Annotated in this window: 104 protein-coding genes and 2 tRNA genes (2 of these 106 only partly in view); 55 read left to right on the top strand and 51 right to left on the bottom strand. The window is 62.4% G+C overall.

Annotation, left to right across the window (positions count from 1 at the left end; translation table 11 throughout):
- A protein-coding gene (fnr, locus tag ACWHXT_RS03225) for a fumarate/nitrate reduction transcriptional regulator Fnr (RefSeq protein ID WP_447928046.1) crosses the window boundary here: on the top strand, positions 1 to 267 show its final stretch. Its footprint begins 474 nt before the window's first position; the window shows 267 of its 741 coding nt (coding positions 475–741); its start codon lies off the left edge, out of view; its stop codon occupies positions 265 to 267.
- Positions 268 to 274: 7 nt separating this feature from the next.
- Here fnr and ttcA read toward each other — a convergent pair whose 3' ends face one another.
- The 3 genes from ttcA to ACWHXT_RS03210 form a co-directional block, all read right to left on the bottom strand.
- Entirely contained in the window at positions 275 to 1,177 is a 903-nt protein-coding gene (gene ttcA / locus ACWHXT_RS03220; RefSeq protein ID WP_447957214.1) for a tRNA 2-thiocytidine(32) synthetase TtcA, read from the bottom strand.
- A gap of 84 nt (positions 1,178 to 1,261) precedes the next feature.
- Positions 1,262 to 1,933, bottom strand: coding sequence for a DNA polymerase III subunit epsilon (locus ACWHXT_RS03215; protein ID WP_447957213.1), 672 nt, complete (start codon positions 1,931 to 1,933; stop codon positions 1,262 to 1,264).
- A 4-nt stretch (positions 1,934 to 1,937) separates the two neighbouring features.
- A complete protein-coding gene (locus ACWHXT_RS03210) occupies positions 1,938 to 3,755 on the bottom strand; it encodes a putative nucleotidyltransferase substrate binding domain-containing protein (RefSeq protein ID WP_447957212.1) in 1,818 nt (605 codons plus the stop codon).
- A 569-nt stretch (positions 3,756 to 4,324) separates the two neighbouring features.
- On the opposite strand from ACWHXT_RS03210, the gene ACWHXT_RS03205 reads away from it, so the two are divergent.
- From ACWHXT_RS03205 to ACWHXT_RS03190, 4 genes are all read left to right on the top strand, one after another.
- Complete coding sequence (locus ACWHXT_RS03205) at positions 4,325 to 4,585, top strand: DUF4212 domain-containing protein (RefSeq protein WP_447928042.1); 261 nt, start codon at positions 4,325 to 4,327, stop codon at positions 4,583 to 4,585.
- A gap of 3 nt (positions 4,586 to 4,588) precedes the next feature.
- The gene (locus ACWHXT_RS03200) at positions 4,589 to 6,385 is read left to right on the top strand and encodes a sodium:solute symporter family protein (RefSeq protein ID WP_447957211.1); all 1,797 of its coding nucleotides are present in this window, start codon (positions 4,589 to 4,591) and stop codon (positions 6,383 to 6,385) included.
- 105 nt (positions 6,386 to 6,490) lie between these two features.
- A complete protein-coding gene (locus ACWHXT_RS03195) occupies positions 6,491 to 7,003 on the top strand; it encodes a hypothetical protein (protein ID WP_447957210.1) in 513 nt (170 codons plus the stop codon).
- Between the two features lie 94 nt (positions 7,004 to 7,097).
- Positions 7,098 to 11,036, top strand: a complete 3,939-nt coding sequence (locus ACWHXT_RS03190; protein ID WP_447957209.1) for a hybrid sensor histidine kinase/response regulator — start codon at positions 7,098 to 7,100, stop codon at positions 11,034 to 11,036.
- Between the two features lie 221 nt (positions 11,037 to 11,257).
- Here ACWHXT_RS03190 and ACWHXT_RS03185 read toward each other — a convergent pair whose 3' ends face one another.
- The 3 genes from ACWHXT_RS03185 to ACWHXT_RS03175 form a co-directional block, all read right to left on the bottom strand.
- Positions 11,258 to 11,920: a response regulator gene (locus ACWHXT_RS03185; protein ID WP_447527822.1), complete on the bottom strand. Its 663-nt coding sequence runs from the start codon at positions 11,918 to 11,920 to the stop codon at positions 11,258 to 11,260.
- A gap of 231 nt (positions 11,921 to 12,151) precedes the next feature.
- A complete protein-coding gene (gene acs / locus ACWHXT_RS03180) occupies positions 12,152 to 14,101 on the bottom strand; it encodes an acetate--CoA ligase (RefSeq protein ID WP_447957208.1) in 1,950 nt (649 codons plus the stop codon).
- 166 nt (positions 14,102 to 14,267) lie between these two features.
- Positions 14,268 to 14,819 (bottom strand): SprT family zinc-dependent metalloprotease, encoded by a 552-nt coding sequence (locus ACWHXT_RS03175; protein ID WP_447957207.1) that lies wholly within the window; start codon positions 14,817 to 14,819, stop codon positions 14,268 to 14,270.
- An 83-nt stretch (positions 14,820 to 14,902) separates the two neighbouring features.
- Here ACWHXT_RS03175 and ACWHXT_RS03170 point away from each other — a divergent pair, with 83 nt between their 5' ends.
- The gene (locus tag ACWHXT_RS03170) at positions 14,903 to 15,586 is read left to right on the top strand and encodes a YecA/YgfB family protein (protein WP_447957206.1); all 684 of its coding nucleotides are present in this window, start codon (positions 14,903 to 14,905) and stop codon (positions 15,584 to 15,586) included.
- 7 nt (positions 15,587 to 15,593) lie between these two features.
- Here ACWHXT_RS03170 and ACWHXT_RS03165 read toward each other — a convergent pair whose 3' ends face one another.
- The 7 genes from ACWHXT_RS03165 to ampD all read right to left on the bottom strand — a co-directional run bounded on the left by ACWHXT_RS03165 (position 15,594) and on the right by ampD (position 25,019).
- Positions 15,594 to 16,712, bottom strand: coding sequence for a phospholipase D-like domain-containing protein (locus ACWHXT_RS03165; RefSeq protein WP_447957205.1), 1,119 nt, complete (start codon positions 16,710 to 16,712; stop codon positions 15,594 to 15,596).
- Between the two features lie 16 nt (positions 16,713 to 16,728).
- Complete coding sequence (locus ACWHXT_RS03160) at positions 16,729 to 17,445, bottom strand: class I SAM-dependent methyltransferase (RefSeq protein WP_447957204.1); 717 nt, start codon at positions 17,443 to 17,445, stop codon at positions 16,729 to 16,731.
- Entirely contained in the window at positions 17,442 to 18,140 is a 699-nt protein-coding gene (tsaB, locus tag ACWHXT_RS03155) for a tRNA (adenosine(37)-N6)-threonylcarbamoyltransferase complex dimerization subunit type 1 TsaB (RefSeq protein WP_447957203.1), read from the bottom strand. Before tsaB ends, ACWHXT_RS03160 begins: the two co-directional genes overlap by 4 nt.
- Positions 18,141 to 18,281: 141 nt before the next feature.
- Complete coding sequence (gene adk, locus ACWHXT_RS03150) at positions 18,282 to 18,935, bottom strand: adenylate kinase (RefSeq protein ID WP_447527815.1); 654 nt, start codon at positions 18,933 to 18,935, stop codon at positions 18,282 to 18,284.
- Positions 18,936 to 19,155: 220 nt separating this feature from the next.
- Entirely contained in the window at positions 19,156 to 21,300 is a 2,145-nt protein-coding gene (aceF, locus tag ACWHXT_RS03145) for a pyruvate dehydrogenase complex dihydrolipoyllysine-residue acetyltransferase (RefSeq protein WP_447957202.1), read from the bottom strand.
- A gap of 57 nt (positions 21,301 to 21,357) precedes the next feature.
- Complete coding sequence (gene aceE, locus ACWHXT_RS03140) at positions 21,358 to 24,030, bottom strand: pyruvate dehydrogenase (acetyl-transferring), homodimeric type (RefSeq protein ID WP_447928031.1); 2,673 nt, start codon at positions 24,028 to 24,030, stop codon at positions 21,358 to 21,360.
- Between the two features lie 404 nt (positions 24,031 to 24,434).
- Complete coding sequence (gene ampD / locus ACWHXT_RS03135; RefSeq protein WP_447957201.1) at positions 24,435 to 25,019, bottom strand: 1,6-anhydro-N-acetylmuramyl-L-alanine amidase AmpD; 585 nt, start codon at positions 25,017 to 25,019, stop codon at positions 24,435 to 24,437.
- 77 nt (positions 25,020 to 25,096) lie between these two features.
- On the opposite strand from ampD, the gene nadC reads away from it, so the two are divergent.
- A complete protein-coding gene (nadC, locus tag ACWHXT_RS03130; RefSeq protein WP_447957200.1) occupies positions 25,097 to 25,951 on the top strand; it encodes a carboxylating nicotinate-nucleotide diphosphorylase in 855 nt (284 codons plus the stop codon).
- A 17-nt stretch (positions 25,952 to 25,968) separates the two neighbouring features.
- Here nadC and ACWHXT_RS03125 read toward each other — a convergent pair whose 3' ends face one another.
- On the bottom strand, positions 25,969 to 26,481 hold the full coding sequence (locus ACWHXT_RS03125; RefSeq protein ID WP_447527810.1) for an N-acetyltransferase family protein: 513 nt from the start codon (positions 26,479 to 26,481) through the stop codon (positions 25,969 to 25,971).
- Between the two features lie 120 nt (positions 26,482 to 26,601).
- On the opposite strand from ACWHXT_RS03125, the gene tsaA reads away from it, so the two are divergent.
- Positions 26,602 to 27,315: a tRNA (N6-threonylcarbamoyladenosine(37)-N6)-methyltransferase TrmO gene (gene tsaA / locus ACWHXT_RS03120; RefSeq protein WP_447957199.1), complete on the top strand. Its 714-nt coding sequence runs from the start codon at positions 26,602 to 26,604 to the stop codon at positions 27,313 to 27,315.
- 29 nt (positions 27,316 to 27,344) lie between these two features.
- On the opposite strand, the gene purC is transcribed toward tsaA, so the two are convergent.
- The 3 genes from purC to dapA all read right to left on the bottom strand — a co-directional run bounded on the left by purC (position 27,345) and on the right by dapA (position 30,016).
- Positions 27,345 to 28,061 carry a phosphoribosylaminoimidazolesuccinocarboxamide synthase gene (purC, locus tag ACWHXT_RS03115; protein WP_447928027.1) on the bottom strand — a complete coding sequence of 239 codons (717 nt, stop codon included), beginning with the start codon at positions 28,059 to 28,061 and terminating at the stop codon, positions 27,345 to 27,347.
- A 27-nt stretch (positions 28,062 to 28,088) separates the two neighbouring features.
- Complete coding sequence (locus tag ACWHXT_RS03110; RefSeq protein WP_447957198.1) at positions 28,089 to 29,069, bottom strand: lipoprotein, NlpB; 981 nt, start codon at positions 29,067 to 29,069, stop codon at positions 28,089 to 28,091.
- 62 nt (positions 29,070 to 29,131) lie between these two features.
- Positions 29,132 to 30,016 (bottom strand): 4-hydroxy-tetrahydrodipicolinate synthase, encoded by an 885-nt coding sequence (gene dapA / locus ACWHXT_RS03105; RefSeq protein ID WP_447957197.1) that lies wholly within the window; start codon positions 30,014 to 30,016, stop codon positions 29,132 to 29,134.
- A gap of 256 nt (positions 30,017 to 30,272) precedes the next feature.
- Between dapA and ACWHXT_RS03100 the strand changes: the two genes are divergently transcribed.
- Positions 30,273 to 30,752: a peroxiredoxin gene (locus tag ACWHXT_RS03100; protein ID WP_447928024.1), complete on the top strand. Its 480-nt coding sequence runs from the start codon at positions 30,273 to 30,275 to the stop codon at positions 30,750 to 30,752.
- 63 nt (positions 30,753 to 30,815) lie between these two features.
- Here the strand turns inward: ACWHXT_RS03100 and ACWHXT_RS03095 are convergent, their stop codons facing one another.
- Both ACWHXT_RS03095 and ACWHXT_RS03090 read right to left on the bottom strand, forming a co-directional pair.
- On the bottom strand, positions 30,816 to 31,928 hold the full coding sequence (locus tag ACWHXT_RS03095; RefSeq protein ID WP_447928023.1) for an AI-2E family transporter: 1,113 nt from the start codon (positions 31,926 to 31,928) through the stop codon (positions 30,816 to 30,818).
- Positions 31,925 to 32,209: a sulfurtransferase TusA family protein gene (locus tag ACWHXT_RS03090; RefSeq protein WP_447527803.1), complete on the bottom strand. Its 285-nt coding sequence runs from the start codon at positions 32,207 to 32,209 to the stop codon at positions 31,925 to 31,927. The genes ACWHXT_RS03095 and ACWHXT_RS03090 overlap by 4 nt, the downstream gene beginning before the upstream one ends.
- 160 nt (positions 32,210 to 32,369) lie before the next feature.
- On the opposite strand from ACWHXT_RS03090, the gene ACWHXT_RS03085 reads away from it, so the two are divergent.
- Positions 32,370 to 33,830 carry a M48 family metalloprotease gene (locus ACWHXT_RS03085; protein WP_447957196.1) on the top strand — a complete coding sequence of 487 codons (1,461 nt, stop codon included), beginning with the start codon at positions 32,370 to 32,372 and terminating at the stop codon, positions 33,828 to 33,830.
- 71 nt (positions 33,831 to 33,901) lie between these two features.
- On the opposite strand, the gene ACWHXT_RS03080 is transcribed toward ACWHXT_RS03085, so the two are convergent.
- The 6 genes from ACWHXT_RS03080 to ACWHXT_RS03055 all read right to left on the bottom strand — a co-directional run bounded on the left by ACWHXT_RS03080 (position 33,902) and on the right by ACWHXT_RS03055 (position 38,890).
- A tRNA-Lys gene (locus ACWHXT_RS03080) sits at positions 33,902 to 33,977 on the bottom strand.
- A 117-nt stretch (positions 33,978 to 34,094) separates the two neighbouring features.
- Positions 34,095 to 34,170, bottom strand: a tRNA-Lys gene (locus ACWHXT_RS03075).
- A 125-nt stretch (positions 34,171 to 34,295) separates the two neighbouring features.
- Complete coding sequence (gene rluB / locus ACWHXT_RS03070; protein ID WP_447928020.1) at positions 34,296 to 35,171, bottom strand: 23S rRNA pseudouridine(2605) synthase RluB; 876 nt, start codon at positions 35,169 to 35,171, stop codon at positions 34,296 to 34,298.
- A complete protein-coding gene (scpB, locus tag ACWHXT_RS03065) occupies positions 35,158 to 36,045 on the bottom strand; it encodes an SMC-Scp complex subunit ScpB (RefSeq protein ID WP_447928019.1) in 888 nt (295 codons plus the stop codon). Before scpB ends, rluB begins: the two co-directional genes overlap by 14 nt.
- Entirely contained in the window at positions 36,042 to 36,911 is an 870-nt protein-coding gene (locus ACWHXT_RS03060) for a segregation and condensation protein A (protein WP_447929113.1), read from the bottom strand. Before ACWHXT_RS03060 ends, scpB begins: the two co-directional genes overlap by 4 nt.
- 188 nt (positions 36,912 to 37,099) lie before the next feature.
- Entirely contained in the window at positions 37,100 to 38,890 is a 1,791-nt protein-coding gene (locus ACWHXT_RS03055; RefSeq protein ID WP_447957195.1) for a DEAD/DEAH box helicase, read from the bottom strand.
- A gap of 112 nt (positions 38,891 to 39,002) precedes the next feature.
- On the opposite strand from ACWHXT_RS03055, the gene ACWHXT_RS03050 reads away from it, so the two are divergent.
- Positions 39,003 to 39,236 carry a hypothetical protein gene (locus ACWHXT_RS03050; RefSeq protein ID WP_447957194.1) on the top strand — a complete coding sequence of 78 codons (234 nt, stop codon included), beginning with the start codon at positions 39,003 to 39,005 and terminating at the stop codon, positions 39,234 to 39,236.
- A 118-nt stretch (positions 39,237 to 39,354) separates the two neighbouring features.
- On the opposite strand, the gene purL is transcribed toward ACWHXT_RS03050, so the two are convergent.
- A complete protein-coding gene (purL, locus tag ACWHXT_RS03045; RefSeq protein WP_447957193.1) occupies positions 39,355 to 43,287 on the bottom strand; it encodes a phosphoribosylformylglycinamidine synthase in 3,933 nt (1,310 codons plus the stop codon).
- A 165-nt stretch (positions 43,288 to 43,452) separates the two neighbouring features.
- Here purL and mltF point away from each other — a divergent pair, with 165 nt between their 5' ends.
- From mltF to crtB, 7 genes are all read left to right on the top strand, one after another.
- Positions 43,453 to 44,892: a membrane-bound lytic murein transglycosylase MltF gene (mltF, locus tag ACWHXT_RS03040; protein WP_447957192.1), complete on the top strand. Its 1,440-nt coding sequence runs from the start codon at positions 43,453 to 43,455 to the stop codon at positions 44,890 to 44,892.
- Between the two features lie 35 nt (positions 44,893 to 44,927).
- Positions 44,928 to 45,506 (top strand): YtfJ family protein, encoded by a 579-nt coding sequence (locus ACWHXT_RS03035; RefSeq protein WP_447928014.1) that lies wholly within the window; start codon positions 44,928 to 44,930, stop codon positions 45,504 to 45,506.
- Between the two features lie 154 nt (positions 45,507 to 45,660).
- The gene (locus ACWHXT_RS03030; protein ID WP_447957191.1) at positions 45,661 to 46,566 is read left to right on the top strand and encodes a polyprenyl synthetase family protein; all 906 of its coding nucleotides are present in this window, start codon (positions 45,661 to 45,663) and stop codon (positions 46,564 to 46,566) included.
- A 21-nt stretch (positions 46,567 to 46,587) separates the two neighbouring features.
- Entirely contained in the window at positions 46,588 to 47,880 is a 1,293-nt protein-coding gene (locus ACWHXT_RS03025) for a glycosyltransferase (protein ID WP_447957190.1), read from the top strand.
- The gene (crtY, locus tag ACWHXT_RS03020) at positions 47,867 to 49,039 is read left to right on the top strand and encodes a lycopene beta-cyclase CrtY (protein ID WP_447957189.1); all 1,173 of its coding nucleotides are present in this window, start codon (positions 47,867 to 47,869) and stop codon (positions 49,037 to 49,039) included. Before ACWHXT_RS03025 ends, crtY begins: the two co-directional genes overlap by 14 nt.
- Complete coding sequence (locus tag ACWHXT_RS03015) at positions 49,032 to 50,531, top strand: phytoene desaturase (RefSeq protein WP_447957188.1); 1,500 nt, start codon at positions 49,032 to 49,034, stop codon at positions 50,529 to 50,531. Before crtY ends, ACWHXT_RS03015 begins: the two co-directional genes overlap by 8 nt.
- Positions 50,524 to 51,474 carry a 15-cis-phytoene synthase CrtB gene (gene crtB / locus ACWHXT_RS03010; RefSeq protein WP_447957187.1) on the top strand — a complete coding sequence of 317 codons (951 nt, stop codon included), beginning with the start codon at positions 50,524 to 50,526 and terminating at the stop codon, positions 51,472 to 51,474. Before ACWHXT_RS03015 ends, crtB begins: the two co-directional genes overlap by 8 nt.
- On the opposite strand, the gene ACWHXT_RS03005 is transcribed toward crtB, so the two are convergent.
- Complete coding sequence (locus ACWHXT_RS03005) at positions 51,401 to 51,946, bottom strand: sterol desaturase family protein (RefSeq protein WP_447957186.1); 546 nt, start codon at positions 51,944 to 51,946, stop codon at positions 51,401 to 51,403. The two genes, crtB and ACWHXT_RS03005, sit on opposite strands and share 74 nt — an antisense overlap.
- Before the next feature lie 24 nt (positions 51,947 to 51,970).
- Positions 51,971 to 52,429 carry a tRNA adenosine(34) deaminase TadA gene (tadA, locus tag ACWHXT_RS03000; protein ID WP_447928007.1) on the bottom strand — a complete coding sequence of 153 codons (459 nt, stop codon included), beginning with the start codon at positions 52,427 to 52,429 and terminating at the stop codon, positions 51,971 to 51,973.
- Positions 52,430 to 52,495: 66 nt separating this feature from the next.
- Between tadA and ACWHXT_RS02995 the strand changes: the two genes are divergently transcribed.
- The gene (locus tag ACWHXT_RS02995) at positions 52,496 to 53,314 is read left to right on the top strand and encodes an acyl-CoA thioesterase (protein WP_447957185.1); all 819 of its coding nucleotides are present in this window, start codon (positions 52,496 to 52,498) and stop codon (positions 53,312 to 53,314) included.
- A 246-nt stretch (positions 53,315 to 53,560) separates the two neighbouring features.
- On the opposite strand, the gene ACWHXT_RS02990 is transcribed toward ACWHXT_RS02995, so the two are convergent.
- Complete coding sequence (locus ACWHXT_RS02990; protein ID WP_447957184.1) at positions 53,561 to 54,832, bottom strand: malic enzyme-like NAD(P)-binding protein; 1,272 nt, start codon at positions 54,830 to 54,832, stop codon at positions 53,561 to 53,563.
- A 301-nt stretch (positions 54,833 to 55,133) separates the two neighbouring features.
- Complete coding sequence (gene rpmE / locus ACWHXT_RS02985; protein WP_447928004.1) at positions 55,134 to 55,349, bottom strand: 50S ribosomal protein L31; 216 nt, start codon at positions 55,347 to 55,349, stop codon at positions 55,134 to 55,136.
- Between the two features lie 158 nt (positions 55,350 to 55,507).
- Here rpmE and ACWHXT_RS02980 point away from each other — a divergent pair, with 158 nt between their 5' ends.
- The 13 genes from ACWHXT_RS02980 to tatC all read left to right on the top strand — a co-directional run bounded on the left by ACWHXT_RS02980 (position 55,508) and on the right by tatC (position 68,185).
- Positions 55,508 to 57,760: a primosomal protein N' gene (locus tag ACWHXT_RS02980; RefSeq protein ID WP_447957183.1), complete on the top strand. Its 2,253-nt coding sequence runs from the start codon at positions 55,508 to 55,510 to the stop codon at positions 57,758 to 57,760.
- A gap of 162 nt (positions 57,761 to 57,922) precedes the next feature.
- Positions 57,923 to 59,608: an arginine--tRNA ligase gene (gene argS / locus ACWHXT_RS02975; protein ID WP_447957182.1), complete on the top strand. Its 1,686-nt coding sequence runs from the start codon at positions 57,923 to 57,925 to the stop codon at positions 59,606 to 59,608.
- On the top strand, positions 59,609 to 60,343 hold the full coding sequence (locus ACWHXT_RS02970) for an SPOR domain-containing protein (protein WP_447928001.1): 735 nt from the start codon (positions 59,609 to 59,611) through the stop codon (positions 60,341 to 60,343).
- 219 nt (positions 60,344 to 60,562) lie between these two features.
- Positions 60,563 to 61,096 carry an ATP-dependent protease subunit HslV gene (gene hslV / locus ACWHXT_RS02965; RefSeq protein ID WP_447527780.1) on the top strand — a complete coding sequence of 178 codons (534 nt, stop codon included), beginning with the start codon at positions 60,563 to 60,565 and terminating at the stop codon, positions 61,094 to 61,096.
- 8 nt (positions 61,097 to 61,104) lie between these two features.
- The gene (gene hslU, locus ACWHXT_RS02960) at positions 61,105 to 62,427 is read left to right on the top strand and encodes an ATP-dependent protease ATPase subunit HslU (RefSeq protein WP_447928000.1); all 1,323 of its coding nucleotides are present in this window, start codon (positions 61,105 to 61,107) and stop codon (positions 62,425 to 62,427) included.
- Positions 62,428 to 62,523: 96 nt separating this feature from the next.
- Positions 62,524 to 62,907, top strand: coding sequence for a gamma-butyrobetaine hydroxylase-like domain-containing protein (locus ACWHXT_RS02955; RefSeq protein WP_447895154.1), 384 nt, complete (start codon positions 62,524 to 62,526; stop codon positions 62,905 to 62,907).
- Between the two features lie 175 nt (positions 62,908 to 63,082).
- A complete protein-coding gene (gene ubiE, locus ACWHXT_RS02950; protein WP_447527777.1) occupies positions 63,083 to 63,838 on the top strand; it encodes a bifunctional demethylmenaquinone methyltransferase/2-methoxy-6-polyprenyl-1,4-benzoquinol methylase UbiE in 756 nt (251 codons plus the stop codon).
- A gap of 82 nt (positions 63,839 to 63,920) precedes the next feature.
- A complete protein-coding gene (locus ACWHXT_RS02945; RefSeq protein WP_447530493.1) occupies positions 63,921 to 64,571 on the top strand; it encodes a ubiquinone biosynthesis accessory factor UbiJ in 651 nt (216 codons plus the stop codon).
- On the top strand, positions 64,568 to 66,190 hold the full coding sequence (gene ubiB, locus ACWHXT_RS02940; RefSeq protein WP_447957181.1) for a ubiquinone biosynthesis regulatory protein kinase UbiB: 1,623 nt from the start codon (positions 64,568 to 64,570) through the stop codon (positions 66,188 to 66,190). Before ACWHXT_RS02945 ends, ubiB begins: the two co-directional genes overlap by 4 nt.
- A gap of 88 nt (positions 66,191 to 66,278) precedes the next feature.
- On the top strand, positions 66,279 to 66,623 hold the full coding sequence (locus tag ACWHXT_RS02935) for a phosphoribosyl-ATP diphosphatase (RefSeq protein WP_447927998.1): 345 nt from the start codon (positions 66,279 to 66,281) through the stop codon (positions 66,621 to 66,623).
- 57 nt (positions 66,624 to 66,680) lie between these two features.
- On the top strand, positions 66,681 to 66,953 hold the full coding sequence (gene tatA, locus ACWHXT_RS02930) for a Sec-independent protein translocase subunit TatA (RefSeq protein WP_447527774.1): 273 nt from the start codon (positions 66,681 to 66,683) through the stop codon (positions 66,951 to 66,953).
- Positions 66,954 to 66,956: 3 nt separating this feature from the next.
- Positions 66,957 to 67,406, top strand: coding sequence for a Sec-independent protein translocase protein TatB (gene tatB, locus ACWHXT_RS02925; protein WP_447957180.1), 450 nt, complete (start codon positions 66,957 to 66,959; stop codon positions 67,404 to 67,406).
- Positions 67,403 to 68,185 carry a twin-arginine translocase subunit TatC gene (gene tatC / locus ACWHXT_RS02920; protein WP_447957179.1) on the top strand — a complete coding sequence of 261 codons (783 nt, stop codon included), beginning with the start codon at positions 67,403 to 67,405 and terminating at the stop codon, positions 68,183 to 68,185. The genes tatB and tatC overlap by 4 nt, the downstream gene beginning before the upstream one ends.
- 87 nt (positions 68,186 to 68,272) lie before the next feature.
- Here tatC and elbB read toward each other — a convergent pair whose 3' ends face one another.
- On the bottom strand, positions 68,273 to 68,944 hold the full coding sequence (gene elbB, locus ACWHXT_RS02915; protein WP_447957178.1) for an isoprenoid biosynthesis glyoxalase ElbB: 672 nt from the start codon (positions 68,942 to 68,944) through the stop codon (positions 68,273 to 68,275).
- A 309-nt stretch (positions 68,945 to 69,253) separates the two neighbouring features.
- Here elbB and ppk1 point away from each other — a divergent pair, with 309 nt between their 5' ends.
- Positions 69,254 to 71,446, top strand: coding sequence for a polyphosphate kinase 1 (gene ppk1, locus ACWHXT_RS02910; protein ID WP_447957177.1), 2,193 nt, complete (start codon positions 69,254 to 69,256; stop codon positions 71,444 to 71,446).
- 146 nt (positions 71,447 to 71,592) lie between these two features.
- Positions 71,593 to 72,531 (top strand): LysR family transcriptional regulator, encoded by a 939-nt coding sequence (locus ACWHXT_RS02905; protein ID WP_447957176.1) that lies wholly within the window; start codon positions 71,593 to 71,595, stop codon positions 72,529 to 72,531.
- Here ACWHXT_RS02905 and ACWHXT_RS02900 read toward each other — a convergent pair.
- Positions 72,494 to 74,104, bottom strand: a complete 1,611-nt coding sequence (locus ACWHXT_RS02900) for an ATP-binding protein (RefSeq protein WP_447957175.1) — start codon at positions 74,102 to 74,104, stop codon at positions 72,494 to 72,496. The two genes, ACWHXT_RS02905 and ACWHXT_RS02900, sit on opposite strands and share 38 nt — an antisense overlap.
- A gap of 47 nt (positions 74,105 to 74,151) precedes the next feature.
- Complete coding sequence (locus tag ACWHXT_RS02895; protein ID WP_447527767.1) at positions 74,152 to 74,859, bottom strand: response regulator; 708 nt, start codon at positions 74,857 to 74,859, stop codon at positions 74,152 to 74,154.
- 272 nt (positions 74,860 to 75,131) lie between these two features.
- On the opposite strand from ACWHXT_RS02895, the gene ACWHXT_RS02890 reads away from it, so the two are divergent.
- On the top strand, positions 75,132 to 75,272 hold the full coding sequence (locus ACWHXT_RS02890) for a hypothetical protein (RefSeq protein ID WP_447927991.1): 141 nt from the start codon (positions 75,132 to 75,134) through the stop codon (positions 75,270 to 75,272).
- Between the two features lie 88 nt (positions 75,273 to 75,360).
- Here the strand turns inward: ACWHXT_RS02890 and ACWHXT_RS02885 are convergent, their stop codons facing one another.
- The 3 genes from ACWHXT_RS02885 to ACWHXT_RS02875 all read right to left on the bottom strand — a co-directional run bounded on the left by ACWHXT_RS02885 (position 75,361) and on the right by ACWHXT_RS02875 (position 77,493).
- Positions 75,361 to 75,540, bottom strand: a complete 180-nt coding sequence (locus ACWHXT_RS02885) for a PLDc N-terminal domain-containing protein (protein ID WP_447527765.1) — start codon at positions 75,538 to 75,540, stop codon at positions 75,361 to 75,363.
- A 77-nt stretch (positions 75,541 to 75,617) separates the two neighbouring features.
- The gene (locus tag ACWHXT_RS02880) at positions 75,618 to 76,133 is read right to left on the bottom strand and encodes a retropepsin-like aspartic protease family protein (RefSeq protein WP_447927990.1); all 516 of its coding nucleotides are present in this window, start codon (positions 76,131 to 76,133) and stop codon (positions 75,618 to 75,620) included.
- Positions 76,134 to 76,149: 16 nt separating this feature from the next.
- A complete protein-coding gene (locus ACWHXT_RS02875) occupies positions 76,150 to 77,493 on the bottom strand; it encodes an MFS transporter (RefSeq protein ID WP_447927989.1) in 1,344 nt (447 codons plus the stop codon).
- Between the two features lie 132 nt (positions 77,494 to 77,625).
- Between ACWHXT_RS02875 and ACWHXT_RS02870 the strand changes: the two genes are divergently transcribed.
- From ACWHXT_RS02870 to ACWHXT_RS02860, 3 genes are all read left to right on the top strand, one after another.
- On the top strand, positions 77,626 to 78,366 hold the full coding sequence (locus tag ACWHXT_RS02870; protein ID WP_447957174.1) for a substrate-binding periplasmic protein: 741 nt from the start codon (positions 77,626 to 77,628) through the stop codon (positions 78,364 to 78,366).
- Between the two features lie 104 nt (positions 78,367 to 78,470).
- Positions 78,471 to 79,109, top strand: a complete 639-nt coding sequence (locus ACWHXT_RS02865; protein WP_447957173.1) for a substrate-binding periplasmic protein — start codon at positions 78,471 to 78,473, stop codon at positions 79,107 to 79,109.
- Positions 79,106 to 80,359: a GGDEF domain-containing protein gene (locus ACWHXT_RS02860; RefSeq protein ID WP_447957172.1), complete on the top strand. Its 1,254-nt coding sequence runs from the start codon at positions 79,106 to 79,108 to the stop codon at positions 80,357 to 80,359. The genes ACWHXT_RS02865 and ACWHXT_RS02860 overlap by 4 nt, the downstream gene beginning before the upstream one ends.
- Positions 80,360 to 80,455: 96 nt before the next feature.
- Here ACWHXT_RS02860 and ACWHXT_RS02855 read toward each other — a convergent pair whose 3' ends face one another.
- Both ACWHXT_RS02855 and ACWHXT_RS02850 read right to left on the bottom strand, forming a co-directional pair.
- Positions 80,456 to 80,623, bottom strand: a complete 168-nt coding sequence (locus ACWHXT_RS02855) for a hypothetical protein (RefSeq protein WP_447527759.1) — start codon at positions 80,621 to 80,623, stop codon at positions 80,456 to 80,458.
- Positions 80,624 to 80,669: 46 nt separating this feature from the next.
- The gene (locus ACWHXT_RS02850) at positions 80,670 to 82,301 is read right to left on the bottom strand and encodes a BCCT family transporter (protein ID WP_447957171.1); all 1,632 of its coding nucleotides are present in this window, start codon (positions 82,299 to 82,301) and stop codon (positions 80,670 to 80,672) included.
- A 191-nt stretch (positions 82,302 to 82,492) separates the two neighbouring features.
- Here ACWHXT_RS02850 and ACWHXT_RS02845 point away from each other — a divergent pair, with 191 nt between their 5' ends.
- Positions 82,493 to 82,852: a hypothetical protein gene (locus tag ACWHXT_RS02845; RefSeq protein WP_447927984.1), complete on the top strand. Its 360-nt coding sequence runs from the start codon at positions 82,493 to 82,495 to the stop codon at positions 82,850 to 82,852.
- On the opposite strand, the gene ACWHXT_RS02840 is transcribed toward ACWHXT_RS02845, so the two are convergent.
- From ACWHXT_RS02840 to trmB, 5 genes are all read right to left on the bottom strand, one after another.
- Positions 82,849 to 83,742: an AEC family transporter gene (locus ACWHXT_RS02840; RefSeq protein WP_447895140.1), complete on the bottom strand. Its 894-nt coding sequence runs from the start codon at positions 83,740 to 83,742 to the stop codon at positions 82,849 to 82,851. The two genes, ACWHXT_RS02845 and ACWHXT_RS02840, sit on opposite strands and share 4 nt — an antisense overlap.
- A gap of 18 nt (positions 83,743 to 83,760) precedes the next feature.
- On the bottom strand, positions 83,761 to 86,715 hold the full coding sequence (glnE, locus tag ACWHXT_RS02835) for a bifunctional [glutamate--ammonia ligase]-adenylyl-L-tyrosine phosphorylase/[glutamate--ammonia-ligase] adenylyltransferase (protein ID WP_447957170.1): 2,955 nt from the start codon (positions 86,713 to 86,715) through the stop codon (positions 83,761 to 83,763).
- 53 nt (positions 86,716 to 86,768) lie between these two features.
- Positions 86,769 to 87,140 carry a diacylglycerol kinase gene (locus ACWHXT_RS02830; RefSeq protein WP_447527754.1) on the bottom strand — a complete coding sequence of 124 codons (372 nt, stop codon included), beginning with the start codon at positions 87,138 to 87,140 and terminating at the stop codon, positions 86,769 to 86,771.
- A gap of 27 nt (positions 87,141 to 87,167) precedes the next feature.
- Complete coding sequence (dacB, locus tag ACWHXT_RS02825; protein ID WP_447957169.1) at positions 87,168 to 88,571, bottom strand: D-alanyl-D-alanine carboxypeptidase/D-alanyl-D-alanine endopeptidase; 1,404 nt, start codon at positions 88,569 to 88,571, stop codon at positions 87,168 to 87,170.
- 140 nt (positions 88,572 to 88,711) lie between these two features.
- On the bottom strand, positions 88,712 to 89,389 hold the full coding sequence (gene trmB / locus ACWHXT_RS02820) for a tRNA (guanine(46)-N(7))-methyltransferase TrmB (RefSeq protein WP_447957168.1): 678 nt from the start codon (positions 89,387 to 89,389) through the stop codon (positions 88,712 to 88,714).
- Between the two features lie 204 nt (positions 89,390 to 89,593).
- Here trmB and ACWHXT_RS02815 point away from each other — a divergent pair, with 204 nt between their 5' ends.
- From ACWHXT_RS02815 to ACWHXT_RS02780, 8 genes are all read left to right on the top strand, one after another.
- Complete coding sequence (locus ACWHXT_RS02815; RefSeq protein WP_447929112.1) at positions 89,594 to 91,480, top strand: beta-ketoacyl synthase; 1,887 nt, start codon at positions 89,594 to 89,596, stop codon at positions 91,478 to 91,480.
- Position 91,481: 1 nt separating this feature from the next.
- Positions 91,482 to 91,982, top strand: a complete 501-nt coding sequence (gene coaD, locus ACWHXT_RS02810) for a pantetheine-phosphate adenylyltransferase (protein ID WP_447527751.1) — start codon at positions 91,482 to 91,484, stop codon at positions 91,980 to 91,982.
- A gap of 68 nt (positions 91,983 to 92,050) precedes the next feature.
- On the top strand, positions 92,051 to 92,299 hold the full coding sequence (locus ACWHXT_RS02805) for a YfhL family 4Fe-4S dicluster ferredoxin (RefSeq protein ID WP_447527750.1): 249 nt from the start codon (positions 92,051 to 92,053) through the stop codon (positions 92,297 to 92,299).
- A gap of 7 nt (positions 92,300 to 92,306) precedes the next feature.
- A complete protein-coding gene (locus ACWHXT_RS02800; RefSeq protein WP_447957167.1) occupies positions 92,307 to 93,608 on the top strand; it encodes an MATE family efflux transporter in 1,302 nt (433 codons plus the stop codon).
- An 86-nt stretch (positions 93,609 to 93,694) separates the two neighbouring features.
- Entirely contained in the window at positions 93,695 to 95,005 is a 1,311-nt protein-coding gene (locus ACWHXT_RS02795) for a short-chain fatty acid transporter (protein ID WP_447957166.1), read from the top strand.
- Positions 95,006 to 95,076: 71 nt separating this feature from the next.
- Positions 95,077 to 95,601, top strand: coding sequence for an acyl-CoA thioesterase (locus ACWHXT_RS02790; RefSeq protein ID WP_447895134.1), 525 nt, complete (start codon positions 95,077 to 95,079; stop codon positions 95,599 to 95,601).
- Between the two features lie 32 nt (positions 95,602 to 95,633).
- Positions 95,634 to 96,638 (top strand): ion transporter, encoded by a 1,005-nt coding sequence (locus tag ACWHXT_RS02785; RefSeq protein ID WP_447895133.1) that lies wholly within the window; start codon positions 95,634 to 95,636, stop codon positions 96,636 to 96,638.
- Between the two features lie 53 nt (positions 96,639 to 96,691).
- Positions 96,692 to 97,303, top strand: coding sequence for a LysE family translocator (locus ACWHXT_RS02780; protein WP_447957165.1), 612 nt, complete (start codon positions 96,692 to 96,694; stop codon positions 97,301 to 97,303).
- Positions 97,304 to 97,311: 8 nt separating this feature from the next.
- Here the strand turns inward: ACWHXT_RS02780 and ACWHXT_RS02775 are convergent, their stop codons facing one another.
- Positions 97,312 to 97,674, bottom strand: coding sequence for an I78 family peptidase inhibitor (locus ACWHXT_RS02775; RefSeq protein WP_447957164.1), 363 nt, complete (start codon positions 97,672 to 97,674; stop codon positions 97,312 to 97,314).
- Between the two features lie 117 nt (positions 97,675 to 97,791).
- Positions 97,792 to 97,923 carry an entericidin A/B family lipoprotein gene (locus tag ACWHXT_RS02770; protein WP_447527743.1) on the bottom strand — a complete coding sequence of 44 codons (132 nt, stop codon included), beginning with the start codon at positions 97,921 to 97,923 and terminating at the stop codon, positions 97,792 to 97,794.
- Positions 97,924 to 98,097: 174 nt separating this feature from the next.
- Here ACWHXT_RS02770 and ACWHXT_RS02765 point away from each other — a divergent pair, with 174 nt between their 5' ends.
- A complete protein-coding gene (locus ACWHXT_RS02765; RefSeq protein ID WP_447957163.1) occupies positions 98,098 to 98,517 on the top strand; it encodes an HIT domain-containing protein in 420 nt (139 codons plus the stop codon).
- Position 98,518: 1 nt separating this feature from the next.
- On the opposite strand, the gene ACWHXT_RS02760 is transcribed toward ACWHXT_RS02765, so the two are convergent.
- From ACWHXT_RS02760 to ACWHXT_RS02745, 4 genes are read right to left on the bottom strand one after another with little or no spacing between them, the layout of a single operon-like run.
- The gene (locus tag ACWHXT_RS02760; protein WP_447957162.1) at positions 98,519 to 99,598 is read right to left on the bottom strand and encodes a nickel/cobalt transporter; all 1,080 of its coding nucleotides are present in this window, start codon (positions 99,596 to 99,598) and stop codon (positions 98,519 to 98,521) included.
- Between the two features lie 2 nt (positions 99,599 to 99,600).
- Entirely contained in the window at positions 99,601 to 100,293 is a 693-nt protein-coding gene (locus tag ACWHXT_RS02755) for a DUF1007 family protein (RefSeq protein WP_447957161.1), read from the bottom strand.
- A complete protein-coding gene (locus ACWHXT_RS02750) occupies positions 100,290 to 100,664 on the bottom strand; it encodes a hypothetical protein (protein ID WP_447957160.1) in 375 nt (124 codons plus the stop codon). The genes ACWHXT_RS02755 and ACWHXT_RS02750 overlap by 4 nt, the downstream gene beginning before the upstream one ends.
- On the bottom strand, positions 100,661 to 101,212 hold the full coding sequence (locus ACWHXT_RS02745) for a hypothetical protein (RefSeq protein ID WP_447957159.1): 552 nt from the start codon (positions 101,210 to 101,212) through the stop codon (positions 100,661 to 100,663). The genes ACWHXT_RS02750 and ACWHXT_RS02745 overlap by 4 nt, the downstream gene beginning before the upstream one ends.
- Positions 101,213 to 101,355: 143 nt before the next feature.
- On the opposite strand from ACWHXT_RS02745, the gene ACWHXT_RS02740 reads away from it, so the two are divergent.
- Both ACWHXT_RS02740 and ACWHXT_RS02735 read left to right on the top strand, forming a co-directional pair.
- The gene (locus tag ACWHXT_RS02740) at positions 101,356 to 102,501 is read left to right on the top strand and encodes a glycerate kinase (RefSeq protein ID WP_447957158.1); all 1,146 of its coding nucleotides are present in this window, start codon (positions 101,356 to 101,358) and stop codon (positions 102,499 to 102,501) included.
- A 184-nt stretch (positions 102,502 to 102,685) separates the two neighbouring features.
- Entirely contained in the window at positions 102,686 to 103,162 is a 477-nt protein-coding gene (locus tag ACWHXT_RS02735; RefSeq protein ID WP_447527736.1) for a Dps family protein, read from the top strand.
- Between the two features lie 79 nt (positions 103,163 to 103,241).
- Here ACWHXT_RS02735 and ACWHXT_RS02730 read toward each other — a convergent pair whose 3' ends face one another.
- Together ACWHXT_RS02730 and ACWHXT_RS02725 are read right to left on the bottom strand one after the other, a co-directional pair.
- A complete protein-coding gene (locus ACWHXT_RS02730) occupies positions 103,242 to 104,708 on the bottom strand; it encodes an aminoacyl-histidine dipeptidase (protein ID WP_447957157.1) in 1,467 nt (488 codons plus the stop codon).
- A 32-nt stretch (positions 104,709 to 104,740) separates the two neighbouring features.
- Positions 104,741 to 106,927 carry a GNAT family N-acetyltransferase gene (locus tag ACWHXT_RS02725; RefSeq protein ID WP_447957156.1) on the bottom strand — a complete coding sequence of 729 codons (2,187 nt, stop codon included), beginning with the start codon at positions 106,925 to 106,927 and terminating at the stop codon, positions 104,741 to 104,743.
- 273 nt (positions 106,928 to 107,200) lie between these two features.
- Between ACWHXT_RS02725 and dctP the strand changes: the two genes are divergently transcribed.
- The 5 genes from dctP to ACWHXT_RS02700 form a co-directional block, all read left to right on the top strand.
- Complete coding sequence (gene dctP / locus ACWHXT_RS02720; RefSeq protein WP_447957155.1) at positions 107,201 to 108,295, top strand: TRAP transporter substrate-binding protein DctP; 1,095 nt, start codon at positions 107,201 to 107,203, stop codon at positions 108,293 to 108,295.
- A 58-nt stretch (positions 108,296 to 108,353) separates the two neighbouring features.
- Entirely contained in the window at positions 108,354 to 108,869 is a 516-nt protein-coding gene (locus ACWHXT_RS02715; protein WP_447957154.1) for a TRAP transporter small permease subunit, read from the top strand.
- Positions 108,853 to 110,187, top strand: a complete 1,335-nt coding sequence (locus ACWHXT_RS02710; RefSeq protein WP_447957153.1) for a TRAP transporter large permease — start codon at positions 108,853 to 108,855, stop codon at positions 110,185 to 110,187. The genes ACWHXT_RS02715 and ACWHXT_RS02710 overlap by 17 nt, the downstream gene beginning before the upstream one ends.
- Before the next feature lie 86 nt (positions 110,188 to 110,273).
- Entirely contained in the window at positions 110,274 to 110,897 is a 624-nt protein-coding gene (locus ACWHXT_RS02705) for a TetR/AcrR family transcriptional regulator (protein WP_447957152.1), read from the top strand.
- A 55-nt stretch (positions 110,898 to 110,952) separates the two neighbouring features.
- Positions 110,953 to 111,759 carry the 5' portion of an NAD(P)-dependent oxidoreductase gene (locus ACWHXT_RS02700; protein ID WP_447957151.1) on the top strand. The gene runs 69 nt beyond the window's last position, so the window shows 807 of its 876 coding nt (coding positions 1–807); it begins with the start codon at positions 110,953 to 110,955; its stop codon lies off the right edge, out of view.

The raw sequence follows: 111,759 nt of genomic DNA, 5'->3' as shown, positions 1-111,759 counted from the left end.
TCGCGCAAGACCGCCGACCAGCGCCTGGCGGCCTTTCTCACCACGCTTTCTGATCGTTTTCGCCGCCGCGGCTACTCGCCCTATAGCTTCCGCCTCTCCATGGCGCGGGCGGATATCGGCAACTACCTGGGGTTGGCAGTGGAAACGGTCAGCCGGATTTTAAGCCGGCTCCAGCAGCAGCAGGTAGTCGCCGTTTCCGGGCGCGAGGTGAACATTCTGGATATGGCCCGCTTGACCACCCTGGCCGACGAAGAAGTGTCCGCCTGACCCGCCTTTAGCCGACATTGAGCGCCTGAATACGCCCGGCCTTCATTTCTGCTTGTTTGGCTTCCAGGCCCTGGAAGTCGAACAGCGCCCGGTCGGCCAGCTGCGAAGGGGCAACGTTGGTCACCGCTTTGAACATGCTTTCGAGCCGGCCCGGGTACTTTTTATCCCACTCGGCAAGCATCGCCTTGACGTTCTGACGCTGCATGTTCGGCTGGGAGCCGCACAGATTGCAGGGAATGATCGGAAATTCCATGAGCCGGGAGAACTCGGCGATATCCGCCTCCTTGCAGTAGGCCAGCGGGCGAATCACGATATTTCTGCCATCATCGGACAAAAGCTTGGGCGGCATGGCCTTGAGCGTGCCGCCGAAGAACATGTTCAAGAAAAGGGTTTCGAGAATGTCTTCCCGGTGGTGGCCAAGCGCCACCTTGTTGGCGCCGATCTCTTCGGCAAACCCGTAGAGCGAGCCACGGCGTAGCCGCGAGCAAAGCGCGCAGGTCGTCTTGCCCTCCGGGGTTTTCTCCTTCACCACCGAGTAGGTATCACGCTCGAGAATATGGTACTCGACGCCCAGCGCGTCGAGGTAGCGCGGCAGCACGTGCTCGGGGAAGCCGGGCTGTTTCTGGTCGAGATTCACCGCCACCAGCGAAAAATTGACCGGGGCGTTGCGCTGCAGATTGCGCAGGATCTCGAGCATGGTATAGCTGTCCTTGCCCCCGGAGAGGCACACCATCACCCGGTCGCCCTCTTCGATCATCTGATAATCGAGAATGGCGTTTCCGACCTCGCGGCGAAGTCTTTTCTGCAACTTATTGAATTCGCGCTTTTGTTTCACATCGCTTGGCTCGATTGAGCTTGCCGGAGCCGGGGCCTCGGCCACGACGGGCTCGAAATGATCGGGTTGTTGCATGGTATAAGCACTGCCGGTGATGGGTGGTGAAGGCGTTATTCTATCAAGACTCCCGCTGCCACCCAACAAAGCCTTCGAGCGCCTTCAAACCTCGAGCGCGGCGTCGCGCTTGAGCCGCATGTACAAAAGCGCACAGGCGCTGGCCTCGCCCAGAAGCGACGGCCAGGGCAGCGCCAGCCGCGAGTGGCTGAGCGCCTGACTAAAGCTTGCCGCCTGGGGTTCGACCGGCGAGCGCCGGGCCTTGCGCTGATAAAGCCTAGCCACATCGACCTGGGCGTTGGGCAACTCGAAGCCGAGCCGCGCGTTGAAAAGCCGGTTGATCGGTGCCAGCGCCTTGCCAAGCCCCCACCCCACCACCGGGCGGTTGCCGATAAACTCGGCAAGTGCGGCGATGTTTTCCGCCGTCGGGGGGAGCGGCGCAAAGATTCGGTGCTGGGCGATGCAGTGTCGGGCGATGCAGTGTCGGTCAATGGAAGGACGCTGGCGGCGGCGCTTTATTCGGGCCTCGTCCGCCAGGGTAGCGACCCAGGCACTGCGGGTGTACACCTGGCGCTGGTCAAACACCACCGCGGCGATGCTCAGAATCTCGCTATCCTGGGAAAACCTGAACGCCAGCGCCACGAGCTCCTCGCCCAGGTAGGGGTGAAAAAGCCACTCGAAGGCGGAGCCGGCGAAGCGGCGCCGGTCGCTTTCGCGCTTGACGAGCGTGCGCAGCGAGCCGCCCAAAAGCGATGCGTATCGGTCCGTGAAGCGCATACGGCTACGCGTACTCCAGATGATAGCGATGAGTCAGCCGCGACTTGAACTCCTTGACGATATGCAGCGCCTCGCGCAGCAGGTCGCGCTCAAGCGAGGAAAGATGCTGCACCACCACGTGGTTGGTCGAGATGCTCGTCGACGCCTTCGCCTCGGCCAGTTGCTGGCGCAGGCGAAGCTCCGTGAAAAGCGCCAGCGCCTCGCCCAGGTCCTCGGCAAAGCGCTTCTCCAACCGGCCGTCATCTACCAGCGCTTCGAGGCGCTCGAGCGTGCCCACGGCTTCGATACGCCGCTCCAGCGCCATGGTGCGCACGCCGTGAACGATGGGAAAGATGCCGCCCTTTTTGATATCGATGCCGTGCTCGCGCTTTTTAAGCGAACCAAACAGGGTCAGGGGGGTGGAGAAGCTCAGCGCGGCGCGGGCCAGGTAGCTCAACAGCAGCTCGTCGCCGGCGCAGCGATCAAACAGTGCCTGCTGCACGCGCCGGGCAAGCTGCGCGTTGCCGGCCATGGGCTGGGCGTCGAGCAGGATGGCAAGCTTCATCAGGCTGTCGCCGTCGCGCCGCTCGGCCCAGCGCGCGATACGCGCTTGCCAGACCGCTACGCTGCCGACCCACTCCGGGTTGGAGACCATGATATGGCCGGGGCACGGCGGGTAGCCAAGTGTGATCAGCGTATCGGTCAGGCGCTGCATTTGGGCCGCGACATCCGGCCAGCTCTGATCGTCTTCGAGAATCAGCGCGTTGTCCTGATCGGTCTTGAGGATTTGCTCACCCCGGCCTTCGCTGCCCATGACCACCAGGCAGCACTGTTGTTCTGGCGCCTTTGGTACGCTAAACGCCCAGGCCTTGTGGATGATGCGCGCGTTAAGCGCCGCCAAAAGCTCCATGACAAAGCGAAGCTTCACGCCTTGAACCATCAGCGCCTCGACGAGCTCCGGCGTACGCTGGCTCGCCATGGCCAACGCTTTTAGATCACTGGCCTTCTCGATTTGTAGCCCCACCACGTAACTTCGGCTGGAGAAGTAACTCAGCACGTCGGTGAGCTCGACGATGCCGCAAAGCGTGTTCTCCTTCATCACGACGACCCGGGCCACCTTGTGGCGCGTCATCAGCACCAGCGCCTCGAACAGATACTGCTCCGGGGCGGCGGCGATCAGCGCGGTGCAGGCCAGAGCGTCGATGGGCGTGGTTTGGGGCTTCTGCTCGACGACCAGGGTGTTGAGCAGATCCGTTTTGGTGACCATGCCGTAGGCGCCCTGGGTGCTGACCAGCAGGCTGTCGGCCTGGTGCGCCAAAAGGGTATGGACCGCGCTTTGAATGTCCTGGTCTGCCTCGATGACGATTGGCGCGCGCATGCACTCGCGCACCCGGGCCAGCATGAACCCGGCCATGGTGATCCCGTCCACGGCGCGCCGTTCGGTAAGAAGCCGCGCTTTGTTGGCAAGCGACTGCTTGAAAAACGCCTCGAACGCCGGATAGTGCTGGCAAAGCGCACAGAACGCCGCCTTGGGGAGCACGTAGCAAAGCGTCTCCTGCTCCGCCTCGAAGCGGTAGCGACTTTGGCCGTTTAAAATGCTGATCGCCCCGAACACATCCCCCGGGGTGTAGTGGCCGATGCGCGCCTGCGCCTGGGGCATCGCCGGGTCGAGCTCGGCGACCTCGCCTTTATGGATGATGAACACGCCTTCGCCGGCCTGGTGGGCCTCTAAAATGATATCGCCAATGTCGAAGTAGGCAAGGTCCAGGCCACTGCGCACGCGCTCGAGCCCCGCTTCGTCGAGCAGAGAAAATGGCAGCCTGGTAAGATCGACCTCGATCATGGATCACCCCGATAAAAATGGCCCTTTAACATAGCGGCTTAACATAGCGGCGTACTCAAACGTCTCGAGACTTATCGCGATTATTGTCGGCATTACTAAAGTCTATATAAAACGACCGGGAAGCCCTTTTCTGAAACGTTTAAAAGTGCGTTCGAAGAGACTCAGGACGGCTCTTTCAAAGTAGCGGATAGCGCTTTATGACCACCTATAGACTATCGTCCCATCCGGACTAAAGTCGTACTCTTTTGGCGTAAAAACGTGAACACATAGAGTAATTTACCTGTATAAAGCAGTCTGCCAAGGGCGCCTTTAGTCCGTGATACCAAAGTCTGGATTTCTTTTTTTCATTTATTGGCCAGTATTACCTTGAGTTCACAAAGCCAATAACTCCCCGGGACAAACATTATCGAGACGTTTAACGCGGCACAGGGGGTCGCGCAACAAAGCGTCACACTCATCGATTTGGCAAGGGCACTTTCGACCCGGTGGTTTTATCTGCGCGGTTCAAGGCCGCAAACCGCTGTGAAGACACTTTCCAACCTTAAAAACCATAAACGGAGAGCATCATAATGGCAGATGACAAATCCAACGCTGCTGCATATTGGAAAGCCAACGTTCGCTTGATCACGGGCTGCCTGGTGGTCTGGGCATTCGTATCCTACGGCTGCGCGATACTGTTCCGCCCGCTGCTGGCCTCGATTTCCGTGGGTGGCACGGACCTGGGCTTCTGGTTCGCCCAGCAGGGCTCCATCCTTACCTTCATCGTGCTGATCTTCTTCTACGCCTGGAGAATGAATCAGCTCGACAAGAAATTTGGCCTGGGAGAGTAAGCGATGAGCCAGTTTGCAATTAACCTACTGTTCGTGGGCGCCTCCTTCGCGCTTTATATCGGCATTGCGATATGGGCGCGGGCCGGCTCCACCAAGGACTTCTACGTCGCCGGTGGCGGCGTTCACCCGATCACCAACGGCATGGCCACCGCCGCTGACTGGATGTCGGCGGCGTCGTTCATTTCCATGGCGGGTTTGATCGCCTCCGGCGGCTACGCCAACTCCACCTTCCTGATGGGCTGGACCGGCGGCTTCGTGATTCTGGCCATGCTGCTCGCGCCGTACCTGCGCAAGTTCGGCAAGTTCACCGTGCCGGACTTCATCGGTGAGCGTTTCTACAGCCGCACCGCTCGCGTGGTCGCGGTCATCTGCTTGATCATTGCCTCGGTGACCTACGTTATCGGCCAGATGACCGGCGCCGGCGTTGCGTTCTCGCGCTTTCTGGAAGTGCCCAGCACCTGGGGCATCTGGATCGCCGCGGCGATCGTCTTCCTCTACGCCGTTTTCGGCGGCATGAAGGGCATCACCTACACCCAGGTGGCGCAGTACATCGTACTGATCGTGGCCTACACCATTCCGGCAGTGTTCATCGCCATGCAGTTGACCGGCAACCCGATCCCGATGTTCGGCATGTTCAGCACCCACTCGGAATCCGGTGTGCCGCTTTTGCAGAAACTCGACGACGTGGTCAACGCCCTCGGCTTCCAGGACTACACCGCCGATGTGGATAACAAGCTCAACATGGTGCTGTTCACCCTGTCGCTGATGATCGGTACCGCCGGGCTTCCCCACGTCATCATCCGCTTTTTCACCGTACCGAAGGTGGCGGATGCACGCTGGTCCGCGGGCTGGGCGCTGGTGTTCATCGCCCTTTTGTACCTGACCGCCCCGGCCGTGGCCTCCATGGCGCGTTTGAACCTGATGACCACGGTGTACCCGGAAATGACCGGTCAGGTCGAGGATTACGAGGCCGCCGCCGCCGAGCCGATTCTGTACGCGGACCGTCCGGCCTGGTTCCAAACCTGGGAAGAGACGGGGTTGATCACCTACAACGACCTTAACGACGACGGCCGTATCCAGTTCTACAACGACACCAACGAGGACTTCACCGGCACTGCCGAAGGCCGCGGCTGGGCGGGCAACGAGCTGACCGTCAACAACGACATCCTGGTACTCGCCAACCCGGAAATCGCCAACCTGCCCGGCTGGGTCATCGGTTTGATCGCCGCCGGCGGTATCGCGGCCGCGCTTTCGACCGCCGCCGGTCTACTGCTTGCGATCTCCTCGGCGATCAGCCACGACTTGATCAAAAACACCATCAACCCGCGTATTTCCGAGAAAAACGAAATGCTGGCGGCCAGGATCTCGATGGGGGGCGCGATACTGCTGGCCACCTATCTGGGCCTGAACCCGCCTGGCTTTGCCGCGCAAACCGTGGCGCTGGCCTTCGGTATCGCCGCGGCGTCGCTGTTCCCGGTATTGATGATGGGTATCTTCTCCGTGCGCATGAACAGCGCCGGTGCTATCTGCGGCATGCTCTCGGGGCTTCTGGCGACCCTTCTGTACATCTTCACCTACCTTGGCTGGTTCTTTATTCCCGGCACCAACATGCTGCCCAACACGCCGGATAACTGGTTCATCGGTATCTCGCCGCTCTCCTTTGGCGCGGTGGGTGCATTGATCAACTTCGCCGTGGCCTTCGCCGTGTCGAGCGTGACCGCTGCACCGCCCAAAGAGATTCAGGAGCTGGTCGAAAGCGTACGCTACCCGAAAGGGGCTGGTGCTGCCGTTGACCACTAAGCCATACTGCTGAATCCGCCTTCAAGGCATCACCACAACGTGAACGCGGGCTTCCCAAGGGGAGCCCGCCTTCTTTTTAAAAGAACAGTATTAGGAAACGCGCTTATGATTTGGCACCTGGTTGCCGCTGTATTTGCTGCCCTGGCGGCGGCGGGGGTGGGGCTCATCCTTCGCAAGCTGTCCCGGGGGCGCCTGCCGAAATGGATCGTGCCGGTAATGGCGGGCCTGGGGATGCTGGGCTACCAAATTCACGTCGAATACAGCTGGTTCGATCACAAGAAGGCACAGCTTCCCGCCTCCACGGAAGTGGTCGATAGCGCCACGGGCACCGAAATATGGCGACCCTGGACCTTCTTTTTTCCAATGACCACGCGCTTTAGCGTCATCGACCAGCAGAGCATTCAGCGAAGCGGCGAAAACGCCGAGCTCGCCGAGTTCATGCTCTACCACTTCGAGCGCCACCACACCGATCTGGTCATCCCCAAGGCCTACGTGCTCAACTGCGAAAGCCGCGAGCTGGTGCCGCTCGACGACGATAGCGGCGAGCCGGAGCTTCAAGGCATGCGCACGCTAAGAAGCACCTCCGAGCTTTTAGAAGCCGCGTGCCGCCAGACTTAAGGATTCAACATGCCCCTGACGGCCAAGCCGATTTAACCTAAACTAGGCGGCTTCAAAGGCAAGCCCATCGCACGGCTTACGGCAGGAGAAAAGCATGTTTCACGGCGGGCTTCTCGTTGCGGTCTCCCTTTTATATATCGCGGTGCTGTTCAGCATCGCCTGGTTTGGCGACCGCCGCGCGCGTACCCGCGGTGCCAGCCGCCGCCGGCCGATCATCTACAGCCTGGCGCTGGCGATTTACTGCACCTCCTGGACGTTTTACGGCGCGGTGGGCCAGGCGGCCACGGCGGGCTGGTCCTTTGCGAGTATTTTCGTCGGCCCGATTCTGACCTTTTTGCTCTTCTGGCCAGTGCTGGCCAAGATGATTCGCGTCGCCAAGCACCAAAACGTCACCTCGATTGCCGACTTCATCGCCTCGCGCTACGGCAAGAGCCAGTCGCTGGCCGCCTTCGCAAGCCTGGTGGCGCTGATCGGCACCCTGCCCTATATCGCGTTGCAGCTCAAAGCCGTCTCGACCACGTTTAGCGTGCTGACCGAAAACAACGCCCCCACCGGGGCGCTTTTCAACGACACCGCCTTTTACGTGGCGATCGTCATGGCGCTTTTCGCGGTGCTGTTCGGCACCCGCCACACCGACGCCACTGAGCATCACGAGGGCCTGATCCACGCCGTCGCCTTCGAGTCGCTGGTCAAGCTCTTCGCCTTTGTCGTGCTGGGCGCCTTCGTCACCTGGGGCATGTTCGACGGCCTGGGCGCGTTAATGCATCACGCCGAAACCCAGCTGGGCTTGCAGCGCCAGCTCGCCAACCAGGATTTTGGCCAGAGCTTCTGGGCGCAAACGCTTTTAGCGATGCTGGCCATTTTGTGCCTGCCCCGCCAGTTCCACGTCGCCGTGGTCGAAAACATCCATCCGGACGACGCCACCAAGGCGCGCTGGCTCTTCCCGCTCTACCTGCTGGCGATCGCCTTTTTCGTGGTGCCGCTGGCCGCCGCCGGGCTTTATCTGTTCTCGGACAGCGGCGTGGAGCCCGACACCTACGTGCTGAACCTCGCCATGGCCTCCGGCCACGAGTGGCTGACGCTGTTGACCTTCATCGGCGGCTTCTCCGCGGCCACCGGCATGGTGATCGTGGCGGCGGTGGCGGTGTCGATCATGATCTCCAACGAGATCGTGATTCCGGCGCTTTTCCGGCTGCGCTGGTTCGACACCAAGGCGCGGGACTACGGCCGGCTGGTGCTGCGCGCCCGGCGCCTGACGATCATCGCCGTACTGGCGATGGCCTACGGCTTTTACCAGTTGATTGCCGAGTTCACCTCGCTCGCCTCGATCGGCATGCTCTCGTTTGCCGCCGCCGCCCAGTTCGCCCCGGCGGTGATCGGTGGGCTCTACTGGAAGCGCGGTAACCGGCTGGGTGTCGTCATCGGCATGAACGCAGGCTTCGCGATCTGGACCTACAGCCTTTTGATGCCGGCGATGATCGGCGCAGGCGTTTTGCCCCAGGCGTGGCTTGCTGGCGGGCCGCTGGGTATCGGCTGGCTCTCGCCCACGGCGCTTTTTGGTTTGAACCTGGGCGATAGCTTCACCCACGGCGTCATGCTCTCTTTAGGGGTGAACCTGTTTTGCTATATCTTCGTCTCCCAGGTGAGCTCGCAGCGGGTGGTCGAGCGCATCCAGGCGTCTCTTTTCGTCGACAGCGTCGAGACCCGCCAGACCTCGGTCAACCGCCCCTGGACCGGGGCCACTACCGTGGGCGATCTCAAGGTGCTCTGCGAGCGTTTTCTAAGCGCCGACCAGGTGACGCGCGCTTTCGAGGACTACGCCGGGCGGGCCGGCAAGCCGCTGGATAACGCCACCCGCGCCTCGATCGACGTGATTCAGTTCACCGAACGCTTTCTGGCGTCGGTGCTCGGCGCCTCCTCGGCGCGCATCGTGGTGAACTCGGCGCTGCAGGGCCGCGGTATCGGTATCTCGGATGTCATTTCGATCGTCGACGAGGCCTCCCAGGTGCTGGAGTTCAACCGGGCGCTGTTGCAGGCCACCATCGAGAACATCAACCAGGGCATCAGCGTGGTCGACCAGAACCTGCGCCTGGTGGTCTGGAACCAGCGCTATCTGGAGCTTTTCCGCTTTCCCGATCACTTGATCCGGGTGAGCGCGCCGATCGATCGTATCTTTCGCTACAACGCCCACAACGGCGAGTACGGCCCGGGGGATCCGGAAGAGCACGTCGAGCTTTTGATGGATAACATTCGCAAGGGCCAGCCCCACCGCTACGTGCGCTACCGCCAGGACGGCAGCGTCCTGGAAGTTCAGGGCACGCCGATGCCCGGCGGCGGCTTCGTGTACACCTACCAGGACATCACCCAGCAAAAGCATATCGAAGAGGCGCTGATTCGCTCGGAAAACAATATCCGGATTTACACCGACAACGTACCGGCACTGATCGCCTACTTCGATAAAGAGAGCCGCTACCTCTTTACCAACCGCGCCTACGAACAGGCCTTTGGCATCGACCGTAACGCGGTGATCGGCCGCCGTTTCGAAGACGTCTTGCCGGTGAAACAGGCCGAGGAGCGCCTGCCCTGGGTGAAGCGGGCCCAAAGCGGTGAGCGGGTGAGCTTCGAGGTGGCCATGCGCGTGGACACACACATGCGCTACATGCTGGTGACCTACACGCCCCACTTCGGCGACAGCCAGTCGATTCTGGGCTTTTTCGCGCTGTATCAGGACATTACCGAACGCCGCCAGGCCGAGATCGCGCTCAAGGAGACCAACGAGACCCTCGAGGAGCGGGTGCGCGAGCGCACCCAGGCGCTCTCCAAGGCCAATGCCGCGCTGCGCCAGGAGAACCGCGTACGCGCCGAGGCGGAGCAGGCCCTGCGCCAGGCCAAGCAGGTCGCCGAAGACGCCAACGCCTCTAAAACGCGCTTTTTGGCCGCGGCGAGCCACGACCTGCTCCAGCCCTTGAATGCGGCCCGGCTTTTCACCTCGGCGCTGATGCAAAACGAGCAGGAAAGCGGCACCCAGCGCACCATCGGCCATATCGACAACTCGCTGCAGGCCGCCGAGGAGCTCTTGAGTACGCTGCTGGATATCTCCAAGCTCGACGCCGGCGCCTTGACCCCGCGGCGCAGCCATTTTGCGCTTTCGGATATCACCCGCCCGCTGCGCGCCGAGTTCGATGTGATGGCCGACGAGCGCGGCCTGGATCTCAAGGTCGTGCCCACCGCGCTCTGGGTCGACTCCGACCCGCAGATGCTCAGACGCATCGTACAGAACTTTCTCTCCAACGCCCTGCGCTACACCCAGCAGGGCCGCGTGCTGCTGGGCTGCCGCCGCCAAAACGGCCGCTTGAACATCGAGGTGTGGGACAGCGGCCCGGGGATCCCCGAGTCGAAACTCACCGAAATCTTCCAGGAGTTTCGTCGTCTGGATCAGGTATCGCGCCACAAGGAGAGCGAAAAAGGGCTGGGGCTGGGGCTCTCGATCGCCGACCGGATGAGCCGCGTGCTGGATCACCCGATCAAGGTACGCTCCTGGCCGGGGGTGGCTACGGTATTTTCGGTCAGCGTGCCGGTGGTGGCCGCCCAGGAGCGCAGCGCGGATGCGAGCGAGGCGCCCACCCGGCGCGGCGGCAACAAGCTGGCCGGCGCGCGGGTCGTGTGTATCGATAACGAAACGCTGATTCTTGAAGGCATGACGGCGATGCTCAGCGGTTGGGGCTGCGAGGTATTCACCGCCACCAGCATCGGCGGGGCAAAGTCGATTTTGCGTAACATGGACGGCGACCCGGACGCGATTCTGGCCGACTACCACCTGGATAACGAGGTCACCGGCCTGATGGCGCTGGAGGCGCTCAGCGAGCGTTTGAAAGGCGCGGTACCGGGTATCGTGATTACCGCCGACCGCACCGAGGAGGTCGCCGAAGAAGTGAAGCGCTCGGGCTACCAGCTCTTGTTAAAACCGGTCAAACCCGCCGCCCTGCGCGCGCTTTTAACCCGCACGCTGCAGGCGAGCCGGGCCAGAAGCTAACGCTAATCCAGGAAGCTGCGAAATACAGATGCTGGCTTCCCATGGTTCGCGGGCTCGGGTAGCCCGTAGCGGGGGTCTTTCGCCAGGGATGGCGAAAGTAGCCTACAGGGAGGTATTCATGGCGCCCCCGCGTAGGGTTGCGCGAGCCCGCATCAGCCACCAAAAGAAAACCTCGCTTATGGATACCATAAGCGAGGTCTCTGAAACTCACATACCCGCGGTCAGGATTCGACTTTCGGCGGCTCGACCTCGAGTTTCTGGGCGGCGATCACGGCCTGGGTGCGCGAGTGAACGCCCAGCTTGCGTAAAATCGCGGTAACGTGAGCCTTGATGGTCGCCTCGGAGACGTTGAGCTCAAAAGCGATCTGCTTGTTCAAAAGCCCTTCGGTCAGCATGTTGAGCACGCGAAACTGCTGCGGCGTAAGCGAGGCGATCGCCTCGGCAAAGCGCGACTCCTCTTCGCTGGTCTCTTCCAAAATGCCGGCCAGCGCCTCGGGCAGCCATACTTCGCCCTGCAGGATTTCACCGACCGCCTCGGCAATCAGTTGCAGCGACGACGACTTGGGAATAAAGCCCGAGGCACCGTAGTCGATGGCGCGGCGCACCACATAAGGCTCGTCGCTACCGGACACCACCGCTACCGGCACGTCGGGCATCTGACCGCGAAGCTGGATAAGCCCCGAAAAGCCGTGGGCGCCGGGCATGTGCAGATCGAGCAAAATCAGATCCGCGTCCGGGTGGCGATTCACCACTTCGGTGGTAGCTTCCATGGTATCGGCTTCGACGATCTCCGCCTGGGGAGCCAATTGACGCAACGCCTGGGTGAGCGCTGCCCGAAACAGCGGATGATCGTCAGCGACGATAAACTTATGGGCTACTGCCATGATACTCCTCCGGTTCCTCGAGCGCGGGACATCTTTGCCGCAACGGCTAGCTCATACGGTTTAGCATGGTACCCCATGGGCTTTAAGTTACAAAAGCTCCGCCATGCACAATTTGTCATTCGTTATTCGGCGTAAAAAAACGGTGCCGGCTAAGAGCCGGCACCCGAACGGTTATGACCTGCGTTCAACTTAACATAGCCTGCCATTCAGCGTCTGATATTCCTTGACGGGCTACTGCGTGGCGCGGTGCTCGATCAGATCGTCGACCACCGACGGATCAGCCAGCGTGCTGGTATCGCCAAGCCCCTCGCACTCGTTGGCGGCAATCTTGCGCAGAATCCGACGCATGATTTTGCCCGAGCGGGTCTTGGGCAGCCCCGGCGCCCACTGGATGACATCCGGCGAGGCGATCGGCCCGATATCCTTGCGCACCCACTGGGTCAGCTCCTTCTTGAGCTCGTCAGAGGCCTCGATACCATCGTTCAGGGTGACGTAGATATAAATCCCCTGCCCTTTGATATCGTGGGGGAAGCCCACTACCGCCGCCTCGGCGACTGCCGAGTGCGCGACCAGCGACGACTCGATCTCGGCGGTGCCCATGCGGTGGCCGGAAACATTCAATACGTCGTCCACCCGCCCGGTGATCCAGTAATAGCCGTCTTCATCGCGCCGGCAGCCGTCGCCGGTGAAGTACATGTTGTCGTAGGTCGAGAAGTAAGTCTGCACGAAGCGCTCGTGGTCGCCCCAGATAGAGCGCGCCTGGCCAGGCCAGGAGTCGAGCACCACCAGGTTACCTTCGGTTGCGCCTTCAAGACGATTGCCTTCGTTGTCGACCAGCGCCGGCTGGACACCGAAGAAAGGCCTGGTGGCGGAACCGGGCTTGAGGTCGGTCGCGCCGGGCAGCGGCGCGATCATGATGCCGCCGGTTTCGGTTTGCCACCAGGTATCGACGATCGGGCATTTTTCATTACCGATCACCCGGTAGAACCACTCCCAGGCCTCCGGATTGATCGGCTCGCCGACCGAGCCCAAAAGGCGCAGCGAGTCGCGCTTGCTTGAGTCCATCACGCTGTCGCCGTGGGCCATCAGCGCGCGCACCGCGGTCGGCGCGGTATAGAGGATATTCACCTTGTGCTTGTCGACGATCTCACCGATGCGGCCGTGGCTTGGGTAGCTGGGCACGCCTTCGAACATCAGCGTCGTCGCGCCGTTGGCCAGCGGCCCGTAAACGATGTAGCTGTGACCGGTGACCCAGCCGACATCCGCCGTACACCAGTAGATTTCGCCTTCCTGGTAGTCGAACACGTACTGGTGGGTCATGGCCGCGAACAGCAGGTAGCCGCCGGAGGTGTGCTTGAGCCCTTTGGGCGCACCGGTGGAACCGGAGGTATAGAGAATGAACAGCGGGTCTTCGGCGCCCATCGCTTCCGGCGCGCACTCGGTGGATTGCTGATCGACCAGATCACTGAACCAGATATCCCGCCCCTCGTGCCAGTCGATATCGCCGCCGGTGCGTTTGACCACCAGCACGTTCTTGCACACCTCGGTGCCGTCGCGGGTCAGTGCGGCGTCGACGTTCTCCTTGAGCGGCACCTGTTTGCCACCGCGCACGGACTCATCGGCGGTGATGACCAGTTTGGAATCGGCGCCGATCACGCGCTGGGCAACGGCGTCCGGCGAGAAGCCGCCAAACACCACCGAGTGCACCGCGCCGATACGTGCACAGGCGAGCATCGCCATGGCCGCTTCGGGAATCATCGGCATGTAGAGCGTGACCGTGTCGCCCCGGCCGACGCCCAGGGACTTCATCGCGTTGGCGAGCTGGTTGGTGCGCTCGTAAAGCTCGCGGTAGCTTACGTGCTTGGTGTCATTCGGGTCGTCGCCTTCCCAGATGATCGCGGTTTGGTCGCCGCGCTTTTCCAGATGGCGGTCCAGGCAGTTGGCGGCGACATTGAGCGTGCCGTCCTCAAACCAGCGGATATCGACATTGTCACGTGAAAACGAGGTGTTCTTGATGGTGCCCGGGGCCTTGATCCAATCGAGTCGCTTGGCCTGCTCGGCCCAGAAACCTGCGGGGTCGTCGATGGAGCGCTGGTACAGGGCCTCATAGGTGGCCTTGTCAGCCCATGCATTAGCAGCGATGTTATCGCGCACCGGATAAACGTTCTTATGCTCGCTCATGACACTGCCTCAGTCCGTGAAATTGCAATTATTGGAAAACGGCGCCGCCCGTGGAACGTGTCGGGTCAGGCGGGCAAATATCAACCTAGCATAAACCTACTTAACGCACCTTCCCCTTAGACATTGGTAGTAGCTAATTTGCCATAAAAAACAGGTGCTTAATGCCCTATTCTGGTTCAACTCGGGCGATGAAGCGAAGCGTGCGGGCGCAGCTCCGGCACTTGTAGCGCCGCCCCTTGGCCGCCTGAGCATGGCGCTGGGCGGTGAAATGGTGGCTTTGGCAATCGCAGCGGTAGTGGTAAGGCCGGCGCTGGGTGTGGGTGATATCCAAGCGATGGGTCACGCGCGGGGCAAGGCCGTAAAGCTCGCGCATCACGGTTTGCCACTCGCGCCCGTGGGGCTTCAGGCGCGGGCCGTTTTTGAGATGGAAGACCAGCCAGTGGGCCATTTCGTGGGGGATGACCTCGTCAAAATAGGCCTGGCGGTTGTCCGCCATCAGCGCCGGGTTGAAGCGCAAGCCCCCGCGCCCCAAGTGGGCCTGGCCGGCGCTGGCGCCCTTGAGGTCGAACCACACCCTGGGCGCGGGTAAATGGGGGTGCACCTCGCGGGCTCGCGCCAGCGCCTCGTCGGCGCGGGTGCGCGCAGCGTCAAAAAGCGCCGGCTGGCTTAACGCATTTAGCCGCTCGAGCGGCCAGGCGGGCAGTGGAGAAATACGCATTGATGATAAACTAGCTCCCAGGTGACGCTTGCCAGTGTGAGCGATCGCGCCGGATTTCTCAAAACGATCGAACGAGGCCTTTTATGGCAGTTGAACCGCAAAGTGGCAGTGAAAATTCCGAGCAGCTCCCGCCGGAGCCGCTGCTGGACGACGAGCAGCTCGACCGGCTGGACGACTTTCTCGACTCCGACCGCGTCGGCGAAGACGCGCTGGATCTGATTTCCGCCCACGGTTTTTTGGTGGCTCTGGCCGTGGCCCCCAGCGAGCAGCCTCTCGATACCTGGCTCAAGGAGCTTTTTCAGGGCGAGCCCGACTACCAGGACGCCGCCGAGCGCGATGAGATCACCGGGCTTTTGGCCACGCTTCGCAACAATGCGGTCAGCGTGCTGGAGCAAGGGGGGCTTCCGGAGCTGCCCTTCGAGCTGAGCCTGGACGGCATTGCGCCGGAAGAGACGCCCATCGGCGACTGGTGCGCCGGGTTCATGGAAGCGGTGTTCAGCGACGAAAGCGCCTGGTTTCAGGACGACGAGGAGGCCGCGGCTACGCTACTTTTGCCGTTCATGCTGCTCTCCGGGCTTTTCGACGACGAGCCGGACATGCAGGATTTAGCCGGCGACACCGCCCGCCAGGAGGAGCTCGTTGCGCAGTTGCCGGAGCTGGTGCTCGATTTATACCTGCACTACCGCGTACCGCCGGAAACCGCCAAGCCCAAGCCGCGCCCCAAAAAGCCCGCCGGTAAAAAATCACCCAAGGGCAAAAAGCGTTAGAGCCAGCCTACTTAAGGCGCATCACCACCGCGTTCAGCAGCCCGTACATCCACTCGCGGGCACGCTGGCCCCAAGGGCGCTCACCCCAGGCGGTGACATCGACCTCGTCGCTTGCGGCGAAGTTACGCTCGAAAAGCGCCTGAACCTGGCGGGCCATATCAAAAGATTCGATCTCCTGATTGGCCTCCAGGTTGTAGTGCAGGTTCCAGTGATCGAAGTTACACGACCCGATACTTACCCAGTCGTCGGCCAGTACGAACTTGGCGTGGATGAAGGTCGGCTGGAACTCGTAAATCCGCACTCCCGCTTTCAATAGCGCCTGATAGTAACGCTGCCCGGCGTAGCGCACGCCCGGGTGGTCGTGCTTGCGACCGGGCAGCAGCAAACGCACATCGACCCCGCGCCGGGCCGCCCAGGCCAGCCGCCGGCGCAGTGAAAACGTCGGTACGAAGTACGGCGTGCAGAGCCAAAGCCGCGTGTCGGTGTGGCGCACCCGCTCAAAAAGCGAACGCCGGATCGCCTGGTAGCGATAGCCCCGGGCCGGCATCACCCGCCCCTTGGCGCCGTCATCGAACGCCGGCGGCGCACGGCGCTCGACCAGCTCGCACTCGGGGCTGCCCTTGGCGCGGCGCGTCAGCTTCGAGCGCCACAGGCGGCGAAACAGCGACTCCCAGTCGTTAACCGATGGGCCCTCGACGCGCACGGCAATTTCATACCAGGCCTTCAAAAACTCATCCACCGCGCCGAAGCCGCCGGTGAACGCCACGTTCCCATCCACCACGACGATCTTGCGGTGATCCCGGCTCAAGTTACGCGCCAGCGAATGAAGCCCCAGCGGGTTGAAAAAGCGCAGCGCCACGCCGCCCTCCATTAGCCGCGCACGGTCTTTACGCGCAAGCCCCCGGGCGCCGTAGCCGTCGAGCAGCAAATATACCTTCACTCCCCGCACGCGGGCGTCGATCAGCGCCTGACTTAGCCGGTCGGCAAGCTCGCCGGACTCCATCAGGTAGAGTTCGACGAAAATATAGTGTTCGGCGCTCGCCATCGCCTCGAGCATCTCGGGCAGAAATAGGGATGCTTCGGGCAGCAGGGTAAAGCGATTACCGTCGCGCCATATGGGCGACATGGCGACTCCTCGGCCGTTAACGGGGTTTAAGCGAACGGTGCACGTAAAGGTCGTAGCGGCTGGTTTTGCCCAGCAGCGTATGATTGGGTGCGGGGCCTTCGATGGGCGGCGCCTTGCGCGGGCGCTTGACCGCCACGCGGTGAGTGGCCACATCCAGCGCCTGCTCCAGAAGAAGCGGCGCATCGTCGTCGCTGCCCGCCAAAAGCCGAAACAGACGCATCTCCTTTTTCACCAGCGCGGACTTCTCCCGGTGGGGAAACATCGGGTCCAGATGAACGACTTCCGGGGTAACGCCGGCATGTTCGACCAGCGCGGCGAGCGCGCGGGTGGCGTCACCATGAAGCAGGCGCATACGCGCCACGATCATCTCGACCTGGCTTTCGCGGGCGGCGCGGGCCAGGCCGTCTTCGAGCAGCGCGGCGATCGCCGCTACCCGCTCGATCAACAGCACCGGCGCCCCCAGGCTTGCCAGCACGAAGGCATCGCGGCCAAGTCCGGCGGTGGCATCCACCACACTCGGTGTCACGCCCTGGCTCAAGCCACACGCCTTGGCGATCAGCTGGCCGCGCCCGCCGCCGAACTGGCGCCGGTGCCCGGCCTTGCCGCCGACGAAATCCACGCTCAAGGGGTGACCGAACTCCCCAGACTCCCCCGCAAGCGCTAGCCGCCCGTCTATTTCGGCCAGGCTCAACCCGGCGGGAAGGCCAAGGCCTGGGTCCTGCACGCGATTCATGCAGGCTTCTTCCAGGCCACGTCGTTGCGCAGATAAACCGGCTGCACCTCGATCGGGGCCTGGCCGCCGCCGCTTTCCAGGGTGCGCAGCGCAAGCCAGGCCATCTCCTCGGCCCGGGGCTCGAGATCGCTCAGGTGCTGGGTCATGCTCGCCTTCAAGAGATCGTCGAACTGCTCCCAGAGGGTAAACCCCGAGCCGACACCGACCCAGTCGGTCTGCAGGTCGGGTAGCAGTACCCGGGAGGGTGCTACGACCACCTCTTCATCGATCAACGTGGGGGCGTCGTTCTGACAGTGCCAGGCAGCGGTGTAGACTTCCCCCATGCGCGCATCGAGGGCGGTCACGACATGGCGAACGTGATAGCGCCGATGAGCCTGGAGCGCCAGCGCCTCGAGGGTGGAGACGCCTACCAGCGGGCAGTCGAGGCCGAACGCCAACCCCTGGGCGGTGCCCGCGGCGATACGCAGCCCGGTAAACGAGCCCGGCCCCTGGCCATAGGCAATACCGCTGAGCGCCCTCGGGGCAATCCCGGCTTCACTGAGCACGTCGTCCACCATAGGCATTAGCCGCTTGGTATGGGCGCGCGGGGTATGCTCGAAGCGGGCCAGACATTCGCGGTGCTCGCCCTCGGCGCGGATGAGCGCCGCGGAACAGGCACTCGACGAGGCGTCCAGGGCGAGAAGGTATGACGGCATGACGACTTGATACTCCAATCCAGAGGCGCAGGCAACAGGGGCGCCTCGAGGCGATATGATAAAACCAGGCGTTGAACGCCGAAAGTCCGGCGATGTAAAAGGCCCGCATTAGCGGGCCCTGGTGCCTGAAAAGCCAGTAATTTAGCTCAGGGCGTCTTTCACTTGTTGCGTGATGTCGGCAACGCTGCCCACCCCTTCCACGCGGTGGTACTGGGGCGCCGCCTCGGGCTCTTGCGTGGCCCACTGCTGGTAGTAGTCGATCAGTGGTGCGGTCTGGTCGTGATAGACCGACAGACGATTGCGCACCGTGGACTCCTGATCGTCTTCGCGCTGAATCAGGGTTTCGCCGGTCACATCGTCCTTGCCAGGCTCTTTGGGCGGGTTGTGGTCGATGTGATAGACGCGCCCGGAGCTTGGGTGTACGCGGCGCCCGGCCATACGGTCGACGATCTCTTCGTCGGGCACGGCGATTTCCAGTACGTGGTCGATCTTCACGCCGCCTTCGCGCATGGCGTCGGCCTGGGGAATGGTGCGCGGGAAGCCGTCGAAGAGAAAGCCGTTTTCGCAGTCGGGTTGGCTAATGCGCTCTTTCACCAGGTCGATGATGATGTCATCGGACACAAGCCCGCCGGTTTGCATGATTTCCTGAACCTTCAGGCCAAGCTCGGTGCCGTCCTTGATGGCCGTGCGGAGCATGTCGCCGGTCGATATCTGCGGAATCTTGAACCGCTCGCAAATGAACCGGGCCTGGGTTCCCTTACCCGCGCCTGGGGCACCCAACAAGATTAAACGCATGGCACTGCTCCTCGAGTCATAAATCGTTCAAAGTAATAAAACGGTCAAAGTAAACGTGAATAGAAGGACAATAACCGGGCCACTCGGGCGGCACAACTCTCCAAAAGCCTCAAACGAGCGCTTTTTTTCGTTTGGCCCGGCGCCTTGCCTCAAAAGGGGGTCGATGAAACGCAAGCGGCGCCCATAAAAATGGGCGCCGCTTACTTTCCGCCAATGCTGCCTAGAGCAGCAGGCGACGGATATCGGTCAGCACATCGGCCAAAAACGCGGTGAAGCGCGCAGCGTCAGCGCCGTTGATCGCACGGTGATCGTAAGAGAGCGACAGCGGCATCATCAAACGCGGCTGGAAGGCAGCGCCGTCCCAGACCGGTTTCATCTGCGACTTCGACACGCCCAAAATCGCGACTTCCGGAGCGTTGACGATCGGCGTGAACGCCGTGCCGCCAATCGAGCCAAGGCTCGAAATGGTGAAACAGCCGCCGGTCATCTCGTCGCGCTTGAGCTTTTTGCTCTGCGCTTTCTTGCCAAGCTCGGCCATCTCCTTGGCGATGTCGATCAAGGATTTCTTGTCCGCATCGCGAAGCACCGGCACCATCAGGCCTTCGGGTGTGTCCACGGCGATACCGATATGGACGTACTTCTTCCATACCAGGGTTTCGCCGTCGCCCTTCAAGCTGACGTTGAACTGCGGGAACTTCCTGAGCGCAAAGGCGCAGGCCTTGACCAAAAACGGCAGCGGCGTGAGTTTCGCGCCCTGGGCTTCGGCTTCGGCTTTCATCGACTTGCGGAAGTTCTCGAGCTCGGTAATGTCCGCCTCGTCGAACTGGGTCACGTGGGGCACGTTCACCCAGCTTCTGTGCAGATTGGTCGCGCCCATCTTGAGCAGGCGCCCCATCGGCTTCTCTTCCACTTCGCCGAACTGGCTGAAGTCGACTTCCGGAATCGGCGGAATGCCGCTGCCGCCGCCGGCAGGGGCCGCGCCAGCCTGGGCCTTCGCACCGCCCTCGTTGGAGAGCGCCTGCTTGACGTAGGCCTGCACGTCCTCTTTCAGGATGCGCTCTTTCGGGCCGCTCGGCTTGACGAGTTCAAGATCGACGCCGAACTCACGGGCGAGCATGCGTACCGCGGGGCCGGCGTGGACCAGCTTGCCGTCGCGCGGTTTGTGCGCCGCCATGGCCGCTTCCGGGCTTGGCGAGCCACCCGCGCTTTCGCCCTTACCTTTCGAAGGTGCTTTGTCGGCGGATTTGCTCGCGGTTTTTTTGGACGCCGACTTCTTGCTCTCAGAGCCCTGGTTCGAGGTGCTGTTCTCAGCGTCCTTCTGCTGATCCGACGGCTTGCCGGTCGGCTTCTTCGCCTTTTTGGCACCGCCCGAGGAGGCCACTTCGATGATCGCGATTACCGTGCCTTCCGAGACGGTATCGCCCTCCTTGACGCTGACCTCGACCAGCTTGCCCTTGTAGGGGCTCGGTACGTCCATCGAGGCCTTGTCGGACTCCAGCGTGATCAGCGCGTCTTCTTCGTTGACCTCGTCGCCCTTGGACACGGCGATTTCGATGACCGGCACTTCCGAGGCGCCGGAAAGATCCGGTACGCGAATTTCCTTGCGCTCGGTGCCGCCGCTCTCTTCCTCGTCGTCATCGGCTTCATCGGACTCGGTATCGTCGGCATCGGAAGCCGCGTCTTGCTCTTGCTCCGGCGCGTCGTCCGCGTTATCGCTTTCGTCCTCGCCGGCTCCTTCGCCTTCGATTTCGATCTGGCCGATCACGTCGCCTTCCGAGACGGTGTCGCCCTCTTTCACGGTGAAAGAGACGATCTTGCCGGTGTGCGGGCTCGGCACGTCCATCGAGGCCTTGTCGGACTCGAGCGTGATCAGCGCGTCTTCGGCCTCGACGCTATCGCCTTCGCTAACGGCAACCTCGATGATTTCGACGTTCTCGGAGCCACCAAGGTCGGGCACGATGATATCGACGGTCTGCTTACCGCCGGATTGTTTGGCAGTGCCGGAGGAAGCGCTTTTCTGCTCGCTTTTTTGCTCCTGCTGGCCTTCGTCCTGGGCGGCGCTTTCTGGCTGCTCGCTGCCTTGTTGGTCGTCGCTTTCGGCCTGCTCGCCGTCGCCGTCGTCATCACCCTCGACTTCGAGCTCGATGATGTCGTCGCCTTCGGAGACCTTGTCGCCTTCTTTGACCAGCACCTTGACGACCTTGCCGCCCTTGGGCGAGGGAACGTCCATGCTGGCCTTGTCGGATTCCAGCGTTATCAGGGCGTCTTCCACTTCTATGACGTCGCCTTCTGACACCGCAATCTCGATGATTTCGACATCGGTATCGCCACCGATATCGGGAACTTTGATGATTTCGCTACTCAAGGTCGCGCTCCTTCCAAATCGGATCGAGCCGGCGGGCATTGCCCGCCGGGCTGCGGTTTAGCTAGTCAGCGGATTACGCTTGTTGGCGTCGATGTTGTACTTCTTCATCGCCTCGCCCACCAGCTTACGTTCGATATCGCCACGCTCGGCCAGCGCCCGCAGGGCGGCGACCACCACGAAGTAGCGGTCCACCTCGAAGAAGCTTCTCAGCTTCTCGCGGGTGTCCGAGCGGCCAAAGCCGTCGGTACCCAGCACGGTGTACTCGGTCGGCACCCAGGCGCGGACCTGATCGGCATAAAGCTTCATGTAGTCCGTCGAGGCGATGGCCGGGCCCTCGCGGCCCGCCAGGCACTTGGTGACGTGGGGCGTTTGCGCCTCACTCTCCGGGTTCAGGAAGGCTTCGCGATCAAGGGTTAGCGCTTCACGACGCAGCTCGTTGAAGCTGGTGACGCTCCAGATATCGGCGCCTACCTGCCAATCCTCGGTGAGAAGCTCCGCCGCGGCTTCGACCTCGCGCAAAATGGTGCCGGAACCGAGCAGCTGGACGCGGCCCTTGTCACCCTTGGTTTCGCGCAGCAGGTACATGCCTTTGACGATATCGTCGGCGGGCACGTCCTCGAGCTCCGGGTGCTCGTAGTTCTCGTTCATCACGGTCAGGTAGTAGAAGCAGTTCTCCTTATCGGTGAACATGCGCTTCAGACCGTCCTGAACGATCACCGCGATTTCGTGGCCATAGGTCGGGTCATAGCTTCTGCAGTTGGGGATGGTGGAGGCCTGGATCAGGCTGTGGCCATCCTGGTGTTGCAAGCCTTCGCCGTTGAGCGTGGTCCGCCCGGCGGTGCCGCCGACCATGAAGCCGCGCGCCTGCAAATCGCCTGCCGCCCAGGCCAAATCGCCAATGCGCTGGAAACCGAACATCGAGTAGTAGATGTAAAACGGCAACAGCGTGACGTGGTTGTTGCTGTAGGAGGTCGCGGCCGCCATCCAGGCCGACATCGCACCCGCCTCGGTAATGCCTTCCTCGAGAACCTGACCTTTCTGGTCCTCGCGGTAGTACATGATCTGGCCTTTATCCATCGGCTCGTACTTCTGCCCGGCCGCGGAGTAAATACCCAGCTGGCGGAACATGCCTTCCATGCCGAAGGTACGCGCCTCGTCCGGGATGATCGGCACGACGTACTTGCCAAGCTTCTTGTCCTTGACCAGGCCGTTGAGCACACGCACGAAGGACATGGTGGTCGACACTTCACGCCCGCGCGAACCGCCGAGCTGCGAGGCGAAGGTCTTGTCTTCGAGAGTGGGGATTTCCAGCGCCTCGAAGTCGCTCTGGCGACTCGGCAGGTAGCCGTTCAGGCGCTCGCGCTGCAGGTGCATGTACTTGAGCTCCGGGGAGTCCTCCTCGGGCTTGTAGTACGGCACTTCCTGCAGCTGCTCGTCAGAAAGCGGAATGCCGAAGCGGTCGCGGAATTTCTTCAGCGCCTCGTGCTCCATGCTCTTGACCTGGTGGGCCTCGTTGGCCGCTTCGCCGTCGCCGGCCCCCATGCCGTAGCCCTTGACGGTATGCGCCAGAATGACCGTCGGCTTGCCGTTTTGGGTATTCACCGCTTCGTGGTAGGCCGAGTAGACCTTGAACGGGTCGTGACCGCCGCGGTTGAGCTTCCAGATGTCTTCGTCAGAGAGATCCTTGACCATCTCTTCGGTTTCCGGGTATTTGCCGAAGAAGTGCTCGCGGGTGTAGGCGCCACCGTTGGCCTTGTAGTTCTGGTACTCGCCATCGACTGCTTCGTCCATGCGCTTTTGCAGAACGCCCTTGCTGTCCTTCTCGAACAGCGAGTCCCAATGGCGACCCCAAACGACCTTGATGACGTTCCAGTCGGCACCGCGGAATACGCCTTCGAGCTCGTCCATGACGCGGGAGTTGCCGCGCACCGGGCCGTCGAGGCGCTGCAGGTTGCAGTTGATGACAAAGATCAGGTTGTCGAGGTTCTCACGGCCCGCCAGGGAAATCGCGCCCAGCGATTCCGGCTCGTCGCACTCGCCGTCGCCCATGAAGCACCAGATCTTACGGTCGTGCATGTCCTTGAGCTCACGGTGATGCAGGTACTTCATCACGTGGGCCTGGTAGATGGCCTGGATCGGGCCAAGTCCCATGGAAACCGTGGGGAACTGCCAGTAGTCCGGCATTAGCCAGGGGTGCGGGTAGGACGAAAGACCGTCGCCGTCGACTTCCTGGCGGAAGCTGTCCATCTGATCCTCGGACAGCCGCCCTTCCAGGTAGGAACGCGCGTAGATACCCGGCGCCACGTGGCCCTGGATGTAGACCAGGTCGCCGGCGAAATCGTCCTTGGCCGCGCGGAAGAAGTGGTTGAAGCCCACATCATAAAGCGTGGCCGAGGACATGAAACTTGCAATGTGGCCGCCCAATCCCGGATTGGCCCGGTTGTTGCGAATGACCTGGGCGATCGCGTTGTAGCGAATCAGCGAGCGGATACGCCGCTCCATGAACAAGTCGCCTGGCATCTGCGCTTCGCGATGAACCGGAATCGTATTACGGTGCGGGGTCGTCACCGAGAAGGGCACCTTCATACCGTCCCGACGCATGCGATCCGCCAGGCGGGTCATCAGGTAGCGGGCGCGATCTTCGCCCTCACGATCCAGTACCGATTCCAGGGATTCCAGCCACTCCGTGGTTTCGACCGGATCGAGATCTTCTCTTGTCTCCAGACTCATAGAGGTCTCTCCGAATGACGATAAATGACAATACGCCCGCGACCCTTTTGGGGATGGGGCGGCTGCGACGTTGAGCCGCCAAGGCCGATAAAAGCCGAGCTTGCGTGTCTTGAACGTTTTTTTATTCTACATTCAACGAGCTACCCGATCAGGAAAACGCTCGAAAATGTAGGAAAGCTACATAGGGGCCGTAAAGGTTAGCCTTTTGTATATAGAAGATACCGCAAAGTCGCTATTCTGCCAATTCCAGCGCGATGGAAATTCCATCCAAAACAGTATATTGCACCGCAACATAGCGGTTTTGGAAGCTATTTCCAAACCCTCGACTGGCGCGAACTGTAGTCAAACTACCGTTTTATTTCCCGACGAATGAATGCGTTGGGCTTGTCAGGCGCCCTGCTCGCCTAACCAGGCCGCGATAACGGTGAATTCAGACATTGATGGTAGTAGGCCCAGTCAAAGCAGGGTCCTGGGTCCTCTTTACGAAGCGGGGCAATATGCGCGTGACCGGTAATGCGCGACGCATCGAGCGCCGGATAGCGCGCTATCAGCCACCGGGTCGCCGCGACCAGGCTTTTGTACTGGGCGCGGGTGAACGGACTCACGCCGTCGCCCTCGAGCTCGATACCCACGGAGAACTCGTTGAGCGCCTCGCGCGAATGCCCAAGGCGCGGGTCGAACCAGCGTGAGCGCCCGGCGTGCCAGGCGCGCCGGTCGGTATCGACAAACTGCACGCACTCGCCGTCGCGGCGAATCAACAGATGCGCAGAAACGCGAAGGTGGGCAATCGTTTCAAAAAACGGGTGGCGCTTCGCATCCAGGGTATTGGTAAACAGCGCCTCGATCGCCGGGCCGCCAAACTGGCCAGGCGGCAGGCTGATCGCGTGAATCACCAAAAGCGACACTTCACCGCCCGCGCGCTCGTCTGCATTGGGCGAGCTGGCCTGGCGCGCGCCAGCCCAGATGCCCCGGGTACCGGATTGGACCACGTCACCACTCTCCTCTAGGTTCGGGTAGTAAATTCACTATACTCTGCGCTATACCTACGCCTTGAGACCACACCGCCATGCATTATCAAAACGCTCTTGCCGAAGAGATCCGCGAAAGCGCCGCCCGCCTGCTGGCGGAGGACGTAGGCGCGGGGGACATCACCGCGCAGCTGATTCCCGAGCATCAGTGGGCGACCGCCCGGATCAGTGCGCATCAGAACGCGGTGCTTTGCGGCGTGGCCTGGGTCGACGAGATTTTTCGCCGCCTGGACAGCCGCGTTACGCTGCGCTGGGAAGCGGCGGATGGCGACGCCATTACGCCGGAGCACCATTTTTTGGAACTGGAGGGCCCGGCGGCCAGCCTGTTAACCGGCGAGCGCGCCGCGCTGAACCTTCTACAAACGTTGAGTGCGACGGCCACTACGACCCGTGCCTACGTTGACCTTCTACAGGGCACCTCGACCCGGCTGCTCGATACCCGCAAGACGCTGCCGGGACTGCGCATTGCCCAGAAGTACGCGGTGACCTGCGGCGGCGGGCACAACCACCGCCTGGGCCTTTGGGATGCCTTCCTGATCAAGGAGAGCCACATAACGGCCTGTGGCGGTCTTCAGGCCGCCGTGTCCCAGGCGCGCAAGCTTGCAAGCGATGTGCTCGTCGAGGTCGAAGTCGCCACCTTCGAGGCGCTCGACCAGGCACTGGCCGCCGGCGCCGATATCATCATGCTGGATAACTTCGAGCTCGAGGATCTTCACGTGGCGGTAGAAATCAACGGCGGCCGGGCGGTGTTAAAGGCCTCGGGCAAGGTGGACGCCAGCACGCTAAGAGCCATCGCCGAGACCGGGGTCGACACGATTTCGAGCGGCGCGCTGACCCAGGATATCGCCTCGATCGACCTTTCCATGCGGATCACCCAAACCTTTAGCGTTTAGCCCCCAAGCGTCAGGCGTTAGGTCTCGACGGCCTTGAGCGCCTTGCTCATGTGGTAGCGCTTGAGCCACTCGCCGCTGCGCTCCACCCACTGCTCGCCGTGGTTTTCAAAACCGCGGCGCTCGAGGCGCTCATAAAGCACCAGGCTCGCCTCGATCTCGACCCGCGTGATGCCCTGCTCGAGCAGCAGACGCTCGGCGTGGATCAGCAGCGTACTGCCGATCCCCCGCCCGGTAAGCGAAGGCCAAACGTAGAGGGTGACGATGCGCGCGTTTTGGCTATCGAGCTCCAAAAAGCCCACGCAGCGCCCGTCGCACACCGCCACCAGGGTAGTGTAAAAAGCGTGGCGCGCCGCCCAGGCGCTGGCCTCGCGGGGCAGCGCGTTGGCCCAGGCTTCGCGCTCACTCGTCGCGTAGTGGCTCGCCGCCCCCTGCATCACCGCGTGATAAAACACCTCCGCCTGATCCGAGGCGTCGCGCCCCAGGGCCTGGCGGTAGGTAATGCGCGCGGCCGGCTCTCGTGTTGTCGTCATGCACCACCTCTACGCAGGGTTCGGGGTTTGAAATATCAGGCCCCTCGGATTTTCCAGCCGCTCGGCGCAGGCGCCTTGCTGCTTTATACTGGGGCGCCTATCTCAGCACAAGGCCACGCGATGCACAACGCCCCGCCCTTTTCACTCGCGACCGTTGGGCTTATAGCGAGCGACTACCCGGACAAGTTCGGCATACCGCGCCAACCAGGGCTTGCCCCTGCGGCCAGGGCGACCCTCGAACTGCAGGCGCCCTATAACGACCCACTGGCGGTGCGTGGGCTCGAAACCTTTAGCCACCTGTGGCTGAGTTTCGTCTTTCACCAAAGCCCGACGCGCTGGACACCGCTGGTGCGCCCGCCAAGGCTTGGCGGCAATCAAAAGGTCGGGGTGTTCGCCAGCCGCAGCACCCATCGCCCCAACCGGCTAGGGCTTTCGCTGGTCAAACTGGTGGGCATCGAGCTCAAAAACGGCGTGCGTCTGCAACTGGAAGGGTGCGATCTGGTCAGCGGTACACCGGTCGTGGATATCAAACCTTACCTGCCCTGGGCGGAATCGGTGCCCGAGGCACAAGCGGGCTTCGCACCGCAAGCGCCTACGCTCAAGGCGGTCGCGTTCAGCGCCAAAGCGCTGGCCTTTTTGGAAAACCGCCCGGACCGAGCCTCGCTTTATGCGCTGATCGAGCAGGTGCTCAGCCAGGACCCGCGCCCCGCCTACCACACCGGCGGCGAGCGCGTGTACGGCCTGCGCCTGCGCGATGTGGAAGTGAAATTTTGCGCCGCCCAAAACAACGCCACCACCCTGGAGGTGGTGGCGGTCGAACCCGGCAGCGCCTAGCACTTAAGACTAGTTATTAAGATTAGCGCTTAGCCCGGAAAGGTAATGCCCAAGCGGCGGCCGACTTCTTCGTAGGCCTCGATCACGCCCCCGAGCCCCTGGCGGAAGCGGTCCTTGTCCATCTTCTCGCGGGTGTTGGCATCCCACAAACGGCAGCCGTCCGGGGAGAACTCGTCGCCGAGTACGACCTCGCCCTTGAACACGCCGAACTCGAGCTTGTAGTCCACCAGCAGCATGCCGCCCTCATGAAAGAGCTGCTTGAGCACCTGGTTGACCTTGTAGGTCAGCTTCTTCATCTGTAAAAGCTGCTCGGGGGTGGCCCAGCCGAAGGTCTCCGCTAATGATTCGTTGATCATCGGGTCGCCTTTCTCGTCGTTTTTCAAGAAAAGCTCGAAGGTGGGCGGCGTCAGCGCCTGCCCTTCCTCGATGCCCAGGCGCTTGACCAGACCGCCGGCGGCGACGTTGCGGATCACGCACTCGACCGGGATCATCTCCATTTTCTTGACCAGACTCTCGGTATCACCGAGCTGCTTTTCGAAATGGGTGGCAATCCCGGCCTCTTCCAAACGCTCCATGATGAAGGCGTTGAAGACGTTGTTGACCATCCCCTTGCGCGCCAGCGACTCCATCTTTTTGCCGTCAAAAGCGCTGGTGTCGTCGCGAAACTTAAGGACCAGCAGGTCCGGGTCGTCGGTGGTGTAGACCGACTTGGCTTTGCCAGCGTAGAGTTCGTCACGCTTTTCCATGGGGGCTCCGAATAATGTAGTTAAACGTTAGCGCAAGTAGCCGGTAACGCGCTCGAGAAGCTCGCGCTGATCACTGGCACTGAATTCGCGATCGCTTGCATTGATGGCGCGAAGTACGCTTTCGTTGCCCTGGGGCTCGAGCACCAGGCGAATGTTCTGGGTCATACGGCGAACGTCGTTACTAAAGACGACCTGAATCGGGTTGCGGCCCTCTTCCGAGGCGGTCATGTAGTTGACCAGAAATTCGTAGTTCTCCGGCGACTTTTCGATCAGTTCGCGGCGATTTTCGACGGTGAAATCCTGGGTCATGTAGTGGTCGAGCTCGGCCCATACACGCTCGGCATCTTGCGGAATGACCGCTTCCCAGTTGCCGTCTTGCTGGCGAATTTGCAAGCTGCGCTCTTTGGAAAGACGCTGCGCGTTCCAGGAGGAGGCGCTGGCCGTGGCGCTGCGCGCCCCCAGATACTCTTCCAGAGCGTCGAGGCAGCTGCTTGCCGCCTGGCCGTTTTGCTCGCAGCGCACTTCGCTACTGCCCGCGCGCAGCGCGCTTTGCAGCTCAAGCGTGGCCTGGGAGGTAACGATCACGCCCTGATTGGCATCGCTTTGCTGGATGCCCAGCCCACGGCTTTGCGCGAAGGCTTCAAGCTGAGGCCACACGGCGCCGGTATCGGCGGCGACGACCAGCCAGGCGCGGCTACCTACCTGGCGGCGCTCGACGTATTCGGGCTCCAGGCCACTGCCGATCGAAAGCGACGGCGGCGGCGCAACGTCGGCGGCGCTTTCGACCCGGCTGCCCTGAAGCGATGCCTGGGGGACCGGCATGGCATCGTTGTAGCGCTGGGCGTTACGGCTTTCCGGCAGCACCAGCGGTGAGGCCGGGGTTACGTCGGTGTAATCGAGGTTGCGATCGTCATAGAAGCCATCGCGTGCGCAGCCAGAAAGCGCCACCCCCATAACCAGTGCCAGCGGCATACATTTCAGCGCGGGTCTTTTAAGCACAGAGCTCATCAAGCCACCTTAAGTCAACAGTTCACTCGCCCGGCGTAGCCGGGCATCGGGGTCGGACGCCGTTACTCTTCGACGACGCCAGCCAACTGCAGCGCTTCACTAACAGTGGCGTGGTATTTTTGCGAAAGCCAGGTCAAGGGCAGCCGAATGCCCGCGTCCATGTAGCCCATGCGGTTGAGCGACCACTTGACGGGGATCGGGTTGGACTCGATCCCGAGATTCGTGTGAAGCGGCATCAAACGCGTATTGATCTGGTGCGCTTTCTCGCTATCGCCATTGACCGCCGCGCTGCAAAGCTCGTGCATGGCGTTGGGGACGACGTTGGCGGTCACCGAGATATCGCCGTGACCGCCCATCAGCATGAAGTCACAGGCGGTCGCGTCGTCACCGGAGTAGAGCATGAAGTCGCTGCCTTTGAGCCGTGCAATTAGATCTTCCGCGCGCTCAAGGTTCCCGGTGGCGTCCTTCAAACCGATGATATTGTCCACTTCGGCCAAACGCACCACGGTTTCGTTGTAAAGATCCGAGCAGGTGCGCCCCGGCACGTTGTACATGATGACCGGCAGTTTGCTGCCCTCGGCCACCGCCTTGAAGTGCTGGTACAGGCCTTCCTGGGTGGGCTTGTTGTAGTACGGGCAGACCGACAGGCAGTAGTCCGCGCCTACCTCGCTTGCATAACGGGCAAGCTCTACCGCTTCAGAAGTCGCGTTGGCACCGGTACCGGCGATGACCGGAATGCGCCCGTTCACTTCCTCCACCACGCTTCGAATCACATCGAAATGCTCGGCAAAGGACATCGTGGTGGGCTCGCCGGTCGTGCCCGCGGCGACGATGGCGTCGGTGCCGTTCTCGAGATGGAAGTTCACCAGACGACGTAACGCCTCCCAGTCGATATCGCCATTGACTTTCATTGGCGTCGCCAGGGCGACTATGCTGCCTGTGATCATCCGCTTATTCCTCACCAGGTAAGTGTAAATACGTCATATTAAACGATCGGCCCGCCTCGAAGCGCTCTAAAACGCCCTCTTCTTGCCGCCGACAGGCACATTCAAGAGCCAAATGGTACTCAGCGCACTCGAACCTGTACAGCGTAAAGCGCGCCAAGTTTTCACCTGACCGGGCAAGAGGTGCTCCCGCCGACTTTGACACAGAGAGCCCAGTTGCGTGTAATCGAGCGACACCCCTCGTAACAGGAGCTTTTCAATGGCCGTAGAAGTAGGCAAACCCGTTCCCGATTTCAGCGCCCCGGCGACCAGTGACACCACCGTAACGCTCTCGGATTACAAGGGCCAGCAGGTGGTCATTTACTTCTACCCCAAGGCGAGCACCCCCGGCTGTACCACCGAAGGCGGCGATTTTCGTGACCACAAGGAGGCGTTCGCAGCGGCCAACACGGTGGTGATCGGCGTCTCCCGAGACGGCATTCGCGCCCAGGAGAACTTCAAGGCCAAGCAGGCGTTCAACTTCGAGCTGATCTCCGATAAGGACGAAACGGTGTGTTCGCTTTTCGACGTCGTCAAGCTAAAAAAGATGTACGGCAAGGAGCACTTGGGGATCGAGCGCAGCACCTTCTTGATCGATAAAGACGGCGTACTGGCCAAGGAGTGGCGCGGTGTCAAGGTACCCGGCCACGTCGAAGAGGTGCTGGCCGAGGCCCAGGCCCTCGACCCGCAAAGCGCTTAACCCAAAGCGCCCGCCAGAGACTCTGGCGGGCGCTTGATGTGGCTTTTTAGCGCGGCTTCCGGGCTATAGCCTGCTTTCGTCCGTCACCATGATGCCAGGCTCCTCGGGCGCCTGCCGGGTATTGACGCGCCTGGGCCAGGCATAAACCAGCGCTTTTAAAAGCGTGGCCAGGGGGATCGCGAAGAAGATACCCCAAAAGCCCCAGATACCGCCAAAGAACAGCACGGCGACGATGATCGACACCGGGTGGATGTTGTTGGTTTCCGAGAACAGAATCGGCGAAAGCACGTTGCCATCCAGCGCCTGAATGATGGCGTAGGCGAGCAGCACGTAGGCGAACTGCTCGCCGATACCGAACTGAAAGCCCGCCACCGCGGCTACCGGCAGCGTGACCACGGCGGCGCCGATAAACGGCACCAGCACCGAAAAGCCGACCAGCACCGATAAAAGCGCGGTATAAGGCAGGCCAAACAGCGTGAAGGTGAAAAACGCCACCGTGCCCACGATGATGATCTCGATGGATTTACCGCGAATATAGTTGGCGATCTGGACATCCATTTCCCGCCAGATGCGCGTCAAAAGCGTACGCTTTTGCGGCAATAACGAAAGAATGAAGCCCACCAGCTTGTCGCGATCCTTGAGCATGAAGAGCACCAGAATCGGCACCAGCACCAGGTAGATGATGATCGACATCACGTTACCCAATGAGGCCAGCGACAGCGTCAGCGCCCGCTGGCCAAGCTGGCTGATCTCGCGGCTGGCCACGCCCACCCAGCTCTGCATCTGGTCCGGGGTGATCAGGTTGGGGTAGCGCGCCTGAAGATCGTCGAGCCACGCCTGGCTGCTGGCGAACATGCGCGGCGACTCCTGCACGAGCCCCACCAATTGATTCCAGATCAACGGCATCAAAATGAAGGCCAGGGTCAGCAGCACGCCGATAAACGCCAAAAAGACGATGATGACGGCCAACAGGTGCGGCACGCCGCGGCGGGTGAAAACGTTCACCACGCCCTGCAGCAAAAAGGCCAGCACCAGCGCGGTGAAAAACGGCGCCAGCATACGGCCAAACCAGATAATGGCGGCAAACCCGGCGATCAGCACCAACAGAAGCACCAGGGCTTCTTCGTCCGAGAAGTAGCGTTCCACCCAGCTTTTCAGGATGTTGCGCATGGTCATATAGGCGAACTCTCTGCTTTGCGTATCCAAAAATGGTACTTATCGTCGCGCTGTTCGCGCTTGATAAGCCGGTGAGCGCTCTGCTCGGTGAACGAGGTGATATCCCGCCATGACCCCTGATCGCTTGCGACGATTTCCAGAAGCTGGCCGCTTTCGAGCGCCGCCAGCCCCTGCTTTGCTTTCAAAAGCGGCAGCGGGCAGGCCAGGCCACAGGCGTCCACGAACGCGTCCGGCGCGGGGGCTTCGGGCGTGTTTTGATCCAACTCGTCATCACTGGCCATGGCGGCTCCCTTAAAATGCCTGGGCAAAGCTGGCATTGTGGCATAAACCTGGTTATCACTAAGCTTCGATTGCGTTTGATTTAACGGCACTTCCCCGCTCGAATCAATGTCACATCCACGTCCCCGCTTTTCCGAGCAGGTCTTACTAGAAGAGGATGCCATGCCGCACGTTCGTTTTCTGCCACGCTGGGCCCTGGCGTTTACGCTGGTACTGGCAAGCGTTCTTTTGCCCTCGCAAGGCCGAGCCTTCGACAACAGCCAACTGCCAAGCCTTGGCGGGGCCGCGCCCTCGGTCAGCCAGGAAGAGTTTCGCCTTGGCCGCGCCTGGCTCAGGCAGTTTCGCGCCCAGGCGCCGCAGTGGCAGGATCCGATCGTCAACGACTATCTGGAGAGCCTGGTGGCCCGGCTTGCGCCTTATAGCCAGTTGGGCACTTTGAACACCACTACGGTGATGGTGGATCACCGCGCGCTCAACGCCTTTGCGGTACCCGGTGGCGTGGTGGGAATCAATTCGGGGCTATTTGCCTTTGCCGACGATGAAGGCGCTTTCGTCTCGGTACTTGCCCACGAGCTTGGCCACCTGTCTCAGCGCCACTACGCCCGCGGCTCCGAACGCGCGGGGCAAACCCAGCTACCCGCCATGGCAGGAATGCTGGCCGGCATTCTGATCGCCGCTAGCGGCGGCGGCGATGCGGGTATCGCCGCGGCCATGGGTTCCCAGGCCGCGGTGATTCAGGACCAGCTCTCCTACTCGCGGCGCTTCGAGCAAGAGGCGGACCGAATCGGTCTACAGGCCATGGCCGACGCCGGTTATGAACCGGAAGCGATGGTGCGCATGTTCTCCTCCATGCAGCGCATGGCGCGCCTGCAAGGCGGCACACCGCCGGAGTTTTTGCTGACCCACCCGGTATCGGACAGCCGCCTGAGCGACGCCCAGGCCCGGGTGGCCCAGCTCACCGTGGCCGACAGCTACCAAAGCGACACCCTCTACGACATGATGCGCGCCCGGGCGCTTTTGAGCATTTACGCCAATACCCCAAGCCAGGCGACCACGCGCCTTGAACAAGGCGGTGCCGAGGAGCCCGCGCAGCGCTACCTGGCGGCGTTGATCGACGCCCGCCGCGGCCAGGTGGACACCGCCCTGCAGCGCCTCGATCAGCTCGCCGCCGAGTATCCGGACTACGCCATGATCCCCGCCTCCGCCGCCGAGGTGGCCTTACAGGCCAACCGCATCGACGAGGCGATCACGCGTAGCGAGCGCTGGCTGCGCTTTATGCCCAACTACCTGCCCATCCAATTGCTGCTTGCCGAGGCGCAGCTTCAGCGCGACCCCCAGGCGGCGTTTTCGCTGCTTAGGCGCGTGACCGAGCGCTATCCGGAAAATCCGCAGGGCTTCAACCTTTTGAGCACCGCCGCCGGGCGTAGCGGCCATAATGGCTGGGGGCACCTGGCCCAGGCCGAGTATCTTCAGCTGACCGGCCGGGTGGACCGGGGCATTCAGCAACTCGCGATTGCCAAAAACGTGGCCCAGCAGGAAAACGAGCCTTCTTTGGTGGCGTTGATCGATCAGCGTCGGGAAGCCTTTTTGGAGTACCGTGAGGCGCTCTCGTCGTTCAACTAACCCACTGCCGGCCCGGCGAACGGGCACACAACAAAACGCCCCTGGCAGATAACTGCCAGGGGCGCTGAATTTGGTGGGTCGTGCAGGATTCGAACCTGCGACCAATTGATTAAAAGTCAACTGCTCTACCAACTGAGCTAACGACCCAAACTGCCAAAGGCACGATGTGCGCTATAGGGCAAGGCGTTCGATACTTCTATTGAGACTTTTAAAAGTACTGATACTTTCAAAAGGGCCAGCGCAGAATAAATGCCTTTGCGCCGGTGGTGGGTCGTGCAGGATTCGAACCTGCGACCAATTGATTAAAAGTCAACTGCTCTACCAACTGAGCTAACGACCCCCTCGAACGGATGCATATAGTACGGATACCCCGACGCTTTCGCAAGTACTTTTTACACTTTACCGATCATTAATCGCCACTTGCACTCTATTGACCCAACAGGAGCCAACCCATATGCGCCGGCCTTAGCCACGCTTGGGCTTGGGCTTACGCATCGCCTGCACCGGGCGGCGCTTGTGCTTGTCGCGGCTCCAGCGGTTTTTCTCGTCCGGGGTGAGCTCGGGTACCTTGCGCGCTTCGAGCTGGGCAAGCGTTGCCAGGTCGTCGATTTCGTCCTGGTTGAGTTCGATCCACTCGCCGGCCTTGGCGCGCTTGTCCAAAAAGATATTGCCGTAGCGCACGCGCTTCAAACGGCTCACGGTCAGGCTCTGGGACTCCCACAGACGACGCACCTCGCGGTTACGGCCTTCCATGATCACCACGTGAAACCAGGTGTTGATGCCTTCGCCGCCGAACTCCTGCACGTCGGTAAAGCGCGCCGGGCCGTCTTCGAGCATCACGCCGTCGACCATTGCCTTGATGTTCTCTTGCTTGACCTCGCCCATCACGCGTACCGCGTACTCACGCTCGACCTGGGTCGAGGGGTGCATCAAGCGGTTGGCAAGCTCGCCGTCGGTGGTGAACAGCAAAAGCCCGCTGGTGTTGATATCCAGCCGGCCAATCGCGATCCAGCGCTCGCCCTTGAGCCGCGGCAGGCGCTCGAAGACCGTACGTCGACCTTCCGGGTCCTTGCGCGTGCAAAGCTCGCCTTCGGGCTTGTTGTACATCAAAACGCGCCGGGGCACTTCGGATTCGGGGCGCAGCGAGACCGGGCGGTCGTCGAGGCTGACCTTATCGCGCTCTTCGACCCGGTCGCCAAGCTTGGCAACGTGGCCGTTGACCTTGACGCGGCCGTCACTGATCACGTTTTCCATTTCCCGGCGCGAGCCAAAGCCTGCGCGGGCCAGCACTTTTTGCAGCTTTTCGCTGCCGGGGGGTGGGGTTTGGTTATTCTGGCTCATGGTCGTCGGACCTCTTTTTCTCTGTCGTCGTGGGCTCGTCACGCTTTTGTGCCGCACGCGCCGCTAGCCGTGCCTCTAAATCGGCGAAGCTAAGCGGCGGGGTTAACGCCGTCTCGGCGTGGTGTGGGGTGAGAGCGCTCGTATCCTGAGCGCTCTCACCCGTACTGGGTGGCGCATCCTGCACGGTTTCCGGCGCCTCGTCCAGAGACTCGGACGTTTTTTCTGGCGCAGGCTTTTCGCTATCCGGTTCGCTCGAATCCAGCGGTGCGTTTTCCTGCTCGGCCGGGGCGCTGGCGTCATCGCCGATGGCAAGCTCTTCCTGCTGGGCCTCTTCCTGCCGGGCTTCTTCCTGATGGACCAGGGCGTGCATCGGCGGCAGCGCGTCCAGGGTCTTCAAACCGAAGTCGTCGAGAAAGCTGCGGGTGGTGGCGTAGACCGCCGGGCGGCCCGGCACGTCGCGGTGGCCGACCACGCGGATCCAGCCGCGCTCCATGAGCGTGCGCATGATCGAGCTCGACACGCTCACCCCGCGCACCTCTTCGATATCGCCGCGGGTGACCGGCTGGCGGTAGGCGATCAGCGCCAGCGTCTCTAAAAGCGCTCGGGAGTATCGCTGGGGGCGTTCATCCCAAAGCCTGGACACCCACCGGGAAAGCCGCGGGCGAATGCGCAGCTGAAAGCCCGAGGCGGTTTCGACCAGCTCCAGGGCGCCGGCTTCGTGGCGCTCACCCAGGCGGCCGAGCGCCTCGCGTAGCGCCCGGGGGCCCGGGCTTTCACCTTCCATAAAGAGCGTTTCGAGGCGCTCGACGGACAGCGGCTCGCCGGCCGCCAAAAGCCCCGCTTCGATGATTTCGTCGAGGGTGGTGGTGGTCACGATGGATCCTCTTCAAAAGCGTCTTGGGCGTCATCGCCTGGCTCGAAGGCGGTATTTTCCTGCGCGTCGGTCAGCGCCGCCTGGCGGGCGCGAACGTGAATGGGCGAAAGTGGCGCGTTCTGCACGATATCGATCATGGCCTCCTTGGCAAGCTCCAGAATCGCCATGAAGGTGACCACCACGCCGCCGCGCCCCTCCTCCAGAGTGAACAACGCCTCGAAAGGCGTATAGCGCCCTTGCGCGGCGTCCTCTCCCAGAATTTCCATGATTTTCAGCATGCGCTCGCGGGTGGAGAGCACCTCGCGGCCGATCTGGTGGCTTTGGGTCAGCTCCGCGCGTTTCAGAATATGAGTGAGCGCGCCCAACAGCTCGTCGAGTTCGACGTCCGGGTGAATGACCCGGGTTTCGATCGGCGGCAGCCCCGCCTGCACGCTGAACCAGTCGCGGCCCACCCGGGGCAGGGTATCGAGGGTTTCGGCGGCCTCCTTGAGCCGCTCGTACTCCTGTAGGCGACGGATCAGCTCGGCGCGCGGGTCCTCCTCTTCCTCGCCCTCCTCCTTGGGCGGGCGCGGCAGCAGCGTACGCGACTTGATCTCGGCAAGCATGGCGGCCATCAACAGATACTCTCCGGCAAGCTCGATCTGCATCGCCTTCATCAGCTCCACGTACTCGATGTACTGGTGAGTAATGGTCGCCACGTTGACGGTCAGAATATCCAGATTCTGGCGGCGGATAAGATAGAGCAGCAGATCAAGCGGCCCCTCGAAGGCCTCGAGAAACACCTTGAGCGCCTCGGGGGGAATATAGAGATCCTCGGGCATCCGGGTGATCGGCTCGTCGAAGAGCCGACCAAGCGCCTCCACCATCGGTTCATCGACGGGAGACTCTTCAGCAGAATGCTCGCTGCCGGGCTCTAGCGTTTCGCTCACGCGAGTAGGCCTGCCGGGTAGAGGGGCGATCGCATGGATAGTCGTATAGACGGTTGCATGGATAGTCGTAGGGACGGTTGCATGGAGAGATTCATGGACATGCGCACAGTGTAACAGCGCGCGGGCTAAGGGGCATCGCCACCGGCGTCGGCGGCCTTGCGAAAGCGCCCCTGATAGTCGAACAGCTTCTCACGAATCTGCCAGTGGCGGCCCACCTTGCGCCCCACCACGAAATCCGGGCGGCGCAGCCGAGAGGCATCGCCCGCGACCTCCTCGGCGGTGGTGGGTTTCCACTCGATGCCCGGCGCGCGCAGATGCTCGCGCAGAAAGCGCTGGTAAAAAGCGTAGCGCTGCCCGGCGGTTTCGAGTGCGAACCACTCGCTCAAACTCGCCCCGTCCTCATCATGGTAGGTGACCTTCAAGCGCGGCAGCCCCCGGCCGTTGGTGGTCGCCTCGACCTGCATGCCGCTGACTCTTAGCACCTTGGCATCCTTGAGCTTCAGCGCATCCTTGAGTTTGTCGTCGGCGTCGACCAGCAGCGTCTGGCAGCCATTGCAGCGCCTGGCGGCAATGTCGTTCTCGGCGCCGCACTGCTCGCACACCTTGAAGCGAAAGCGAAAATCGCACTGTTGGCGTCGGCCCTGGTCGTCCTCGATGAGCCCCTGGCAGCGTCGTCCAAAGTGCTCGATGACCAGCTCGCCGTCGCGCTTGCCCCAAAAGAGATTGGCGTGCTCACAGGCCGGGCAAATCACCTGCACCGGCTCGCTGTCGCTATCGGGTTTGGGCTCACCGACCTCCGGGGCGTACAGGTTCCAGGGGTTGCCGGCGTAGTCGAGCACCAGGCAATCCTCCTTGCCCGGTGAAAGGCGAAGCCCCCGCCCGACGATCTGCTGATAAAGACTCACCGACTCGGTAGGCCGCAAAATCGCGATCACATCGACGTGAGGGGCGTCGAAACCGGTGGTCAGCACCGAGACATTGACCAGGTACTTGAGCGCGCGCGCCTTGAACGCCGCGATCAGCCGCTCGCGCTCCTGGGCCGGGGTGGCGCCGGTGATCAGTGCAGCCTGCTGTGCCGGAAGGTAACTTGCGACCTCCTCGGCGTGGGCAACGGTGGCGGCGAAAATCATCACGCCCTGGCGCGTCTCGGCGCGCTCGACGATCTGAGCCACGATCCCCGGCGTCGCCCGACTGCCCGCCACCACCTCGTTGAGCGCTTTTTCGGGAAACAGGCCGTTTTGCGCCGGCGCGAGCGCCGAGAAGTCATAACCCGCAACGGCCATATCCAGGCGCTCCGGCGGGGTCAGGTAATGCTGTTTGACCATTAGGCGAAGCGGCTGCTCGAACACGCAGTCGGTGAAAAAGCACGCCTCACTGCCGCGCACCATGCCGTGGTAGTGGCGATGGTAGATAAACCCCTGACCCAGCCGGTAGGGCGTGGCGGTCAAGCCTAGAATCTTGAGGTTTGGGTTCTGGCGCTGAAGATGGTCGATCACCTGACGGTAGCTCGACTCCTTCTCCAGCGAGACCCGGTGGCACTCGTCGATCACCAGCAGCGTGAAGTTTTCATCAACGAAGGATTCGAGGTTGCGCACCACCGACTGCACCGAGCCAAACACCACCTGGCGGCTCGCCTCTTTGCGCGAAAGCCCCGCGCTGAAGATATCCGCCTCGAGCCCGTAGGCCTGGTACTTGGCGTGATTTTGTTCGACCAGCTCGCGCACGTGGGCGAGCACCAGCACCCGCCCCCGGGCAAGCCTTGCAAGTTCGGCAATCACCAGGGATTTACCGCTGCCGGTGGGCAGCACCACCACGCCCGGATCGCTTGTCCCGCGAAAATGTTCGATGACCCGCTCTACCGCCTGGCGCTGATAACCACGCAGTGTAGGAAGGGTCGATGCCGCGTTTTCAACCAATTAGTTAGCCTGCTATTGAACTTTTGGCCAGGATGTGAATCACACCATCAGGGAGACAGGGATAACATTTTTTAATTTCTTGCGGATGTAAGACGTCATGAAGGAGTATGCCATGTCTACCAACCACTTTAGCGCCGATTGCCCCTCCTGCGGTAGCCGGTTGAAACGCTTGCCCGCCACCCGCCGCAACACGGTCCACGTTTACTGTATGGACTGCGGTCACGACTTTGGCCGCTACGAAGCGATGGTCGAACGCTATCAAAAGAGCCTGAGTCATCTCGAAGACGAGCTGGGCATTGCGGCTGTCGACCGGCGCCAACACGCCCCATCCCGGCCGCTTGAATAGATGAGTGCAACAGGTTGACCGCTATTATGAACCGCCACGACAAAGCGGTGACAGGAACGCATCCTGTCACCGCTTTTTTACGCCTGAAACGCCTTAACGTTCACTTATCAACGAGGGTCTAGCCAAGCCAGGTGCGCGCGTTGCGAAACAGGCGTAGCCAGGCGCCGTCCTCGGTCCACTCGCTGGGCCGCCAGGAGTTGGTGACCGCGCGGGTCACTCGTTCCGGGTGCGGCATCATGATCGTTACCCGGCCATCCGGCGTGGTAAGGCCGGTAATACCCGACGGCGAGCCGTTGGGGTTGGCCGGATAGCGCGTGGTGACCTGGCCGTAGTGGTCGATATAGCGCAGCGCGATCTGGCTCGACGACTGCATCTGGCGCAGGTGGGCGCTGTCACGAAATTCCGCGCGGCCTTCACCGTGGGCCACGGCGATGGGCAGCGTCGAGCCTTCCATACCTTTGAGTAGAATCGAGGGGCTTTTCTCGACCCGCACCATGGAGACCCGCGCCTCGAACTGCTCGGATTCGTTGCGCACGAAGGACGGCCAACTCTCGGCCCCCGGGATCAGCGGTTTGAGCTGCGAAAGCATCTGACAGCCGTTGCACACGCCAAGGGTAAAGGTGTCGTCGCGGCCAAAGAAACCGGCGAACTGCTCCCGGGCGCGTTCGTTGAAAAGTATCGACTTCGCCCAGCCGCCGCCGGCACCGAGCACGTCACCAAACGAGAAGCCACCGCAGGCGACCAGGCCCTTGAACTCGTCCAACGACACACGGCCTTCGAGGATATCGCTCATGTGGACGTCGACGGCGTCGAAATTCGCCTTGTCGAACGCCCAGGCCATCTCGACCTGGCCGTTGACGCCCTGCTCGCGCAGCACCGCAACCGCGGGCCTTGCGGTGTTGACGAAAGGCGCACTGATGTCTTCGTTCACATCGAAGCTGGGCGCGGCGCTGAGACCAGGGTCGCGCACGTCCATCAGGCTGTCGAACTCGTTCTTTGCGCACTCGGGGTTATCGCGCAGCGCCTGCATGCGGTAGCTGGTTTCCGACCAGGTGCGCTGGGTCAACTGCCGGGTGGTTTCCAGAAGCGGCTCTTCGAACAGCGTGACCCGCACCTGGTCGTCGTAGCGCGGCCTTGCGATCACACCGCAGGTTTCGATACCCGCGACGGCGAACTGGGTGAGCACCTCTTCGGTGTGCTGGCGGTTGACCTGAATCACCGCGCCCAGCTCCTCGGAAAACAGCGCGTTGAGCGCCTCTACCGGCTCGTCGACCATCCAGTCGAGCTTGATCTCGAGCCCCGCGTGGGCGGCAAACGCCATTTCGAGCAGCGTGACGAGCAGACCCCCGTCGCTTCTGTCGTGGTAGGCCAGCAGCTTGCCATCGCGGTTGAGCCCCTGGATCACTTCAAAGAAAGCCTTGATGTCTTCCGGGTCGTCGACATCCGGGCAAGTGTCGCCCAGTTGGCCATACACCTGGGCCAACGCCGAGCCGCCCAGCCGGTTCTGGCCGCCGCCCAGGTCGATCAGGATCAGATCCGACTCGTCCTGTTCCATGTTGATCTGCGGGGTCAGGGTCGCCAGCGCGTCGGTGACCGGCGCAAAGCCCGTGACGACCAGCGAAAGCGGCGAGGTAATGCTCTTCTCCTCCGCTTCGCCCTTGGCGTTCTCGCCCTGCCAGGCGGTGTGCATGGACATCGAATCCTTACCCACCGGCACGGCGATGCCAAGCTGAGGGCAAAGCTCCATACCGACCGCGTATACGGCATCGAACAGCGCCTGGTTTTCGCCGGGACGGTCCGCCGCGCTCATCCAGTTGGCGGAGAGCTTGATGTCCGAGAGCTTGCCGATGGGAGCAGCCGCCAGGTTGGTGATCGACTCCGCCACTGCCAAACGGGCGCTGGCTGCCGCGTCGATCAGCGCCACCGGCGGGCGCTCGCCCATCGCCATGGCCTCACCGGCGTGGGTGTCGAAGCTTGCGGTGGTCACGGCGACATCCGCCACCGGCACCTGCCAGGGGCCGACCATCTGGTCGCGGGCGACCTGGCCTGTGATCGAGCGATCGCCAATGGTGATCAGAAAGCTTTTCGAGGCCACCGCGGGCAGGCGCAGCACCCGGTCGAGCGCTTCGCGCAGGTCCAGGTTGTCGAGCATCACCCCGGAGAGCTCCGGGGTCTGCCGGGTGAATTCGCGCTGCATCTTCGGCGCCTTGCCGAACAGCACGCTCATGGGCAAGTCGACGGGCTTGCTCTCGAAGTGACCGTCGCGCACTTCCAGGTGGTGCTCTTCCAGCGCCTCGCCGACCACCGCATAAGGGCAGCGCTCGCGCTTACAGAACGCCTCGAAGGTATCGAGGTCTTCCGGCGCCACGGCCAGCACGTAGCGCTCCTGGGCTTCGTTGCACCAGATTTCCAGCGGGCTCATGCCCGGCTCCGCGTTGGGTACGGCGCGCAGGTCGAAAAGCCCGCCGCGGTTGCCGTCCTTGACCAGTTCCGGCAGGGCGTTGGAGAGCCCGCCGGCGCCGACATCGTGAATGAAGCGGATCGGGTTTTTATCCCCCATCGCCCAGCAGCGGTCGATCACTTCCTGAGCGCGGCGCTCCATTTCCGGGTTTTCGCGCTGCACCGAGGCGAAGTCGAGATCCGCGCTCGAGGTGCCGGAGGTCACGCTCGACGCCGCGCCGCCGCCCAAACCGATCAACATGGAGGGCCCGCCCATCACGATCAGCTTGCCCCCGATGGGGATATCGCCTTTTTGAACGTGCTGGGCGCGAATGTTGCCAAAGCCCCCGGCGATCATGATCGGCTTGTGGAAACCGCGGCGCTTGATGGCGTCACCGCTGAGCGTGTCCTGCTCGTAGGTGCGAAAGTAGCCGGTCAAATTCGGGCGGCCGAACTCGTTGTTGAACGCCGCCCCGCCGATGGGTCCCTCGAGCATGATCGAAAGCGCCGACTGCATGCGCTCGGGCTTGCCGTAATCGAAGGCCTCCCAGGGCTGGACGAATTCGGGAATACGCAGGTTGGACACGGTAAAGCCGGCAAGCCCCGCCTTGGGTTTGCCGCCGATGCCGGTGGCGCCCTCGTCGCGAATCTCGCCGCCGGAGCCGGTGGCCGCCCCTGGAAACGGCGCGATGGCCGTCGGGTGGTTGTGGGTCTCCACCTTCATCAGAATGTGGATCGGCTCCTGATGGGCGCCGTATTGAGCGCGCTCCCCCGCTGCCCCGGTCAAGGGTGCGGGGAAAAAGCGCCCGGCCTGGCTGCCCTTGATCACCGCGGCGTTGTCGCTGTAAGCCGAGAGCACGTTGTCCGGCGAAGTAGCGAAGGTGTTCTTGATCATCTTGAAAAGCGACTGAGGCTGCTCTTCGCCGTCGATCAGCCAGTCGGCGTTGAAGATCTTGTGGCGGCAGTGCTCGGAGTTCGCCTGGGCGAACATCATCAGCTCGACGTCGCTTGGGTTGCGATTGAGTTCACCGAAGGCATCGACCAGATAGTCGATCTCGTCGTCGGTCAACGCCAGGCCAAGTTCCTGGTTGGCCACCGCCAGTGCCTCGCGCCCGCCGCCGAGGATGTCCACGGCGCCGAGCGGAGCCGGGTCCAACCGCGTGAAGAGCTTTTGGGCCTCACTGGCCTCCCACAGCACGGTTTCGGTCATCCGGTCGTGAAGCGCCTCGGCGATCAAGGCTTTGCTCTGCTCGTCGAGTCCCTCGCCCCCCACGTGATACTCGATACCCCGCTCGATACGGCGCACGCTGGATAGCCCGCAGCTATGCGCGATATCCGTTGCCTTGGTGGACCAGGGCGACTGGGTACCCAGCCGTGGTACGACCCATAGCCGAAGCGCGTTTTGGACCTCCTCGCCGGCGCTGAAGCTTCCGTAGTCCAGAAGACTGGCCAAACGCGTTTGCGCAAAATCCGTCAATGGCTCGGCGCAATCGGCAAAGTGGACGTAGTGGGCGGCCAGGGCCGTTACCTCGGGAACGCGTTCACGCAGCGCTTTTAAAAGCCGGTCATGACGGAAGGCAGAAAGGGCGGGCGCGCCTCGCAGTTCGAGCATATCTGGGGGCCTCTAAAGCAAAGAGAGTTCGAGCGGGAAATCACCAAGCCGCAGTGCGACAATCCCGCCATGATACTGGAAAGCGGCTTTGATACGAAATCGACAAGGTGACAGTGACTACCAGGCTGGGTATGGTGACTGCCTGTTTTACATCGACCACGCCCCATGCCGACACTCTATTGCCGACACTTTCTCGCCTACTATCGCCTCTACTGGGCACTGCTCAGTATTGTATGGCTGGTAATGGTGCCCGTGACCGCCGGCAAAACGCCCCAGGAACACCTAAACCGCGTGCTGGAAAAGGATTTCATCACCGCGCACACCCGCACCACGCCGACCACCTACTACGAGGGCCGCCAGGGCCCCACCGGCTTCGAGTACGAGCTGGTGCACGCCTTTGCCGAGCACCTGGGCGTTAGCCTCAACCTTGACGCCCGCCACGCACCGGAAGAGGTGCTCGACGCCGTGCGCGAGCGCGGCGACATCGGCACCTCGGCGCTGCCGCTTTCGCCGTCGACCCCCGGCATTCACTACACCCGGGCGATCATCGACATGCAGCCACTGGTGGTCTACCGCCGCGGGCTGTACGCAATCAACACGCCCCAGGACCTGGTCGGGCTCGAAGTGGGTACGCTAAGGGCCACCGGCACCGAACGGACCCTGCAAACCCTCGAAGACTCGGTGCCAGGCCTTGAATGGCAGGTGCTGGACGAGAGCGAAATTGCCGAGCTGCTGGCAAGCGTCGAGTCCGGAAAACTCGACGCCGCGGTGATCTTCGACCATCAGTTTCGCGTCAACCGGCTGTTCTTTCCCAACGTCGAGCGGGGGTTCGCCATTGGCGAACCGCTGTCCCTTGCCTGGGCCCTGCCGGCAGGCCAGGGGCTTGGCCTGCTCGACGCCGCCAACCGCTTTTTGGACGAGCAGCGCGAAAACGGCGTGCTGGATCGCTTGATCGATCGTTACTTCGGCCACGACGACTACCTCGAATACGTCGGCACGCGCACGTTTCTGGGCCACCTGGACGAGCGTTTGCCCGAGTTCGCGCCGCTGTTCAAACGGGCCGCCGAAACCACCGGCTTCGACTGGAAACTGCTGGCCGCAGTGGGCTACCAGGAGTCTCACTGGGACCCGGAGGCGGTCTCGCCCACCGGCGTGCGGGGCGTGATGATGCTGACCCACCCGACCGCCAGCGACATGGGCGTGCAAAACCGCCGCGATCCGGCGCAGAGTATCGACGGCGGGGCACGCTATTTGAGAAGCCTGGAAGAGCGCCTGCCCGACGACATCACCGGCGAAGACCGCCTTTACATGGCGATGGCCGCCTACAACGTGGGGCTTGGCCACCTGTACGACGCCCGCGATATTACCCGCCGCCGCGGCGGCGACCCGGGCCTTTGGGCAGACGTGCGCGAGTCGCTGCCGCTTTTGCAACAGCGCCGATGGCACAGCCAGACCCGCTACGGCTACGCTCGGGGCGGCGAGCCGGTAATCTACGTGCGCAACATCCGCCGTTACTACGAAATGCTGAGCTACGTCGAGCGCAGCCGCCAGCAGTTTTTCCGGCTCGACCAGACAGGCCTTGCCAGCACCGGCGCGCTGCCTTGACCATACCCCTCCCCGTCATCAGCCCGGAGAAGAGCATGATGCGACCCTTTTTGAATGTCACCGCCGGCCGCTGGGCCTTTGCCGCCGCGCTATGGATAGCCAGCACCCTGGCGCCCGCCGCCGCGTTTGAACAGGGCGAACCGGTCACCCCGGTACGCGTGGCGGACCGCGGCGAGCTGGTATTGTCAGATGGCGCCCTCAGGTATCAGGCCTGGGACAGCGCCGAGCTTTCCGGCCAGGTGGGCGTGGTGCTTCACGTTGCGGGGCGGCTCTCGGCCAAGGATCTGAACACGCCGATCATCGAGGCGATCGAAGCCGCGGATTTTCCCAATGAGCGCTTTCAGACCACCACGATCATCAACACCGACGACGCGGTATTCGGCAGCGCCATGTTCGTACGCCGTAGCGTCGAAAGCAGCAAACGCGATGTCCCCACCGTTCAGTTCGTGGTGGACGAGTCGAGCGCGGTACAAAACGCCTGGAACCTGGAGCGCGGCGGCTCGGCAGTCGTGGTACACGACGATGCCGGGCGCGTACGTTTTGCCAAGGACGGCCCGCTGACGCTTTACGAAGTCAACCACGTCATGGAGCTTCTCCACGCCATGCTCGAGTAAGGCGGCATTGACTTTCCCGCCTCGCCCCTTGATGTTAAAACTCCTTTTACAATCGCAGTGGCGCGGGCAAAGCCCCTTTGACCGGCGAACAGCGCGGGTTTCGCCTTTCACCCCCGCCACTGCCATGAACAATGAAATCCCAGGGACCGCTTCAATGAACGCCGACGCCGACCAACTGTTACGCCATGAAGACGAGATCCAGGCGCTGCGCGAGTCGCTGGAGAAGCGCCTGGATCACTGGCTGCCCGAAGGCCCCCGCCACGACCTGGTCGCCAACGCCATGCGCGAGGCCACGCTTACGCCGGGCAAACGGGTGCGTCCGCTGCTGTTACTTCTAACCGCGCAGGATCTGGGGGTGCAGACCGAACTCGACGGCCTGCTGGATCTCGCCTGCGCGGTGGAGATGGTTCACGCCGCCTCGCTGATCCTCGATGACATTCCCTGTATGGACAACGCCAACCTGCGCCGCGGAAGGCCCACCATTCACCGCCAGTTCGGCGAAAGCGTAGCCATTTTGGCCGCCGTGGCGCTTTTGAGCCGCGCCTACGCCATGGTGGCCGAAGCCCCGGGGCTTGGCGGCGAGCGCCGCGCCGCTGCGGTGGCGGCCCTGGCCCGCGCCGTGGGTCTGCAAGGCCTGGTGCAGGGTCAGTTTCTCGATTTGAGCGAAGGGGACAAGGCGCGGGACGTCGATTCGATCCTGACCGCCAACGAGCTCAAAACCGGCATGCTGTTCAACGCGACGCTGTCGCTTGCCACGCTAGCCGCGGATGCCGACGAAAGCGCCACCCACACCCTCGAGCTTTTCGCCCAGGAGCTCGGCCAGGCCTTTCAACTGATCGACGACCTGGCCGATGGGCTGAGCGGCACCGGCAAGGACGCCCACCAGGACGCCGGCAAATCGACACTGGTGGCAACGCTTGGCGAGCGCGCGGTACGCGAGCGCCTGGACGACCACCTGACCCGCGCCGATACCCATCTTCGCAGAGCCTGCCCTGCGGGCAGCCGCACCCGGCAGTTCGTCCACGCCTGGTTCACCCAGCAGCTCGCCGTACTCGGCTAGCGCGAGAGGGGGCACGCACCCATGAGCCATTATGCGGTCGTGGCACCACCGCTTTACAGCCACGTCAAAGCCCTCGAGGCGCTCAGCGTCCGGCTGATAGAGCGCGGCCACCAGATCACCTTCGTTCATCAAGCGGACGCCCGGCCGCTGATGGGCGACGAACGCATCGGCTTCGCCGTGGTGGGCCGTGAAAGCCACCCGCAAGGGCGTATGGCGCAAACGCTCTCGCGGCTCGCAAGCCCCGGAGGCGTTGGCCTTTTTGCCATGATCCGCGACCTGGCCGATACCACGGACATGCTTTGCCGCGAGCTTCCCGCCGCGCTCGAACGTCTTGGCGTGGACGGCGTGATTGCCGACCAGATGGAGCCGGCGGGCGCCATCGTGGCCGAAGGGCTCGGGCTGCCCTTCGTCTCGATCGCCTGCGCGCTGCCGGTCAACCGCGAGGCGCACCTGCCGCTTCCCGTCATGCCCTTTCGTTTTGCCGAGACCGATCAAGCCCGCGGCATGTACGCCACCAGCGAACGTATCTACGACCGGCTGATGGGCCGCCACGCAAAGGTAGTGGCGCGCCACGCCCAGGCGTTTGGCTTGACGCCACGCCACGCGCTCCACGAGTGCTTGTCGCCGCTTGCCCAAATCAGCCAAACGCCGCTGGCTTTCGACTTCCCGCGTCATCGCCTGCCCGCAACCTTTCACGCCGTCGGGCCGCTGCGCCTGCCGCCAGGGCCCTCGACGAACCGGCGCCTGGAGACGCTGGATTTACCCGAGCGCTTCGTGTTCGCCTCGCTGGGCACGCTGCAAGGCCACCGCCTCCAGCTTTTTAAAAAAATCGCCCGGGCCTGTAAGATGCAAAAGGCCCCGCTTTTGATCGCCCACTGCGGCAAGCTAAGCGCCGCGCAAGAAACCGCGCTTGGCGCGGCGGGCGCCACGGCGGTGGTCGATTTCGTCGATCAGGGCGCCGCCCTTGCCCGCGCCGAGGCGGTGATCACCCACGGCGGGCTCAATACCGTGGTGGATGCCATCGAGCACGCCACCCCGATCCTTGCGGTGCCGCTGGCGTTCGACCAGCCCGGCGTGGCGGCGCGGGTGCTCTACCACGGCCTGGGCGAGCGCGCGTTCAGCGTCTCGCGCCCGGCCACCTTTGCCCAAAAGCTCGCGGCGCTGAAGACGGACCCGGCGTACAAGACGCACCTTGGCCGACTCCAGGCGCCGCTACGCGCCGCGGGCGGGGCCGAGCGTGCCGCCGCCATCACCGAGCAGGCGCTCGCCACCGGTCAGCCGGTTTTCGCGGAGACGACCCATGCAGCAGTATGACCTCATTCTCGTCGGCGCGGGCCTGGCCAACGCCCTGATCGCCTGGCGCCTGACCCAGCGCCAGCCAGGCCTTAAGCTGCTGGTCATCGAAGCGGGGGATACCCCCGGGGGCAACCATACCTGGTCGTTTCACGCGGGGGATCTTTCGAGTGAGCAGCACGCCTGGCTTGCGCCCCTGGTGGCGCACCGCTGGCCGGATTACGAAGTGCGCTTTCCCGCCTTCGAGCGCACCCTCGAAAGCGGCTACCTGAGCATTACCTCCGCGCGCTTTGCCCAGGTAGTGACCGACGCCCTGGGCGAAAGGCTCTTAATCAACACCAACGTCGCCAGCCTAACCCCGCAAAGCGTGACGCTGGAAGATGCCACCGTGCTCGAGGCCCTAGCGGTGATCGATGGCCGCGGCCAGGCCAAAAGCCCGCACCTGAGCGTCGGCTTTCAGTCCTTCGTGGGCCAGCAGTGGCGCCTTTCAAAGCCCCACGGCCTGGCGCGCCCACGCATGATGGATGCCGCGGTGGATCAAGGCAGTGGCTACCGTTTCGTGTACAGCCTGCCGCTTTCCGACGACACGCTTTTGATCGAAGACACCCACTACGTGGACGATAAAGGCCTCGACGCCCCCCGCGCCCGGGAGAACATCGCTCGCTACGCCCAGGCCCAGGGCTGGGCGCTCGAGACGCTGGAGCGCGAAGAGCTCGGTCATTTACCGATTACCCTCGACGGCGATATCGATGCGTTCTGGAAAGCGCTCGACGGCCAGCCCGTCAGCGGTTTGCGGGCCGGGCTTTTTCACGCCACCACCGGCTATTCGCTGCCCCACGCGGTGGCGCTTGCCGACCTGATCGCCGCGCAGAAAGACCTGAGCGCCGAGGCGCTTTCGGGGCTAATCGAGCGTTACGCCAGAAGGCGCTGGCGCGAGCAGCGGTTTTTCCGCATGCTCAACCGTATGCTGTTTCTGGCCGGCCGGCCGGAGCGGCGCTGGCAGGTCATGCAGCGTTTTTACGGGCTCAATGGCGCCCTGATCGACCGATTTTACGCGGGCACGACCACCCTTTTCGACAAGGCGCGCATCGTCTCCGGAAAGCCGCCGGTGCCCATTCGAGAGGCCATCCCGGCCGTGCTTAAACAAACTCCTCGGCTGCGAGCCTTCAAAGATGACTAAAACGATCGTAATTGGCGCGGGCTTTGGTGGCCTGGCGCTGGCCATCCGGCTGCAGGCGGCGGGCATTCCGACGCTGTTGCTCGAGCAACGCGACAAGCCCGGCGGGCGCGCCTACGTCTACGAGGACGAAGGGTTCGTGTTCGACGCCGGCCCCACGGTGATCACCGACCCCAGCGCCATCGAGGAGCTTTTTAAGCTTGCGGGGAAATCCATCGGTGAGTACGTCGAGCTTTTGCCGGTCACGCCCTTCTACCGGCTCTGCTGGGAGTCCGGCGAGGTCTTCAACTACGACAACGACCAGCAAAGCCTCGAGACCCAGATCGAACACTTCAACCCGGCGGATGTCGAGGGTTACCGGCGCTTTCTGACCTACTCCCAGGCGGTGTTCATTGAGGGCTACGTCAAACTCGGCACGGTGCCGTTTCTCCACTTTCGCGACATGCTGCGCGCCGCCCCTCAACTGGCAAAGCTCGAGGCCTGGAAGAGCGTCTACGCCAAGGTATCGACCTTCATCGAGGACGAACACCTGCGCCAGGCGTTTTCGTTTCACTCCCTGCTGGTCGGCGGCAACCCCTTTGCCACCTCGTCGATCTATACGCTGATCCACGCGCTGGAGCGCAAGTGGGGCGTGTGGTTTCCGCGCGGGGGCACCGGCGCTTTGGTGCAGGGCATGGCGAAGCTCTTCGAGGACCTGGGCGGGGAAATCGCGCTCAACGCGAAGGTCGAGCGCATCGAGGCGGACGGTAACCATATCAACGCCGTCAAACTTTCTGATGGCCGCGAGATACCCGCCCGCGCCGTGGCCTCCAACGCCGACGTGGTGCACACCTACGAAAAGCTATTGGGCCACCACCCGGTCGGCGCCTCCCGCGCTAAAAAGCTCAAACGCAAGCGCATGAGCAACTCGCTGTTCGTGCTCTATTTCGGGCTCGACCACAACCACACCCAGCTGGCCCACCATACGGTCTGCTTCGGGCCGCGCTACCGGGAGTTGATCGACGAAATCTTCTCAAGCGACGGCCTGGCCGAGGACTTCTCGCTCTACCTGCACGCGCCGTGTGTCACCGACCCCTCGCTTGCCCCGCAGGGCTCGGGTAGCTACTACGTGCTGGCCCCGGTGCCGCACCTGGGCACCGCCAATCTGGACTGGGACGTGGAAGGCCCGAAGCTTCGCGAGCGCATCTTCGATTACCTGGAAAAGCACTACATGCCGGGGCTCAGAAGCCAGCTGGTGACCCATCGCATGTTCACGCCGTTTGATTTTCGCGACACGCTCAGCGCCCATCAGGGCTCGGCGTTCTCGATCGAGCCGATTCTCACCCAAAGCGCCTGGTTTCGCCCCCACAACCTGGACAGCAAGATCGACAACCTGTACCTGGTCGGCGCGGGTACCCACCCGGGCGCGGGCATTCCCGGCGTGATCGGCTCGGCCAAGGCGACGGCAGGTTTGATGGTGGAGAGGCTATCAATAGAGACACCAGGCAATGAGTGAAGCGCTTCTGGATCACGCCACCGTCACCATGGCGGCGGGCTCGAAAAGCTTTGCCAGCGCCTCCCGGCTGTTCGATCCGCAAACGCGCCGCAGTGCGCTGATGCTCTACGCCTGGTGCCGTCACTGCGATGACGTGATCGACGACCAGACCCTGGGATTCAACAACCCGGCAAACGACACCCAGGATAGCGAAGCCGAAAAGGCCGCCAGTGAAGCGCGCCTGACCGAGCTCAAGGCGCAAACCGAGCGCGCCTTTGCAGGCGAATCCATGGAAGAGCCCGCTTTCGCTGCCTTTCAGGAGGTGGCGCTGGCCCACGAGATTCCTCCATCCAAGGCCTTTGATCACCTGGAAGGCTACGCCATGGACGTGCGCGACGAGCGCTATGAAACGCTTGAGGACACGCTGCGCTACTGCTACCACGTGGCCGGGGTGGTGGGCTTGATGATGGCGCGGGTGATGGGCGTGCGCGACGAAGCCGTGCTCGATCGCGCCTGCGATCTGGGCCTGGCGTTTCAGTTGACCAACATCGCCCGGGATATCGTCGAGGACGCCGAGGCCGGGCGCTGCTACGTGCCCGCCCAGTGGCTGCGCGATGAGGGCATGACCCAAGCGGATATTCTCGACCCGGCTTACCGGGAGGCGCTTGCCCGCGTGGCGACGCGACTGATTCAGGCCGCTGAGCCCTACTACGCCTCGGCGCGCATTGGCATCCAGGCGCTGCCGCTGCGCTCGGCCTGGGCGATCGCCACCGCGCTCGGGGTGTATCGTAAAATCGGCGTGAAGGTGACCAGCGCCGGGGCGGGCGCCTGGGACCGGCGCCTGAGCACCGGCCGAGGCGAGAAAGCGTCGCTTTTGCTATGGGGCGGGACTAGCGCGCTTGGCTCTCGCGCTCGGAAGGCGTCGCCTGACCGCCCTTTGAGGCTTTGGCAGCGCCCGCGTTAGCTTTTTGGCCGTGGCGGCTTTTCAGCGTTCGTTCGAGCTTGTCGACCGGCGGGGCGTAGATAAAGCCGAAGGAGACGCAGTCGTGGCGCCCCTTGACCGCGTGGTGCAGCCGGTGCGCCTTGTAGAGGCGCTTTAGATAGCCGCGCCGGGGGATGAGACTAAACGGCCAGCGCTTGTGTACCAATCCATCGTGAAGCACGAAGTAAATCATGCCGTAGGCGGTCATGCCCGCGCCGATCCACTGTAGCGGCCAGGCCCCGGCGGTGCCGAAGGCGATGAGCGCGATGGCCAACGCCGCCGCGACCACCGCGTACAGGTCGTTGAGCTCGAACCAGCCCGTGCGCGGTTCGTGGTGAGAGCGGTGCCACCCCCATCCCCAGCCGTGCATGATGTACTTATGCGAAAGCGTGGCCACCACTTCCATGGCGGCGATGGTCGCGAGCACGATCAAAACGTTGAGTAGCACGTACATCTTGTCTCCCGGGAGAATCGCCTTTTACGCCTGGCGGCGGCGGGCGAAAAACGCTTTCAAGAGTTTTTTAGAGGCGCCGGCCAATACACCCGCGTCGACTTTGACCTCGTGGTTGAACCAGGGCTGGGCGAGCAGGTTCGCCTTCGATTCCACCATGCCGGTGCGCGGCTCGGCGGCGGCGTAAACCAGCCGCGTGATGCGCGCGTGCACCATGGCACCTGCACACATCATACAAGGCTCTAATGTGACATACAGGGTACAGCCGTCAAGGCGATAATTTTCCAAAGCGCGGCCCGCCTCGCGCAGCGCGCGAATTTCGGCGTGCCCGCTGGGGTCATGGCTTGCCACCGGGTAATTGTGCGCCGCGCCGATGATGTCACCGTTTGGGCCGACCACCACCGCGCCGACGGGCACCTCTCCCGCCGCCGCCGCCAGGTGTGCCTGGTCCAACGCCCGGTGCATGTAAAATTCGTCGCTGCGCATGAAGGCGAACTCCGTTAAGGTAACCCGCAAATTGTTTAAGCGGCTAAATGTCACAGGATACCGAGAATGAACGATGCGCTGAAGACGCTGATCAACTTGCTGGAGCTCGAAACTCTGGAGGAGACGCTGTTTCGCGGCCAGAGCCAGGATCTGGGCTTTCCTCAGCTTTACGGCGGGCAGGTACTCGGCCAGGCGCTGGCCGCCGCGTCCCGTACCGTCGACGAAGGCCGCCTGCCCCACTCCCAACACGGCTACTTTCTACGCCCCGGCGACCCGCACCGCCCGGTGGTCTACCAGGTGGACAACGTGCGCGACGGCGGCAGTTTCACCACTCGCCGCGTCACCGCCATTCAAAAAGGGCGGCCGATCTTTTTCTGCAGCGCCTCGTTTCAAGCCCCGGAGCCTGGCTTTAGCCACCAGATCAGCATGCCCGAGGTGCCCGGCCCCGAGGCGCTGATCGAGGAAGGCAACGTCAAGCACGAGCGCTTTCCCGGCCACCCGATCGAGTTCGTCCACCTGGACCATAACCCCACCCCTGCCGCACCGGCCGGGCGCGGGCTGTGGTTTCGCATCAACGGCGAGCTGCCCGATGACCCGGCGCTCCACCGCCATCTTCTCTCCTACTCATCGGATTTCAACCTGTTGAGCACCGGATTGATTCCTCACGGTGTGGAATTCGGCGACCCGAAGCTGCGTATCGCAAGCCTGGATCACGCGCTCTGGCTGCATCAGGATACCCGTCTCAACGAGTGGCTTTTCTACTCGATCGACGCGCCCTGGTCCGGCGGCGGCCGTGGCCTGGCCCGCGGACATATTTTCAACCAGCGCGGCCAGCTGGTCGCCTCCACCGCCCAGGAAGGGCTGACGCGCTATCCGCAGGAGTAGTAGAAATAGCAGAGACCAAAAAAGCCCTCGTTTGCGGGCTTTTAAAGTTTCAAGCAAGGTCTTCAGGATTAGGACTACCAAGGTCTCGAGTAACCCGTAGCGGGGGTCTTTCGCCAGGGCCGGAAATTGCTCCTGCATTTTCGGCATTCCCGCCATCCCTGGCGGTCAGATGGCGAAAGTAGCCTACAGGGAGGTATTCATGGCGCCCCCGCGTAGGATTGCTCGAGACCGTCCAGATTGATGCGCTCAGCCGTCGTAAACGTTGTTGATCGTTTTCAGCGGGTAGTGCGCCGGGTAGGGCTTGCGGGCCACCCCCGAGTCCACGGCGGCTTGGGCCACCGCGGAAGAGACACGCTCCAAAAGGCGCACATCGACCGGGGTGGGAATGATGTAGTCGCGACCGAAGCTCATTTCGGTGAGCTCGTAGGCGTTCAACACCTCCTCCGGTACCGGCTCCCGGGCCAGGTCTTTCAGTGCGTGCACCGCGGCGAGCTTCATCGCCTCGTTGATGCGCGTGGCGCGCACATCCAGAGCCCCGCGAAAAATGAACGGAAAGCCCAGTACGTTATTAACCTGGTTAGGGAAGTCCGAGCGGCCGGTGGCCATGATCACGTCCGGGCGCGCTTCGCGAGCCACGTCCGGGTGAATCTCCGGGTCCGGGTTGGTGCAGGCGAAAATGATCGGGTCCGCGGCCATCTTCTTCACGTGGTCGGCGCTCAAAAGCCCCGGACCAGATAGGCCGATGAACACGTCGGCGCCGTCGATAGCATCATCCAGGGTGCGCATATCGGTATCGCGGGCGAACTCCGCCTTGTACTCGTTGATGCCGTCGCGCTCGGTGTGAATCACCCCGCGCCGGTCGAGCATCACCAGGTTTTCCGCTTTGGCGCCGCAGGAGATCAGCAGGCGCATGCAGGCAATCGCCGCCGCGCCCGCGCCCATGCACACGATCTTGACGTCTTCGATACGCTTTTCGGCGATATCCAGGGCGTTCAACATGCCCGCCGCGGTGACGATCGCCGTGCCGTGCTGATCATCGTGGAATACCGGAATCGAGCAACGCTCGATCAGCGCCTTTTCGATCTCGAAGCACTCCGGCGCCTTGATGTCCTCGAGGTTGATGCCGCCCCAGGTATCGGCGATGCGCGCCACGGTATCGATAAACGCTTGCGGGTTTTCGGCGTCGACCTCGATATCCACCGAGTTGATACCGGCAAAGCACTTGAACAGCACGCCCTTGCCTTCCATGACCGGCTTGCTGGCAAGCGGCCCCAGGTTGCCAAGGCCTAAAATGGCGCTGCCATCGGAGATCACCGCGACCAGATTGCCTTTACCGGTGTAGCGGTAAGCGTTTTCGGCATCTCTTGCGATCTCGCGCACCGGCTCCGCCACCCCCGGACTATAGGCCAGCGACAGATCGCGGGCAGTCGCAGTGGACTTGGTTAACTCGACCGAAAGCTTTCCAGGAATGGGTTTGGCATGATAATCAAGCGCTGCCTGCCGATTAGCGTCTGTCATGATGGGATTCCGTCATCCTAAAGTAGATATGTCACTTTAGAGTATAGAAAAACCCGTGGCGCCTCAAGGCGCGGTCAACTTTAAAAACGAAACGACTTTTTAGCCTCACTTTGGCTCATGATCGGGCTTTTTTACAGCCATTTGCTGCAACTTATACTCAACCCTTTTAGCTATAACGCTTTGCTTATAGATGCAGCGCAGCAATTCTGGAAATTAATTTCATTTTATTGCGTCCATAAAAAAACCCACGCCGGAGCGTGGGTTTTTAGCGCCCGGCACCTGGGTGCCGGTAAACGGGCGTTTAGCCGCGTTTGACGGCAGCGCCGAAACGCTTGTTGAAGCGCTCTACGCGGCCACCGGTGGTCGCTTGCTTCTGCTTGCCCGTATAGAACGGGTGGCAGTTGGAGCACACATCCAAAGAGAAGTCCTGACCAGAGGTAGAACCGACCTGGAAGGCGTTGCCACAAGAACACGTCGCGGTGACCGTGTTGTAATTCGGGTGAATACCTTGTCTCATCGTGAACCTCGCACGCTTATGCCGCCACCTGATCCATTGCCAGGCACCGCATATGGGGTTGAAATAACTGCTAACCGGATTGCCGCTTCACGCGTAAACCAGGTTGGTAAAACGTGTAGCGGGCGCATATTCTAGCAACTTTTTAAGCCGGAGGCCAATTGCCCGAACCCTTTTCTTCTGCCCCCACCTCCCAGGCGCCCAAGGTCCCCGGCGCGCTTGTCGTGGCGCTGCCCTCCCCGCTCAGGCAGCTTTTCGATTACTTGCCAGCGCGCCAAACGCCGGCCGGCGGCTGGGTGCCCGGTCTTCGCGTGCGCGTGCCCTTTGGTCGACGCGACGTGGTGGGCGTGGTCATTCAGGCGATAGAGCAAAGCGCGTACCCCAGGGAGAAGCTAAAGCCGATTTCCGAGGTGCTCGACGATGCGCCGCTGCCCGCGGACTGGCTGTGGCTTTGCCACTTTACCGCGCGCTACTACCAGCACGGCCTTGGCGACACCATGCAGTTGGCCATGCCGGCCAGGCTCCGTCAGGGCTACCCGATGGCCGGGCGCACCTACACCCAGTGGCAGGCAGCGGGCGAGCCAAATCCCCCAACGCTTAAAAACGCCCCTAAACAGGCCGCGCTCTATGCGCTTTTGCGCCAGCACGCCCAGGGCCTGCCGACCCAGACGATCAGCGCCCACGGCTACGCCAAAGAGCAGCTAAACGCGCTGGAGCGTAAAGGGCTGGTCAGTTCCCGGGAAATCGCCCGCCAGGCCGGGGCCGGCGCGCCCCAGGGGCTTCTGGCAAGCCCGGCGCTGCCGCTCAACCGCGAGCAGGCCGTGGCCCTTTCCGCGCTGCACGAAAACCTGGCAGGTTATCACCCCTGCCTACTCGAAGGCGTGACCGGCAGCGGCAAGACCGAGATCTACCTTCAACTGATCGAGGCGATAGCGGCGAAGGGTAAGCAGTCGCTGGTGCTGGTGCCGGAGATCGGCCTGACGCCGCAGACCCTTGCGCGCTTCAAAAGCCGTTTCAAGGTGGCGGTGGTAGCGCTTCACTCCGGGCTCAACGACGCCGAGCGCATGGATGCCTGGGAGGCCGCCGCCGATGGCCGCGCACTGATCGTGATCGGCACCCGCTCGGCGATTTTCACGCCGCTTGCCAAACCCGGCGCGATCATCGTCGACGAAGAGCACGACGGCTCCTACAAGCAGCACGACGGGCTTCGCTACCACGCCCGGGACCTGGCCGTGGCCCGCGCCCACCACCACCAGATACCGCTTTTGCTGGGCAGCGCCACGCCGTCGCTCGAGAGCCTGCAGCAAGCGCTCACCGGCCACTACCGCCACCTGCGCCTGACCAAGCGACCCAGCCGCCACCCGCCGGCCAAGCTCGAGCTTTGTGATCTGCGCCACCAGCGCCGCCAGGGCGGGCTTCTGCCCGGCGCGATCAAGTCGATCAAATCGACCCTCGAGGCGGGCAAGCAGGTGCTGATTTTCATCAACCGGCGCGGCTTCGCGCCTCGGCTTGCCTGCCATGCCTGCGGCTGGATGGCGGATTGCCAGCAGTGCGATGCGCGCATGACGCTACACCGCCAGCCGCCGCTTCTGGCCTGCCACCACTGCGACAGCCGCCGGGCACTGCCGGATGCCTGCCCGGATTGCGGCAGCGGCGACCTGCGCGCGCTGGGTTCCGGCACCGAACGCACCGAAGAGACCCTGCAGGGGCTTTTCCCGGACACCACGGTGTACCGGATCGATCGTGACAGCACCCGGCGCAAGGATAGCTTCGACCAGGTCCTCAAAGAGGTTCATCGCGGCGAGCCCTGTATTCTGGTCGGCACCCAGATGCTCGCCAAGGGACACCACCTGCCCCACGTCACCCTGGTGGTGGTGATCAACGCCGATGGCGGGCTCTACAGCGCCGATTTTCGGGCGCTCGAGCATAGCGCCCAGCTTCTCGAGCAGGTCGCGGGCCGGGCCGGGCGCGCCGCGCACCCAGGCAGGGTATTGGTGCAAACCCTGCACCCGGATGACCCGCACCTGGGCCAACTGGCCGAACACGGCTACGGGGCGCTGGCGCGCAATTTGCTCGAGGAGCGAAGGCTTGCCAAACTGCCGCCCTTTGGTTTCATGGCGCTTTTGCGTCTGGAGAGCCCCAAAGAGCAGGCCGCCCTGGCGCTGGCCCAGCAAGCGGCCCAGGCGCTGCGCCAGTGGTTGAAGGAATCCGGCGTGCAGGCGAACTGCCTGGGCCCGGTGCCCGCGCCCATGGAGCGCCGCCAAAATCGCTACCACATTCACGTGCTGCTGGCCGCGGACAAGCGCAGCCAGCGCCACGCGGCGGCCAACTACCTGGTACAGTGGCTGGACGCCCATCGCGAGGCGCGCGGCGTACGCTGGTCGATCGACATCGACCCGCAAACGCTTTCGTAAGCGCCCACTTTTCAAGCATGGCGCCCCTCAAACGCAATACGGCTTTGAAACTGGGCGCCAATTGCCGATAATGGTCGCTTTTACTTTTTTGCCTGTTCACGCTTTAACGTCAAGCAACCGTTTCACGACGCACACGCCGCCACCAAAATCCCGGATATTCAAATGAAAGAGACGATCACTTCTTTGCTCCAGGGCGCGATCGACGCGCTTAAGCACCAAGGCGTGCTGCCCGAGGACCTTGCCCCGACCATCAAGATCGACCCGACGAAAGACAAGGCCCACGGCGACTACGCCACCAACCTGGCGCTGATGCTGGCCAAGCCCGCGGGCATGAAGCCGCGCGACCTGGCCGAGAAGCTGGTCCAGGCGCTGCCCGAAAGCGACGCCATTGCCAAAACCGAGATCGCCGGCCCCGGTTTCATCAACTTCTTTGCCGCCGCCGATGCCGCCGCGCAAATCATCGCCCAGGTGCTGGACTCAGGCGACGCCTTCGGGCGAAGCCTTTTGGGCAAGGGTGAAAAGGTCCAGGTCGAGTTCGTCTCTGCTAACCCGACCGGCCCTTTGCACGTAGGCCACGGGCGCGGTGCGGTGATCGGCGACTGCCTGTGCCGGCTTTTAGAAGCCACCGGGTATGACGTGACCCGCGAGTTCTACTACAACGACGCCGGCGCTCAGATCCAGAACCTGGCGCTTTCCGTGCAGGCGCGCGCCAAGGGGCTAGGGCCGGACGACGAAAGCTGGCCCGCCGACGGCTATCGCGGCGACTACATTTTTGATGTCGCCAAGGATTATCTGGCGGGCAAGACCGTCAGCGCCGACGACCGCGAAGTCACCGGCCAGGCCGACCCGGAGGATCTCGCCGCCATTCAGGCATTTGCCGTGGCCTGGCTTCGCCGGGAGCAGGATCTCGATCTCAAGGCGTACGGCGTCGAGTTCGACATCTACTTTTTGGAGTCGTCGCTCTACGAAAAGGGCAACGTCGAGGCCACCGTCGAGCGACTGATCGCCAACGGCCACACCTATGAAGACGACGGCGCGATGTGGCTGCGCACCACCGACTTCGGTGACGATAAGGACCGCGTCATGCGTAAGACGGACGGCGGCTACACCTACTTCTTGCCGGACGTAGCGTATCACTACAACAAGTGGCAGCGCGGCTTCAAAACCGTGATCAACGAGCAAGGCGCAGACCACCACTCCACCGTGACCCGAGTGCGCGCAGGCCTGCAGGCGCTGGAGCTGGGTATGCCCAAGGGCTACCCGGATTACGTGCTGCACCAGATGGTGTTGGTGACTCGAAGCGGTGTGGAGGTAAAACTCTCCAAGCGGGCGGGCAGTTACGTGACGCTTCGCGATTTGATCGACGAAGTGGGGCGCGACGCCACGCGCTTTTTCCTCGCCGCGCGCCGCGCCGACTCCCAGCTCACCTTCGATATCGACCTGGCCCGCTCCCAGTCCAACGACAACCCGGTCTACTACATTCAGTACGCCCACGCCCGGGTATGCAGCATGCTGCGCAAGGCACAAAACGAAGACAAGGCGTTCGACTACGACCAGGCGCTTACGCACCTGGCGAAGCTCGATAGCGACCAGGAAAAGGCCGTGCTGAACCGGCTGGCGCGCTACCCGGAAGTCGTCGAACAGGCGGCGCGGGCACGCGAGCCCCAGCAGGTTTCCCAATACCTTTTGGACCTGGCCGGCGATTTCCACACCTGCTACAACGCGGTCAAAGTCATGGTCGACGACGACGCGCTTAGAAACGCCCGGTTGGCCCTTGGCCTTGCCACTCGCCAAGTGCTGCGTAACGGACTCGATCTAATGGGGGTTAGCGCCCCAGAGGAGATGTAAATGGCAAGACCGCGCAAACGGCCTACCCGCCGCGGAGCGACCAGCCAGCGTAAGGCGTCCAAAACCGAAGGCTCGGGGTTTAGGCTACCGGGCTGGCTTTGGGCGCTTCTCGGTATCGTGGCGGGCTTCTTTCTGGCCCAGCACCAGCAAGGCACCGCACCCTGGCAGGCCCAGGAGGACACCCCCCAGGCCACGGTACTGCCCAAGCCCTCGGGAAGCGAGGAGCGAAGCGCGGCGCGCCAAACCGAGGGCGAGGCCGAGCCCTCCATGCCGACCTTCGAGTTCTACACCCTGTTGCCGGAAACCGAGGTGATCGCGCCGGGCGTGACGCTGCCCTCGACGGTCAATCGCCCGGAGGCGCCGGACCCCGGCGAGGCAAGCAGCACGGATAGCGACCAGGGGGGCGATCAGATCGCCCAGATCATCGCCGCCAACACCCGCCCCCAGGAGCAGGCCAGCAACGACGCCGCGCCATCGACGCCGGCGACGAGCGCATCGCCCAACCGCTACATGCTCCAGGCGGCCTCCTTCAAGGAGCTCGGTGACGCCGAACAGCTGCGCTCAAAGCTTCGCAATCTTAGCCTTCTGGCCCAGATTACCGAGGTCCAGGCAAGCGGTGACGTGTGGCATCGCGTCCAGGTAGGGCCCTACGAGGATACCCGGGAGCTCAGCCGCGCCCAGGACCTGATGGCGACCCAGGGGATCGAGCCACTTTTGATTCAGTTGCAAAACTAGCGCCGCTGCCCAGTACGCATGAATCGGTACGCGTGAACGGATGCGCGTGAATCGGTACGCGTACACATAATCCCCGGCAGAACCTGACGCGGGCGGTTGATTTTTTATCAGCCGCCCGCATTTTGTTGTGAATCACTCGGGTTCTAACGTGCTTTAGTTGCGGCCGCCACGCGGCCGGTAAGTTATCGGGAGCCTTTGCTCTCTTAAGGAGTCATCTCCATGACCACGATCGTATCCGTACGCCGCGGAAATCATGTCGCCCTGGCGGGCGATGGCCAGGTATCGCTTGGCAACACCGTTATGAAAGGCAATGCCAGCAAGGTGCGCCGCCTCTATCGGGGCAAGGTGCTCGCGGGCTTCGCCGGCGGCACGGCCGACGCATTTACCCTCTTTGAGCGCTTCGAAGCGCAGCTCGAAAAATACCAGGGCCACCTGACCAAGGCCGCCGTCGAGCTTGCCAAGGACTGGCGCACCGACCGGGCGCTGCGTCGGTTAGAGGCGCTTTTGGCCGTGGCCGATCACAGCGCTTCATTGATCATTACCGGTAACGGTGACGTCGTCGAGCCCGAGCGCGGCATCATCGCCATCGGCTCCGGCGGCAACTTCGCCCAGGCCAGCGCCCGCGCGCTTTTGGAAAACACCGAGCTCGGCGCCCGGGAGATCACCGAGAAATCGCTGCAAATCGCCGGTGACATCTGCGTGTTTACCAACCATCACATCACGCTCGAAGAGCTTGATTCCAACGAACGCTGAGGCTCCCCATGACCCAGATGACACCCCGCGAAATCGTTCACGCGCTCGACCAGTACATCATCGGGCAGCAGGATGCCAAGCGCGCCGTGGCCATTGCCCTGCGCAACCGCTGGCGGCGCATGCAGCTCGACACCGACCTGCGCCCGGAAGTCACGCCGAAAAACATCCTGATGATCGGCCCCACCGGCGTGGGTAAAACCGAAATCGCCCGGCGGCTTGCCAAACTGGCCCGCGCACCGTTCATCAAGGTCGAAGCGACCAAGTTCACCGAAGTCGGTTATGTGGGCCGCGACGTCGAGTCGATCATTCGCGATTTGATGGAAGCCGCGATCAAGATGGTGCGCGAGCACGCCAAGGAAGAGGTCGGCCACCGCGCCGAAGACGCCGCGGAAGATCGCGTACTCGACGCGCTGCTGCCGCCGCCCCGGGGCCAGGAAGACAAGCCCCGCGACGACAACGCCACGCGCCAGTCTTTTCGCAAGAAGCTTCGCGAAGGCCAGCTCGACGATAAAGAGATCGACATCGAAGTCTCCGCCCAGGGCCAGGGCGTCGATATCATGACCCCGCCGGGCATGGAAGAGATGACCAACCAGCTGCAGAGCATGTTCTCCAACATGGGCCAGCAAAAGCGCGAACAGCGCCGGGTCACGGTCAAGGAAGCGCTGGTACTGCTGCGCGACGAAGAGGCCGGCAAGCTCGTCAACGAAGAAGAGATCAAGGCGCGGGCAGTCGAGTCCGTCGAGCAGCACGGCATCGTCTTTCTCGACGAGATCGATAAAGTCGCCAAGGGCAGCGGCCAATCCAGCGGCGGCGAAGTCTCCCGGGAAGGCGTGCAGCGCGATTTGCTCCCGCTGATCGAAGGTTCCACCGTCTCGACCAAGTACGGCATGGTCAAAACCGACCATATCCTGTTCATCGCCTCCGGCGCGTTCCATCTGTCGCGGCCTTCCGATCTGATCCCGGAGCTTCAAGGCCGTTTGCCGATTCGCGTCGAGCTCGATGCGCTGACGCCGAACGACTTCAAGCGCATCCTGACCGAGCCTTCGGCCTCACTCACCCGGCAGTATCAAGCGCTGCTGGCCACCGAAGGGCTCGACGTCGAGTTCACCGAGGATGGTATCGCGCGCATCGCCGAGATCTCCTGGCAGGTCAACGAAGGCACCGAAAACATCGGCGCGCGCCGTCTGCACACCGTGATGGAGCGCCTGCTGGAAGAGGCCTCGTTCAAGGGCGGCGATATGGACAGCCCCTTGGTGGTCGATGCCGACTACGTCAACGCCCAGCTTGGCGAACTTGCCGTCGACGAAGACCTGTCGCGCTATATCTTGTAAGCAGTTGCGTTGAAGCGCGGCCCAGGCCGCGCGGTAACATGCTTTTCAGGCGGGCCACCACACCCGCCTGTTTGCTACTTCAAAGGGAGATTGCCAATGGATAGCCCGATTCCCACCCACGTTCACTACCACAAGAAAAACCGCCTGCTGGAGCTGACCTACCCGGGGGATCTGCACTACCGCGTGCCGATCGAGCTTCTGCGCGTTTACTCGCCCTCCGCGGAGGTGCGCGGCCATAGCGCCGACAGCGCGGTCCTGCAAACCGGTAAGCGCGACGTGGGCTTGATGGATATCAGCCAGGTCGGTAACTACGCGCTCAAGCTGCACTTCGACGACGGCCACGACAGCGGCCTGTATAGCTACAACTACCTTTACGAGATCGCCACCCACCAGGACGCCTATTGGGCCGAGTATCTACAGCAGTTGAGCGATGCGGGGGCCTCCCGCGAGCCGGCGAGCATTCAGTTCAAGGAACTATAGAGGTGACACCGGCCGGCTTGAAAAGCCTGGCCGCTTCGAAAAGCGCGGCGAGACCTGGCTTTGAAGCGGCAGGCGCAGACAAAACGACAGAGAGAAGGCTACAATACAGCCAACCTATCAAGCGATGACAGACGCGTCATCGATGTCCGCCTCGAACTCGGGAGCCCGTCGCCTCATGAGCCCCACGGAAAAGCGCACCACCCATTTTGGCTACCAGGAAGTACCGCTCGACGAGAAAGCCTCGCGCGTGGCGGATGTCTTTCACTCGGTCGCCGCGCGTTACGACGTGATGAACGACCTGATGTCCTTCGGCATTCACCGGGTATGGAAACGCCTCACCATCGAGCGCGCAGGTGTGCGCCCGGGTCATAAGGTGCTCGATATCGCCGGCGGCACCGGTGATCTGACGCTCAAGTTTTCGCGTATGGTGGGCCCCCGTGGCAAGGTCGTGTTGGCGGATATCAACGCCTCGATGCTTAACGTCGGCCGCGACAAGCTCATCGACAACGGTGTCGGCGGCAACGTCGAATACGTTCAGGCCAACGCCGAAACGCTGCCCTTCCCCGACAACCACTTCGACTGCATCACCATCGCTTTCGGGCTTCGCAACGTCACCGACAAGGACGCCGCACTGCGCTCCATGGCCCGCGTGCTCAAACCCGGCGGGCGCCTTTTGGTGCTGGAGTTCTCCAAGCCCGATAACGCGCTTTTGAGCAAAGCCTACGACGAATACTCGTTCCGCTTTTTGCCGCGCATCGGTGAGCTGGTGGCCAAGGATGGCGAGAGCTACCGCTACCTGGCGGAGTCGATCCGCATGCACCCGGACCAGAAAACCCTCAAGGCCATGATGGAAGACGCGGGGCTTGAGCGGGTGGAGTACACCAACCTGACCGGTGGAATCGTCGCGCTACATCGCGGCATCAAGCTATGACCCTCGATACCGCGAAATGCCACGCTATAAAGCAACGTGCTCTGATTCGACGAGCACTCGTTCAAAGAACGCTGAGGTGAGCATGCGATTGACCCCGCCCCTGTTACTGGCCGGATGTGAACGCACGCTAAACGCTCTGCTCGCCCGCGACCCGGCAGCCCCTGGCCGTCTCGAGGCGCTGGCGGGCAGCCGTTTGCTGATCAGGCTCGAAAAACCACACCTGACGCTTTTGCTTGCCTACCACGCCACCGGGGTCGACCTGCTGCCCGGCGACGATGTGCTCGAGGCAAGCGTCGATGCCACCGTCGAGCTGACCCCGGAAACCTTCTCCGAGTGGCTGAGCGGCGCCTCGATCGAGCGACTGATGTTCGATGGCAAGCTTGCCGTCCGCGGGCGTCTGGGGCTTTTGGAAGCGACCCGGGATCTGTTTTTCGACCTGGATCTCGACTGGGAAGGTGAGCTTGCCACCTGGATCGGCGCCACCCCCGCCCACTCATTTGCCGAAGGCATTCGCCGGCTGAGCCGCTTCGGGCTGCGCGCCCGGGACGAGTTTTTGCAGGATCTCTCCGAGTACGTGTTCGAAGAAGCCCGGATGCTGCCCGGGCGCCATCAGCGCGATGTGCTGCGCGACGCGCTCACCGAGCTCGACATGGCCACCGACCGCCTGGAGGCGCGCCTTGACCGCCTTACACGGCGCCTGAACGCGAGCATCGTTCAGGAGCCCTGCTCATGAGCCTGCGGCTTTTCAAAATCCTCTGGGTCATCGCGCGCCACCGCCTGGATACGCTGGTACCCAAGGAGCGCTTATCGCTTTGGCTGCGCGTTTTGATGTGGTTTTTGCCGCTACGCCTGGTGCCGGTCGGCAAGCGTTCCCGGGGCGAGCGCTTGCGCCTGGCGCTGGAATCTTTGGGGCCGATTTTCATCAAGTTCGGCCAGATGCTCTCGACCCGGCGCGATCTGCTGCCCGACGATATCTCTAACGAGCTCAGAAGGCTTCAAGACCAGGTGCCGCCCTTCCCCGGTGAGCTGGCCGTGGCCCGAGTGGAAAAAGAGCTCGAGATGTCGCTTGTCGAGGCGTTCGCCGAATTCGACCGCGTCCCGCTTGCCTCGGCGTCCATTGCCCAGGTCCACGCCGCCACGCTTCACACCGGCGAAGAGGTGGTGGTCAAGATCATCCGCCCCAGCATCGATGCGGTGATGCGCCAGGACATGGCGCTGATGTATCAGGTGGCCAAGCTTGTGGCGCGGGTGCCCGAGGCCAAGCGCCTGCGTCCGGTCGAGGTGATCCGCGACTACGAATCGACCCTGTTCGACGAGCTCGACCTTTACAAGGAGGCCGCCAACACCTCCCAGCTCAAGCGCAACTTCAAGGACTCGGCGCTTCTATTCGTCCCCACCATCTACTGGCCCTTCACCCGGCGCAACGTCATGGTGCAGGAGCGCATTCGCGGCGTGCCGGTGGCGGATATGGAAACGCTGATCAAAAACGGCGTCAATCTTAGAAAGCTCGCCGAGCGCGGCGTCGAGCTCTTTTTCACCCAGGTGTTTCGCGATAATTTCTTTCACGCCGACATGCACCCTGGCAATATTTTCGTCAACTGCGACAACCCGGAAGACCCGCAGTACATCGCCATCGACTGTGGGATCGTAGGAAGCCTGACCCGGGAAGACCAGGATTATCTCGCGCGCAACCTGCTGGCGTTTTTCCATCAGGATTATTACGAGGTAGCGGCGCTTCACATCGAGTCCGGCTGGGTCGGCGAGAATACCCGGGCCAACGAGTTCGCCGCCGCCATTCGTACCGTGTGCGAGCCGATTTTAGAAAAACCGCTCAAGGATATCTCCTTTGGCCAGGTGCTTTTGGGGCTTTTCCAGACCGCCCGGCGCTTCAACATGGAAGTCCAGCCGCAGCTGGTGCTGTTGCAGAAAACGCTTTTGAACATCGAGGGCCTGGGCCGCCAGCTCTACCCGGAGCTCGATCTTTGGAGCACCGCCAAGCCCTATTTAGAGCAGTGGATGAAAGAGCGCGCCGGGATCGGCGGGCTTTGGGAGTCGCTCAAACGCCAGGCGCCGGAGCTTTCCCACCAGTTGCCGGAGCTTCCCGTGCTCGCCCACCAGGCGCTTAGCCGCATGGAGCAGGAGCACCGCCAGCGCCACCTTCAAGCCAGCGCCATTACCCAGCTGGATGCCAAATTCACCCAGCAGAAAAAGCGCCACCACCGCCTGCGTATTGGCGTGGCGCTTCTCGCCATTGCGCTTGCCTGGCAGCCCTTGAGCGGATGGGCGCTGGCCCAACCCTGGCAGGTGCTGGCCGCCGCCGGTGCCGGGCTTTTACTGCTTTTATGGCAGTAAGCCAGGCGCGCCAGGCTACACTTGCGTCATACCGGATTGATTCGAGCAAAGCGCCCGCAGGATCTTTAATCAACGTCCAAGGATTTCGATGAGCACCGCCAACACCACGCCCGTTCTGGACCAGCTAGCAAAGGTGCTGGAGCAGCGCCGCCACGCCGCCCCGGAACACTCTTATGTCGCCGCCTTGCACGACAAGGGGCTCAACAAGATACTCGAAAAAGTAGGCGAGGAAGCCTTCGAGACCGTGCTGGCCGCCAAGGACGTCGAGGCTGGCGGTGACGAAGAGCGCCAAGCGGTTATCGCTGAAACCGCCGATCTGTGGTTTCATACGCTGGTGATGCTCTCGCACCTCGAGCTCGACCATCAACGCGTGCTCGACGAGCTCGCACGGCGCTTCGGGGTCTCCGGCCACGATGAAAAAGCGTCCCGATAGCGCTCAATCAGCGCTCTTTTCCCGCGTTTTACGCCCCGGCTTAATGAGGAAACGACTATGTTAGGTGGCATCAGTATCTGGCAGCTCTTGATTGTACTGGGCATTATCATCCTGATTTTTGGAACCAAAAAACTGCGCAACGTCGGCACCGACCTGGGCGGCGCGGTCAAGGGTTTCAAAAGCGCCATGAGCGAGGAGGAGAAAGAAAAATCCGCCGAGCGCGACGAAGCCGCCAAGGTGGCTCATGAAGAGCCGGGCAACACCTATGACGTGCAGGCCGAAGAGAAGCGTAAGGCCGAGGCCGAGAAGCGCTCTGAGGAGCGTCCCTAAGCCATGCTGGATATCGGCTTTCTTGAGCTCATGCTCATTGGCATCGTGGCCCTTTTGGTACTCGGCCCCGAGCGCCTGCCGAAGGCGGCGCGCACCACCGGTATGTGGATCGGCAAGATCAAGCGAACGGTATCCGGTATGCAGCGCGAAATCAGCGCGCAGCTCGAGGCCGAAGAGCTTCGCCAGAAAATCAGCGATCAGCAGAAAAAACTCGATAGCAGCCTGAAGCAGGCCAAGCGCGACGTCGAGAGCATCGCGAGTGCCCCAGCGGCGCCGTCTTCTTCCGGCGCCCCGGGAGATGACACGGACAAGCGCGTTGCCAAGGCCGCCGCGCGCCTGGACGATGCGCTGGAGGAAGTCCACGAGAGCCCCGAGCCCTCCTCCCAGGCGAGTACCGAGGAGTCCGCGCGTCCCGAATCCGATGAGCTGAAAAAGGATAGTAACCCGTCATGAGTAAGCCGGGCGATTCAAACCAGCCGCGCGAGGATCTAAGCCAGGCACCGCTAATCGAACACCTGATCGAGCTGCGCTCGCGGCTGGTCAAGGCGGTGGCGGTCGTGCTGGTGATGTTCCTGGCGCTTTACGCCTTTGCCAACGACATCTACACCTTCGTCGCCGAACCCTTGATCGCGCTGCTACCGGCGGGCTCACAAATGATCGCCACCGAAGTGGCTTCGCCCTTTCTGGCGCCTTTCAAGCTAACGCTGGTGGTCGCGGTATTTCTGGCGATTCCGTTCGTGCTACACCAGGCCTGGGCCTTCGTAGCTCCCGGGCTTTACGACAACGAGAAGGCCCTGGCGATCCCCATTCTGGTGTCGAGCATTGCGCTCTTCTACGCCGGGGCGGCGTTTGCCTACTACGTCGTGTTTCCCTTGCTGTTCGAGTTTTTCACCCAGACCGGGCCTGCGAACGTGGCGGTAATGACCGACATCAATCAGTATCTTAACTTCGTACTGAAGCTCTTTTTCGCCTTTGGCGTGGCGTTCGAGATTCCCATTGCGACGTTTTTGCTGATTCTCTCCGGCGCCACGACGGTCCAGAGCCTTTCGCAAAAGCGCCCCTACATTCTGCTGGGCTGCTTTGTCATCGGCATGGTGCTCACGCCACCGGACATCATCTCGCAAAGCCTGCTGGCCATTCCCATGTATCTGCTTTACGAGGTGGGTTTGCTGTTTGGCCGACTGGTGCGCAAACGCCGGCTCAAGGCCGAAGAGAACAGCGAAAGCGAATAAACCCTTTCTTGTAAGCCTAAAAAAACCTCTGCACCCGTGCAGAGGTTTTTTGTTGATTACTCGAGCATTTCGACGGCCCAAAGGACGCTATGGCTTGGCCTGATCCATCATTTCGTTGATGCGTTCGACCAGCTTGAAAATGCCGGTAGCGGCTTCGCTGATGCGCTTCGCCTGCATGTAGGCGGGGGTGGTCACCACCTGGTGCTCCAGGTCGACGACGATATCATCGACGTCGCAGCTTTTGTGCAGCCCGCCCATGGCGCTGATCGCCCCGGCAACGCTTGGGTCGCGCCCGATGGTGACCGAAATACCGTCGCCCCAAAGCCTGGACACCAGCACCGGGGCGATACACATAAGCCCGATCGGCTTGGCGTCCTCCTTGAACGCGCCAAGCGCGGTTTTCAGGCTCTCGAGCACGGCCATGGCGTCGCCCTGTTCGGCAAAGTCGGAAAGGTTTTTGGCCACGCCGAAGCCGCCAGGCACGATCACCGCGTCGAAATCATCGGCGTCGAGCTCGGTAATGGGCTGGATCTCGCCGCGCATCAGCCGCGCCGATTCCTTGAGCACGTTGCGCGTTTCGCCGTCCTGGGCCTCTTGGGTCAGGTGGTTGACGACGTGGTGCTGATCGATATCCGGTGCAAAGGCGCGGTACGCGATACCCAGCTGATCGAGACGCAACAGTGTCAGCGTGGTTTCATAAATCTCCGAGCCATCATAAGCGCCGCAGCCGGCCAGTATCACTGCTACTTTTTTGCTCATGCCCTAACTCTCCTGGTTGTTTTCGTAGTCTCGACAGCGAGCGACATACTAAAGCCGACACTCTAGTCACTCTTCACCGGCTCCACAAGACGGCTTTCGCCTTAGAATACGGCGCGGGTATTCGCGTCTGCCAAGCACCCGCTGGGCCCTGCGTAAAACCGCACCGCTAAAGCCTCGATAAAATTAAATTTAATTAACCTCATGCCAAGGCGACATAGAACTGTCATGTTTATCCTGCAAAATCGAGCCCAACACACTAAGATCCAGGTAGGCGCTTACAACGCGTGATGCCCAATCTGCGGGAGATGTATGGAGATGCAAACGTCGGACTCTACGCCGCTTCAAAGTATTGAAGCATCCAGCGGTGAAGGCGAGAGCTTGCCCCTTCGGATCAATCGTACCCCGACCGGCGTTCAAGCCAAAGGCGGAGACGGGCAAACCGACCTGGACGACCCGGAGCTCTACTTCAACCGCGAACTTTCGCACCTGCAGTTCAACATTCGCGTGCTGGAACAGGCGCTGGACGATGCCCACCCGTTATTGAACCGGCTGATGTTTTTGCTGATTTTCTCCTCCAACATGGACGAGTTTTTCGAGATTCGCGTGGCCGGGCTCAAACACCAGATTGCGTTGAACGACAACGCCACCTCCGCCGACGGCCGCTTGCCAAGGGCAGTGCTGAGCGAGATATCCGACACTGCCCACCGCCAGATTCGCCGCCAGTATCAGATCCTCAACAACACCTTGCTGCCGGCGCTCGAAGCTCAAGGACTACGCTTTCGCCGCCGCGATCAATGGAACGAGGCGCAGCAAGCCTGGGTGCGGGCGTATTTCGATCGTGAAATCATGCCGGTGATCAGCCCGATCGGCCTCGACCCCTCGCATCCGTTTCCCCGGCTGGTGAACAAGAGCCTCAACTTTATCGTCGCCCTCGAAGGCAAGGATGCGTTCGGCCGGGCCGGCGGCATGGCGATTCTGCCCGCCCCGCGCTCGCTGCCCAGACTGATCGCGCTGCCCAAGGAGCTCTGCGCCGAAGGCTTCTCCGAATACGTATTCCTCTCCTCGATGATTCACGCCCACGCCGAAGAGCTCTTTCCCGGCATGCGCGTGCTCGGCTGCTACCAGTTCCGGCTGACCCGCAACGCGGATTTGAGCGTCGACCCGGAAGAGGTGTCGGATTTGGCCTCGGCGCTACGCGGCGAACTTTTGGCGCGCCGCTACGGCAGCGGCGTTCGCCTGGAGGTGGCCAACAACTGCCCCGACGACTTGACCGATTTTCTGCTGCGCCAGTTCGATCTAACGCCCGACGATCTCTACCGGGTAGAAGGGCCGGTCAACCTGACCCGCATGATGGCCGTGCTCGACGATGTCGACCGCCCGGAGCTGATGTACCGGCCCTTCATCCCAAGCGTACCCAAGGCGCTCAAGGAAGGGAGTTTGTTCAACGCGATCAGCCAGCAGGATATTCTGCTGCACCACCCCTTCCAGGCGTTTTCGCCCATCGAGGATTGGCTACGCGAGGCGGCACGGGACCCGGACGTACTGGCGATCAAGCAGACGCTTTACCGCACCGGGGCGGACTCGTCGATCGTCAGCGCCCTGGTGGACGCGGCAAGCCAGGGCAAGGAAGTCACCGTCGTGATCGAGCTGCGCGCGCGTTTCGACGAGGCCGATAACCTGCAGCTGGCCTCGCGCCTGCAGGAGGCCGGCGCCATCGTGATCTACGGCATCATGGCCTATAAAACTCACGCCAAGATGATCCATATCGTGCGCCGCGAGAAGGGCGAGCTCAAACACTACGCCCACCTGGGCACCGGCAACTATCACGCCAAAACCGCCAAGCTCTATACCGACTACAGCCTCTTGACCGCCAATCAGGCGTTGTGCGCCGACGTACATCGGGTGTTTCAGCAGCTCTCCGGCATGGGGCAGACGCGCAAGATCGATACCCTTCTCCACGCCCCCTTTACGCTACATCAGCGTTTGATCGAAATGATCGAGCGTGAGGCGCAGTTTGCCGCCAAGGGCAAACGCGGCCACATCATCATCAAGTGCAACTCGCTCACCGAATCCAAACTGATCAAGGCGCTCTACCGCGCCTCCCAGGCCGGCGTGGAGTGCGACTTGATCATCCGCGGCATGTGCTGTTTGAAACCAGGGGTCAAGGGTGTCTCGGAGAACATTCGCGTGCGCTCGATCATCGGGCGCTTTCTGGAGCACACCCGGGTCTTCTACTTTCATAACAACGACAAGCCCGAAACCTGGTGCTCGAGCGCCGACTTCATGCCGCGCAACATGTTCCACCGGGTGGAAACCTGCTTTCTCCTCAAGGACAAAAAGCTCGCCAACCGGGTACGCAAGGACATGGAAACCTACCTGGTGGATAACTGCCAGAGCTGGCTTTTGGAAAGCGACGGCAGCTACCGCCTCCAGGGCCCGGGCACCAGTGACGCCATCAGCGCCCAGGAAACGCTGTTGTACGCCTACGCCTCGAAAAGCTAGCCTCTTGCCTCTCCTTCGACGCCGCGCCGCTCTTCCAGGCGCAGTGTCGGCGCAAATATGAGACACTGCGACGATAGAATCTCGAATACCGGGGTTCTCGCTTTAAACACGTTCACTGTCTTTTATAACCGCGAACCGAACCGTCAATGCTTGAACTACGTCATCTGCGTACGCTGGCCGCTCTGCGCGAAACCGGCTCGCTGGTCGAGGCCGCCGAGCGCGTTCACCTGACCCAGTCGGCGCTTTCCCATCAGTTGAAAGATCTGGAAAGCCGCGTGGCGGGCCCGCTCTTCGTGCGTAAAACGCGCCCGGTGGAGTTCACCCGGGCCGGGCTTCGCCTGTTGGCGCTGGCCGACGAGCTACTGCCGGCGGTGCGTCGCGCCGAGCGCGACCTGGCCAGGCTTTCGGGTACCGAGCAGGGCCGCTTGCACATGGCCATCGAATGCCACAGCTGCTTTCAGTGGCTGATGCCCACGGTGGATTACTTTCGCGATCACTGGCCGGAAGTCGAGATCGATATCCCGAGCGGTCATCACTTCGACCCGCTGCCGGCCCTTGCCCGCGAGCAGCTCGACCTGGTCATCACCGCCGACCCGCAGCCCATCGAAGGCATTCACTACGCGCCGCTGTTTCGCTACGAGGGGCTTTTGGCCGTGGCCCGCCAGCACCCTTTCGCGCAGAAAGGCTTTGTCAGCCCCTTAGAGCTCGCCGAACAGACGCTGATCACCTACCCGGTGGAGCAGTCGCGGTTGGATGTGTTCACCCAGTTTTTGACGCCAGCCCAGGTACGCCCGAAGGAGATTCGCACCGCGGAGCTCACCATCATGATGATGCAGCTGGTGGCCAGCGGCCGGGGCGTTTGCGCGCTGCCCAACTGGGCGCTGACCGAATATCTGGAGCGCGACTACGTAAGCGCGGTGAAACTGGGCGAGGCGGGAATTTGGGGCACGCTCTATGCAGCGATTCGCGATGAGACGCGCCACACCCCCTGGATGCAGGATTTTTTGCGCACCGCACGGGAAACGTCCTTTGCGGTGCTCAGCGGCGTCAAGCCGGCGGGTGGCGGCGAGGAATCAATAGCGTAAAGCGCGCCCCGCCAAGGCCCGGGCTTTCATCGATGGTGACGCTGCCGCCGTGGCCGGTCATGACCTTGTGCACGATGGAAAGCCCCAGACCGTAGCCGCCGGAGCTTCGCGCCCGGCTGTCGTCCAGCCTGGCAAAGGGCTTGAAGATATCGCCGCGCGCCTCCAGCGGCACGCCCGGGCCGTCGTCTTCGACATCGATACGTACCAGGTGTGGCTCGTCGCAAAGACGAATGCTGACCTGAGTGCGCCCGTAACGGCAGGCGTTACTGACCAGGTTTTGCAGCGCACGTTGCAGATAGCGCGGCTCGGCCAGAAGCTCGATCTCCTCGTGCTCTGTCTCGAGCTTGAGACTGAGTGTTTTGTGCAGCGGCGTGAGCGCGTCGATGACCCGGTTGGCCATGGCGCAGCACTCCACCGGCACCATCTCAAGTGGGTCACCGTGGCTTGGCCCGCCCCCCAGACGCGCGTAGGTCAAAATCTCGTCGACCAGATCGTCGAGCTCGGCGATGTCGGCGTCGATCCCCTGCAACTGGCGGCGGATCGACGGCTCCTCGGTCATATCCTCGACCATTTGCACGGCAAAGCGTATCCGCGCCACCGGCGTACGTAGCTCGTGAGAGACCGCGCGAATCATCTCCTGCTGGCCTTTTAAAAGCGTTTGCACCTGACTTGCCATGGCGTTGAAGGCCATACCGAGCCGGCCCAGAAAATCGCCGCTTTCTACTTTCACTCGGGTTTCCAGCCGGCCGCTTGCGATACGCGTGGCGGCGAGTTCCAAACGCGCCATGCGCGCTTCGATACTGCGCATGATGAGGTAGATGATGAGACTCAGCACCACCATGACGCCGATGAGAAGCGGTAAATGCAGGCTCAGCGGTAGCGTATCCCGCCGGGTAATGGGGCCGGCTTTCAGCCACTGCTCGCTGCCGGGTATTTGATAAATAAACGTAAGGGAGAGCTGCTCGGTCACCAGCCGTGTCACGACCTCGCCGCGGGCCAGCTGCTGGCGCTGGGCCGGGGTGAGGCCTTCGGGCAGTGTAGAGACGAGCGCCAGTGGCCATCCCGGCAGATTCAAACCGGCAAGTACTGACTGGCGCTGGGGAGCGGGCGTTCGTGCCAGCCACTCGCCCAGGGCCACCATGCTGCCCTGCCACTGGCGCTCGTTCCAGCCCAGGAAGGTAGCACTCAAGAGGCTATCCGGCTGTGAGCGCTCGTCGGGAATGCGCTGACGAAGCCGCCAGGGGTTGGTCTCGATCAAAATACTACCCCGCGCCAGGCGGGCTTTCTCGAAATAGCCGAGCTCGGCATCGTTGGCCGGCACCAGCGCCAGCTGCATACCGAACTGATGCGAGAAAGCGTTCAAACGCGCTTCTCGATTTTCCGGGGCAAGCTCGGCCAACTGCCGGGTCATTAGCGTCATCGGCAGGCTCACCATCTTTTCGCGAAACTCTTCGCGGCGTACCTGTTCGATGAAGGTGCGCCCGCCGATCGTAATGACGAACACCACGCAAAGCGCCAGAGCCAGCAGCACGTAAAATCTAAAAAAAGAGCCGTGGCTAAGCACGCGCGGCATGGCATTCACCTCGCTGACGCTTTTGACCGGGTCTCGCAACGCGGCGATTAGCTATCCTTGACAAAGAGGTAGCCTTTGCTGCGCACGGTTTTAATACGGTGAGGCTGATGGGGGTCATCGCCGATCTTGGGGCGAATGCGTGACACGCGCACGTCGATGGAGCGGTCCTGGCCGTCGTACTTGATCCCCCGCAGGTCGCTGAATATCTCCTCCCGGGTCAGCACGGTGCCCGCATTGCTCGCTAAAAGCCAAAGCAAATCGAACTCCGCACTGGTCAGGTCGATGCGTTCCCCCTCGAGCCACGCCTCGCGGGTGGCGCTATCGATATCCAGATTGGAAAACTGCAGGCGCACCTCGCCGTTGGGGGCCACCGGCGCGTCGGCGCGGCGCAACAGGGCCCGCATGCGTGCCAGCAGCACCCTGGGCTTGACGGGTTTGGGCACGTAGTCATCGGCGCCCATTTCGAGTCCCAGCACCTGGTCGAGGTCATCGGTGCGCGCGGTCAGCATCATGATGGGCCCGGTGAAATTAGGGCGTACGCGCCGGCAGATCGAAAGGCCGTCTTCGCCTGGCAGCATCAAATCCAAAATGACAAGGTCCGGCTGAAGCTCCAGAATCCGCTCGACCCCTTTCGCACCATCGGCTTCGACCGTTACTTTAAAGCCGTTGTTATCCAGGTATTCTCGGGTTAGCTCGGCCAGACGCTGGTCATCTTCGATGATCAGCACATGGTCTTGATCGGGATAGTCAGACATGAGCGGCTCCCGCTTCCTTTATAATGGTCAATAGCCTCGGTAACTTCATGGCATCTGATTAACGTGGCAAAGTGCTTAATGGTAACACTAGCTTACTCTTTATTAACGTTTGAAAGGCAAATTGCAAGAATAAATCGGCACCGCCCGGAGGACCTGCCGGGCCGCTTTTTACTATTTTTGCAAACGGCGCACCGCTTGATTGTTGATGGCTGGCGCGCTAATGTTGAGTGCGCGAGTTGTCAACCATCTTTTGGACATGGCAGGAGAAGGCGATGGGCGATCAAAAAACCAAAAGCGTCATTAAACGCGTCTACGTACCCACTCAGGTGCGCGATTTACCCAATGGCGAAAAGCTGACGATCCCCGGGCATTATAAGGCCCCGCCAGCGAGTGACGAGAGCACCGAAGACTAGCCAAGCGCCTTTAAACGTCACAAGATGCGCTTTTAGAATACAAAAAAAGCAGGCCCAAGGGCCTGCTTTTTCATTTCGCTTAAACCGGCTATCCCTTGGGCCCTAACACGAACCAGATAATCAAACCGATTAGCGGGAAGAAGAGTAACACCAGAATCCAGATCAGCTTGGCAAGGCCGCCGGCCGAACTCTTGGCGACTTTAACAATGGCCCAAATGACAATGACAAGCCAGATAAGGCCTAACAGGCCGCCTACTTCAATTCCCATAACAACGCTCCTTGGTGTTGTGCCGATATCCTTTCATTACGCGCTCAGCATAGCACTTCCTGGTCAACATGCGAGCGTCACTGCGGCGGCAAGCGCAGCAGCATTTCGCCATCCGCTATTTCGATACTGAGCAGATTCAAAAAGCTCATGCCCAAAAGCACGGTATCGCGCTCCATACCGGGGCTGATAGAGCCCTGGACGTTGCTGGCGCGCAGCCCGCCAAGGGATACTTCGTCGAGCTCGGTTAAGTTACCCTGTACCCGGCCGTTAGCCGTGTTGAACCAGGCGCTGCGCCCGGGCTCTAGCGACAGCCTATCGGCGAGCTCGTGGGGCACCGCCACGTAGGTGGCGCCGGTATCGAGCAGGAAGGTAACCGGCTCGCCGTTGATCTGGCCGGGGGCCTCGAAATGTCCGGAGCGGTTACGCTTGAGCCGTACCGGCGCCCCCTCTGTCGAGGTATCCATGATATGGGCGTTGGGCGTGGTGAGATTTTTGAAACCGCCGTCGATAAGCCAGGTGCCCGCCCCGATCAGGGCGATCCAAAATAGCAGCATCATCACGATGCCGCCGCGCTGTGCGTTTAGCGATGTCATACACCCTCTCCGCCCGTTAGGTGCTTTCCCATGCAGTCGCCGCCTCGCGGCCGCGGCGCTCGTTCACGCCTGCACAAATCAGCATCGCCATGATGAACAATCCTACACATAATAGAATAGAGGCCTGCAGACCAATCAACGTTTGCAGCACGCCCAGCAACACGATACCCAGCACCCCGGCCAGTTTGTTCGCCAGACCCCAGAAGCCGAAAAATTCCGCGGACTTGGCAAGCGGCGAGAAAACCCCGACCAGCGCGCGGCTGGCGGACTGGCTCGACCCCAGGCTCAGCCCCGCCAAACAGCCCACGTATAAAAAGACGTATTGCGCCTGCCACTGCCAGCCAAAACGCGCGTTGGCCCATTGGGTAAGTTCTGGGGTCGCCCAAATCGCCAGAATGGCCAGGACCCAGAGCGCCAGGGTCATCTGGTAGGTGCGCTTGGCGCCCAGCTTATCCTGGATAAAACCGAACCCCAGCGCACCCGCCGCCGCGGTGAGCTGCACGACGATGAACATGATGTTGCGCACCCCTTCGTCCCAGCCGATCACCTGGGCGCCGTAGATGAACGCAAACGCGATGATGATGTAGACCCCGGCCATCGAGAAAAGCAGCGACACCAAAAAGACGGTCAGATCCTTGAAGTAGCGAAGCTCCTTGAAAGTAGACGTCAAGCGCCCCCGCGCGATCCGCCAGTAGGACACCCCCTTCTCTCTGGGCTCACCCCGCTCTTTTAACCACAGGAAGGTGGGAATGGCGGCGACCAGGAAAAACCCGGCGGCGAACGGGCCGACCCAGCGAATACGCTCGAAATTCTCGAGCGTCGCTTCGCCCAGCACCAAAAGCGTAAAGCCCGCGGCGAATAATCCGCCAATATAGCCCAGCGCCCAGCCAAACCCGGAAATTTTACCCAGCGCCGTAGGCGGGCCGAGCTCGGGTAAAAACGCGGCAATGAACGATTCGCCCATGGAGTAGGCGTAATTAGAGAGTATGATCAGCAAAAGCCCCGCCACCACGTAGCCGGGTTCGACGAAATAGAGCATGGCGGTCGTGGCGATCGTCGCCAGATAACTTACCAGCAGAAAGCGCTTTTTTTCGGCCCGGTAATCCATGATGGCCCCGCTAAGCGGCGCGGTAATCACCACCAGCAGGTAGCTGGTGGCAAGCGCCAGGCTCCATAAAAAATTGGCCAACCGGAAGTTGTCACCGCGATCACCGACGATCACGGTGGTAAAAAGCTCGCCGAAAACCACCGTGATAATCAGCAGCGTATAGGCCTGGTTGGCAAAATCGAACATTGCCCAACCAAATATCTCGCGCCGGGAGGCGTAGGCCGCTGCGCTTTGTACGGGTTCAGAGGACATAGAAGCTCTCGTGCAGATAGTGCATCAAAGGGGCCAGCTCGACTACATTAACGCCTAAGCCAGTAAAAGGGGGATGACAGGGGGTGAAAGTTACTCTAAATTTTCCTGGGAATTACGTTGGGGTATCTGCGCATGACGCATGAATTCGCCGTCAAAAAGCACTCGATAGCCAAGGGCGCGTTGCGGGTCGCGGTGCTTATGGGGATAAGCGGATGCTTTGCCGACACGTCCCCCTCCCTCGCTGCCTTTAGCTATATTACCGAAGAGTATCCCCCCTATAACTATGTCGAACAAGGCGTTGTAAAAGGTCAAACGGTCGATCTTTTAAAGCGTCTGTTCAACTACTCTCAAACGCCGTTCGAACGTGCCGATATTCACAGTTACCCGTGGATAAGAGGCTACAACATGGTGCTGCAAACGCCCAACACAGTGCTTTTCTCGACCAACCGGACGCCCTCGCGCGAAGCACTTTTTGACTGGGCCGGGCCCATCGCCATCGACCGGGTCACCCTGATCGGCCATGCCAGCAAGCCACTACGCATCGAGGCGCTGAGTGACGCCATCGCGCAAAGCCTCAGCGTCGTCGTGATCCGGGGCGATATCGGTGAATTGAGCCTGACGGAGGCGGACTACCCGGAAACGCTCATTCACCACGCGCTGGATAACCAGAGTGCGCTCAATATGCTGATCAATGAACGGGTCGACCTGTGGGCCTATAGCGCAAACGTCGCCGACTGGATCGTCGAGCACGAGGGCTACCAGCCCGCCACTTTGATCCCGGTTTATACCTTGAGTCGCTATCCGCTCTACTTCGCGATCAACAAGGAGAGCGACCCGGCGCTGACCGAATATTTTCAAAAAGATGCTTCTTGAGCTAAGTTCATTTGATATTGCGTCGCCGGTATACGAGGATGAGTAACCGTCGGCCTCCGTCTTTTTCACCTGTACTCGTTATGTTCATTATGATGTTTTCAAGCATGCAGGTGACGGCGAGCCCGGCGCCCTCCTACCCCTTGACGATCAATACCGAAGAGTATCCGCCCTTCAACCATGGTCATGGTGGCGACCTCCAGGGTTACGCGACCGAGCGCTTACAGCAGGCGCTCGAACGAACCGGGATCGAGGCCCGGTTTCATCTGCTTCCCTGGGCGCGCGCCTATACCGAAGCGCGGCTTCGCCGGGACCACTGCGTTTACTCGACCACGCGCACCCCCCAGCGCGAGGCGCTTTTTCGCTGGGCGGGGCCGCTGGCGGCGAACGAGTGGGCGGCGTTCGCACTCGAGGGCCATGCGGGCGATTTAACCCGCCTCGAGGACCTGGCTGGCCTGCGCGTTGGCAGCTTTCGCGAAGATGCCGTGGGCGACTACGTCAAAAGCCAAGGCATCGACGTCATCAGAGCGCCCAGCGAGCGGGTCAATATCGCACGACTGGAAGCCGGTTTTTTGGATGTGATCGTTTCCGGCCGGGCACCCGGGGAGTTCATCGCCCAGGAGGAAGACATCCCGCTCGTTCACCTGTTTACCTTTGCCCATATGCCGCTTTATCTGGCCTGCAACCCAAGCGTTCCCCATCAGGTAATGGACAGAATCCAGCAGGCATTAAGGGCACTGCCATGAACACCAGGGGCCGGCTCATCAAAGGACGCCTGACCTTAAAGCAAGCGCTTTTGACGCTTCTCATCGCCACGCTTATCAGCCTGGTCGCGGGTAGCGTCGAGCTTTGGAGCCACGCGAAAAGTATGCGGGCCGGCATCGAACAACGCACCCAGCAGCAGCTTGCCATCATCAATGGCGCGGCGGCGGAGGCGGCGTTTCAGCTCAACCCCCAGCTTGCCGAGCAGATCGCACGGGGGCTTTTCAATGATAGCGATGTCGCTCGGGTGGTCATCGAGGATGATTTTGGCCGTAAGCTGGCCGAGTTCGAATCACTCACGCCGCCGTCCGGGCGCCTTGGGGAGGCGCTGTTTGGCGATATACTCGACTACCGGGAACCGCTTCGTTACAACATGGGCGAAACCGTGCCGACCTCACCGGTCGGCGAAATCCGGCTCTCGCTGGACCAGCATTATCTAACGGCCCAGTTTCTCGCCCGAGGCTATCGCGTGGTGGGTGTCAGTATCGCCGAGGCCTTTTTACTCAGCTCGCTGTTTATCGCTTTTTTCCATATCTTCATCACCCGGCCGCTTTTGAAGGTTCACGCCGCCATCGCCCTGACCGACCCGGCCTTTCCGGCCCAGTGGCCCAAGCCCACGCTGCGCGGCCATCGAAACGATGAGCTGGGCCACCTGGTCGAGAGCCTGGATCACCTGCTGTGTGAGTTTCAGCGCGGCCTGGAGCAGCGCGACCACCTGCATCAGCTTTCCAGGCACGATGGCCTGACCGGCATCGCCAACCGACGCTACTTCGACGCCTTTCTGGCCAGCCACTGGGAGAAATCTATCAAGGCGGAAGAGCCTATTTCGGTGATATTCGTCGATATCGACCGTTTCAAGGCGTTCAACGACTACTACGGCCACACCATGGGCGACGATACGCTCAAAAGCGTTGCCCGGGCGCTTAGCCGCTGCATCGACCAGGAAACCGACCTGCTGGCGCGCTACGGAGGCGAAGAGTTCGTTTGCGTGCTGCCCGCCAAGGACATTTACCGCGCCCTGAGCATCGCCAACCACATGCGTCAAGCGGTGCTGACGCTGGCCATTCCCCACGCCCGCGGCCAGGATAACATGCTCACCGTGAGCATCGGGGTGGCCTGCGCCCTACCCGCCAGTGGAAAAACCGCCGCCCAGCTACTAAGCGAAGCCGACGAGCGGCTTTACCATGCCAAAAACCGCGGCCGAAATCGCATAGAAGCCTTCGACCCGGTTTAGCCAAGGCGTTTGAAAGACCAAGCCTTCATCGAGTGAGCGAGCCATTAAAAAAGGGGCGCATGATGCGCCCCTTTTGTTGGCTGAGTCTCGTCCTCGTCAGGTCAGCAGCCAGTGCGCCAAAACGGCGGACAAACCGATCACCAGCGCCGTCAGGACCGCCACGATGACGATCAAATCCAGCCAGCGGTCGAAGACCGCACCGCATCGACCAAGGCCAGCCCCTTTGGGCTGACGTCGCGTTGCGCCTTGGCGCGGTCGAGCCATGAGCGCTTACTCCCTTTAGACGGTTTACAACGTATTTTTGTAAAGTCTAGTCCTTGATGCGCCGATTGACCACGAGCGGTGCACGCCGCATGCGCTCCTGCTCGGCATCGCTTAGCTCGCCGGCCTCGAAAGCGTCCGCCCCGACCGGGGTATCGCCGTGGCGACGATAGAGCTGGGTCAACATCGACTTCCGGTCCGCCTGCAGCTCGCGAACCAGCACGAACACCATCAGGTAGAGAATGAACGTAAAGGGAAGCGCCGCCAGCACCGCGGCCGACTGCAAACCGGTCAAGCCCCCCGCTGCGATCAGCGTAAGGCAAATGGCGGCGATCAATACGCCCCAGATCACGCGCTTGTAAAGCGGCGGGTTGATCGAGCCGTTGTCGGTCATCTGCGCCACGATATAAGAGGCCGAGTCCGCCGAGGTCACCAAAAAGATAAAGATCAGCAAAATGGAGACGAGCGAGAGCACGCTGGTAAAGGGCATCAGCTCGTACATCTCGAAAAGCGCCACGGTGATATTATCCTGGGTTGCCGCGGCCAGCCCGATATTGTCGCCATTGATCTCCATGGTGAGCGCGGCGCCGCCGAACACACCGATCCACAAACACGCCAGCAGCGGCGGCATGATCAGCACGCCGAACACGTACTCCTTGATGGTGCGTCCGCGGGAGACGCGCGCCACGAAGGTGCCCACGAAGGGCGACCAGGCGATCACCCAGGCCCAGTAGAAGATCGTCCACTCGCTGGCCCACTCGTTGCTACTATAAGGTGAAATGCGCAGGCTCATGCCGATGAAGTTCTGCAGGTAGTCGCCAATGCCCAGCGTAATGGTTTCGAGAATCGCCACCGTCGGCCCGGTGATCAACACGTAGAGCATCAGGCCGATGCAGATCGCCAGGTTCAAATTGGAAAGGCGCTTGATCCCTTTATCCAGCCCCGCCCAGGTCGAAAGCATGTAGGCGCAGAACATGACGGCAAGAATGATGAACTGCCAAAGCGTGCCTTCGGGTACACCAAACACCGCGTTCAACCCGCCGTTCATTTGCAGCACGCCAAGCCCCAGCGAGGTCGCCACGCCCATGACGGTCGCGACCACGGCAAACACGTCGATCCAGGAAACGTAGGGACGCAGCCGCGGCTTTTTGGCCACCACCGATGAAAGCACCGACGACACCAGCCCCGCCTGGCCCTTACGAAACTGGAAATAAGCAATGATCAGCCCGACCACCGAAAACGCCGCCCACTGATGAATGCCCCAGTTGAAGTAGCTGTACTGGATCGCGTAGCGCGCGGCGGCCTCGGTCTCGGGCTCGAAATCGCCGTAGGGCACCTCGATGAAGTGACTCATGGGCTCGGCCATACCGTAAAACACCAGCCCAACGCCAAACCCCGCCGCCAGCAACATGCTGATCCAGGAGAAAAAGGTATAGTCGGGGCGGCTGTCCTGGGGGCCCAGTCGCACCTTGCCATACTTGCTCAGCGCCAGCCCGAATAAAAAGATGACGAACCCGAACACCGAAATCAGATAGAACCAGCCCAGGTGCTCGGTAACCGCACCGAGCGCGGCCTCGGCGCCGCTACCAAAATTTTCCGGAAACGCCGCGCCGATTACCACCAGTGCAAAGATGATAACGGCGGATGCGACGAATACCGTTTTACCTTCTTTACGCGCCATTTGATCTCCTTATTCTCCCAGGTTTGAATCATCCCCATTCAGTGTTTTAACCCTTGCAGCTATCAGGGTGTAAAGCAAGCGCCGCGCCAGAAGTGAACTCGCCCTACGCGCTGTGTTCCAATGTTCGCAAAAGACGGGTTGCAAAAGAACGGTAGCCAAAGACCGGTTGCCAAAGATCAAGGGAGTCTCTAATGCGCCACCCTCATCGTGATTCGCAAAACGCTGCCTGGCAGGCCGCCCATCAGTGGCGTGCCAAAGCGGCCAATACCCAACCCAACGGCCTTTTGGGCACCCTGAAGCTTGCCCTGGTATGGCTGGCTTTCGGCGCCTTGATGATCGTCGGCGTGGTGTTCGGGCTGGTCTTTTTGCTGATCGGCTGGGCTTTGATGCCGTTGATGCGCTACAAGATGAAAAAGCGTATGGATCAGATGCGCGCCGACCAGGCCCAGGATATTGGCGGCAGTGCCGGCGGTTCTTCTCACGCCCAGGACACGCGCCATCATCAGCAGGACGCGCTCGAAGGCACCTTCGAGGTCAAGGAGAAACGCTAAACCGGCGCATGGATGAAGGCAAAGGTAACGCCCAACACCACCGGCATCACGACCAGGCTCCCGAGGTTTCCGATCAGCACGATGGAGGCCACCTTTTGGGGTAACAGGTCGTACTGTTCTGCCACCAGGTAGTTCAGCACCGCCGGGGGGAGTGCGGCGAAAACCAAAAGCGTTGCCAGCTGAAGCGGTTCCAGGGGCAGCAGCCACATCAGCGGCAGCGCGATCACAAGCCCCGATAGCGGGCACAAGACCGCCCCTAAAAGCCCGGTGCGCCAGTCGCCAAGATCCACCTCCAGCAACCGCACGCCCAGCGCGAAGAGCATCAGCGGAATGCACACCCCGCCCAGCATGTGCATGGCGTCCAGCAGCCAGCCCGGCAGCGCGATATCGCCTACGTTGATGAAAAGCCCCGCTACGCTGGCCGCCACGATCGGCATTTTGAGCATGCGCCAAAGGGACGTGCGCGAATCGAGCATGTAGAGCCCCACCGAGAAGTGCAGCAGCATCTCGACGATGAACACCACCACCGCCGCCGGCAGCGCCGCCTCGCCAAAGGCGAACACCAGAAGCGGTACGCCCATGTTGCCCGAGTTATTGAACATCATCGATGGCAGGAACACCTTGCGATCAAGATTTAGCCACCGGGCCAGCGGCCAGAGCACCACCCCCGAGCCAAGCACCACCAATGCCGCCGCCCCGCCAAGCCAGGCGTACTCGGCCAGCGGCGCCTGGCGGTCCGCCAGTACGGCAAACACCAGAAGCGGCACGAACAGTTCCATATTGAGCGTGTTGAGTGTTGCGATATCCGGCGTGCGAAAGCGCCCGTAAAGCGCCCCCGCCGCGGCAATCAGGAAAACGGGTAACAGCGTGGCAAGGATATGGCCGGTCATGGATCGCTACTCAAGGTGCTAGCCCAAAAAGCGTTGCCAGAGCGCAGAAACCGCCTCGCGGTGCTGGGTAAGCTGGTCAGGATCCGCCACGGGTTTATCGCCGGTCAGCGCGGCGCGGTGGGTGCGGCTTCGGTAGGCAAGGTAAGCCTCTCGAAGCGCGCCCGCCTCGTCGTCGCTGATATAACCGTGCTCGGCTAGCGTCTCCAGAAGTCGAATATTGTCGCGGTAGGTGGCAAGCTCAGGCGTCTTGTTCGAGAGCGCCAGCACCCCGTACTGGCAGAGAAACTCGATATCCACCATGCCGCCGGCGTCCTGCTTCAGATTGAAGGTCGTGGCGGCCTCCTTCGGCCCGGGTTTGGTCGCCAGGTGATCGCGCATTTTCTGGCGCATGCCCACCACGTCGCTTTTGAGCGCCTCGCCTTCGCGGGGCTGGGTCAAAAGGCCTGCGCGCAGCGTCTCGAACTTCTCTGCAAGGTCGGCGTGGCCCGCCACGACCCGGGCGCGCACCAGCGCCTGGTGCTCCCAGGTCCAGGCGTTTTGGCGCTGATACTCGCCGAAGGCGTCGATGGAGGTGACCAAAAGCCCGGCGTTGCCCGATGGGCGCAGGCGCATGTCCACCTCATAAAGGCTGCCCGCCGGGGTGGTGGCGGTCAAAAGGTGAATGATGCGCTGACCAAGGCGCGTGTAGAACACCGGCGTATCCAGCGGGCGGGGCCCGTCGGTGGCGCCCTTGGTGTCGCTGTCGTGGAGAAACACCAGGTCCAGGTCGGAGCCGTATCCCAGTTCGATGCCGCCGAGCTTGCCGTAGCCGACAATCAAAAACGCCGGCTCATGCTCACTCAGCCCAGCGGGCACGCCGTGCTTGCGCGCCACGTGCTTCCAGGCCATGGCCAGCACCGCCTCCAGAATCACCTCGGCGATGTAGGTCAGGTAGTCGCTCACCTTCATCAGGTGGCGGGTACCGGCGATATCCGAAGCGGCGACGTGCAGCGTTTTGGCGTGCTTGAACACGCGCAGCGCCTCGAGCTGGGCCTCTTCGTCGTCCTCGGGCAACCGGTTTAGCGTTTGGCGAAGCTCATCGCTTAGCGCCGTCTTATCCGCCGGGGTGTAGAGCGTCTCCGGCGTTAACAGCTCGTCGAGCAAAATCGGATAGCGCGCCAGGTGCTGGGCGATCCAGGGGCTGGGAGCGCAAAGATGCATCAGGTGCTCGAGAGCGTGGGGGTTCTCCCGCAAAAGCGCCAGGTACGCGGTGCGCCGCAGGACCGATTCGATCAACGGCTGCACCCGCTCGAGCGCGGTGTCCGGCGTGTCGTGTTCGGCCACGGCGTCGAGCAGCAGCGGCATCAGCGCGTTCAGACGCTCGAAGCCGATACGCTGCATGCCCTGTACCTGGCGGGAGTGATAGAAGTTCTTCAAGCGTTTGAGCACCTGGGCCGGGTCGGCAAAGCCCGCCGCGTCCAGCTGCGCCAGGGCCTCGTCCTCCTCCAGCTCCCCGCGCCATAAAAGCCGCCACTGCTCGAGCTCGACACTGGTGCTGCTTTCATCGTCCACCTCGCCTTCCGGGTCGGCGATGACCGCGTCGAAGTGGCGGCGCACTCGCTCCCGCGCCGCGTCCAGCGCCTCGACAAGTGCCGCCCAGTCTGGTTTCTTCAAGGCGTAGGCCACGCGGGTGCGCTCGTCGTCATCGTCGGGCAGCATCTGGGTCTGGCGGTCGTCGAGCGCCTGGATGGCGTGCTCGACGTCGCGTAAAAACGCGTAGTCGTGTAAAAGCTCTTCGACGACCGCCTCGGGCAGCAGGCCAAGCGGGGGCAGCTCGCTCAGCGCGCGGGCAAGCGAGGCGACCTGTAGTTCGGTATCGCGACCACCGCGAATCAGTTGAAACGCCTGGACGACGAACTCCACTTCGCGAATGCCGCCAGGGCCGAGCTTGATATTGCTCTGCATGCCCTTGCGCTTCACTTCCCGGTTGATCATCGCTTTCAGCTCTCGAAGCGACTCGATCGCGCCGAAATCCAGGTAGCGCCGGTAAACGAAGGGGCGCAGGCTTGCCAGCAGCTCCCTCCCCCCTTCGACATCCCCGGCGACCGGGCGCGCCTTGAGCATCGCGTAGCGCTCCCACTCGCGCCCCTGGTCCTGGTAGTAGCTCGATAGCATCGCGAAGCTCCCCACCAGCGGCCCGCCATCGCCCAGCGGGCGCAGGCGCATATCCACGCGAAAAGCGAAGCCGTCCCGGGTGAGTGCATCGAGGGCGGCGATCAGGCGCTGACCAAGCTTAGTGAAGTACTCCTGGTGCTCTAAAGGCTTGCGCCCGCCCTGGGTCTCACCCTTTTCCGGAAAAGCGAAAATCAGGTCGATATCCGAGGAGAGGTTGAGCTCGCCGGCCCCCAACTTGCCCATACCCAGCACCACCAGCCGCTGCGGGCGGCCATCGGCGCAGGGCGCGGGGGTTCCCCAGCGCGGGGCGTAGAAGTTTTCCAGCCAGCCCAGTGCCCCCTCCAGGCACACCTCGGCAAGCCAGGCGAGCGCCTGGGCGGTTTGCCACATGGCGTAATCCGCCGGCCGGTTGAGATCGCGCCAGATAATCCCGAGCATGCGCGCGCGGCGAAAGCGGCGGATGACCCGGTGCAGGGCTTCTTCGTCTTCGGCGCCGGCCAGCGCCTTTTCAAGCCAGGCCTGCTGGGTGGCTTTATCCGGCGTGGCGTCGAACTCGGCGTTGTCGATTAGCTCGCCCAACCACTCGGGGTAGCGGCCAAGGGTTTCAGCAGCGAAGTGGGAGACGGTGATCACGCGATAAAGCGCGGCCAAAAGCGGCGCATCGAGGGTCTCGAAGGCGCGCGAGGGGAGCGGTTTGTCGGTCATCGAGGCGACGTTGTCCGCCTTATCGAGCGCCTCCGTCAGACTCGCCAGCGCCTGCTCGGCAAGCGGGGTGAGCGCCTCGGGCGCCTGGGATAAAACCGCTGCGTTCCACTGCATAGCCACCTCGTTGCCTGTCCGGGTACACCCCGGCGCGTTGTTAAGTTTGCGCGTTATCCGGCCAGCTTCACCCAGCCCAGCACCCCCCAGGTAAGCCCCGCCATGATCAGCGAGAGCATGACCGCCGCGGAGCCGATATCCTTGGCGCGGCCGGAGAGCTCATGATGCTCCGGGCCGATGCGGTCCACCACGTTCTCGACGGCGCTGTTCAAAAGCTCGACGATCAGCACCATGAAAAGGCTGCCCACCAGTGTAAGCCAGGCCATGGCCGTATCCGCCAGCCACCAGGCAAGCGGTAGCAGGACAACGCAGATCACGACTTCCTGGCGAAAGGCCGCCTCGTTGGTAAAAGCCGCCCGCAGCCCCTTCCACGAATAGCGCGTGGAGTGGACCAAGTGAGTTATTCCGGTATGGCGTGGCTTCATGGCGTGAGTTTCACCTGCTAAGCGTTGTTAGTTTGCCATTATCATGGCATCCAAATCCTGGGAGAGCGGGTCGAGTACTGCCGACCAGCTTAGATAAGGCGTCGAGCCGGTGCCATTCACCAATACGCTAAACACGCCCCAGCGTCCCTGGGCGGTGCGAAAGTAGCCCGCCGCCGCGCGTACCGCAAACGGCTCGTTCAGCGTGCCGGTCTTGAGCATCACGCTGTTCTGGAAGGCGGAAGAACCGCGGCGTATAAAGCGCATCACACCGTTTTCCGGCGACTGAAACGCCGCCACGAAGCTTGGAAAAAGCGCGTTTTGATTGAACATCGCCTCGAGCATAACGGTCGCGCCGTGGGCAGAGATGCGATTGCCGGTGGTCAGGCCGCTGCCGCTGTCCATGGTCAGCGGGCCGTGGCCGGGAAGGCTTTGGGCAAAGGCTTCGATCGCCTGCCCGGCCTGGCCAAGCTGCGCCTGGGGTGTTTCCACCAGGTTGAGCGCCAGCACATCGGCCATGTAGTTGTTGGAGTAGTTCATGGTGCGCAGCAAAAGCTCCTGCAACGGCTTGCTGTCCACCGCCGCCAGCCGGCTCGCCCCCGCCGGGCGGCTGGAGGTCACATGCCAGGGGTCGCGCACCGTCACGCCCGCCTGATTGAGCATACTCAAAAGTACCTGGGCGGTCTGCGCCGCCGGGTCGCCAGCGCCACGGTAGATGTCCTGAGGCGAGGCGTTGGTGGAGATCTGCCCGGTCAGGCGCAGTACGTCGCCGCGCTCGTCAGTGATACGTACGGCGCCGATTTCGGTGCCGCTATTGGCGGGTACGGTGCGTACCTGGTTGTCGATCGTGACCAGCGGCGCGGGGCTATCGCAAAGGCCGGTGCGCGCCGGCGTATTGGCGCTTGCCCCGGGGGCCACGTTCACACACCAGGTGCCAAAATTGACCCCGGCCGAGGTGAGCGGCGCGCTGTAGGCGTTGGTCACGCGGTTTTGCGCATTGCAGCGGTCGGTCGTGGCGCAGGTCACCGGCCCAAAGCGCCATTGGCTGACGACCAGCGCCCCATCGACCTCCTGAACCCCGGCCAGTTTCAAACGCTGCACCAGTCGCCACAGGTCTTCGCTGGTCAGCCCCGGGTCGCCGCCGCCTTCGAAAATCAGGTCGCCGCGCAGCACGCCGTTATCGATCACCCCGCTGCTGACCAGCGCCGAAGTAAAGCGGTGCTGGGGGCCAAAGCGACTAAGCAGTGCCGCGCTCATGTACGCCTTGGTGACCGAGGCCGGCGAGAGCTGGCGGTCCGGGTCGATACTGCCCAGCACCCGGTCGGCATCCGGCCCTAAAAGGCGTGCCTCGGCGCTGATCGAAAAGCCCTGCTCGCGAAGTTCGCTCAGGCGACTAAAGTCCGCCAGCAGCGGTTGACTGAACAAAAGGGCCACAGCGGCAACGCCCGCGGCCCGCGTTAGGCACCGCCTCAATGGTTTACAACGACTCACACTCACCTACCTTAGTACTCGTTCGTTTGGAAAAGACCCGCCTTCACGCCCCGCCGGTCGCGGTATAGAGCGCCAAAGCGCCGTCATGCGCTTGCCTTCTGCCTTGCGAGTTCGCACTCGAGCCGCCAAAGCGGTTGGCCGCTCTGCGCGTACTTGGCCTCGAACGGCGTCAGGTACTCCTCGCCGGGGACGACCGGCTCGATCTGCGCCTGGCACCCGGTGGCAAGCATCACGCCACAAGCGAACTCCTCGATATAAATCTGCCAGTTGGAGCGCACCTCCAGCCGTCCGCCCAGTGCAAGGGCGGTGGGAAACACCGGATGGCCGTGCCAGCGCATTTTCAAGTGCGCCGCCTTGGGGTAAGGGTTCGGGTAGAGCAGATAGTGGCGTGCCGGCGCCCACCCCGCCGCCAGCGCCAGCCGCCAGAAATCGACCAGGTCCGCGCGGACCAACAAGGCGTTGGCGGGCAGCGTCCCGTGCTCGCGCCCCAGGCGGCTTTCGCTGCGATCCACACCGATCACGGCGTGATCCGGGAACCGCGCCGCCAAACGCCGTGTCGAAAGCCCGACACCGCAGCCGGCATCGAGAATCAAAGGGGCATTGGCCCCCGCGTACCAGGCGTTGGCGGTCTCGAACGCCTGGCGGCTATGTTCGGCCACGGGCTTTTGAAGCGGATGCGCCAGGGCGCGCTCTACCCGGCGCTTTAGATCCTTGTGCGGTCCGGTCTGGTTGGATGTAACGACTCGAGACGCGTGCTGCATGCCAGCCTCTGATGGAAAAACCATGATTCTATCAGTCTCTGGCGCGCGCGGCATGACGCCATTGCACCCCCGGTGCTATGATCATGCCTTTAAATTGTATGGCGCTTGGCTTAGGTGTGTTCGACCACCCGCGCTTACGCTAACGTTACCTAATTATCGCACCACGAGGAATCCGGCTTGTCACACTTACCGGTAATTGTCGGCATGGGCGGCATCAATCCTGCTGGCAGAACCTCGGGCCATCAGGCCTTTCGCCGCACCGTGCTTGATGCGCTACCCGCTGAACAAAAGCGTCACACGCTGGAAGGCCTGGCGGCGCTGATGCGCCTGGCGATTCATACCGAACAAGGCTGGCAGGACGCCCAGGGGGCCCCGCTCGAGGACCCGGCCGAGGCGCTTGCCGAGCAGGTTCTGCGCCATACGCTGATTCGGCGTAACGAAGACCCGCGCTTTTTAGCCCCGGGCCTGCCCGCTGGCCGCAAGGCCGATATGGCCCTCGATGCCCCGCTGCGCTTCACGCTGCGCCGCCGCCAGCTACCGGAGAACCTGCCCGCCGACTGGACGATCAGCCCAGCCGACGATGCCCGTCACGTCAAGGTGACCGTGCCTGGTGGCACGCTGAGCGCCTTATTGCCCGATGCCCAGACACCTAAAGTCGTTGCCGCCGCGCAGCTACCCGCCGGGTTCGACCCGGCCAGCCTCTACCGCAGCGTGCACCACCCGCGCGGGCTCGCCATGGCCATTTTTGCCGCCAGCGACTGCCTGGGCGCAAGCGGGCTCGACTGGGAGAGCCTGCGCGCCCGCCTGGACCCGGATGACATCGCCGTTTACGCAGGCAATTCCATCGGCCAGCTGGACGACGAGGGCTGGGGCGGGTTAATGAAAAGCCTGGTGACCGGCAACCGGGCCACCTCCAAACAGATGCCTTTGGGCTACGGGCAGATGCCGGCGGACTTTTTGAACGCCTACGTGCTGGGCAGTGTCGGCAGTACCGGCGCCGCACTCGGCGCCTGCGCAAGCTTTTTGTACAACCTGCGCCTGGGAATCCACGATATTCGCGCCGGGCGCGCCCGGGTGGTGATGGTCGGCACCTCGGATGCGCCGATCACCCCGGAAATCATCGAAGGGTTTCGCGCCATGGGAGCGCTGGCCGACGACGCCGGTCTCAAGGCGCTCGACGCGCTGACGCTTTTGACCGACGCCGACTACCAGCGCGCCTGCCGGCCCTTCGCGCAAAACTGCGGCTTCACCATGGCCGAGGCGAGTCAGTTCGTCATGCTGATGGACGATAGCCTCGCCCTCGAGGTCGGCGCCAATATTTTGGGCGCGGTGCCGGACGTATTCGTCAACGCCGACGGCTTCAAGCGCTCGATCTCCGCGCCGGGTATCGGCAACTACATTACCCTGGGCAAGGCGGCGGCGCTGGTACGCGATATGCTGGGCGAGAAGTCGCTGGCGACGAGAAGTTTCATGCACGCCCACGGCACCAGCACGCCGAAAAACCGCACCACCGAGTCCCACGTGCTCCACGAGATCGCCCGGGCCCACGGTATAGAACAGTGGCCGGTGGTCGCGATCAAGGCGTTTATCGGCCACTCCCAGGGCTCGGCGGCCGGCGACCAGTTGGCAAGCGCGCTGGGCAGCTTCAGCCACGCCCTGCTGCCCGGCATCCCGACCCTCGACGCGGTGGCCGACGATGTCTTCGCCGAGCGGCTACGCTTTTTCAAGGAGCCGATCGCCTTCGAGGCGGACGCCAGCTTCATCAATGCAAAGGGCTTTGGCGGCAACAACGCCACCGGCGTGGTGCTTTCGCCCAGCGTCACCGAGCGTCTGCTGACCCAGCGCCACGGCGAAGCCGCGATCAGCGCCTGGAAAAAGCGCCGCGAGGCGGTCAACGCCACGGCCCAAAGCTATCTCGACCGGGCCGGGCGCGGGCAGTTCGCGCCGCGCTACCAGTTTGGCGAAGCGGTGCTCGAAGGTCCGGAACTGGACATCAGCGCCGAGCGCATCCATATTCCAGGCTACGCGCAGCCGGTCTCCTTGAAAGCCGATAACCCCTTCGGCCGGCTCGACGACCAGGAGAGCTTTTAACATGAGCGCCGAGCACCCGACCATCGCCGTTTATCCGGGCACTTTCGATCCCATCACCAACGGCCATTTCGACCTGATCGAGCGCGCCGCGCGCATGTTCGACCAGGTCATCATCGCCGTGGCGGCAAGCCCGGGCAAGACGCCGGCGCTTTCGCTTGAAAAGCGCATCGAACTCAGCGAGGCGGCCTGCGCCGAGCTTGGCAATGTCTCGACGGTTGGGTTTTCGTCGCTTTTGACCACCTTGATGGGGGAGCTGGATGCGCGCATCATGCTGCGCGGCATTCGCGCCGCCTCCGACTTTGAGTACGAGCTGCAGCTTGCTAACATGAACCGCGCGCAGAACCCGGAACTCGAAAGCGTTTTTCTCACGCCGGCGGTGGAAAACTCCTATATTTCGTCGACCATCGTGCGTGAAATCGCCAGGCTCGGCGGCGACGTCTCGGCCCTGGTGCCGTCGGCGGTCGTCGACGCACTACGCGAGCGCTACGCCAACGCGCGCTGAAGCCCTCTGCTTCACCCTGGTGCGCGGCGAGCGCGCCAGGGGAATCCGCCATTCAAGAGGTAATAGCCATGGCCCTGATGATTACCGACGAATGCATCAACTGCGACGTCTGCGAACCGGAGTGCCCCAACGATGCAATTTCACCGGGTGACGAGATCTACGTGATCGACCCCGGCCTTTGCACCGAGTGCGTGGGCCATTTCGACGAGCCCCAGTGCCAGCAGGTCTGCCCGGTGGATTGCATTCCGCTCGACCCCGAACGCCCGGAATCCAAAGAGCAGCTTTTGAAGAAGTATCACATCATCACCGCCGCCTAAGCCGCCCGTGCGCATCTGGGCGCTTGCCTGGCCCATCATCCTTTCCAACCTCACCGTCCCGCTTTTGGGGCTGGTGGATACCGCCGTGGACGGCCATCTGCCGGACTCGCGCTATCTGGCCGCGGTAACCCTGGGCGCGACACTTTTTAGTTTCCTTTATTGGGGCTTTGGCTTTCTGCGCATGGGCACCACGGGGCTCGTCGCCCAGGCCATGGGCCGCGAAAACCCCTCTGAGGTCAAAACCCTGCTCGGCCAGTCGCTTTTACTGGCGTTTTTTATTGGCGCCCTACTGCTGCTGTTCGGCGCGCCCTTGATCGACTTAGGGCTCTGGCTTTTGGATGGCAGCGAGGACGCCCAGGCGCTGGCCCGGGAGTACGCCGAGATCCGGCTTTGGTCGGCGCCGGCGGTGCTCGCCAACTACACGCTGCTGGGCTGGTTTTTGGGCCAGCAAAATGCGCGCGTCACGCTGATGATGCTGGTGCTGACCAACAGCGTGAATATTGTGCTCGATCTCTATTTCGTGGTTGGGCTGGGCATGACCAGCAACGGCGTGGCGCTCGCTAGCGTCATCGCCGACTACAGCGCGCTGGCCTTCGGTAGCTGGCTGGTACTGCGCCAACTACGCCTTTTACAAGGCGCCTTCGATCGCGCGCGCCTTTTAACGCTTCACGCCTACAAGGCACTTTTTAGCGTTAACGCGCATCTGTTCGTGCGTACGCTTGGGCTTTTGTTCGCCACGGCGTTTTTTACCGCCCAGGGCGCCCGCCAGGGCGATACGGTCCTGGCGGCCAACGCCGTGCTTTTGCAGTTCATCATGATGACGAGCTACGCTTTGGACGGCTTCGCCCACGCCGCCGAGTCGCTCGTGGGCCGGGCCTTCGGCAAGCGCGACTGGACGCAGTTTAGCGCCACGGTGGGCGCTGCGGCGCGCTTTTCGTTCTACACTGCCGCATTGGCCGCCCTTGCCTTTGCGCTGTTTGGTAATGCGATCATTGCGCTGTTGACCGGCCTTGGCGAAGTGCGCGCCGCCGCTGCCGTGTATCTACCCTGGATGATCGTCATGCCGCTGATTGCGGTGTGGAGCTACCTGCTCGACGGCGTGTTCATCGGCACCACGGCGGTGCGCGAGATGCGCAACAGTATCTTTATCGGCCTTTTGGTCTACCTGCCCGCCTGGTGGCTTTGTCAGGGGCTTGGCAACCACGGGCTATGGCTCGCCTTCACGCTGTTCATGCTCACCCGCTCGGCGGTGCTGATCGGCTACTACGTTCACTACCGCCAAACGCGCTGGCGAAGCGCCGGCGCCTGACATTGATCCATTGGTGGGGATGAAAAAACCACCCCGGGCTCGTATATTGAGCACGCATTCCCAATAACGAATAAAGCGAGCCTCCCATGCTAAGGTTTATCTCCAGACCCGCGGTCAAGCTGGTCGAGCGCTATTTGCCCGACCCTTACATCTTCGTTTTGCTGCTCACCTTGATCGCCTGCATCGCGGCCATCGCCGTAGAGCGCCAAACCCCGCTTGCCGTGCTGCGCATGTGGGGCGACGGCTTCTGGGGGCTTTTGACGTTCTCCATGCAGATGCTTTTGGTGCTGGTGACCGGCTTCATGCTGGCGAGCTCACCGCCGGTCAAACGCCTGCTTCAGCGTCTGGCGAGTACCGCCAAAAGCCCGGGCGGTGCCATCATCCTGGTCACGCTGGTATCCCTTGCGGCCAGCTGGATCAACTGGGGCTTCGGGCTGGTAGTCGGCGCTTTGTTCGCCAAGGAGCTCGCTCGGCTGATCAAGGTCGATTACCGGCTGCTGGTGGCCAGCGCCTACTCGGGCTTCGTGGTGTGGCACGGGGGCCTGGCGGGGTCGATTCCGCTCACCATCGCCACCGAGGGCCACTTCTCCGCCAACCAGATCGGCGTGATCGGCACCGGTTCGACCATTTTTGCCTTCTTCAACCTGGCCATCGTCGTGTGTCTGTTCATCGCGATTCCGCTGATCAACCGGCTGATGCTGCCCGCCGACCAGGAGAGCGTGTACGTGGACCCGGCGCTTTTGGACGACGAGCCGGAAACGACCGCGCGCACCACCCGACCCGCCGAGAAGCTCGAAAACAGCACCTGGCTTGCCCTGCTGGTGGGCGTGCCTGGCCTGCTGTTTTTGCTGGATCACTTTCTGCTACGCAGCGGCGGGCTCAACCTGAACGTGGTCAACTTTCTGTTTCTGTTTTTAGCCATCGTCTTGCACCGTACGCCACGTAACCTGCTGACCAGCCTCAACGAGGCGATCAAGGGCGGCGCGGGGATCGTCATCCAGTTTCCGTTCTACGCCGGCATCATGGCGATCATGGTGGAGTCGGGGCTGGCCCAGAGCCTGTCGGAGTGGCTGGTGTCGTTTGCCAGTGCCACCTCGCTACCGTTCTGGTCGTTTATCAGCGCCGGTATCGTGAACATTTTCGTGCCCTCCGGAGGCGGGCAGTGGGCGGTGCAGGCGCCGGTCATGCTGCCCGCCGCCGAGGCACTGGGCGCGGACGTTGCCCGGGTCGCCATGGCGGTGGCCTGGGGCGATGCCTGGACGAACCTGCTGCAGCCGTTCTGGGCGCTGCCGGTACTCGCCATTGCCGGGCTCAAAGCCAAGGACATTATGGGCTTTTGCCTGGTTCAGCTATTTTTAACCGGCGCGATCATCTCCATTGGGCTGGTGTGGTTTTAACCCGCTCCGTTCGATGCGCGGCCCGGAATCGAACGGGTACGCGCTTTTCAGATTTTAAAGAAGGCTTTTGTATGACGGATACCCAACGCGCCGACGCCACGGCCCTGCCCGGTCAGCGCGAGCTTTCCATGACGGTGCTGATGACCCCGGACATGGCCAATTTCAGCGGCAAGGTACACGGCGGTGCTATTCTCAAAAAGCTCGACGAGGTGGCCTACGCCTGCGCCAGCCGCTACTCCGGCCACTACGTCGTCACGCTTTCCGTCGACCAGGTACTTTTCAAGCAGCCCATTCTGGTCGGCGAACTGGTGACGTTTTTGGCCACCGTCAACCACGTGGGCCGCTCCTCGATGGAGATCGGCGTGAAGGTGGTGGCGGAAGATATTCGCGAAAAGCTGATCCGCCACACCAATAGCTGCTACCTGACCATGGTGGCGGTCGACCCCCAGGGTCAGCCTGCCACAGTGCCCCCGCTTTCGCTCGATACGCCGCTTCAGAAGCTGCGCTTCGAGAAGGCGGCACTGCGTAAAAAGCTGCGAAAACAGGCCGAGCAGGAAGAAAGGCTTGCCCAGCAACACCTGAGCGACGAGTCCTAGCCCGTTTTTGACCACTACTGAAAGGAGTCTTCATGCTGGCCAGAGAGCGCCACCCCCAACTACCCAAAGCCGTGGAGTACGCGCACATCGGCTGGGATTTTTTCATTCTGGCCGTGGTGATCGTCAACCTGGCGCTGCTGCTGTTCGACTCGCTTTTTTTACTGGACTGGTTTCGCCAGGGCCTGGAAAGTACCGCCCCCGGCTTTCACGACGCTTACCAGCGCACCATCCATAGCCGGTTTTTCGCCATCGACCTGGTGTTCGTCACGATATTCGTGATCGACGTGCTGCTGGGCTGGATCGCCGCCGTCGTCGAGCGGCGCTACCACCGCTGGTTTTTCTACCCGTTCATCCACTGGTACGACGTGCTCGGCTGCATTCCGCTGGCGGGCTTTCGCTGGCTGCGCGCGCTCAGGCTTTTGTCGCTGATCAACCGCCTGCACCGGCTGGGTTTGATCAACGTGCGTAACTGGTCGAGCTTTCAGTTCGTGGCCAAGTACTACGACATCCTGCTCGAAGAACTTTCCGATCGTATCGCGCTGCGCCTGATGGGCAACGTACAGCAGCAGATTCTGGCGGCGGATTCGCTCACCGAGCGGCTGGTGGACCGGGTGATCATGCCCCGCAAGGCCGAGCTGATTCACGAAATCTCCCAGCGGCTGGAATCGACCGTGGGCAAGGCCTACGAGCAAAACCGCGCGTCGATCATGAGCTCCATCGATGGCTTGATCACCCGCACGCTCAACGAAAGCCCGGAGATTCAGCGGCTCAACCGCCTGCCGATGGGCGAAGCCGCCTCCAGCGCCATGCAGGCCTCGTTAAGCGGCGTGGCCCAGCGGCTGGTCGACGAGCTGGCCCTCGGCATTCACTCGTCGGATTTCCGTCAGCTCGTCGAGCGCACCGCCGAAAGCGGGTTCGAGAGCTGGCTCACAGTGGACGAAACCAGCGCCTACGTCACCGAGCAGGTGCTCTACGACATGCTGGAAATGCTCAAGGAGCAGGTGCGCCGCCAGCGCTGGAAAGACCGCTACGACTAAACGAGCACATTCGAACTACCCGCCAAGCGCTTCACAGGACAAGGCCCGAAGAGATGAACAGCGAACTACTTTTACTACTAGGGCCGGTGGCGGTTTTCATTGTGTCGATGACCCTGACGCCGGGGCCGAACAACTTGATGCTGACGGCCTCCGGGGCGAACTTCGGCGTTCGTCGGACCGTGCCCCATATGTTGGGGATTCTGGGAGGATGCTTCGCCCTTTATGTGGCCATTGCACTGGGCCTGGGCGTACTCTTCGAGCGTTTTCCGATTTTGCAGACCACGCTGCGCTGGGTGGGGAGCGCCTACCTGCTCTACCTGGCCTTCAAGATTGCCACGGCGCCCCCGCCGGATTTAACGGACACGCGCACCAAAGGCGCGCCGCTGACGTTTGGGCAGGCGGCGCTGTTTCAACTGGCCAACCCCAAGGCCTGGGTGCTGGGGCTTGCGCTGATTGCCGGATTTCTGCCCGACAGCGGCTCCACACTGGTTAATGCGGTAATACTGGTGGGCTTTGCCGAGTTCGTGGCCATGCCCTGCCTGCTGTTGTGGGTGGTCTTTGGCATGGCCATCGGGCGCTTTATCAAAAGCGACGGCGCCTGGCGGGCGTTCAATATCACCATGGGGGTTCTAACCGCCGCCTGTGTGGTGCTGATTTTGCGCTAAACGCACAATCAGCCGCAGCGAAACGCGCTGATACGCCCGGCCTCATCGACTTCGATATTGAGCCGGTCCGCACGATGGTCCATCGTGGCCGAGCTATCCGGCTTGAGCACGCGAACGTCGCTCGCGCCGCTTTCAGCCTGCAGTTCGCGGGTGCGCGTGTCGGTTAACTGCTCGCCCGTTACCTGATCGAGCCTTGCAATGTCGCACTCGCCCCGAGGGGCGGTTTCGCCTACCCGCGGCGGCGGCGGCGCGCTAACGTCCGGGCTGGTGGGCGCCTGGGCGACGCCGGTATTGGTCGTGCAGCCACTGAGAAGTACCGCCAGCGCCAGCGCGGCGGGGCCGGTTTTGCACAATCGATTAACGCTTAACATGCCACTTATCCTTGTGAGTGCGTGGTGAACGGGCCGCGGCGTTCGGGTTGCACAACGGCCTGGCATAAAAAAGCAGGCGAGAGAGTATCTCGCCTGCTTTTCGAACCCCGCTCGATCTTATTCGGCGGCGTCTTGTACGGCCTGACCGCCCGCTTGAACGTCCTGGCCCGCACCCGACATGGTGTTGCAGCCTGCCAGAGTGGCGGCGCTAACCAGTAGAATGAAGCTCATCGCGATTAGTTTTTTCATCGTGTTCTCCTTAACATTTATGGGCCGGGGAAGCCTTCGCATGAATAGGTAACGCAGGCGTTGTGTTAGCGTAACAGCGTTTGGGCCATCGTGCCCGTTTAACGCACCGCCGCTCACCCGAATTAGATAGCAGTTGCCATGCTAGTCGTCAACATTTGAACCTGGAGCCCGCCCATGAGCACCTTTACGCTGGACCCTCGCCTGGCCGCCGACACCCTGGCGCTGGCCGACCTGCCGCTTTGTCGCGCCCTGTTAATGAACGATGCCCGCTACCCCTGGGTGATTCTGGTGCCGCGCCGCGAGAGCACCTGTGAAGTCTTCGAGCTAAGCGCCGAGGACCAAACCCGGCTTTGGCAGGAAGCGACGGCGCTGGGCAAAGTGATGAATAGTGCGTTCAAGGGCGACAAGCTCAATATCGCAACGCTTGGCAACGTGGTCAGCCAACTGCACGTTCACCTGGTAGTGCGCTTTGAAAGCGATGAAAGCTGGCCAGCCCCGGTATGGGGCAGAGGTGAAGCCGTGCCCTACACCCCCACCCAGCAAAGCGAGCGCCGCGAGCTGATTTTGGCGCATATGGACAAGCTCACCTTCTAAATCAGGGGGAGGCGCCAAAGGGCGCGGCGCTGCGCGAGGCGGGTTCGCTAAAAAGCGGCGAGCTCGCCGGCTGGTTAAACCCGGCAACCGAAAGCGACACCCCCAGCAAGATGATCACCGCGCCCCCTGCCAGGGCCGCCCAGGCTGCGGTTTTTTCCAGCACGCTTTGGCGCGACTGACGCTTGAGCCGCCGCGTGGCCCAGCCGCGAGCGAAAACGCTTGCCAACGCCAACGCCGATACCGTCATCCCGGTGCCGACGGACATCGCAACGACCGCCGTCACGCCCACGTAAAACTGCCCTAAAAGCCCCGCAGCGCCCAGCAAAAGCACCGCCCCAGAACACGGGCGCATGCCGATCGCGCCCACGGTCATCAGCGCGGTGCGCCAATCGAGCGCCTGGTCGGGCTCGATATGATGCGCCCCGCCACAGCAGTGGTGGTGGTCGTGGTGGTGATGCGCCGGATCAGGTGCCGAAGACGGCCTTAGGCTCAAGGGCGAGGCCGCGACCGGCGCAAACGTCGCGCGCGGGGGCGCTTGATAAGCGCGGCGCAGTTGGCGGAGTGCCCGAACGCACAGCCATAAGCCTAAAAGCGCCACCAGCGCAAAGCTTGCCTGCTCGACCCAAACCACGCTGCCCATCGCCTGACGGGTCACGAAGCCAAGCCCCAACACCAGCACCCCCACCATCGCGATGGCGGTAACGCCTTGCAAAAGCGAAGCGGCGAAGGAGAGCCCTAGTGCCCGGCGGGTCGCCCCGCCGTGGGAGGCGAGATAGGTGGCCAGCACCGCCTTGCCGTGGCCCGGGCCCGCGGCGTGGAACACGCCATAGCCGAAGCTTACGCTCAAAAGCGTCAACCACGCCGAGGGAGACGGCGTACGGGCAAGCTCGGTGACCGCCAAGGTAAGCGAGCGGTGCAGACCGCGCTGCCAGGCAAGTACCTGCAGGCTCGCGCCCTGAAACCAGCCGTACGCTGCGTAGGCTGCCAGCGCCAGGCAGACAGCCAACACCGCTGCGCCGAGGATTTTTTTCTTCGAAGAGGGCTTTTGTACAGCGGGGCTTTTAAAGGTGACATCACGCATGGCTACGACTCGGTGCAGTTAACGTGGCCGGTTTCAGCAAAAAAGCGCCCCAGATCGGGCTCGCCCTGCTCGCCCTTGTCCAGCAACGCGGCCTGTAGCACAAGCTCCGGGTCCGGGTCGGCGGGGGTTACGCTCAAATCGCAGGAAAGCTCGCCGGCGAGCGCGAGCGCGCTTTCTGCGGGGGCGCCGTTTTGCTCCTCATGGACCACTTCGATGTAATAGGTCGGATCGAAAATCTGGTACTCGAGTAGCGCGCCGTCGAGCGCCACCGGCTCCGCCAGGGGCAGCGTGAACATGTACACCAGCCGCTCGTTGCGCTTGAGGGTGGTGTACTCGCTAACCTCGCCAAGCGCCTGAGGTTCGCCATCGACCCAAAGCTCGGTGAAATACCCCTGGGCTGCGAGATTATCGCGTATGTCCTGGCCCAACTGATCCAGCCCCTCCTCGAAACTTGCATCCTCCACCCGAGAGAGCTCATCGAATACGATCAGGCTATAGAACGGGTCCATCCGCCAGGTCTGGCTAAGCGCCGTGGCCCGGCCCTGCTCGTCGGTCAAAACGTTCACGCTCAGGTCGATCCAGCCGTGGGGGTGCGCCTGGGCGCCGGGGCTGGCAAGCACGCTCAGCGTAAAGGCCAGGGCGCCAAGCCCCGCAAGGCGTGTCGCCCTTCTGCCCAACGGGTGCAAAACGCTCAAGGGGCTTCTCCCAGCCGCTGCTGCAGCTCGACGAGCCAGGGGTCGAGCAGGTACGGCGCCAGGGGCGTGGCGCCGCGCAGTGCAGAAACACGTACCTGGCTTGCCGTCCCTAGCGGTTCGACCTGCAGCATCAGGCGGTACTCTGGCCAGCGAGCCAACGCGCCTTCCGCCCGCCCCAGGGCCAGATCGGCGTGGCGGATCACGTAGCCCTGGGCCACCATCAAATCCACCGCCTCGCGGAAGGTGCGCTCCGGCGCGGCGTTAAAGCGAAGCTCACGCGGGTCGACCGGCTGGGTGGTGGCGCACCCGGCAAGCACCAGAGCGAAGAGCACCAGGGCGGGCGCTGCGAAAGCACGGCGAAAAAGCATCATAAGCGGCTCCCGGAGCGCTCGAAGGCGGGCAGCGCCGACTGAAAGCGCCGGCAGAAGTCGTCGTTGCTGGCGGTACGCGATTCGCGTACATCGCGCACATGATCAAAGCGGCGAATATCACGGGATATACGCACGTGGTCGTTGTGGACCAGCACGCTCACTCGCTCGCTTTCGATGGGCTGCTGGCCGATACCGATACCGGTGCCCACCCCAAGGCCGACCGAGGAGCCGCGGCCAATCCCCAGCCCGCCAAACAGTCGCACGCCGGAGCCGTAACGGTAACCATCGTAGGCGTCGTAATAGCCCACCAGCTCCCGCTCCTTGCTGGCGCTCACCAGGCCAAGGGTGGTATCCGTCGTATCGAGCTCGAAGTCCCAGTTTTCCAGAAGCGCCACGCTCTGGATCACGAGATCCTGCGCCTCGGCCCCCTGGGTTGGAAAGTAGCACGTCGGCGCCGGTGCCGGTTCGGCCCGGGGCAGCTGATCCGGCACGGTCTGACAGCCTGCCAGCGCCATTAAACAGACGACCCCGATCGGTAGTGACTTCATGCGTGCTCCCTCGGCGTTCAAACCGGCTCTTGTAGGGTTGATAACGCAAGCCCTGGTACCCAACCTGGTGCCACGGTAAGCTCAGGCCTTAATTTCTCTTCCAAGACAAACAATTCATCATAAGGTTTTATGGAGGCTGCGTCATGAAGGTTGTGCTCTGCCCCGATAGCTTCAAGGATGCGCTGAGTGCCGAAAAGGCCGCCCAGGCCATGGCAAAAGGCGTCCGCAAGGCCTGCCCCTTGGCGACCGTGCACACTTGCCCGCTCGCCGACGGCGGTGAAGGAAGCCTCGACGCACTGATTGCCGCCACGAATGCCAGCCGCTGCCAAATCGAGGTACACGACGCCTTGGGCCGGCCCCGCTTGGCCAGCTGGGGCTGGCTCGCTGGCGAGCGTACCGCATTTATAGAACTGGCCGAAGCCAGCGGCTTGCAGCATTTGACCTCCCAGGAGCGCTGCGCCCTGCACACCAGCACGTTTGGCGTGGGCGAGCTTTTTCGCGCCGCCCTGGACGCCGGCGCCGAAAAAGCCCTGCTACTGCTGGGCGGCAGCGCCACCAACGATGCGGGCGCAGGGATGCTCCAGGCGCTGGGAGCGGTCCTCAAAGACGCAAGCGGGCAGACGCTGGCGCCGGGCGGCGCCGCGCTCGCCTCGCTCGACACCCTGGATCTGTCCGGGCTCGACCCGCGCCTTGAAGCGCTCAGTGTCGAGGCGGCGGTGGACGTGGACAACCCGCTTTTAGGCAGCCGCGGGGCAAGCGCCGTGTTCGGCCCGCAAAAAGGCGCCACCGAGGCGGATGTGGCCAGCCTGGATAAAGCGCTCGAGCGCTTTGCCGACGTTAGCGCGACGGTGCTGGGTATAGATCATCGCGCGCTTCCCGGCGCCGGGGCCGCTGGCGGCATGGGCTTTGCCGCGGCGAGCTTTTTGAAGGCCACCCTAAAGCCGGGTATCGAGATCATCATGGCCCAGGCGAACCTGGCCGCGCTGATCGAAGACGCGGATTGGGTGATCACCGGCGAAGGCCGCCTGGACGGCCAGAGCCTGGCGGGCAAAACGCCGATTGGCGTAGCCCGGGCCGCCCGGCCCTACGGCAAACCGGTGGTGGTGTTAGCGGGCAGTTTGGGTGAAGGCTGGCAGGCGTGCCTCGAGGAGGGCGTGACCGCGGCCTTCGCCCTGGCCGACGGCCCCATGACCTTAGAGGAGGCGCTGGCGCGCACCGCCGAGCTTTTGAGCGCGCGCTGCGAAAGTATCACCCGGCTCTACTGCGGCGCCCCGGCGGTTGAAAAATAGCCTGGCCGCCTGCACTTAACAGGTAGAGGCGGCGGTGATACCGCCACGCTATGAACGCGATACACAAAACCCGTTTTATCGCGCCACTGCCCTTCGCTACTCTAAGTACCACGAAGGTAAGTGCCACGAAGGGCCGAGCGCCCAGGAACGGTTTCACAGTACGGTTTTACAGGAAGGAGTCTTTATGTCCGAGTTCAACAGCATTGGTCTACACGAAGGTAGTGCAAGCCAGCTGGCCGAGAAGCTCAATCATCTGCTCGCCAACTACCAGATCTTCTACATGAACGTGCGCGGCTATCACTGGAACGTCAAGGGCAGCGACTTTTTCCAGCTTCACGAGAAGTTCGAGGAGCTTTACACCGACCTGCTCACCAAAGTGGACGAAGTCGCCGAGCGTATTCTGACGCTGGGCCACAAGCCGGTCCACGCTTACAGCGACTACGCCAAGCTTTCGCGCCTGGAGGAAGACAAGGACGTACACGATGGCCAGGCCTGCGTTAAAGGCGTGCTCGACGGCTACCAGACGCTGATCGCCCTGCAGCGCGAAGTGCTGGCCTTGGCCTCCGATGCCGACGATGAAGGCACCGCCGCCCAGGCCGGCGACTACATCCGCGAGCAGGAAAAAACCGTGTGGATGTTAAACGCTTATTTGAGCAAGTAACCCGCACCGCATCACAAAAACGGCGCCTGTAGGCGCCGTTTTTGTGAGTACCACCAGCACTTCTGGAACACCGAAGTGGCTAGCGCTTTTCAGCCAACGCCTCGGTAAAGGCGCGCAGCATTTTCCAGAACTCCTCGACGGATTCAAGTTCTACTCGCTCGTCCGGCGAGTGGGCGCCACGAATCAGCGGGCCAAACGAGATCATGTCCAAATGCGGGTACTTGCTGCCCAGGATGCCGCACTCAAGGCCTGCGTGAATGACCTTCACCGCGGGCTCGACGCCCAGCAGCGCCTGGTGGCGCTCCTTGAACGTAGCCAGCAGTTCACTCTGCGGGTTGGGCGCCCAGCCGGGGTAGCCGTTTTCCACCCGGACGCGCGCGCCCATGAGCCCGAACAGCGCACTGAAGCGATCCGCCAGCGCTGTCGTAGCGCTGTCGTGCAGCGAGCGCACCAGCGCACAAAGATGCAGCCGCCCATTGTCAAGGCTTAATACGCCCAGGTTGTTCGAGGTCTCGACCACGCCCTGGACGTCCGCGCTCATGCGTTCTACCCCGCAAGGGGCGGCGTAAAGCGCGGCCACCAGCATGGCGCTGGCATCGCGGGTCAGCGGCTCTTTAGCGCTATCGCCTTCGAGTTGTTTGGCCTTTAGCGAAAGGCCAGGGTCACCGCTACCCAGCTCCGCTTTCAGAATGTCTGCGAGCTTTTCCACCTTGCCAAGTGCGGCGTCCAGCTCATCGGCGGGCAGCGCTACGGTGGCAAACGCCTCGCGGGGGATCGCGTTTCGCAGCGTGCCGCCGCGGTAGTCGATCAGCCGGGCATCGAGAATATCCAGCGCCCGCAGCGCGCGCACCAGCAAGCGGTTGGCGTTACCCAGCGGCTTGTGAATGTCTATCCCCGAGTGGCCACCCTGGAGCCCGGTCAGCGAAAGCTCGATCACCGCTTCCTCTTCGCGCAGGGCGCTGCCGGGCAGCTTGGCATCCACCAGCACGTCCGCGCCGCCGGCGCAGCCGATATACGCTTCGCCACGCTCTTCGCTGTCCAGGTTCAAAAGCAGCGAGCCTTCGAGCCAGTTTTCGTCCAGGTTCAGCGCACCGCCCATGGAGCTCTCTTCCTCCAGCGTGAACAGCGCCTCCAGCGGGCCGTGGGTCAGGGTGTCGTCTTCGAGCAGCGCCAGAATCGCCGCCACGCCAAGCCCGTTATCCGCCCCCAGGGTGGTGCCATCGGCGTGTAGCCAGCCGCCTTCGACGTAGGTGCTGATCGGGTCTTTAGTGAAATCGTGCGGGGTGTCAGCGTTGGCCTGGGCGACCATGTCCAGGTGGCCCTGAAGGATCACGCCGGGGGCGCTTTCAAAGCCCTGGCTTGCCGGCTTTTTGATACGCAGATTACCGAAGCTGTCGCGATCGGACGTCAAGCCAAGCCCCGCCGCCCAGGCTTCGAGCTTTTCGACCAGCGCGGCCTCGAAACCGGAGGGTCTGGGCGTATTACACAGCGTACGGAAGTGGCGCCATACCAGCGTAGGTTCAAGCGAGTCCAGATGTGCGTTCATGATAGCTCTTTGTGATTCATAACCGTCCTACTCTACCGCTCCCGCTCGTCGGGGAAAAGAGCCCACTCGGCCAGACACCGAACCGCCGCCCGAAGCGCCCGGTTCGCCTCCCGCGGCGCGGGGGCGGGCAGGCGGTTTTGAAACGCCCACGCGGTCAGGGTTTCGAGGGCGTGGGTTGCATCCGAAGGCGCGCCCGGCTTTGCTTGCTCGGCGCTTGCCAAACGCGCCAGCAACGCAAGTGCCGGCCGGGCCAGCGCCGGGTCGCGGTGGGCGTAGGCCACGTCCCGCACGTCCTGGCGCTGCTGCGCGTTCAAAGACGCAGGCTTTAGCGCACCGAGCAGTAGCACCACGACATCCGGGGCGAGCGTTGGTAGCTCAAACGCGAGCAGGCTTTCAAGCCCCGCGCTAAAGGAGGCGTCGAGCTCCTTTAGCACCGCTTCGCCTTCCGGGTTGAGCGCGCGCGCCACCATCACCGCGTACTCGCCGGTGGAGGCTTCGCGGGTAACGCCCAGCCGCACCGGTTTGAACCCCAGCGCCCGCCAAAAGCGTAAAAGCGAGGCCTCGGCACCGAAAGTCGCCCCATAAAGTGCCAGACCGCTTTCCCGCGCGGCCGCGATATCCGCCTCGATCAGCGCCCGACCCAACCCTTCACGGCGGCGCTGCGGGTGAGTGGCAATACGCGCGACCCGGCGCCAGCGGGCGATGAGTGCGCCGCGGCTGCCGCTGTGGGCGGCCAGCGACTGCGCGAGCAGGTGCCCGCGCGGGCGACGCTCGCCCCGGGCGACCTGGTCGGCGAGCTCGGCCTCGAAGCCCCCTTCTTCCCGGGTCACTAGTACGGCCTGGGGCGCGGCGCCCTCGCCCATCATGCGAAAGCCGGTGCCCGGGCCGTCCATTAGCTGGCGTAAATCATTGGGCGTGGTGCGGTAGTGCGACTGAACCAGCAACCCGAAGAGGGTTTCCATCAGCACCGGGTCGCGGGAAAGCATTGGCTGGGTGAGCGTCTGGGTCGCGTCAGGGGCGCCGCGCTGGAGCCTGGGAAGCGGCGCGTCCAGCAGCAGCAGTTTTTTTAGCACCGCTTCCAGCGGGTCCTGGGCGGCCCAGCGCACCGGCGCATCCAGGCACACCTCGCGCCAGAGCGGGGTGTGGCGCTCGAGCACCTCGCGAAAGCGCAGCGCAAAGCCGCGCCCGGAACCTTCGTAGCCGTGCACGGTGGTGGCAAACGCAATGCGTGGAAACGCCTCGAGCCACTGGGCCAGCAGCGCGGCGGGGATCGCCGCTGCTTCATCCACCAGCAGGTAGCGGCCATCGCCGCCAAGCACACCGTCGCTTACCTGCTCGCCGAGTGCCTGGGGCGTCAAGTAGCGCAGCGTTTGCCCGCCAGGTAGTTCGAAGTGCCCAGACCCCTGCCAGCGCCCCGCGGGGCAGAGCGCGCCGAGCCGCTCGGTGAGGCTTACGATAGCATCAAGCGACGGCGCGGTGACGACGATGTCGCTTACGCCGCTTTGCAGCAGTCGCGCGCAGGCGATGCCCAGCGCCGCGCTCTTGCCCCGGCCTCGGTCGGCGGTAATCACCAGCGGCCGGCGGCGCTTCAGGCGAGTAATGAGAGAAGCCACCCGCGCCTGGTCCGGGGTTTGGCAGGCCGGGTCGTCCACGTAGTGCGGGGCGGGTGGTACCGGGCCAAGCCGGGGCAGCCAGGGCCGGAGCGCTACCGGCCAGCGGACGACATCAGCAGAGGCCGTCAAAATGCCCGCCAGCCGCTGAAGGTAGTAGGCGCTCAGCCCCTGCCAATGCCAGGGGTGGTCGGTAAAGCGAGCGTAGTCCGGGTCCGGCGTGCGGCCCCAGTCCGCCGGGGTGATCAGCACGCAAAGCCCGCCTGCGGTTAACGTGCCCGCTAGCACGCCGAGCGCGTCCGGGTCGAAGCCCTGGGCTGCGCTTGCGTCAATCACCACCAACTGGTGCTCGCCCCCCAGCCGGCTGCGCGCTTTTTTGTTGGATAGCGCCGCGACCGGGGCATCTTCTTGGCTTGCCACCCAAAGCGGCGCTTGCCAGGCGTGGGCCTGCCAGAGCGCCAGCGCCGCTTCACGGCACGCGCTAGCCTCGCCGTGAAGCCACACCAACTGGCGCCAGCGGCGCCGCTTCAGGCGTTTGGCGTGGGCGGCCACGACCTGGGCGCAGCGCTTGGAAAAGGGGGCCGAAGCATTAGCGGGGCGCTCTATCATGGAACTTCCTGAACAGGTGGGTCTGGGTCGTTAAGCGCCGGCGTAATCGGTTCTACAACGTAAGTCCTGCAACGCGACGCCTGCCCCGGGAATACGCGTTCAACCCGGCAAGGCCAGCTTTCAGCGTCTACCACCAACGGCTATGGCGCGCGGGCCCGGGGAGTATGCTAGCTTATCGCTGTAGCGCACCCAAGTTGACGTATACGTAAGGCTGCGTTCGTTTTCCTGACCGTTTACCAATACCAACAACATCACACGCTAAGGAAACTCATCATGACGACGATCTCTCGTTTCGCCCTAAGCGCGCTTGCCACCGGCGTGCTCTTCGCCTCCACCGCCCAGGCCCAGGAGCAGTGGACCATGACCTCCACCTGGCCGGACAACCTGGACCTGATTCAGATCGACCGCCATTGGGTGGATCTGGTCAATCGGCTGGCCGGCGAGGAGCTACAGATCAATTTTCGCGCCGGCGGCACGCTAATGCCCGGCACCGAGGTGTTCGATGCCACCGAAACCGGCAGCATCGAGGCCGCCGGCGACTGGCCAGGCTACTGGGCGGGGCTCAACCCGGCGTTTTCACCGCTGGCGACCACCACGAGCCTGTTCAACGGCGTCGATTACCTGAACTGGATTCAGCAGTGGGGCGGGCGTGAGCTCTACGAGGAGATCTACGGCCAGTTCAACATGATGTACCTGCCCTACGGCATTACCAACAACGAATCCGGCTTCATGGGCCGCACGCCGATCGCGAGCATCGCGGACCTTGAAGGCAAGCGCCTGCGCCTTTCCGGCCGCGACCAGGGCCGCGTGCTCGAACGCCTGGGCGGCTCTCAGGTGACGCTTGCCGGCGGCGAGGTGTATCAGGCCATCGAGCGCGGCGTGATCGACGCCGGCGAGTTCTCGACCCCCGGCGTGGACTACAAGGCGGGCTTTTCCGAGGTAGCGGACAACTGGGCAACGCCAGGCTGGCATCAGTCCGCGAGTGTGTTCGGCGTGATGATCAACATGGAGGCCTGGAACGCGCTCGATGAGACGACCCAGGCAAAGCTGCGCATCGCCGCCGACGCCACCATGGCCTGGTCGCTGGCCTGGTCCGAGCGCGCGTCCAACGAGGCGACCCGCCAGTTCATCGAAGACGGCGTGACCATCAACCAGTTCTCCGAGGAAGACCTGGCGCGGATTCAGGAGGTCACCAACGAGGTGATCGTTCAGGGCGCCTGCGAGAATCCGGACCACGCCAAGGTCTACCAGTCGATGGTGAGCTATCTGGAGGACTACGCCACCTGGCGCGATGTCTCCGCCCCCTTCAACATGAGCCGGTCCATGGAGAGCCTGCCGTCGCTTTCAGAGATCGAAGCCTGCCTGTAAGGCGCGTTGGCCGCTTCGCTAACCACGGGGCGGCTTTGCTGACTGCGGAGGGTTTTTCATGCACGCCATTGCCAAGGCGATCGATGCCGTGAACGAGCTGTTTGGGCGTCTCATCGCGCCCTTGATTGCCGTCATCACCCTGATCGTGCTGTTCGATATCGCCTCGCGCTTTTTCCTGGGCCGGCCCAGCGACTGGGCGTTCGATGTCACCAAGATGCTGTTCGGCGCCCACTTCATGCTGATGGCCGCTTACGGCTTGAAACACCACGCCCACGTCGAAGTGGACGTACTCAAGCGCCTGTTCTCGCTAAAGCGCCAGGCGGTGCTGACCCTTCTGGGCTATGCGATCTTCTTCGTGCCGTTCATCTGGATGCTGTTGAAATACGGCTGGCTGTTTTTCGAGCGCTCCTTCAGTCGGGGCGAGACCACCTACGGCATGGTGGCCATTCCCGTCTACCCCATCAAGGGCGTGATCGTGGTGGCCGCCGTACTGATACTGCTGCAGGCCATCGCCATCGTGCTGCGCGCCGTCATCGCCCTGCGTGAGGAGAAGCGCTATGAACCTGAGTCCTGAACTGTTGGCGCTTTGCATGTTCGGCGGGCTGTTGGTTGGGCTCTTCATGGGCCACCCGCTGGCCTTCGTGCTGGGCGGGGTCGCGGTGATCGGCGCCTTTCTCGGCCCCGGCGAGCGGGTGCTGGGTACGCTGATCAATAATATTTTCGGCAACGCCATGGACAACTACGTGCTGGTGGCCATTCCGCTGTTCGTGCTCATGGCGCGGTTTCTCAACGACTCCGGCGTCACCGAGCGCATGTTCGACGCCATGCGGCTGCTTCTAGCCAACCTGCGCGGCGGGCTTGCGCTGACCGTGGTGATCGTCTCGATATTGCTGGCGGCGACCACCGGTATCGTCGGCGCCTCGATCGCGGTGATGGGCATGATCGCGCTGGTGCCGATGCTGAAATACGGCTACAACAAGGAACTCAGCGCCGGCGTCATCATGGCCAGCGGCTGCCTGGGGATTCTGATACCGCCGAGCATCATGCTGATTCTGATGGCCAGCTACTCACCGGTGTCGGTCGGGGCGCTGTTTGCCGGCGCGATGGTGCCCGGCGTCATGCTCGGCGTGATGTACGCGCTCTACGTGCTGCTCATCTGCCACTTCAAGCCTTCCTATGGGCCGCCGGTACCCAGGCAAGAGCGCGCCGGCGTGAGTACGATGGAGCTTCTAAAGATGCTCGGCAAGTACGTGGTGCCACCCATGGCGCTGATTCTGGGCGTGCTCGGGGCGCTGTTTACCGGTATTGCGACGGCAACAGAAGCCTCGGCGATTGGTGTCTTCATCGCCTTTCTGCTGTTTTTGATTTTTGGTGATCGCAAGCTCTCGACCTGCTATCGCACGCTGATCGACGCGGGCAAGACCACCACCATGGTGATGCTGGTGCTGGTGGGCGCCACCGCCTTTACCGGCGTATTCTCCCGCGGCGGCGGCATGCAGGTGATTCAGGATTTGCTGCTGGCGATGCCCGGCGGCACGACCGGGGCGCTGATCATGATGTTTTTGCTGGTGTTCGTGCTGGGCATGTTTCTGGACTGGACCGGCATCGTGCTGCTGAGCTTTCCCATCATGCTGCCGATCATCCAGCAAATGGGGATCGATCCGCTCTGGTTCGTAGTGATGGTGGCCGTGGTACTGCAAACGTCCTTCCTCACCCCGCCTTTCGGCTACGCGCTGTTTTACCTGAAAGGCGTCGCCCCGCCCGGGGTGGAGATCGTCGACCTCTACAAGGCGGTAATTCCCTTCTGCGTGCTGATTCTAATCGCCTGTGTGCTGATGGCGTTCTTCCCGGTGCTGGTGACGGGGCTGCCAAGCGTGATGATCGGTTATTGAGCTTTCCGCCGCCTTTTCGGACGTCGGCGTGATCTCAAGTGGCTTCTGTGCTAATTTGGAAAACGATCACTTCCAATATGGCATTCATGACGACTTCAAACCGACAAGACCCTCTCGTTTCGCGCGGCCGCGGCCGCCCCCGAGAGTTCGATCTGGCGCCTGTGCTGGACCGGGCCATCGAGGTCTTCAGCGAGCGCGGCTACCAGGCCACCTCGATCACCGATCTGACCAAAGCGATGGGGCTCTCTCAAGGGAGTCTCTACAAGGCGTTCAAAGACAAACGCGCCGTGTTTTTGGCCGCCTTCGATCACTATCGGGAGCGGCGGACGCGACAGCTTCGCGACGCCCTGGGCGCGGACGGCACCGGGCGCGAACGACTACGCCGGGCGCTTTTGTTTTATGCCGAGTCGGCCCAAGGCGAACAAGGCCGGCAAGGGTGTCTGGTGGTGGGTAGCGCCATCTCGCTGTCCGCCTTCGACGCAGACATGGCCGCCCATATTACCGACGCGCTCGAACGCAACGAAGAGCTGGTCGCTGATTTGCTCCGCCAGGGCCAGGCGGACGGCTCCCTTCGCCCCGAGCTTCCAATTGATGCCACGGCGCGAACGCTTTTATGCCTGACCCAGGGCATACGCGTGGTGGGCAAGACCGGGCGCAGCCGCGAAGAGTTGCAAGCCGTGGTAGAGGTTGCGATGCGCGTTATAGATTAATTTTTATCTATTTTGGAAATGATCGTTTTCATAATACAGACTAACAGGAGTTCGTATGAACGTTGCCTTTCTGGGCCTGGGTATCATGGGGCACCCCATGGCGGCCAACCTGCTCGACGCGGGCCATTCGCTGCGCATCTGGAATCGATCCCGCTCCGCGACGGCAGCGCTTGTCGCCCACGGCGCCACGGCGTTCGATACGCCGATCGAGGCGGTCGACGAAGCGGATATCGTAATCTCGATGCTGGCCGATGATAACGCCACGCGCACCGTAATGAGCGAAACGGTACTGGCCGCCATGCGCCCAGGCGCTATTCACGTCAACATGGCCACGGTGTCGGTGCAATACGCCACCGAGCTTGCCGACGCGCACCGTGCCCACGCCATCAACTACGTGGCCGCGCCCGTACTCGGGCGGGTCGATGTGGCGCGTGCTGGCCAGCTTAATATTCTCGCGGGCTGCGACGCGCTTACGCTTTCGAAGGTGCAGCCGCTGTTTGATGCGCTAGGCCAACGAACCTGGCACATCGGCGAGCGCCCGGAACAGGCCAATGCGGTCAAGTTGGGGATCAATTTCATGATCGCCAGCGCTATCGGCACGATGGGTGAGGCGGCAGCGCTTGCCAAGGGGCACGGCGTGGACGCCGCCGACTTTATCGAGCTTGTCACCTCGACGGTATTTGCGGCTCCAGTCTACAAGGGGTACGGCTCAGCCATCGCCAAAAGCCACTTCGAGCCCGCCGGTTTCAAACTTTCACTGGGCCTGAAGGACGTGCGCCTGGCGCAGGAGGCGGCGGAAGCTGTGAACGTGCCGCTGCCCTTGGCCGGCACGCTGCGCGACGCCCACGTAGAAAGCCTGGCC

The organism is Vreelandella halophytica, assembly GCF_968193635.1.
This window is presented reverse-complemented; position numbering and strand designations above follow the sequence as displayed.

Bases quoted from the DNA above. Each gene is read 5' to 3' on its own strand.
- elbB (WP_447957178.1), bottom strand. From the start codon at position 68,944: ATGAGCAAAAAAGTAGCAGTGATACTGGCCGGCTGCGGCGCTTATGAT.
- mltF (WP_447957192.1), top strand. From the start codon at position 43,453: ATGCCGACACTCTATTGCCGACACTTTCTCGCCTACTATCGCCTCTAC.
- ACWHXT_RS03190 (WP_447957209.1), top strand. From the start codon at position 7,098: ATGTTTCACGGCGGGCTTCTCGTTGCGGTCTCCCTTTTATATATCGCG.
- ACWHXT_RS03205 (WP_447928042.1), top strand. From the start codon at position 4,325: ATGGCAGATGACAAATCCAACGCTGCTGCATATTGGAAAGCCAACGTT.
- ACWHXT_RS03085 (WP_447957196.1), top strand. From the start codon at position 32,370: ATGCCGCACGTTCGTTTTCTGCCACGCTGGGCCCTGGCGTTTACGCTG.
- dapA (WP_447957197.1), bottom strand. From the start codon at position 30,016: ATGATCACAGGCAGCATAGTCGCCCTGGCGACGCCAATGAAAGTCAAT.
- ACWHXT_RS03165 (WP_447957205.1), bottom strand. From the start codon at position 16,712: ATGTCGCCCATATGGCGCGACGGTAATCGCTTTACCCTGCTGCCCGAA.
- ACWHXT_RS02885 (WP_447527765.1), bottom strand. From the start codon at position 75,540: ATGGGAATTGAAGTAGGCGGCCTGTTAGGCCTTATCTGGCTTGTCATT.
- ACWHXT_RS02945 (WP_447530493.1), top strand. From the start codon at position 63,921: ATGCGATTGACCCCGCCCCTGTTACTGGCCGGATGTGAACGCACGCTA.
- tadA (WP_447928007.1), bottom strand. From the start codon at position 52,429: ATGCGCAGCGACGAATTTTACATGCACCGGGCGTTGGACCAGGCACAC.
- dctP (WP_447957155.1), top strand. From the start codon at position 107,201: ATGACGACGATCTCTCGTTTCGCCCTAAGCGCGCTTGCCACCGGCGTG.
- ACWHXT_RS02710 (WP_447957153.1), top strand. From the start codon at position 108,853: ATGAACCTGAGTCCTGAACTGTTGGCGCTTTGCATGTTCGGCGGGCTG.
- ACWHXT_RS02935 (WP_447927998.1), top strand. From the start codon at position 66,279: ATGAGCACCGCCAACACCACGCCCGTTCTGGACCAGCTAGCAAAGGTG.
- ACWHXT_RS02860 (WP_447957172.1), top strand. From the start codon at position 79,106: ATGAACACCAGGGGCCGGCTCATCAAAGGACGCCTGACCTTAAAGCAA.
- ttcA (WP_447957214.1), bottom strand. From the start codon at position 1,177: ATGCAACAACCCGATCATTTCGAGCCCGTCGTGGCCGAGGCCCCGGCT.
- ACWHXT_RS02750 (WP_447957160.1), bottom strand. From the start codon at position 100,664: ATGATGCTTTTTCGCCGTGCTTTCGCAGCGCCCGCCCTGGTGCTCTTC.
- ACWHXT_RS03025 (WP_447957190.1), top strand. From the start codon at position 46,588: ATGAGCCATTATGCGGTCGTGGCACCACCGCTTTACAGCCACGTCAAA.
- glnE (WP_447957170.1), bottom strand. From the start codon at position 86,715: ATGCAGTGGAACGCAGCGGTTTTATCCCAGGCGCCCGAGGCGCTCACC.
- ACWHXT_RS02875 (WP_447927989.1), bottom strand. From the start codon at position 77,493: ATGTCCTCTGAACCCGTACAAAGCGCAGCGGCCTACGCCTCCCGGCGC.
- aceE (WP_447928031.1), bottom strand. From the start codon at position 24,030: ATGAGTCTGGAGACAAGAGAAGATCTCGATCCGGTCGAAACCACGGAG.
- ACWHXT_RS03050 (WP_447957194.1), top strand. From the start codon at position 39,003: ATGTCTACCAACCACTTTAGCGCCGATTGCCCCTCCTGCGGTAGCCGG.
- ACWHXT_RS03030 (WP_447957191.1), top strand. From the start codon at position 45,661: ATGAACGCCGACGCCGACCAACTGTTACGCCATGAAGACGAGATCCAG.
- ACWHXT_RS02725 (WP_447957156.1), bottom strand. From the start codon at position 106,927: ATGATAGAGCGCCCCGCTAATGCTTCGGCCCCCTTTTCCAAGCGCTGC.
- ACWHXT_RS02745 (WP_447957159.1), bottom strand. From the start codon at position 101,212: ATGAAGTCACTACCGATCGGGGTCGTCTGTTTAATGGCGCTGGCAGGC.
- ACWHXT_RS03170 (WP_447957206.1), top strand. From the start codon at position 14,903: ATGGCAGTTGAACCGCAAAGTGGCAGTGAAAATTCCGAGCAGCTCCCG.
- ACWHXT_RS02955 (WP_447895154.1), top strand. From the start codon at position 62,524: ATGGATAGCCCGATTCCCACCCACGTTCACTACCACAAGAAAAACCGC.
- purL (WP_447957193.1), bottom strand. From the start codon at position 43,287: ATGCTCGAACTGCGAGGCGCGCCCGCCCTTTCTGCCTTCCGTCATGAC.
- ACWHXT_RS02780 (WP_447957165.1), top strand. From the start codon at position 96,692: ATGAACAGCGAACTACTTTTACTACTAGGGCCGGTGGCGGTTTTCATT.
- tatB (WP_447957180.1), top strand. From the start codon at position 66,957: ATGCTGGATATCGGCTTTCTTGAGCTCATGCTCATTGGCATCGTGGCC.
- acs (WP_447957208.1), bottom strand. From the start codon at position 14,101: ATGAGCGAGCATAAGAACGTTTATCCGGTGCGCGATAACATCGCTGCT.
- tatA (WP_447527774.1), top strand. From the start codon at position 66,681: ATGTTAGGTGGCATCAGTATCTGGCAGCTCTTGATTGTACTGGGCATT.
- ACWHXT_RS02845 (WP_447927984.1), top strand. From the start codon at position 82,493: ATGCGCCACCCTCATCGTGATTCGCAAAACGCTGCCTGGCAGGCCGCC.
- ACWHXT_RS02765 (WP_447957163.1), top strand. From the start codon at position 98,098: ATGAGCACCTTTACGCTGGACCCTCGCCTGGCCGCCGACACCCTGGCG.
- ACWHXT_RS02905 (WP_447957176.1), top strand. From the start codon at position 71,593: ATGCTTGAACTACGTCATCTGCGTACGCTGGCCGCTCTGCGCGAAACC.
- ACWHXT_RS02830 (WP_447527754.1), bottom strand. From the start codon at position 87,140: ATGAAGCCACGCCATACCGGAATAACTCACTTGGTCCACTCCACGCGC.
- ACWHXT_RS02840 (WP_447895140.1), bottom strand. From the start codon at position 83,742: ATGACCGGCCATATCCTTGCCACGCTGTTACCCGTTTTCCTGATTGCC.
- trmB (WP_447957168.1), bottom strand. From the start codon at position 89,389: ATGCAGCACGCGTCTCGAGTCGTTACATCCAACCAGACCGGACCGCAC.
- ACWHXT_RS02880 (WP_447927990.1), bottom strand. From the start codon at position 76,133: ATGACATCGCTAAACGCACAGCGCGGCGGCATCGTGATGATGCTGCTA.
- ACWHXT_RS03185 (WP_447527822.1), bottom strand. From the start codon at position 11,920: ATGGCAGTAGCCCATAAGTTTATCGTCGCTGACGATCATCCGCTGTTT.
- rluB (WP_447928020.1), bottom strand. From the start codon at position 35,171: ATGAGCCAGAATAACCAAACCCCACCCCCCGGCAGCGAAAAGCTGCAA.
- ACWHXT_RS02795 (WP_447957166.1), top strand. From the start codon at position 93,695: ATGCTAAGGTTTATCTCCAGACCCGCGGTCAAGCTGGTCGAGCGCTAT.
- ubiB (WP_447957181.1), top strand. From the start codon at position 64,568: ATGAGCCTGCGGCTTTTCAAAATCCTCTGGGTCATCGCGCGCCACCGC.
- ACWHXT_RS02895 (WP_447527767.1), bottom strand. From the start codon at position 74,859: ATGTCTGACTATCCCGATCAAGACCATGTGCTGATCATCGAAGATGAC.
- ACWHXT_RS02970 (WP_447928001.1), top strand. From the start codon at position 59,609: ATGGCAAGACCGCGCAAACGGCCTACCCGCCGCGGAGCGACCAGCCAG.
- coaD (WP_447527751.1), top strand. From the start codon at position 91,482: ATGAGCGCCGAGCACCCGACCATCGCCGTTTATCCGGGCACTTTCGAT.
- ACWHXT_RS02805 (WP_447527750.1), top strand. From the start codon at position 92,051: ATGGCCCTGATGATTACCGACGAATGCATCAACTGCGACGTCTGCGAA.
- ACWHXT_RS02855 (WP_447527759.1), bottom strand. From the start codon at position 80,623: ATGGCTCGACCGCGCCAAGGCGCAACGCGACGTCAGCCCAAAGGGGCT.
- ACWHXT_RS02740 (WP_447957158.1), top strand. From the start codon at position 101,356: ATGAAGGTTGTGCTCTGCCCCGATAGCTTCAAGGATGCGCTGAGTGCC.
- ACWHXT_RS03090 (WP_447527803.1), bottom strand. From the start codon at position 32,209: ATGGCCAGTGATGACGAGTTGGATCAAAACACGCCCGAAGCCCCCGCG.
- purC (WP_447928027.1), bottom strand. From the start codon at position 28,061: ATGGAAAAGCGTGACGAACTCTACGCTGGCAAAGCCAAGTCGGTCTAC.
- ACWHXT_RS03160 (WP_447957204.1), bottom strand. From the start codon at position 17,445: ATGAATCGCGTGCAGGACCCAGGCCTTGGCCTTCCCGCCGGGTTGAGC.
- tatC (WP_447957179.1), top strand. From the start codon at position 67,403: ATGAGTAAGCCGGGCGATTCAAACCAGCCGCGCGAGGATCTAAGCCAG.
- hslV (WP_447527780.1), top strand. From the start codon at position 60,563: ATGACCACGATCGTATCCGTACGCCGCGGAAATCATGTCGCCCTGGCG.
- ACWHXT_RS02990 (WP_447957184.1), bottom strand. From the start codon at position 54,832: ATGACAGACGCTAATCGGCAGGCAGCGCTTGATTATCATGCCAAACCC.
- ACWHXT_RS02870 (WP_447957174.1), top strand. From the start codon at position 77,626: ATGACGCATGAATTCGCCGTCAAAAAGCACTCGATAGCCAAGGGCGCG.
- ACWHXT_RS02850 (WP_447957171.1), bottom strand. From the start codon at position 82,301: ATGGCGCGTAAAGAAGGTAAAACGGTATTCGTCGCATCCGCCGTTATC.
- ACWHXT_RS02730 (WP_447957157.1), bottom strand. From the start codon at position 104,708: ATGAACGCACATCTGGACTCGCTTGAACCTACGCTGGTATGGCGCCAC.
- ACWHXT_RS03015 (WP_447957188.1), top strand. From the start codon at position 49,032: ATGACTAAAACGATCGTAATTGGCGCGGGCTTTGGTGGCCTGGCGCTG.
- ppk1 (WP_447957177.1), top strand. From the start codon at position 69,254: ATGGAGATGCAAACGTCGGACTCTACGCCGCTTCAAAGTATTGAAGCA.
- ACWHXT_RS03110 (WP_447957198.1), bottom strand. From the start codon at position 29,069: ATGAGCTCTGTGCTTAAAAGACCCGCGCTGAAATGTATGCCGCTGGCA.
- ACWHXT_RS03200 (WP_447957211.1), top strand. From the start codon at position 4,589: ATGAGCCAGTTTGCAATTAACCTACTGTTCGTGGGCGCCTCCTTCGCG.
- ACWHXT_RS03125 (WP_447527810.1), bottom strand. From the start codon at position 26,481: ATGACGACAACACGAGAGCCGGCCGCGCGCATTACCTACCGCCAGGCC.
- ACWHXT_RS03035 (WP_447928014.1), top strand. From the start codon at position 44,928: ATGATGCGACCCTTTTTGAATGTCACCGCCGGCCGCTGGGCCTTTGCC.
- adk (WP_447527815.1), bottom strand. From the start codon at position 18,935: ATGCGTTTAATCTTGTTGGGTGCCCCAGGCGCGGGTAAGGGAACCCAG.
- ACWHXT_RS02715 (WP_447957154.1), top strand. From the start codon at position 108,354: ATGCACGCCATTGCCAAGGCGATCGATGCCGTGAACGAGCTGTTTGGG.
- crtY (WP_447957189.1), top strand. From the start codon at position 47,867: ATGCAGCAGTATGACCTCATTCTCGTCGGCGCGGGCCTGGCCAACGCC.
- ACWHXT_RS02775 (WP_447957164.1), bottom strand. From the start codon at position 97,674: ATGTTAAGCGTTAATCGATTGTGCAAAACCGGCCCCGCCGCGCTGGCG.
- ACWHXT_RS03210 (WP_447957212.1), bottom strand. From the start codon at position 3,755: ATGATCGAGGTCGATCTTACCAGGCTGCCATTTTCTCTGCTCGACGAA.
- argS (WP_447957182.1), top strand. From the start codon at position 57,923: ATGAAAGAGACGATCACTTCTTTGCTCCAGGGCGCGATCGACGCGCTT.
- ACWHXT_RS02760 (WP_447957162.1), bottom strand. From the start codon at position 99,598: ATGCGTGATGTCACCTTTAAAAGCCCCGCTGTACAAAAGCCCTCTTCG.
- ACWHXT_RS03005 (WP_447957186.1), bottom strand. From the start codon at position 51,946: ATGTACGTGCTACTCAACGTTTTGATCGTGCTCGCGACCATCGCCGCC.
- nadC (WP_447957200.1), top strand. From the start codon at position 25,097: ATGCATTATCAAAACGCTCTTGCCGAAGAGATCCGCGAAAGCGCCGCC.
- crtB (WP_447957187.1), top strand. From the start codon at position 50,524: ATGAGTGAAGCGCTTCTGGATCACGCCACCGTCACCATGGCGGCGGGC.
- rpmE (WP_447928004.1), bottom strand. From the start codon at position 55,349: ATGAGACAAGGTATTCACCCGAATTACAACACGGTCACCGCGACGTGT.
- ACWHXT_RS02900 (WP_447957175.1), bottom strand. From the start codon at position 74,104: ATGCCGCGCGTGCTTAGCCACGGCTCTTTTTTTAGATTTTACGTGCTG.
- ACWHXT_RS03175 (WP_447957207.1), bottom strand. From the start codon at position 14,819: ATGCGTATTTCTCCACTGCCCGCCTGGCCGCTCGAGCGGCTAAATGCG.
- ACWHXT_RS03100 (WP_447928024.1), top strand. From the start codon at position 30,273: ATGGCCGTAGAAGTAGGCAAACCCGTTCCCGATTTCAGCGCCCCGGCG.
- ACWHXT_RS02865 (WP_447957173.1), top strand. From the start codon at position 78,471: ATGCAGGTGACGGCGAGCCCGGCGCCCTCCTACCCCTTGACGATCAAT.
- ACWHXT_RS02705 (WP_447957152.1), top strand. From the start codon at position 110,274: ATGACGACTTCAAACCGACAAGACCCTCTCGTTTCGCGCGGCCGCGGC.
- ACWHXT_RS02790 (WP_447895134.1), top strand. From the start codon at position 95,077: ATGACGGATACCCAACGCGCCGACGCCACGGCCCTGCCCGGTCAGCGC.
- ACWHXT_RS03195 (WP_447957210.1), top strand. From the start codon at position 6,491: ATGATTTGGCACCTGGTTGCCGCTGTATTTGCTGCCCTGGCGGCGGCG.
- ACWHXT_RS02770 (WP_447527743.1), bottom strand. From the start codon at position 97,923: ATGAAAAAACTAATCGCGATGAGCTTCATTCTACTGGTTAGCGCCGCC.
- ACWHXT_RS02815 (WP_447929112.1), top strand. From the start codon at position 89,594: ATGGGCGGCATCAATCCTGCTGGCAGAACCTCGGGCCATCAGGCCTTT.
- tsaB (WP_447957203.1), bottom strand. From the start codon at position 18,140: ATGCCGTCATACCTTCTCGCCCTGGACGCCTCGTCGAGTGCCTGTTCC.
- ACWHXT_RS03060 (WP_447929113.1), bottom strand. From the start codon at position 36,911: ATGGTGGAGGCGCTTGGTCGGCTCTTCGACGAGCCGATCACCCGGATG.
- ACWHXT_RS03215 (WP_447957213.1), bottom strand. From the start codon at position 1,933: ATGCGCTTCACGGACCGATACGCATCGCTTTTGGGCGGCTCGCTGCGC.
- ACWHXT_RS02890 (WP_447927991.1), top strand. From the start codon at position 75,132: ATGGGCGATCAAAAAACCAAAAGCGTCATTAAACGCGTCTACGTACCC.
- ACWHXT_RS02735 (WP_447527736.1), top strand. From the start codon at position 102,686: ATGTCCGAGTTCAACAGCATTGGTCTACACGAAGGTAGTGCAAGCCAG.
- ACWHXT_RS02995 (WP_447957185.1), top strand. From the start codon at position 52,496: ATGAACGATGCGCTGAAGACGCTGATCAACTTGCTGGAGCTCGAAACT.
- hslU (WP_447928000.1), top strand. From the start codon at position 61,105: ATGACCCAGATGACACCCCGCGAAATCGTTCACGCGCTCGACCAGTAC.
- ACWHXT_RS02785 (WP_447895133.1), top strand. From the start codon at position 95,634: ATGCTGGCCAGAGAGCGCCACCCCCAACTACCCAAAGCCGTGGAGTAC.
- ACWHXT_RS03095 (WP_447928023.1), bottom strand. From the start codon at position 31,928: ATGACCATGCGCAACATCCTGAAAAGCTGGGTGGAACGCTACTTCTCG.
- ubiE (WP_447527777.1), top strand. From the start codon at position 63,083: ATGAGCCCCACGGAAAAGCGCACCACCCATTTTGGCTACCAGGAAGTA.
- tsaA (WP_447957199.1), top strand. From the start codon at position 26,602: ATGCACAACGCCCCGCCCTTTTCACTCGCGACCGTTGGGCTTATAGCG.